The 113,795-nt window shown below is 58.3% G+C and carries 101 protein-coding genes, 5 tRNA genes and 3 pseudogenes (1 of these 109 cut by a window edge); 58 read left to right on the top strand and 51 right to left on the bottom strand.

The features are described from left to right. The 4 genes from ACQKPC_RS00750 to mqo form a co-directional block, all read left to right on the top strand. Positions 1-45 carry the 3' end of a PLP-dependent aminotransferase family protein gene (locus tag ACQKPC_RS00750; protein ID WP_427622772.1) on the top strand. It extends 1,287 nt beyond the left edge of the window, so the window shows 45 of its 1,332 coding nt (coding positions 1,288-1,332); its start codon lies off the left edge, out of view; its stop codon occupies positions 43-45. A gap of 315 nt (positions 46-360) precedes the next feature. Continuing rightward, complete coding sequence (locus ACQKPC_RS00745) at positions 361-930, top strand: YceI family protein (RefSeq protein WP_427622771.1); 570 nt, start codon at positions 361-363, stop codon at positions 928-930. A gap of 59 nt (positions 931-989) precedes the next feature. Further along, positions 990-1,700: a GNAT family N-acetyltransferase gene (locus tag ACQKPC_RS00740; protein WP_427622770.1), complete on the top strand. Its 711-nt coding sequence runs from the start codon at positions 990-992 to the stop codon at positions 1,698-1,700. Between the two features lie 317 nt (positions 1,701-2,017). Next, positions 2,018-3,664, top strand: coding sequence for a malate dehydrogenase (quinone) (gene mqo, locus ACQKPC_RS00735; protein ID WP_427622769.1), 1,647 nt, complete (start codon positions 2,018-2,020; stop codon positions 3,662-3,664). 388 nt (positions 3,665-4,052) lie between these two features. On the opposite strand, the gene ACQKPC_RS00730 is transcribed toward mqo, so the two are convergent. Then, positions 4,053-6,476: an AAA family ATPase gene (locus tag ACQKPC_RS00730; RefSeq protein ID WP_427622768.1), complete on the bottom strand. Its 2,424-nt coding sequence runs from the start codon at positions 6,474-6,476 to the stop codon at positions 4,053-4,055. A 458-nt stretch (positions 6,477-6,934) separates the two neighbouring features. Here ACQKPC_RS00730 and ACQKPC_RS00725 point away from each other — a divergent pair, with 458 nt between their 5' ends. After that, positions 6,935-7,327, top strand: a complete 393-nt coding sequence (locus tag ACQKPC_RS00725) for a DUF6124 family protein (RefSeq protein ID WP_427622767.1) — start codon at positions 6,935-6,937, stop codon at positions 7,325-7,327. Positions 7,328-7,644: 317 nt separating this feature from the next. Further along, complete coding sequence (locus tag ACQKPC_RS00720; RefSeq protein ID WP_427622766.1) at positions 7,645-8,214, top strand: DJ-1/PfpI family protein; 570 nt, start codon at positions 7,645-7,647, stop codon at positions 8,212-8,214. Between the two features lie 38 nt (positions 8,215-8,252). On the opposite strand, the gene ACQKPC_RS00715 is transcribed toward ACQKPC_RS00720, so the two are convergent. The 5 genes from ACQKPC_RS00715 to ACQKPC_RS00695 form a co-directional block, all read right to left on the bottom strand. Next, entirely contained in the window at positions 8,253-8,414 is a 162-nt protein-coding gene (locus tag ACQKPC_RS00715; RefSeq protein WP_427622765.1) for a hypothetical protein, read from the bottom strand. A 14-nt stretch (positions 8,415-8,428) separates the two neighbouring features. Further along, positions 8,429-9,427 carry an NADP-dependent oxidoreductase gene (locus ACQKPC_RS00710; protein ID WP_427622764.1) on the bottom strand — a complete coding sequence of 333 codons (999 nt, stop codon included), beginning with the start codon at positions 9,425-9,427 and terminating at the stop codon, positions 8,429-8,431. A 77-nt stretch (positions 9,428-9,504) separates the two neighbouring features. Further along, positions 9,505-10,374, bottom strand: coding sequence for an alpha/beta fold hydrolase (locus tag ACQKPC_RS00705; protein ID WP_427622763.1), 870 nt, complete (start codon positions 10,372-10,374; stop codon positions 9,505-9,507). Between the two features lie 47 nt (positions 10,375-10,421). Beyond that, complete coding sequence (locus ACQKPC_RS00700) at positions 10,422-11,210, bottom strand: SDR family NAD(P)-dependent oxidoreductase (RefSeq protein ID WP_427622762.1); 789 nt, start codon at positions 11,208-11,210, stop codon at positions 10,422-10,424. 52 nt (positions 11,211-11,262) lie between these two features. Continuing rightward, on the bottom strand, positions 11,263-12,384 hold the full coding sequence (locus ACQKPC_RS00695; RefSeq protein WP_427622761.1) for an alkene reductase: 1,122 nt from the start codon (positions 12,382-12,384) through the stop codon (positions 11,263-11,265). 146 nt (positions 12,385-12,530) lie between these two features. Between ACQKPC_RS00695 and ACQKPC_RS00690 the strand changes: the two genes are divergently transcribed. Further along, positions 12,531-13,106 (top strand): TetR/AcrR family transcriptional regulator, encoded by a 576-nt coding sequence (locus ACQKPC_RS00690; protein WP_427622760.1) that lies wholly within the window; start codon positions 12,531-12,533, stop codon positions 13,104-13,106. 229 nt (positions 13,107-13,335) lie between these two features. Here the strand turns inward: ACQKPC_RS00690 and ACQKPC_RS00685 are convergent, their stop codons facing one another. Then, positions 13,336-14,385 (bottom strand): DUF3592 domain-containing protein, encoded by a 1,050-nt coding sequence (locus tag ACQKPC_RS00685; protein ID WP_427622759.1) that lies wholly within the window; start codon positions 14,383-14,385, stop codon positions 13,336-13,338. Positions 14,386-14,821: 436 nt separating this feature from the next. After that, positions 14,822-15,157 (bottom strand): winged helix-turn-helix transcriptional regulator, encoded by a 336-nt coding sequence (locus ACQKPC_RS00680; RefSeq protein WP_063343850.1) that lies wholly within the window; start codon positions 15,155-15,157, stop codon positions 14,822-14,824. A gap of 73 nt (positions 15,158-15,230) precedes the next feature. Here ACQKPC_RS00680 and ACQKPC_RS00675 point away from each other — a divergent pair, with 73 nt between their 5' ends. Continuing rightward, positions 15,231-15,800: a carboxymuconolactone decarboxylase family protein gene (locus tag ACQKPC_RS00675; protein ID WP_008013255.1), complete on the top strand. Its 570-nt coding sequence runs from the start codon at positions 15,231-15,233 to the stop codon at positions 15,798-15,800. A 110-nt stretch (positions 15,801-15,910) separates the two neighbouring features. On the opposite strand, the gene ACQKPC_RS00670 is transcribed toward ACQKPC_RS00675, so the two are convergent. Continuing rightward, a complete protein-coding gene (locus ACQKPC_RS00670; RefSeq protein ID WP_427622878.1) occupies positions 15,911-16,258 on the bottom strand; it encodes a winged helix-turn-helix transcriptional regulator in 348 nt (115 codons plus the stop codon). Between the two features lie 147 nt (positions 16,259-16,405). Here ACQKPC_RS00670 and ACQKPC_RS00665 point away from each other — a divergent pair, with 147 nt between their 5' ends. Then, positions 16,406-17,260: an SDR family oxidoreductase gene (locus tag ACQKPC_RS00665; protein WP_427622758.1), complete on the top strand. Its 855-nt coding sequence runs from the start codon at positions 16,406-16,408 to the stop codon at positions 17,258-17,260. 234 nt (positions 17,261-17,494) lie between these two features. On the opposite strand, the gene ACQKPC_RS00660 is transcribed toward ACQKPC_RS00665, so the two are convergent. Both ACQKPC_RS00660 and ACQKPC_RS00655 read right to left on the bottom strand, forming a co-directional pair. Then, positions 17,495-17,683 (bottom strand): AbrB/MazE/SpoVT family DNA-binding domain-containing protein, encoded by a 189-nt coding sequence (locus ACQKPC_RS00660; protein WP_427622757.1) that lies wholly within the window; start codon positions 17,681-17,683, stop codon positions 17,495-17,497. Positions 17,684-17,871: 188 nt separating this feature from the next. After that, positions 17,872-18,411 (bottom strand): AAA family ATPase, encoded by a 540-nt coding sequence (locus ACQKPC_RS00655; protein WP_427622756.1) that lies wholly within the window; start codon positions 18,409-18,411, stop codon positions 17,872-17,874. Positions 18,412-20,136: 1,725 nt separating this feature from the next. Between ACQKPC_RS00655 and ACQKPC_RS00650 the strand changes: the two genes are divergently transcribed. Further along, positions 20,137-20,835, top strand: coding sequence for an ion channel (locus tag ACQKPC_RS00650; protein ID WP_427622755.1), 699 nt, complete (start codon positions 20,137-20,139; stop codon positions 20,833-20,835). 105 nt (positions 20,836-20,940) lie between these two features. Here ACQKPC_RS00650 and arcD read toward each other — a convergent pair whose 3' ends face one another. Together arcD and ACQKPC_RS00640 are read right to left on the bottom strand one after the other, a co-directional pair. Then, on the bottom strand, positions 20,941-22,407 hold the full coding sequence (gene arcD, locus ACQKPC_RS00645; RefSeq protein ID WP_427622754.1) for an arginine-ornithine antiporter: 1,467 nt from the start codon (positions 22,405-22,407) through the stop codon (positions 20,941-20,943). A 447-nt stretch (positions 22,408-22,854) separates the two neighbouring features. After that, a complete protein-coding gene (locus tag ACQKPC_RS00640) occupies positions 22,855-24,444 on the bottom strand; it encodes a winged helix-turn-helix domain-containing tetratricopeptide repeat protein (protein ID WP_427622753.1) in 1,590 nt (529 codons plus the stop codon). 258 nt (positions 24,445-24,702) lie between these two features. Here ACQKPC_RS00640 and ACQKPC_RS00635 point away from each other — a divergent pair, with 258 nt between their 5' ends. The 4 genes from ACQKPC_RS00635 to ACQKPC_RS00620 all read left to right on the top strand — a co-directional run bounded on the left by ACQKPC_RS00635 (position 24,703) and on the right by ACQKPC_RS00620 (position 28,700). Further along, on the top strand, positions 24,703-25,455 hold the full coding sequence (locus ACQKPC_RS00635; protein ID WP_427622752.1) for an SDR family oxidoreductase: 753 nt from the start codon (positions 24,703-24,705) through the stop codon (positions 25,453-25,455). A 43-nt stretch (positions 25,456-25,498) separates the two neighbouring features. Next, a complete protein-coding gene (locus ACQKPC_RS00630; protein ID WP_427622751.1) occupies positions 25,499-25,912 on the top strand; it encodes a cupin domain-containing protein in 414 nt (137 codons plus the stop codon). Positions 25,913-26,010: 98 nt separating this feature from the next. Further along, entirely contained in the window at positions 26,011-27,108 is a 1,098-nt protein-coding gene (locus tag ACQKPC_RS00625) for an HlyD family secretion protein (protein ID WP_427622750.1), read from the top strand. After that, positions 27,105-28,700: an MFS transporter gene (locus ACQKPC_RS00620; RefSeq protein WP_427622749.1), complete on the top strand. Its 1,596-nt coding sequence runs from the start codon at positions 27,105-27,107 to the stop codon at positions 28,698-28,700. Before ACQKPC_RS00625 ends, ACQKPC_RS00620 begins: the two co-directional genes overlap by 4 nt. Before the next feature lie 56 nt (positions 28,701-28,756). On the opposite strand, the gene ACQKPC_RS00615 is transcribed toward ACQKPC_RS00620, so the two are convergent. Further along, the gene (locus tag ACQKPC_RS00615; protein ID WP_427622748.1) at positions 28,757-29,764 is read right to left on the bottom strand and encodes an aldo/keto reductase; all 1,008 of its coding nucleotides are present in this window, start codon (positions 29,762-29,764) and stop codon (positions 28,757-28,759) included. A gap of 92 nt (positions 29,765-29,856) precedes the next feature. Between ACQKPC_RS00615 and ACQKPC_RS00610 the strand changes: the two genes are divergently transcribed. Beyond that, positions 29,857-30,759, top strand: a complete 903-nt coding sequence (locus tag ACQKPC_RS00610) for a LysR family transcriptional regulator (protein WP_218394574.1) — start codon at positions 29,857-29,859, stop codon at positions 30,757-30,759. A gap of 286 nt (positions 30,760-31,045) precedes the next feature. Here ACQKPC_RS00610 and ACQKPC_RS00605 read toward each other — a convergent pair whose 3' ends face one another. Then, on the bottom strand, positions 31,046-31,939 hold the full coding sequence (locus tag ACQKPC_RS00605; RefSeq protein ID WP_427622747.1) for a LysR substrate-binding domain-containing protein: 894 nt from the start codon (positions 31,937-31,939) through the stop codon (positions 31,046-31,048). A 55-nt stretch (positions 31,940-31,994) separates the two neighbouring features. Here ACQKPC_RS00605 and ACQKPC_RS00600 point away from each other — a divergent pair. Continuing rightward, positions 31,995-32,243, top strand: a pseudogene (locus ACQKPC_RS00600) (tautomerase family protein); the annotation flags it as partial. Positions 32,244-32,306: 63 nt separating this feature from the next. Here the strand turns inward: ACQKPC_RS00600 and ACQKPC_RS00595 are convergent. Further along, positions 32,307-33,269, bottom strand: coding sequence for an AraC family transcriptional regulator ligand-binding domain-containing protein (locus ACQKPC_RS00595; RefSeq protein ID WP_427622877.1), 963 nt, complete (start codon positions 33,267-33,269; stop codon positions 32,307-32,309). Between the two features lie 67 nt (positions 33,270-33,336). Between ACQKPC_RS00595 and ACQKPC_RS00590 the strand changes: the two genes are divergently transcribed. Then, complete coding sequence (locus ACQKPC_RS00590) at positions 33,337-34,191, top strand: sterol desaturase family protein (protein WP_427622746.1); 855 nt, start codon at positions 33,337-33,339, stop codon at positions 34,189-34,191. 278 nt (positions 34,192-34,469) lie between these two features. Here the strand turns inward: ACQKPC_RS00590 and ACQKPC_RS00585 are convergent, their stop codons facing one another. Beyond that, positions 34,470-35,354 carry a LysR substrate-binding domain-containing protein gene (locus ACQKPC_RS00585; protein WP_401171433.1) on the bottom strand — a complete coding sequence of 295 codons (885 nt, stop codon included), beginning with the start codon at positions 35,352-35,354 and terminating at the stop codon, positions 34,470-34,472. A gap of 158 nt (positions 35,355-35,512) precedes the next feature. Between ACQKPC_RS00585 and ydiJ the strand changes: the two genes are divergently transcribed. After that, positions 35,513-38,536 carry a D-2-hydroxyglutarate dehydrogenase YdiJ gene (ydiJ, locus tag ACQKPC_RS00580; RefSeq protein WP_427622745.1) on the top strand — a complete coding sequence of 1,008 codons (3,024 nt, stop codon included), beginning with the start codon at positions 35,513-35,515 and terminating at the stop codon, positions 38,534-38,536. Between the two features lie 147 nt (positions 38,537-38,683). On the opposite strand, the gene katG is transcribed toward ydiJ, so the two are convergent. Beyond that, on the bottom strand, positions 38,684-40,972 hold the full coding sequence (katG, locus tag ACQKPC_RS00575) for a catalase/peroxidase HPI (protein WP_427622744.1): 2,289 nt from the start codon (positions 40,970-40,972) through the stop codon (positions 38,684-38,686). Between the two features lie 383 nt (positions 40,973-41,355). On the opposite strand from katG, the gene ACQKPC_RS00570 reads away from it, so the two are divergent. From ACQKPC_RS00570 to ACQKPC_RS00560, 3 genes are all read left to right on the top strand, one after another. Continuing rightward, positions 41,356-41,847: a GNAT family N-acetyltransferase gene (locus ACQKPC_RS00570; protein ID WP_427622743.1), complete on the top strand. Its 492-nt coding sequence runs from the start codon at positions 41,356-41,358 to the stop codon at positions 41,845-41,847. Positions 41,848-42,123: 276 nt separating this feature from the next. Then, entirely contained in the window at positions 42,124-42,495 is a 372-nt protein-coding gene (locus tag ACQKPC_RS00565; protein ID WP_218394584.1) for a hypothetical protein, read from the top strand. 3 nt (positions 42,496-42,498) lie between these two features. After that, positions 42,499-42,681 carry a DUF1289 domain-containing protein gene (locus tag ACQKPC_RS00560; RefSeq protein ID WP_427622742.1) on the top strand — a complete coding sequence of 61 codons (183 nt, stop codon included), beginning with the start codon at positions 42,499-42,501 and terminating at the stop codon, positions 42,679-42,681. Between the two features lie 94 nt (positions 42,682-42,775). Here the strand turns inward: ACQKPC_RS00560 and ACQKPC_RS00555 are convergent, their stop codons facing one another. The 4 genes from ACQKPC_RS00555 to ACQKPC_RS00540 all read right to left on the bottom strand — a co-directional run bounded on the left by ACQKPC_RS00555 (position 42,776) and on the right by ACQKPC_RS00540 (position 45,816). After that, positions 42,776-43,333 (bottom strand): NADPH-dependent FMN reductase, encoded by a 558-nt coding sequence (locus tag ACQKPC_RS00555; RefSeq protein WP_427622741.1) that lies wholly within the window; start codon positions 43,331-43,333, stop codon positions 42,776-42,778. Positions 43,334-43,443: 110 nt separating this feature from the next. Further along, positions 43,444-43,989: a cupin domain-containing protein gene (locus tag ACQKPC_RS00550; protein ID WP_427622740.1), complete on the bottom strand. Its 546-nt coding sequence runs from the start codon at positions 43,987-43,989 to the stop codon at positions 43,444-43,446. 59 nt (positions 43,990-44,048) lie between these two features. After that, positions 44,049-45,164: an alcohol dehydrogenase catalytic domain-containing protein gene (locus tag ACQKPC_RS00545; RefSeq protein ID WP_427622739.1), complete on the bottom strand. Its 1,116-nt coding sequence runs from the start codon at positions 45,162-45,164 to the stop codon at positions 44,049-44,051. Between the two features lie 70 nt (positions 45,165-45,234). Next, the gene (locus tag ACQKPC_RS00540; protein WP_008013708.1) at positions 45,235-45,816 is read right to left on the bottom strand and encodes an amino acid synthesis family protein; all 582 of its coding nucleotides are present in this window, start codon (positions 45,814-45,816) and stop codon (positions 45,235-45,237) included. A 126-nt stretch (positions 45,817-45,942) separates the two neighbouring features. Between ACQKPC_RS00540 and ACQKPC_RS00535 the strand changes: the two genes are divergently transcribed. From ACQKPC_RS00535 to ACQKPC_RS00525, 3 genes are all read left to right on the top strand, one after another. Further along, the gene (locus ACQKPC_RS00535) at positions 45,943-46,794 is read left to right on the top strand and encodes a fumarylacetoacetate hydrolase family protein (protein WP_007906489.1); all 852 of its coding nucleotides are present in this window, start codon (positions 45,943-45,945) and stop codon (positions 46,792-46,794) included. Positions 46,795-46,834: 40 nt separating this feature from the next. After that, entirely contained in the window at positions 46,835-47,395 is a 561-nt protein-coding gene (locus tag ACQKPC_RS00530; RefSeq protein ID WP_007906491.1) for a VOC family protein, read from the top strand. Positions 47,396-47,483: 88 nt separating this feature from the next. Continuing rightward, a complete protein-coding gene (locus ACQKPC_RS00525) occupies positions 47,484-49,130 on the top strand; it encodes a bifunctional 3-(3-hydroxy-phenyl)propionate/3-hydroxycinnamic acid hydroxylase (protein WP_427622738.1) in 1,647 nt (548 codons plus the stop codon). A gap of 210 nt (positions 49,131-49,340) precedes the next feature. Here the strand turns inward: ACQKPC_RS00525 and ACQKPC_RS00520 are convergent, their stop codons facing one another. Next, a complete protein-coding gene (locus tag ACQKPC_RS00520) occupies positions 49,341-50,027 on the bottom strand; it encodes a GntR family transcriptional regulator (protein WP_007906495.1) in 687 nt (228 codons plus the stop codon). A gap of 448 nt (positions 50,028-50,475) precedes the next feature. On the opposite strand from ACQKPC_RS00520, the gene ACQKPC_RS00515 reads away from it, so the two are divergent. The 4 genes from ACQKPC_RS00515 (at position 50,476) to ACQKPC_RS00500 (ending at position 57,090) form a co-directional block, all read left to right on the top strand. After that, the gene (locus tag ACQKPC_RS00515; RefSeq protein ID WP_427622737.1) at positions 50,476-52,128 is read left to right on the top strand and encodes a DUF1302 domain-containing protein; all 1,653 of its coding nucleotides are present in this window, start codon (positions 50,476-50,478) and stop codon (positions 52,126-52,128) included. Between the two features lie 24 nt (positions 52,129-52,152). Next, a complete protein-coding gene (locus ACQKPC_RS00510; protein WP_008013715.1) occupies positions 52,153-53,505 on the top strand; it encodes a DUF1329 domain-containing protein in 1,353 nt (450 codons plus the stop codon). Between the two features lie 88 nt (positions 53,506-53,593). Next, positions 53,594-54,691, top strand: a complete 1,098-nt coding sequence (locus tag ACQKPC_RS00505; protein ID WP_427622736.1) for a WD40/YVTN/BNR-like repeat-containing protein — start codon at positions 53,594-53,596, stop codon at positions 54,689-54,691. After that, the gene (locus ACQKPC_RS00500) at positions 54,688-57,090 is read left to right on the top strand and encodes an efflux RND transporter permease subunit (RefSeq protein WP_427622735.1); all 2,403 of its coding nucleotides are present in this window, start codon (positions 54,688-54,690) and stop codon (positions 57,088-57,090) included. Before ACQKPC_RS00505 ends, ACQKPC_RS00500 begins: the two co-directional genes overlap by 4 nt. Positions 57,091-57,216: 126 nt before the next feature. Here ACQKPC_RS00500 and lysA read toward each other — a convergent pair whose 3' ends face one another. Beyond that, entirely contained in the window at positions 57,217-58,452 is a 1,236-nt protein-coding gene (gene lysA, locus ACQKPC_RS00495; RefSeq protein WP_427622734.1) for a diaminopimelate decarboxylase, read from the bottom strand. Between the two features lie 159 nt (positions 58,453-58,611). Here lysA and ACQKPC_RS00490 point away from each other — a divergent pair, with 159 nt between their 5' ends. Beyond that, a complete protein-coding gene (locus ACQKPC_RS00490) occupies positions 58,612-59,712 on the top strand; it encodes a LysR family transcriptional regulator (protein WP_427622733.1) in 1,101 nt (366 codons plus the stop codon). A 53-nt stretch (positions 59,713-59,765) separates the two neighbouring features. Here the strand turns inward: ACQKPC_RS00490 and ACQKPC_RS00485 are convergent, their stop codons facing one another. Continuing rightward, the gene (locus ACQKPC_RS00485; RefSeq protein WP_427622732.1) at positions 59,766-60,653 is read right to left on the bottom strand and encodes a LysR family transcriptional regulator; all 888 of its coding nucleotides are present in this window, start codon (positions 60,651-60,653) and stop codon (positions 59,766-59,768) included. A gap of 128 nt (positions 60,654-60,781) precedes the next feature. Here ACQKPC_RS00485 and ACQKPC_RS00480 point away from each other — a divergent pair, with 128 nt between their 5' ends. From ACQKPC_RS00480 to ACQKPC_RS00470, 3 genes are all read left to right on the top strand, one after another. Continuing rightward, positions 60,782-62,203 carry an MFS transporter gene (locus ACQKPC_RS00480; protein ID WP_427622731.1) on the top strand — a complete coding sequence of 474 codons (1,422 nt, stop codon included), beginning with the start codon at positions 60,782-60,784 and terminating at the stop codon, positions 62,201-62,203. A gap of 83 nt (positions 62,204-62,286) precedes the next feature. Beyond that, positions 62,287-63,261: a quinone oxidoreductase family protein gene (locus ACQKPC_RS00475; RefSeq protein WP_427622730.1), complete on the top strand. Its 975-nt coding sequence runs from the start codon at positions 62,287-62,289 to the stop codon at positions 63,259-63,261. 29 nt (positions 63,262-63,290) lie between these two features. Beyond that, complete coding sequence (locus ACQKPC_RS00470) at positions 63,291-64,220, top strand: LysR family transcriptional regulator (protein ID WP_427622729.1); 930 nt, start codon at positions 63,291-63,293, stop codon at positions 64,218-64,220. Positions 64,221-64,354: 134 nt separating this feature from the next. Here the strand turns inward: ACQKPC_RS00470 and ACQKPC_RS00465 are convergent, their stop codons facing one another. Both ACQKPC_RS00465 and sstT read right to left on the bottom strand, forming a co-directional pair. Next, positions 64,355-65,818, bottom strand: coding sequence for a GDL motif peptide-associated radical SAM/SPASM maturase (locus ACQKPC_RS00465; protein ID WP_008012209.1), 1,464 nt, complete (start codon positions 65,816-65,818; stop codon positions 64,355-64,357). A gap of 342 nt (positions 65,819-66,160) precedes the next feature. Beyond that, entirely contained in the window at positions 66,161-67,393 is a 1,233-nt protein-coding gene (gene sstT / locus ACQKPC_RS00460; RefSeq protein WP_008011408.1) for a serine/threonine transporter SstT, read from the bottom strand. 335 nt (positions 67,394-67,728) lie between these two features. Between sstT and ACQKPC_RS00455 the strand changes: the two genes are divergently transcribed. Beyond that, positions 67,729-68,883 (top strand): MFS transporter, encoded by a 1,155-nt coding sequence (locus ACQKPC_RS00455; RefSeq protein WP_008073084.1) that lies wholly within the window; start codon positions 67,729-67,731, stop codon positions 68,881-68,883. Between the two features lie 4 nt (positions 68,884-68,887). On the opposite strand, the gene nhaR is transcribed toward ACQKPC_RS00455, so the two are convergent. Next, positions 68,888-69,787, bottom strand: coding sequence for a transcriptional activator NhaR (nhaR, locus tag ACQKPC_RS00450; protein ID WP_427622728.1), 900 nt, complete (start codon positions 69,785-69,787; stop codon positions 68,888-68,890). A 181-nt stretch (positions 69,788-69,968) separates the two neighbouring features. Between nhaR and ACQKPC_RS00445 the strand changes: the two genes are divergently transcribed. Beyond that, on the top strand, positions 69,969-70,211 hold the full coding sequence (locus ACQKPC_RS00445) for a hypothetical protein (RefSeq protein WP_123496528.1): 243 nt from the start codon (positions 69,969-69,971) through the stop codon (positions 70,209-70,211). 28 nt (positions 70,212-70,239) lie between these two features. Then, positions 70,240-70,989, top strand: a complete 750-nt coding sequence (locus ACQKPC_RS00440; protein WP_008073087.1) for a TerC family protein — start codon at positions 70,240-70,242, stop codon at positions 70,987-70,989. Between the two features lie 79 nt (positions 70,990-71,068). Here ACQKPC_RS00440 and ACQKPC_RS00435 read toward each other — a convergent pair whose 3' ends face one another. Then, positions 71,069-71,239 carry a hypothetical protein gene (locus ACQKPC_RS00435; RefSeq protein WP_427622727.1) on the bottom strand — a complete coding sequence of 57 codons (171 nt, stop codon included), beginning with the start codon at positions 71,237-71,239 and terminating at the stop codon, positions 71,069-71,071. Between the two features lie 171 nt (positions 71,240-71,410). On the opposite strand from ACQKPC_RS00435, the gene ACQKPC_RS00430 reads away from it, so the two are divergent. The 3 genes from ACQKPC_RS00430 to ACQKPC_RS00420 all read left to right on the top strand — a co-directional run bounded on the left by ACQKPC_RS00430 (position 71,411) and on the right by ACQKPC_RS00420 (position 72,684). Beyond that, positions 71,411-72,139: a peptidase C39 family protein gene (locus tag ACQKPC_RS00430; RefSeq protein WP_427622726.1), complete on the top strand. Its 729-nt coding sequence runs from the start codon at positions 71,411-71,413 to the stop codon at positions 72,137-72,139. 94 nt (positions 72,140-72,233) lie between these two features. Then, positions 72,234-72,452 (top strand): DUF6021 family protein, encoded by a 219-nt coding sequence (locus ACQKPC_RS00425; RefSeq protein ID WP_427622725.1) that lies wholly within the window; start codon positions 72,234-72,236, stop codon positions 72,450-72,452. Between the two features lie 7 nt (positions 72,453-72,459). Further along, positions 72,460-72,684 carry a hypothetical protein gene (locus ACQKPC_RS00420; RefSeq protein ID WP_007901789.1) on the top strand — a complete coding sequence of 75 codons (225 nt, stop codon included), beginning with the start codon at positions 72,460-72,462 and terminating at the stop codon, positions 72,682-72,684. Between the two features lie 67 nt (positions 72,685-72,751). Here ACQKPC_RS00420 and pbpG read toward each other — a convergent pair whose 3' ends face one another. Then, positions 72,752-73,690, bottom strand: a complete 939-nt coding sequence (gene pbpG, locus ACQKPC_RS00415; RefSeq protein ID WP_123496540.1) for a D-alanyl-D-alanine endopeptidase — start codon at positions 73,688-73,690, stop codon at positions 72,752-72,754. A 76-nt stretch (positions 73,691-73,766) separates the two neighbouring features. On the opposite strand from pbpG, the gene ACQKPC_RS00410 reads away from it, so the two are divergent. After that, positions 73,767-73,925, top strand: a complete 159-nt coding sequence (locus ACQKPC_RS00410) for a hypothetical protein (RefSeq protein WP_427622724.1) — start codon at positions 73,767-73,769, stop codon at positions 73,923-73,925. Positions 73,926-73,927: 2 nt separating this feature from the next. On the opposite strand, the gene folD is transcribed toward ACQKPC_RS00410, so the two are convergent. Next, positions 73,928-74,782 (bottom strand): bifunctional methylenetetrahydrofolate dehydrogenase/methenyltetrahydrofolate cyclohydrolase FolD, encoded by an 855-nt coding sequence (gene folD, locus ACQKPC_RS00405; protein ID WP_008073092.1) that lies wholly within the window; start codon positions 74,780-74,782, stop codon positions 73,928-73,930. A gap of 275 nt (positions 74,783-75,057) precedes the next feature. Between folD and ACQKPC_RS00400 the strand changes: the two genes are divergently transcribed. The 12 genes from ACQKPC_RS00400 to ACQKPC_RS00345 all read left to right on the top strand — a co-directional run bounded on the left by ACQKPC_RS00400 (position 75,058) and on the right by ACQKPC_RS00345 (position 85,695). Continuing rightward, positions 75,058-75,134 (top strand) — tRNA-Arg (locus tag ACQKPC_RS00400). Positions 75,135-75,166: 32 nt separating this feature from the next. Then, a tRNA-His gene (locus ACQKPC_RS00395) sits at positions 75,167-75,242 on the top strand. Between the two features lie 57 nt (positions 75,243-75,299). Then, positions 75,300-75,384, top strand: a tRNA-Leu gene (locus ACQKPC_RS00390). Positions 75,385-75,462: 78 nt separating this feature from the next. Next, positions 75,463-75,538, top strand: a tRNA-His gene (locus ACQKPC_RS00385). 400 nt (positions 75,539-75,938) lie between these two features. After that, entirely contained in the window at positions 75,939-77,249 is a 1,311-nt protein-coding gene (tig, locus tag ACQKPC_RS00380) for a trigger factor (protein WP_008073093.1), read from the top strand. 93 nt (positions 77,250-77,342) lie between these two features. Then, on the top strand, positions 77,343-77,978 hold the full coding sequence (gene clpP / locus ACQKPC_RS00375) for an ATP-dependent Clp endopeptidase proteolytic subunit ClpP (protein WP_007901795.1): 636 nt from the start codon (positions 77,343-77,345) through the stop codon (positions 77,976-77,978). Between the two features lie 112 nt (positions 77,979-78,090). Beyond that, positions 78,091-79,374 carry an ATP-dependent Clp protease ATP-binding subunit ClpX gene (gene clpX, locus ACQKPC_RS00370; protein ID WP_007946893.1) on the top strand — a complete coding sequence of 428 codons (1,284 nt, stop codon included), beginning with the start codon at positions 78,091-78,093 and terminating at the stop codon, positions 79,372-79,374. A gap of 263 nt (positions 79,375-79,637) precedes the next feature. After that, a complete protein-coding gene (lon, locus tag ACQKPC_RS00365) occupies positions 79,638-82,034 on the top strand; it encodes an endopeptidase La (RefSeq protein WP_427622723.1) in 2,397 nt (798 codons plus the stop codon). Between the two features lie 149 nt (positions 82,035-82,183). Beyond that, positions 82,184-82,456, top strand: coding sequence for an HU family DNA-binding protein (locus ACQKPC_RS00360; protein WP_002552737.1), 273 nt, complete (start codon positions 82,184-82,186; stop codon positions 82,454-82,456). A gap of 53 nt (positions 82,457-82,509) precedes the next feature. Next, positions 82,510-82,586: transfer RNA gene (locus ACQKPC_RS00355), tRNA-Asp, on the top strand. Positions 82,587-82,688: 102 nt separating this feature from the next. Beyond that, the gene (locus ACQKPC_RS00350) at positions 82,689-84,560 is read left to right on the top strand and encodes a SurA N-terminal domain-containing protein (RefSeq protein WP_427622722.1); all 1,872 of its coding nucleotides are present in this window, start codon (positions 82,689-82,691) and stop codon (positions 84,558-84,560) included. Positions 84,561-84,840: 280 nt separating this feature from the next. Further along, positions 84,841-85,695, top strand: coding sequence for a DUF2242 domain-containing protein (locus ACQKPC_RS00345; protein WP_427622721.1), 855 nt, complete (start codon positions 84,841-84,843; stop codon positions 85,693-85,695). A 385-nt stretch (positions 85,696-86,080) separates the two neighbouring features. Here ACQKPC_RS00345 and ACQKPC_RS00340 read toward each other — a convergent pair whose 3' ends face one another. Further along, positions 86,081-87,121 carry an AraC family transcriptional regulator gene (locus tag ACQKPC_RS00340; protein ID WP_427622720.1) on the bottom strand — a complete coding sequence of 347 codons (1,041 nt, stop codon included), beginning with the start codon at positions 87,119-87,121 and terminating at the stop codon, positions 86,081-86,083. Between the two features lie 4 nt (positions 87,122-87,125). Further along, positions 87,126-88,256, bottom strand: coding sequence for a nitrilase-related carbon-nitrogen hydrolase (locus tag ACQKPC_RS00335; RefSeq protein WP_427622719.1), 1,131 nt, complete (start codon positions 88,254-88,256; stop codon positions 87,126-87,128). Positions 88,257-88,465: 209 nt separating this feature from the next. On the opposite strand from ACQKPC_RS00335, the gene ACQKPC_RS00330 reads away from it, so the two are divergent. Both ACQKPC_RS00330 and ACQKPC_RS00325 read left to right on the top strand, forming a co-directional pair. Beyond that, complete coding sequence (locus ACQKPC_RS00330) at positions 88,466-90,505, top strand: FAD-dependent oxidoreductase (protein ID WP_427622718.1); 2,040 nt, start codon at positions 88,466-88,468, stop codon at positions 90,503-90,505. 189 nt (positions 90,506-90,694) lie between these two features. Then, positions 90,695-91,672 (top strand): 1-aminocyclopropane-1-carboxylate deaminase/D-cysteine desulfhydrase, encoded by a 978-nt coding sequence (locus tag ACQKPC_RS00325; RefSeq protein WP_427622717.1) that lies wholly within the window; start codon positions 90,695-90,697, stop codon positions 91,670-91,672. 105 nt (positions 91,673-91,777) lie between these two features. Here ACQKPC_RS00325 and ACQKPC_RS00320 read toward each other — a convergent pair whose 3' ends face one another. From ACQKPC_RS00320 to ACQKPC_RS00305, 4 genes and pseudogenes are all read right to left on the bottom strand, one after another. Continuing rightward, positions 91,778-92,326 carry a cytochrome b gene (locus ACQKPC_RS00320; RefSeq protein ID WP_038982411.1) on the bottom strand — a complete coding sequence of 183 codons (549 nt, stop codon included), beginning with the start codon at positions 92,324-92,326 and terminating at the stop codon, positions 91,778-91,780. 190 nt (positions 92,327-92,516) lie between these two features. Further along, positions 92,517-93,062 (bottom strand): annotated as a pseudogene (locus ACQKPC_RS00315) (HAD-IA family hydrolase); the annotation flags it as partial. 54 nt (positions 93,063-93,116) lie between these two features. After that, positions 93,117-93,233 (bottom strand): annotated as a pseudogene (locus tag ACQKPC_RS00310) (2-aminoethylphosphonate--pyruvate transaminase); the annotation flags it as partial. A gap of 175 nt (positions 93,234-93,408) precedes the next feature. Continuing rightward, a complete protein-coding gene (locus ACQKPC_RS00305) occupies positions 93,409-94,833 on the bottom strand; it encodes a type VI secretion system Vgr family protein (protein ID WP_427622716.1) in 1,425 nt (474 codons plus the stop codon). Between the two features lie 231 nt (positions 94,834-95,064). Here ACQKPC_RS00305 and ACQKPC_RS00300 point away from each other — a divergent pair, with 231 nt between their 5' ends. Beyond that, positions 95,065-95,769, top strand: coding sequence for a YebC/PmpR family DNA-binding transcriptional regulator (locus tag ACQKPC_RS00300; protein WP_007903391.1), 705 nt, complete (start codon positions 95,065-95,067; stop codon positions 95,767-95,769). 155 nt (positions 95,770-95,924) lie between these two features. Here ACQKPC_RS00300 and ACQKPC_RS00295 read toward each other — a convergent pair whose 3' ends face one another. From ACQKPC_RS00295 to ACQKPC_RS00255, 9 genes are all read right to left on the bottom strand, one after another. Then, the gene (locus ACQKPC_RS00295) at positions 95,925-97,229 is read right to left on the bottom strand and encodes a leucine-rich repeat-containing protein kinase family protein (RefSeq protein ID WP_427622715.1); all 1,305 of its coding nucleotides are present in this window, start codon (positions 97,227-97,229) and stop codon (positions 95,925-95,927) included. A gap of 101 nt (positions 97,230-97,330) precedes the next feature. Next, positions 97,331-98,461 carry a cell division protein ZapE gene (gene zapE, locus ACQKPC_RS00290; RefSeq protein ID WP_427622714.1) on the bottom strand — a complete coding sequence of 377 codons (1,131 nt, stop codon included), beginning with the start codon at positions 98,459-98,461 and terminating at the stop codon, positions 97,331-97,333. Positions 98,462-98,756: 295 nt separating this feature from the next. Continuing rightward, complete coding sequence (locus ACQKPC_RS00285) at positions 98,757-99,803, bottom strand: ABC transporter substrate-binding protein (protein WP_427622713.1); 1,047 nt, start codon at positions 99,801-99,803, stop codon at positions 98,757-98,759. Between the two features lie 17 nt (positions 99,804-99,820). Further along, a complete protein-coding gene (locus tag ACQKPC_RS00280; protein WP_427622712.1) occupies positions 99,821-100,936 on the bottom strand; it encodes an NAD(P)/FAD-dependent oxidoreductase in 1,116 nt (371 codons plus the stop codon). Beyond that, on the bottom strand, positions 100,933-102,288 hold the full coding sequence (locus tag ACQKPC_RS00275; protein ID WP_427622711.1) for an FAD-dependent oxidoreductase: 1,356 nt from the start codon (positions 102,286-102,288) through the stop codon (positions 100,933-100,935). The genes ACQKPC_RS00280 and ACQKPC_RS00275 overlap by 4 nt, the downstream gene beginning before the upstream one ends. A gap of 286 nt (positions 102,289-102,574) precedes the next feature. Further along, positions 102,575-102,865: a (2Fe-2S)-binding protein gene (locus ACQKPC_RS00270; protein WP_427622710.1), complete on the bottom strand. Its 291-nt coding sequence runs from the start codon at positions 102,863-102,865 to the stop codon at positions 102,575-102,577. A 7-nt stretch (positions 102,866-102,872) separates the two neighbouring features. Further along, positions 102,873-103,667 (bottom strand): ABC transporter permease, encoded by a 795-nt coding sequence (locus ACQKPC_RS00265; RefSeq protein ID WP_007896923.1) that lies wholly within the window; start codon positions 103,665-103,667, stop codon positions 102,873-102,875. 6 nt (positions 103,668-103,673) lie between these two features. After that, the gene (locus ACQKPC_RS00260) at positions 103,674-104,543 is read right to left on the bottom strand and encodes an ABC transporter permease (RefSeq protein ID WP_401174423.1); all 870 of its coding nucleotides are present in this window, start codon (positions 104,541-104,543) and stop codon (positions 103,674-103,676) included. Continuing rightward, complete coding sequence (locus tag ACQKPC_RS00255; protein WP_427622709.1) at positions 104,540-105,565, bottom strand: ABC transporter ATP-binding protein; 1,026 nt, start codon at positions 105,563-105,565, stop codon at positions 104,540-104,542. The genes ACQKPC_RS00260 and ACQKPC_RS00255 overlap by 4 nt, the downstream gene beginning before the upstream one ends. A gap of 244 nt (positions 105,566-105,809) precedes the next feature. On the opposite strand from ACQKPC_RS00255, the gene ACQKPC_RS00250 reads away from it, so the two are divergent. Next, positions 105,810-106,646: an IclR family transcriptional regulator gene (locus ACQKPC_RS00250; protein WP_007896916.1), complete on the top strand. Its 837-nt coding sequence runs from the start codon at positions 105,810-105,812 to the stop codon at positions 106,644-106,646. A 134-nt stretch (positions 106,647-106,780) separates the two neighbouring features. On the opposite strand, the gene ACQKPC_RS00245 is transcribed toward ACQKPC_RS00250, so the two are convergent. Together ACQKPC_RS00245 and ACQKPC_RS00240 are read right to left on the bottom strand one after the other, a co-directional pair. Further along, positions 106,781-107,533, bottom strand: coding sequence for an anti-sigma factor family protein (locus ACQKPC_RS00245; RefSeq protein ID WP_427622708.1), 753 nt, complete (start codon positions 107,531-107,533; stop codon positions 106,781-106,783). Further along, complete coding sequence (locus ACQKPC_RS00240; protein WP_427622876.1) at positions 107,530-108,036, bottom strand: RNA polymerase sigma factor; 507 nt, start codon at positions 108,034-108,036, stop codon at positions 107,530-107,532. Before ACQKPC_RS00240 ends, ACQKPC_RS00245 begins: the two co-directional genes overlap by 4 nt. A gap of 164 nt (positions 108,037-108,200) precedes the next feature. On the opposite strand from ACQKPC_RS00240, the gene ACQKPC_RS00235 reads away from it, so the two are divergent. Further along, positions 108,201-109,295 carry a catalase family peroxidase gene (locus tag ACQKPC_RS00235; protein ID WP_427622707.1) on the top strand — a complete coding sequence of 365 codons (1,095 nt, stop codon included), beginning with the start codon at positions 108,201-108,203 and terminating at the stop codon, positions 109,293-109,295. Then, entirely contained in the window at positions 109,292-109,837 is a 546-nt protein-coding gene (locus tag ACQKPC_RS00230; RefSeq protein ID WP_427622706.1) for a cytochrome b, read from the top strand. Before ACQKPC_RS00235 ends, ACQKPC_RS00230 begins: the two co-directional genes overlap by 4 nt. Before the next feature lie 96 nt (positions 109,838-109,933). Here ACQKPC_RS00230 and ACQKPC_RS00225 read toward each other — a convergent pair whose 3' ends face one another. Next, on the bottom strand, positions 109,934-111,160 hold the full coding sequence (locus tag ACQKPC_RS00225; protein WP_427622705.1) for an MFS transporter: 1,227 nt from the start codon (positions 111,158-111,160) through the stop codon (positions 109,934-109,936). A gap of 96 nt (positions 111,161-111,256) precedes the next feature. Between ACQKPC_RS00225 and ACQKPC_RS00220 the strand changes: the two genes are divergently transcribed. Then, positions 111,257-111,703 carry a winged helix-turn-helix transcriptional regulator gene (locus ACQKPC_RS00220; protein ID WP_008073121.1) on the top strand — a complete coding sequence of 149 codons (447 nt, stop codon included), beginning with the start codon at positions 111,257-111,259 and terminating at the stop codon, positions 111,701-111,703. A gap of 60 nt (positions 111,704-111,763) precedes the next feature. Here the strand turns inward: ACQKPC_RS00220 and ACQKPC_RS00215 are convergent, their stop codons facing one another. Further along, the gene (locus tag ACQKPC_RS00215) at positions 111,764-112,915 is read right to left on the bottom strand and encodes a M14 family metallopeptidase (RefSeq protein WP_427622704.1); all 1,152 of its coding nucleotides are present in this window, start codon (positions 112,913-112,915) and stop codon (positions 111,764-111,766) included. A gap of 482 nt (positions 112,916-113,397) precedes the next feature. Further along, positions 113,398-113,739 carry a DUF6124 family protein gene (locus tag ACQKPC_RS00210; protein WP_123496598.1) on the bottom strand — a complete coding sequence of 114 codons (342 nt, stop codon included), beginning with the start codon at positions 113,737-113,739 and terminating at the stop codon, positions 113,398-113,400. Between the last annotated feature and the right edge of the window lie 56 nt (positions 113,740-113,795).

Genomic DNA, 113,795 nt, shown 5'->3' with positions numbered 1-113,795 from the left:
GAGGCGCTGGAAAAAGTGAAGTGGATGATTGGGGCTTATTCGTAATAAGCCGCTACGCAACCCTTGTAGCAGCTGGCGAAGCCTGCGTTCGCCGGTAGCAGCTGTCGAGCCCCGGCGAGGCTGCGTTCGGCTGCGAAGCAGTCGTGAATCCGGCTGACGCGGTCTACCTGATGTACCGCAGTTTCTGATTTTACGACTGCTTCGCAGCCGAACGCAGCCTCGCCGGGGCTCGACAGCTGCTACAGATCGCATTTATTCCCGGACCTAGCGTAACCAACGATTATTTGCTTAAGTCCAGCTATCGCAGCCACGTCGGTGCGGTACTTCAATCCCTGAAGGGCGCTTCAACCGGAGAATCCCATGCCCCCTCGATTCCCGCGTTTCGCCGCATTGCTCGCCATTCTCCTGGTCGGCACCTTGCCCTGCGCCCACGCCGTCGAATACACCCAGGTGAACACCACCGCCAGCAAGATCTCGTTCACCTATAACCAGTTCGGCTCCAGGGCGTATGGCACCTTCGGCAAGTTCGACGCCACAATCGATTTCGACACGGCGAACCCCACCGCGGCCCACGCCAAGCTGACCATCGACCTTGCCAGCATCGACGCCGGGGGCAGCGATGCCAACAGCGAGCTGCAAAAGCCTGCCTGGTTCAACACGGCGGAGTATCCAGTGGCGACCTTTGAATCAACCGGGGTGAAAGCGCTGGGCGACCATCGCTACTTGATCACCGGCAACCTCACGCTCAGGGGCATGACGCGTGAGTTGCAGGTGAAGGTGCTGCTGAAGCCGGAGAAGGCCATTGGCATCTTCGATGGCGACATCATTGTGAAACGCAGGGACTTCAAGATCGGCGAAGGGGAGTGGGCGGACAATGTTGTCTCCAACGACATCAACATCCGCTTCCGCATCGTCGCGCCCGAGCGTTGATTTTCCTGCGAGGGCTCGATCTGTGACAATAGCGGGCTTAACCCGGAGTCTAAAACGCAATGCCCCAGCTCACCCACTTTGCCACCCCATGCCCAGAGCCCATCAACAGCCAGATTCTGCAGATGGTCGTCGACAACCTGACCGACATCAGCATGGTGGGCATCGCGCCGAGCAACCCGTTGTACAACGTCTATCAATACGCGGTGGGCTATGAGGTTCATCTCTACCTCGAAGCGCTCAGTGGCACCAAAGGCATTGCGGTCGAACTGATCGTCGCCACGGATGATGAAGACCCTGAGCAGGTCATCGGCTTTCTGCTGTACCTGCCGGTCAAGGACGACCCTGAGGCGTGCGGCGTGGCGTACATGGCGGTGCAGGCCGGCCAGCGGCGGCGGGGCGTTGCCCGGGCGATGCTGCAAGACATGCTCGATCGCTACCCGCATGCCGAACTGACCTGCACCGTCGCCAAGGTGCCCTGGTTCGAATCGATGGGCTTCCAGGTGCTGGGCGTGCGTGGCACTCAGGTGCTGATGAACACCCGTGATCACGGCACCGAAGGCTTGATGGGCTTACTGGATGTCACATCTATCTACAGTTCTCTGGAGGTGCGGCAGATACATACGTATCTGCTGCACAAACACGGCAAGCGGGCGATGATCGATGCAGAGAAGCAACGCGACCGGCATCTTGACCAAATGACGCGCAACGCCAAGGCGTTTGTGCTTGATCGTTTGAGCAAAGACGCCGTGAGCGGACCTCGTCCCGACTAGACTGTTGAGTCCTTTCGGGCGCGCAGGCTGGCCGAGGCGTGATATTCTGTCGCATTAACTTGGTTTGACTTATTCGGTTCGTACGTCCACAGACGTCCGACGGAATCAATGTCGCTCAAGTAACTGAGCCAATAATGATAAAAAGTCAGTGCACGAGGGACATATAACTGAGGTCGATGGAGACACGTCGGCCTTGTGTGCCCACCTTCAAATCCTTGTAAGTGTAGGAACCCACGGCACGCTGCCTGCGTACCCGTACTCTTGGGTTGCTCATGTTGAGGATTGAGGGCGGATGGCGTTTATCATAGGTGCTACAGATGTTTAAGAAACTGAACACGGCCCTGCTGGGGCTGGCTTTGTCGATGGGGATCACGTCCGCCTACGCGGAAGAGGCAAAGAAAGTCGATGTGCTGCTCATTGGCGGCGGCATCATGAGTGCAACGCTGGGTGTCTGGCTCAATGAGCTGGAACCTGGTCTGTCGATGGAAATGGTCGAGCGCCTCGACGGCGTCGCCCAGGAAAGCTCCAACGGCTGGAACAACGCCGGTACCGGTCACTCCGCCCTGGCCGAGTTGAACTACACCCCGGAAGACGACAAAGGCAACGTCCAGATCCCGAAAGCCGTTGAAATCAACGAAGCCTTCCAGATCTCCCGTCAGTTCTGGGCCTGGCAAGTTCAGCAAGGCGTGCTGAAGAACCCGCGTTCGTTCATCAACTCCACTCCGCACATGAGCTTTGTGTGGGGCGATGACAACATCAAGTTCCTGAAGAAGCGCTACGAAGCCCTGCAAGCGAGCCCGCTGTTCGCCGGCATGCAGTACTCCGAAGACCCGGCTGTCATCAAGAAGTGGGTTCCGCTGATGATGGAAGGGCGTGACCCGAACCAGAAAGTCGCGGCCACCTGGAGCCCGATCGGTACCGACGTCAACTTCGGCGAGATCACCCGCCAGTTCGTCGCGCACCTGCAAACCACGCCGAAATTCGACTTGAAACTGTCTAGCGAAGTGCAAGACATCACCAAGAATGAAGACGGCACCTGGCGCGTCAGCTACAAAAACCTGAAAGACGGCACCAAAACCGAAACCGACGCCAAGTTCGTCTTCATCGGCGCGGGCGGCGGTGCACTGCACCTGCTGCAGAAGTCCGGCATTCCTGAAGCCAAGGAATACGCAGGCTTCCCGGTTGGCGGCTCGTTCCTCGTGACCGAAAACCCGACCCTGGCCGAACAACACCTGGCCAAGGCCTACGGCAAAGCTTCCGTTGGCGCACCGCCAATGTCGGTTCCGCACCTGGACACCCGTGTCCTGGACGGCAAGCGCGTCATCCTGTTTGGCCCATTCGCGACCTTCAGCACCAAGTTCCTCAAAGAAGGCTCGTACCTGGACCTGCTGACCACCACGACCACGCACAACGTGTGGCCAATGACCAAGGTCGGCATCAAGGAATACCCGCTGGTCGAGTACCTTGCAGGCCAACTGATGCTGTCTGACGAAGACCGCCTCAACGCCCTGAAAGAATACTTCCCGAACGCCAAAGCCGAAGACTGGCGCCTGTGGCAAGCCGGCCAACGCGTGCAAATCATCAAGCGTGATGAAGCCGCTGGTGGCGTGCTGAAGTTGGGTACCGAAATCGTTGCTTCCGCTGACGGCACCATCGCCGGCCTGCTGGGCGCATCGCCAGGCGCATCGACTGCCGCACCGATCATGCTGACCGTGCTGCAGAAAGTGTTCAAGGACAAGGTTGCCTCGCCTGCCTGGCAAGAAAAGCTGCATCAGATCGTGCCTAGCTATGGCACTCAGCTGAACAACAACCCTGCGAAAGTGGCTGAAGAGTGGGCTTACACCTCCAAGGTGCTGGAGCTGACTCCGCCGCCGGCGATTGGTCAGGTGGCGGCTCCGGCTGCTGCTCCGGCTGCTCCTGCCAAGGCGCCGAAGGCTAATGCTGCGACGGATATGGCTTTGTAAGTAGAAGCGTAATCGGAAAGCCCACTGGATCGGTGACGGTCAGTGGGCTTTTTTGTGGGGGAGTGTTTTCTGCAAAGAAATACTCATTTCGGCTCACATGTCTGCTTTCGACCGAGGCTGTGTAAAAACGTTTTTGAGCGCGACAGGTACTCAAAACCGGACTGAAAATCGCGCTTCTACGCGAAATCCACATCTGCTGACGTGCCGATAAATTTCAGATTAAACGTAGACGCGCGCACTTCAATTCTGGCGAAGCGTTTTTACACACTCTGGGCCAAAAGCGGCCCCTCGAAAGAGTCCAGAAAATTTGTGGCGATTCACAGTGCACGTCTTAACATTCCAGAGATGCTGTGCACCTTGGTGGCAGATGCTCTGGAATGCTTATACATCAAGCCACTCGTTCGGGTTCGCCAATGCTTTTCAATAGGGCATTATACTGGACAGCATCAGAAGCATATATTTTGTCCAAGACGTAGTTCGCTACTTTGGCAATCTCGGGAATTTCCACTGGCTTAAAGCTTCTGTCTGGAACAGCTTCTAAGTGAGAGAACTCATTATTAAGGCGATTTACAAGAGCGATGGCAGTGTCCTCCTCTTCTCCAAAGAACTTTTTTATCCGTTCAAAAGCGTCGCTTCTGTCGTCATGATAGGGGTACTTGAAGAAAAGAAAAGCCTCAAGGAATTTTCGCAAATTGTTGCCGAAGCCAAAGAACGGCTCGTGGCTAATTTGTGCAGCAGCCTGGTCTTTGCATTTATAGATCTGATGAAACAGGTAGTGAAATTCAGTGATGTAGTCTTTGAGGTAAGACGGCATAAGCAGGATATTGCTTGCTGCCCCGTTGCGCTCAATCATGAAATGCTCGTGATCGTAAACGCTCTTGGTCTTACCTTCACCCGCAGGTATTTTCTTCGTTGGAATGGATAGACGCTTGAGGTATTTCAGAAAATCCAAGTTGTGTGTTGAAATGAAAAGCTGCTGGTAGCGGTAACCGTTTGAGCCATCGGGTTTTTTTATTGGTTTAGCGATCAAGCTCTCAATCAAGCTGAACATAAAAAATATATGGTTGCTGTCCAAGCTTGAAATTGGGTCGTCAATGTAAATTATCAGTTCTTTATCTTTGCTTTCTGGATCGTCTAATTTTGCAATAAAGTAGCAGAAGGCAATCAAACTGCATTCGCCTTCGCTTAGGTTGTACGCGGCCTTGCCGTCTCGTGTGATCTCGAACTTGACAGTTGCCTTGTCAGCACTGTCACGAGGCTCAAGTTTGAGGCCGTCATGACCGAAGAAGTTGTTGAGCAGGGAGTTGACTCGCTCGGCCCCTTTACGCTCATCCTTCTGCTTGGCTCTTAAGGTTTGGACTTCTGTCTCTGCGTCACGAATTTCCTTTTCTGCGTCCGTATATGCCGTGCCTGCGGTATCGGTGCTGGTCTTGAGGGTCGCTATACGGGTAGATTCCGTTTCATAGGTAATAGCGTCCGCAAACGCAGACACGTCAGCCAACCGAAGCGCATCTCTGGCGGCAGTCTTGTCTTTTTCCAGAGTCTTTGTCTTCCCATTGTTTTTAGCAATCAAAGTATTGATGGCGTCCACATGCTTCTGAATTTCTTTGGGGTCGTGCAGTGACGGCAGAAGTGTCACAGCTTGGAACAGATTGCTTTTTCGTGTTTCCAGCGACTTCTTGAGCGCTTCCATGTCTTTCTTGTAGACGCCCAATGCATCGGCAAGCGCCTTGCTGCTCGTGTCAAAGTCAGAACGTTCCTCCGTGTAAAACTGATCGCCTCTCAACGAAACAAACCCAGCGACGGCCGCAATTTCGCCATTGGTTGAGGTGATGGCATTGTCCAAAGCCGTTTCAAGATCACCGGACTCCTTGCTGAAATGCTCGTCTAGCCTCTGCCAAATGTCATGAGGCAAGCTCTGCCGGCAGAAGGCACAGGCTTCGCGTTTATCACGGTGGTGGGCGATACCTTGCTTGACCCACAGTTGCAATACGCTGTCGTTGAGTAGTTCTTGAATGGGCCTGGGCGGCGTGATGACTTTGGACAGAATTGGCTCTGCTTGGCCTTTCAAGGAATCAAACTGAAGGGCAATGGCAAGCGTGTCCGTTATGTCAGGCAAAGCTTCTTGCTTGAGCAGTGCAAGCTTGCCAGCCTGCTCCTGAAGCGTCAGCGGGACGAACTCAACCTTCCTAGAGGCGGCAATATCGCGTCTGATGTGGTCGATGTTGTACACGGGAACGCCGTACTGGAGGTTCTTCTTGATCTCTTCAGCGGCATGCGAACGCAGCTTGCCTTCCAGTGCAGTGAAGGCGGTACTGTGTTCGGTCTTGGTGCGGTCGCGCTCTTTTCTCGTTGCCTCAAGGTCAAAGCGAAGGCCAGCCTTGGCCTCAACGCTTCCCAGCTTCGCCTCGATGGAAGCAATGGCGTCGTCAATCTCCTTGTTCTGTTCACCGACTATGGCGAAGGTCTTGATCTCACCGCCATCCTGATTGACCAAGAAGCTGAGGTTATCAGTCACAAAATCGCGGTTGTAGACCCTCACGTCATAGTTGTGAGTCAGTAGACCCGAGCAGGTGACTGCGCCCTTGTCGCCCGTAACGGTGAAGGACGAGTCAACATAGTTCAAAGGGAGTCTATGCGTCTCCAGTGCACGAAAGACACGAGAAAGGGTCGTCTTGCCCGAGTAGTTGCGTCCGTAGAGGATATTCAGACGCTGGAAGGTCTTAACGTTTTTTCCGCTGTCCCTAACGGCTTTCTTCCACTCTAGCCCGGAAAAGCTGCCGAAGCTTGCGATGTCTATCTGATTGATCATTGATCCATTCCTACCCTGGTGGAGTTAGATCGACCCCAGTTTAGTAGGTGCTTTGAGTGTTTGCTTCTGGCCGATTGTGTTGAAAAAGTCGGTCCTTCCAGACTGCCCGCGTACTGACTGCTGAAAACGCTTTTTTTGCTCGCAGCTACGCGAAATCTGAGTCCGGAATCCTCTGTTCAAAGTAAAGATTTCAATCTCAAGCGCATACTTTTCTGCCGTGGAATCCATGGCCGACTTTTTCAACAGAATCGGCCGTTAGCAGCCTTTCGCGACTGGCAGGTCTTAGCTATAAGCAACCACGTAGTATCAATTGGAAAACCGCATCCTCAGAACTTTCCTACACATCTCCGGCCTTGCCCTTCGGAAGCCCACTCGCTAACCTCCCTCCGTCGCTGCCAATTCAGCGACCGGGTGTGGTAGCCCGATTTTCATAGGAACCCAATCCATTGGAGTTCCAAATGCTCGACGACGACGAAAACCCATCTGAAATCCCAGAAATCCCAGAACCAGCAGAAACCGATCCGGTTTCCCCATACTCCTGCCTCGACTCAAAAAAACTCCACGACGCCGCGATCCGTGCGCTCGATTACTACCTGTCGCCACCCCCCTCAAAACCAAAACTGGCTGACCGCCGTCCCAGCTCAATCTTCATCATCGCCCCCAGCGTCGACAAAGAAACCCTCCTGGCCCACTGCTGCGAAACCCTCGCTTCCGCCAACGTAATAGCCAGCGAGTTGGCCTTCAGCCTCACCGGCCCGCAATGCAACATGGCGCTGGCCATTCAGCAGATGATTTCCCTGGCAGAGTTGTCGGTGAATCGGGTGTTGGATCAGGTCGATCCGCAGGAGTAGGTGAGGGTGTTGTTTCATTGTGATGCGCAATAAGAAGCCCCGTCCCATTTAGGTGGGACGGGGCTTTTTTGTTTTTCAGATTGAAAAATCAAAAGATCGCAGCCTTCGGCAGCTCCGTGTTCGTGGTGTTCCCTCGTCGCAGATTTCGCCGGAGGCTCCTATCAAGCCAGCGGACTCACCCGCATCCCATTCAGTATGGTCTATGGGTTGATGCCGCTGACGACGCGTCTGATGTCGCGCTGGTTGTTGAGCTGATATCAGTTGAGATCTATTTGTTGTCACTTTATGTTATTCGTTTTCATGGATGATTCTGACTTATGGCACGCGTGGGCTTGATACTGACACCCGGTTTTGCGGACTGGGAATACGCTTTCATTGCAGGAACCGCATCCCCGTTTTACGGGATCGACGTCAGGTTTTTTGCCTCTGCTACGGGGCAGTTCCGCTCGCAGGGTGGATTGGCAGTAACCGTGGATAGCAGCTTGCAACAATGCCTGGACTGGAAGCCGGACGTTGTTGCCGTCATCGGTGGAATGATCTGGGAGCGTGCAGATGCACCGGATATTCGGGACTTTCTGCTGGCGAGTCGTTCAAGTGGAGCGACAATTGCCGGTATCTGTGGGGGAACGCTGGCACTTGCGAGAGCCGGGCTTCTCGACTCGGTTTCTCATACCTCGAACAGCGCTGACTTCTTACAACAGAATGCCGTCGGTTATGAAGGCGCCGCGCTTTATCGAAGCAGTCAAGTAGCTGTGGTTGCCGACCGCATCATAACTGCTCCAGGCCCTGCGCCCGTAAGCTTTACCTGCGCCGTGTTCGAAGCTGCGGGGCTGTCCTCAGAGAGCGTTTCGCAGTTCAGGTCATTGTTGGCAGCGGAACACGGGTAACCTTGTTTCAATTGAAGAGTGGCATGAACCATTTCTCGTTACTGCTCGAGCATCAAGCTGCGCCAAATGATCATCGGCTTTTCTACCGGCGCGACTTCCGGTTGCAACTGCTCCTGTGTGGGGCTGTTGTGCGGTGGTTGCTCCTCTGGTTCAGGCTCTGGAATGTGATACTCGGCGGCATGCACGTTATCTACTGACATTTTTTGTAGTGCGCTTATTTGATTGTTATGGTGACTTTGCCTTTTGATCTGCCCTGCTCGACGTACCGCAACGCCTCTGCAGTCGATTCAAAAGGGAAGGAACGATCGATGACCGGTTTGATGACGCCAGCCTCGATAAGCGAGGTGATTTTTTGCAGTTGTACCCCGTTGGCACGCATAAACAAAAATGCATAGCTCACCCCGTGCTTGCGGGCTTTTCTACGAATACCGCTGCTCAGCAGGCGCATGACTTGCCCCAGCACCCAGGACAAGCCTTGCTCTTGGGCAAATTGCGCGGTCGGCGGCCCCGAAAGGGAAATGAGTTGTCCGCCGGGCTTGAGAACCTTGACCGATTTCTCCAGTACATCGGCACCGAGGCTGTTCAACACCACGTCGAAATCGCGCAACTCGTTTGCAAAATCCTGCTGTTTGTAATCGATGACCACATCCGCCCCGAGTGCTTTCACCCATTCGACATTTGCCGTGCTGGTGGTGGTCGCAACGAAGGCGCCGAGGTGTTTGGCGAGCTGGATGGCAAACGTGCCGACACCGCCGGATCCGGCATGAATCAACACCTTCTGGCCTTTTTTCACCTGGGCGGTCTCAACCAGCGCCTGCCAGGCCGTCAAGGCGGCCAAGGGGACGGACGCCGCTTCGGCCATATCGAGGTTCGAGGGTTTCAGCGCGAGGGCGTTTTCGTTCACGGCGATCAGTTCGGCAAACGTCCCGATCCGGTCCTCGGGAGGGCGTGCATAGACTTCGTCTCCTGGCTTGAATCGCTTCACCGCCGAGCCCGTGCGAACGACCACTCCGGCCAGGTCATTGCCCAATACCAATGGAAATGTATAGGGCAGAATCAGTTTGAATTCCCCGGTTCTGATCTTCGAGTCCAACGGGTTCACGCTCGTTGCATGCACCTGGATCAGAATGTCATGCACACCGACCGCAGGGTCGGGCGTTTCGCCAATCGTTCCGTTCTGCTTGCCGTAGCGGTCGATAAAAAATGCCTTCATGTTGCAGCTGCTCTTGTCGGTGGAATGAGAATGGGGCGCGGCCCCGACAACGTTGATGCGATTAGACGTGCAGGCTGTCAGGCGTCGAGGAACGCCAAAGCGTTGGCCACGAAATCGGTATGGTGCTGGAAAATGCTGCCGTGCCCGGCGTCCTGGTAAATGATCAGTTGCGCGTTGGGGATTCGCTTCGCCAGCTCAATCGAGTTCACGGTGGGCACCATGATGTCGTTGTCCCCGTTGGCTATCAGCGTCGGCATACGCAGGCGACCGAGTTCTTGCGGCGCCTGCTTGCCCCACGCAGTAATGGCTTTTAACTGCCGTAAAAACGCGCGGGGTGTCGGGCCTTTGTCCCGGTCTTGCCGGCGCTCTTTCAATTGTTGCAAATACTCGGACGCGGCGCGTTGGCCGTTGGCCGTGGTGGTAAAGAACAGGTAGAACTTGGGGTCTCGCAGCGTCAGCAAACCTTTGATCATCAATGGCCAGGTCACCGAACCGACGCTGTCGATGCCTGTGCCACCGGCCGGTCCTGTTCCGGTGAGGATCAATCTGCGCACTCGTTCGGGTGCTTTCATGGCGATGTCTTGAGCGACGAAGCCGCCGAGTGAAAAGCCGAGCAGGTCAACCTTGTCAAAACCTAGCGCACGAATCAGGCCGATTGCATCGTCAGCCATTTCACCGATGGTCAATGGCGCGGCGCCGCCCGAGCCACCGATTCCGCGGTAATCCGTAGTGATGACACGCCGGTTTTTTGCCAGACCGTCGATAATCCTGGGGTCAAAGTTATCCAACACTGCCCCCCAATGGTTGAACATGACCAGCGGGACCTCCGTCTTGGGTCCCAGATCACGATAGGCGAAGGGGATCCCGCCTACCAGAACCGACTGGTTCGCCGCGTTGATAAATGACGACTGCGAACCCGGGTGATTGCTTGTAGCCATAAGGATCATTTTTACTCCGTCCGATTGCGGGGCGAGGCCGACCTGCTCGACATGGGTCAGGCTTGAGTCAAATAGCGTGGCGCCACGGCGGACTGCCTGATCTGCGACAAAAGCCCCTGACGCGCGGTTTGCAGGGCATCCCAGCGCTCGCCTTCTTGCAACGGAGGAATGGTCACCGGTTCGCGACGGTCGAAGCCAACCAGTGCGGCATCGACCAGATCACCCACTTCCATGATTTCGCTCAAGGTGTTGATGTCGATACCGGCGCGGTCCCAAATCTCCGTGCGGGTGGCGGCGGGCAGTACGGCTTGCACATAAACACCCTGAGGCGAAAGTTCCAGGCTCAGGCCTTGGGACAGGAACAGCACAAACGCCTTGGTCGCCCCATAGACCGACATACCGAACTCAGGTGCCAGACCCACCACCGAACCGATGTTGATGATGGCGCCTTCACCTGCTTTGGTCAGGCGTGGCGCGATGGCGCTGGCGAGCCGCACCAGCGCGGTGGTGTTGAGGGCCACCAGTTGCGCAACGCTGTCGGTGCTTTGCTCGATGAAGGTGCCTGACTGTGCGGCGCCGGCATTGTTGACGAGGATGCCGATGCGCCCGTCATCTCGCAGGCGCGCTTCGACGGTGTGCAGGTCGCTGAGTTGAGTCAGGTCGGCCTGAAGCACTTCAATGGCGACGTTGTGTTCGCCACGCAACTTTGCGGCGAGCGCTTCCAGGCGCGAGTGGTCGCGGGCGACCAACACCAGATCATGCCCGCGCTGGGCGAAACGCTCGGCGTAAACCGCGCCGATGCCGGTGGAAGCGCCAGTGATGAGAACGGTAGGGTGAGTAGTCATGATGTCAGCTCTTTTTTCGGGAACATGAATGGAGATGGATGCACGATCAAAATCAGGCCCGATCAGCTTGTGCCTGGTTCGCGGCAGCGCTTGATTCGGCAAGCGTCGGGTAGTCGATGTATCCCGCCGCACCGCCGCCGTAGAGCGTGGAGGGGTCGAAGGCGGACAGTGGCGCACCGTTCTTGAGCCGCTCCACCAGATCAGGGTTGCCGATAAAAGGGCGGCCAAAGGCGATCAGGTCAGCCTTGTCATGCGTAAGGCGTGCCGTGGCCAAGTCCAGGTCATAGCCGTTGTTGGCGATGTAGGTGTTCTTGAAGCGCTGGCGCAAGGCGTCGAAATCAAAGGGCGCCACGTCGCGTGGCCCACCGGTCGCGCCTTCGACTACGTGCAGATAAACGATGTCCAGAGCATTGAGTTGGTCGACGATGTAATCGAATTGAGCCTGTGGATCACTGCTCGATACACCATTGGCCGGCGAGACAGGCGAAAGGCGAATGCCTGTGCGATCAGCACCAATCTCGGCGGCCACCGCGGCCGTCACTTCCAGCAGCAGGCGTGCACGGTTTGCGATCGAGCCGCCGTAGGCATCAGTACGCAGGTTGGCGCCGTCCTTGATGAACTGATCCAGCAAATAGCCGTTTGCACCGTGGATTTCCACGCCGTCGAAGCCTGCCGCAATGGCGTTTGCCGCCGCTTGGCGGAAATCGTTGACGATGCCCGGCAGTTCGTCAGTCTCCAGCGCTCGCGGCTCGGAAACGTCCTCGAAGCGATTGTTGACGAATACCTTGGTCGCGGGACGAAGCGCGGAAGGGGCTACCGGCGCCGCGCCTTGCTGTTGCAGATCCACGTGGGAAACACGGCCCACATGCCACAGCTGCAGGAAAATTCTCCCGCCCTTGGCGTGTACGGCATCGGTCACCTTGCGCCATCCCTCTATCTGCGACTGCGTGTAAATGCCCGGGGTGTCCTGATAGCCCTGTCCCTGCTGCGAGATCTGCGAGGCTTCGGAAATCAGCAAGCCCGCGCTGGCCCGCTGGCTGTAATAGGCAGCAGCAAACTCACTCGGCACAAAGCCTTTGCCTGCGCGATTGCGCGTCAGTGGAGCGAGAACCACGCGGTTCGACAGCGTCAGGGCGCCAAGCGTGTAAGGGGTAAACAGATTCTGGTCGCTCATGGGTGTGTGTTCCGTGCCCGTTGGTGAATTTCATATGGCTGGCATTTAGGATGATGATCGAAATCTAAACTGTCAACAATTTTGATTATGGTCAACATCTATGTATCATCAGCCGATGAATTTCCAGCGGTAGCGAGGTATCGAACATGCGAGTGTCCAAGGCCCAGGCCCAGGCAAATCGGGAGCACATCGTCGAAACGGCCTCAGTCGTGTTTCGCGAGCGCGGTTTCGACGGTGTCGGCGTGGCCGACCTGATGGCCGCCGCCGGTTTCACCCATGGCGGTTTCTATAAACATTTCGGTTCGAAGGCTGACCTGATGGCCGAAGCCTCGGCCAACAGTCTTGCGCAGTCACTGGCCAGCACCGAAGCATTGAGCGTGAAGGATTTCATCGATGTGTATGTGTCCAGGGATCATCGCGACGGGCGCGCCACGGGTTGCACCATGGCGGCGTTGTGCGGCGACGCGGCGCGTCAGTCCGGCGATTTGAAGTCGGCATTCGCTGAAGGCATCGAGCGCATGTTGCAAACGCTCGGCGAAAAATACCCGACCGGGCCGGATGCGGCGCCGGGTGAGGCGAGGGTGAAAATGATCGACCTGCTGGCGCGCGCGGTCGGCGCGATCATGTTATCGCGCGCCTGTCCTGACGACTCGGCGCTGGCCGATGAAATTCTGGCGGTGTGTCACGCGCAAATGACCGCATCATTATCTATTCAATCGTAGATTCAGTCGTAGAGGGGATAAATGGATGTTGCACAAAGCGCGCTGACTCGCTTCGTCATTGGACGACACGCACGAATGACCGTTTTGGCCGATTGCTGCCCATCGCACAGGCAGCAATCGGCCAAAAGCTGCCTGCTGGAACCGGCTGAAATCGACCCGACGCAGTCTTCGCTAACGATTGAACTCACAGGCCTGAACAGCCGTTCGGGCAAGTCCGGCGGCATGATGGTCAGCCCGAAAATATGTACTTGCCTTTGATTTTCCTGGGGGTGACGAAGACGAAGTCTGGAAAGATTTTTCCTCGGACGTACCAAACAAAAGCCAAGATAACGATACTTATAGCTAATGCGATAGTGGTTGTTGCCGGACTCGATGTAAACCCCTCAAGCGATCTTGGGAATTGGAGAAGCGCAAGGAGTATGTACGCGTTGTAGGCGCCGACGCGATGGTTGTAGAAGCCCCATACCAAAAACAAGGGAATCAAGATCATTGAAACACCCATAACCCATTTGGCCGTTGGCCCCATCCTGGCGCCGATATCCAATCCCAGAAAGAATGCAATCAAAGCCTGGACGAGCATTATCGTGATGAGAATATTGACCTTGCGATCGTGCTCGTCACAACGAATTGGATCTGCATACGAAGCTATAAAGTAGGTAAGATGACTGTCTTTTACACCCCGCCCGGAGAGTTGTGAAAACACTTCCGACTTTGCAGTGCCGGCGGCGAGTAGCTCGCGAACTTTTTTCTGAACTTCTCTCTTGCTCAAAGTTGAATGTGAAATGCTTTCTCTTTGCGTTAACTTGACAGATTTCTTAGCAGGAAACACCAGGACAGCTACAGCCCCGATAAAGGCTAGCGTGCCCAAGAAAACGCCGAGGTAAAAACCCCCACCTAGTGAGTAAGTACCTGGCTTCACTCTACCCGGCTTTGCTGGGTCGACAAGAATTTCGATCACTTTTCCTTCCCTGAATGTTGCAACTGATCTTTCAACCGACTCCAGGCTGGTTCTGCAGGGCCGCTGCGATATTTCGAGCGGATAAGTGTATTGCTGTCCGTTCAACTCAAAGGTCACGTTAACCAGAGGGCAATAGGTCATACCCTTACTGCGCATCTCCTCAGAAATGGAGACAGTGGCGACAGTGGCATTCAACTTCTGCCAAGTCTTCGTCTCGTCCACCTCCTTGTACGAGGAAAGAGACACGAGAAGACAGAGCAAGCCAAAGGAAAATAAAACAACGAACAGGGCTGTCCTTAGCAAGAGCAAGAAGGTCTTCATAAGGTTCCTTGGCCAACGTGAAATGGAGGTCAGTTGGGATATGACACCTTGGCGGCAAGTCCCCCTGCGCGCGGTGTAATGATGCACTGAGGTTAGTCCGTAGATACTCAAATGCAATGCAACTTCCCGCGCTTCCGCTCCTGGCCGGTTTCTGCCGGTTCCCAGCGGCAGCTTTGGGTCCAGGCTGTGTGAAAATGCATTCACCTTTTTGAAGTCTGCGTTGCTACGTAAAATCTGCGAATGCTTGGTTAATCAGCAGACCTGAAATTTGCGTAGGAGAGCGACTTTCGCTTCGGTTCTGACCGTCAAACCGACTCCAAGACGTTTTCACACAGCCTGGGTCGGTTGCTGCCCTTCGCGACAGGCAGCAATCGGCCAAATGCAGACGTTCGCCGTTGGCTCCTTACACCCCGAAAGGGGGACATTCCACCAGGAATCAAACCTTATTTTTGCCCAATGAATCGGCCCATTTATTGGCGAATCTATACAGAGGGAAGAACGACTCCGAAAGCTCCATACCCAGTGGAGTGAGCCCGTAACCGCCCTCGTTTGACTCGATGAAACCTGCCCCACGAAGTTCGTTGACCCTACTTTGCAAGACAGTGGGCGAGATATCGCCACACACGCTTCGCAGTGCACGGGAACTGAGTGAACCGTGCTGAAGCTCCCAAAGGATCCTCAACGCCCATTTCTGTCCGAGCACATCCAAAAGCGCCATGATTGGGCGACGCCCACTCATCATTTGCAATCCCAAGCTTTGATCATCATTCATGCATATGGCCCTTGCTCGCTACAGATAATGTAGCAAATACTAGCGCTACACATTTGATAGCGAAGGGTACATCATGGCTCGAATCAAAACACTCGAAAAACCCTACACGGAAGGCCTCCAGGCGACGTTCGACAAAATAATGGGAGAGGGCGTCCCACCACTGTTGTTGTTCACCACCATCGCCACCAGCGAAAGGGCATGGCGGAAGTTCACGGCTGGTTCACTGCTGGATGGAAACCTGCTGACGCTTCGTCAGCGGGAGCTAATCATCAATAGGGTCTGCGCACTTACCGGATGCGAATATGAGTGGGGTGTGCACGTTATGGCTTTCGCAGAGCGGGCCGGATTGACGAGAGACGATATCGGCCACACCTTGGATTATCCGCTCCGGGCGGAGCACTGGACGGAGGAAGAGGCGGTGCTGCTGGCTACTATTGATGCCCTGCACAATCGCGCTACCTTGACTGAAGCGGAATTTCAGGCCACTCGACGATACCTCGATGACGATCAAATCCTTGAACTGCTGATGCTGGCGGGCTTCTATCGAACGGTATCGTATATCGCCAATAGCCTGACCCTTGCCCTTGAACCAAACGCGGCGAGATTCCGTGATTTTCGGCATGAAGCAGCGCAATCGTCTTAGGCTGACGACTCGCTTTCTGGCCGTGAGCTGCCCCCGGAAAGGGCTATATTGGGTCGATTTCTGCCGGTCGCCACCGGCCGAAATCGACCCAAAGCGGCCCTTCGCGGAGGTCAGCTCTTTTCTGCGTCCGCGTTTTCGCTCCTGAACTGCATAATCTCGGGCAGGTTGTTTTCAATCCAGTCGACCATTGCTTCTACCTTGGCCGCTGCTGCCTCTCCCAGGGGAGTCAACGTGTATTCCACATAGGGTGGCACTATCGGTCGAGAGAGCCGGTTGACGAGCCCATCGCCCTCCAATCCCTGGAGTGTCTGTGAAAGCATTTTCTCACTCACTCCACCGATTTTCCGACGCAGCTCACTAAAACGATGCGTGCCCCCCAATAAAACAACTAGCACCAGGACGCCCCAGCGGCTGGTCATATGCTTGAGGACCTCTCGCGAAGGGCAATCAGCATGCATAAGTTCGCCGCGACGTATTTTTTCGGAAACAAGGTGAGGGATATAATCTTGGCGGCTCATGATACTTACCTTTTTGTACGTACTTACTATTAGTTAGCCTGTGCCATAGGATGATCACTCCTCCCTTTGGAATCAAGGTGCTTCATTATGATTGCCGTCACAGGTGCTACCGGCCAATTGGGCCGTCTCGTTATCGACTCGCTGCTTAAAACCGTCAACCCACACGAAATCGTCGCGTTGGTGCGCGACCCACTCAAGGCGCAGGATCTTGGCGCGAAAGGCGTTAACGTCCGCCAAGCAGATTACAACCAGCCTGAAACCCTCGTTAGCGCCTTGGTCGGTGTTCAGCGTCTGCTGCTGATTTCGTCAAGCGAAGTCGGCCAGCGTACGGCACAACATCGTGCCGTCATTGAGGCGGCCAAATCTTCGGGCGTTCAACTTCTGGCGTACACCAGCATGCTGCATGCAGACAAGTCGACACTGGGCCTGGCTGTCGAGCACCGGGATACCGAACGGGCGTTGGTAGAGTCTGGATTGAATTACGTACTGCTGCGTAATGGTTGGTACAGCGAGAACTACACTGCCAGCGTGTCGCCTGCGGTCGAGCACGGAGCCATTCTGGGTAGTGCGCAAGAGGGTCGAATCTCCTCCGCAGCGCGAAAAGATTATGCTGACGCGGCAGCCGTTGTACTGACCAGCGAAGGTCAGGCAGGCAAGGTATACGAATTGGCAGGTGATGAGAGTTACTCGTTATCCGAACTGGCCACGGAAGTCGCCAAACAATCCGGTAAGACCGTTGTTTACAACGATCTTCCACAAGAGCAATACAAGGCAGTACTCATTGGATTGGGCCTGCCGGCAGAGTTCGCAGGGCTGCTGGCTGATTCTGATGCCGCAGCAGCTAAAGGCGATCTGTTTGATGACTCTCGCCAACTGAGTGAGTTGTTGGGACGTCCAACGACCCCGATTACTCAATCCGTTAGCGCGGCGCTTAAGCACTAAAACTAGCCAGCAGCAGCTTTGCTTAATGCTTCCAAGCCGCATTGAGCAAAGCCATCCACGCCAACCATCGAGGACCGGGTTGACCGTCTGCTTCTGGCCGTTTTTTGCCTGTCGCCAAGGGCTGTATCCGACCCAATACGGTCTGTCGCCGCCGGCAAATGCCCAATCGCCGCCGCTAAGATGTGCCGTTCACTTATGCCCGCTTGATGATTAGGTGGAGCGCACGGGCTCGACTCAGGGTGTAGCTGAGTCGCTCGACTTCGGTGTCAGAACTATCGCGCCGTCGATCACCTCCATCGTCAACACGTCACCGATGCTCAGTCCTAAACTGGCGAGTAGCTCAGGCGGCAAATCAATGATGACGTCGCCACTTCCATCCGCAGGATCTTGGCATTTCACTGTCCAGCGTTGGGCTTCGATCATGATGTTACTCACACTTTGGTCTTGGCGGGGACGATTCACTATGCTCGCAATGTCTTCGCAAGTTGAAGCGTGATGCTGACCGCTGAGGACTCCTTCTGGCCGATTTCTGTCTGTCGTGACGGGCAGCAGTCGGCCAAGTGCTGCCGGTCGCAACAGGCGATTTCCATACTGAAGTAGTCAACTGTCTATCAATCTCGCGGAGCCTGGCCAGTCAAATTTCCAATGCTCGCGAGAAAAACTCTGGTATCCCGATTGGACCGCAGACAGACCACGCGGCAAGTGGATGGCGCAGTCGCCACGAGTTGCTGCATCTTTGCTCGCGCTGATTTTTTCGTCCGCCACATGAATCTAAAAAATTCCGGCAGATTCGCCAGCAGTTCGGGGCAGTTCTCCGGCAAGTCAGGCCGAGACCGACCGCGCTGGAGCAGCGCTCTGAGCACTACGCGCCAGAATCGAAGCGTCGCCGAACGATCAATCCATATCAAAAGATCTGCGCGGGCCACCCGATTGTCCCAAGTGGCTGAATGGCCACCTTCGAATATCCAGCGTTCACGGGCCTCGATCTCGCGACAAAGATGAGTCTTCTCGCCCCAGCTCCGTTCGACCCATCCTGGCTGCCAGTGGATAGTGTCGATATGAATGATCGGTAAGCCCGTAAGCTGGCCAAGCTTACGCGCCAAAGTGCTTTTACCAGACCCGGGTTGCCCAACAATCATCACCCGCAGCATCGAAGCTCCTTCTCGCTATGCAAGCTGATTTTTTGGGGGTGGCGATTTTACGTCAATGCCAGTCTCCGCCAACAAACAGAATCGACCCAATATAGACCCTCAGGATTTCGTACTCTCAAACCCCATCCGCGAATTTGCAAACCACTGACGACATATTGGTAGGTCTGGAGAGGGGCATGACTACCACGCAAAAACTGACTCAAACAACGCTATGTGCAATGTCAGATCGAAGGTTATGGGTTGTCATGAAATGAAAAAACGCTGTCGCCAAATGAAAGGCTGGCGCACGCCACGTCTATAAACTCCTCCTCAAGCTTGCGCAGCAAGCCCAGCTATTTGGCTGTTGGCGCTCACGGACGCGAAACGTCTTTGGAGAAATCTGCGCATTTCCTACGAATGGAGAGGAGACAATGAGTGAGCGGTCGATAACGCAGTTCTTTTCCGCCCTAGGGGCCCCGCTTTGCATGCTGCGGCAGTCTTGGGAACAGCGCGAGCAGATGGCAGTTTTCTGCGTCCTCCCCGACTAGTGCGCTGTCGGTTGGACGGCACATTGTTACCAAAACAGCAGTAGACTGTTACAGATCATAAGCTGGCTATCTATTAGTATGCTTGGTATATTTGAAAATTATTCATCAACTTTGAATCTGGATAATTAAGAATTTTAACAAACTAACAATGCTATAAGTGCTTAATATCTAACTTATAAATATATTGCTATCAGTCAACAGCCTGACTGCGCAGTCGCCCTAATAAAACTTACGTTTGAAAATGCGTTCCTAAATCACATTGCTGAAGATAAAAATAAGTAATAGTTTTTGCGATTTGTTTTTTGTTATATTCATGAATTGTACAATCAAAAACCATGACAAACTTTGCAGAAATATCACTTCAATACCCTCAATGCTGGAAGCTCGATATAAATAATCGAATCCTGTTTGACGGTGCCAATCAAATACACTTGACAAATATTGAGAGCATAATTGTAAAGAACATGCTCCTCAAGGAGGAGCGCGTAATCAGTAGGGCAGAGCTAATTAGTAGTATTGGGAGAGAGCCTGGCCTCTATCGTGGCCTGGAGATGAGTTTGAGTAGACTGCAAGTAAAGTTCAAGAAAAGCGCTGGAGGCAGGTATCTCTTTCGCGCAGTCAGAAATCGTGGCTACTGCCTCACTCAAACCATACATATTAATGGGGAGCCGTCTCGGGAGTTTACGTGAGGTAAGCGGCAATACACCCCGCGCATGGTCATATGGCTGATGATGACTAACGAACTTATGAGCTTGGGGGGCAGCGTTTAAGATGAGTGAGTTAACTTTTTACGATGGGCCTTGCGCTTTGATACTGGTGCAGCGGATTTGAAAATGCCGTCGCATAACTTCTGAGTTATGCGACGACTAATTCGGGCGTGAAACTGTCGCACGTACTCAGTTATCTGCGACATGAGATGCACAGATGTGGCATTGAGAAAGAAGGGAGGTAAATCCGATACGCTCGGTTCCCACTCAGGACAAAAATCTGGAGTCGCAGCGAAGCACGCTGACGAGTTTAGCCTGTCACAACTGACCGAAAATGGCCGCTTCGGACCGACTGCTGCCCTTCCTGACAGGCAGAATTCGACCCATATCCGCCACTCAAGGATTTCACCCCCGACTATTCTAAAGCCAAGCCAGATTTCAACGGTGCACGGTCAGATATCGAGTGTTACTTCAGCCTCTGGGAAACCGATATGACAAATCCTCAAAATAAAGCCGAACCCGACGAGGATTTAGCCCGGTTGATTATGGGGAGAGGTCCCTACACCTATCTATTGCTGCTCTTGCTAGGGTTGATCCTTCTGTTTCCCTTTCTTGAGGAAGGTATATTTGCTCGTACCTTGCTCGGCATTCTTTTTTCGATCGTGCTGCTCGTGGGGGCTTTCGCCACCAGGCAGACTCGGCGGGGGTTCATTCTCAAACTGGGCCTGGCGTTGCTTGGGGTTGGCCTTCAATGGACGGCGTTATGGACTGGGAGTATCGCGATTCTTAGCCTTGCCGGGATAGCGTATACGGCGTCTCTTGCCGTCTCGTTTAGCGGAGTGCTTCTCTACATTCTCAAGCGCGGGCCAATTACAGCCGGCAAGCTGCATGGCGCGCTGGCGGGTTACATCATGCTGGCTTTCGTTTGGTCCTTCGTTTATGCCCTGGTGGAGATATCCAGCGCTGGCTCATTCGGTCCTGTCCCCCTCGACTTCGCACAGCCTGGCACGTTCTTCAAATTAATCTATTTCAGCCTCACGACGCTCACAACCACCGGTTACGGAGATGTTATCCCGTTGACCAATCACGCCCGCTCACTGGTAATGGTCGAAGAGTTTTCAGGCGTCTTTTACGTTGGTGTTGTGATCGCTCGGTTTGCCGGTCTTTATCCATCGAATCAGGCTAAGTGACGGACGACCGATTGCTCATGGCCCATGCCATTGAAAAAGTCCGCCTCGGTTTTCATTGAGCCGCATGGCAGACGGAGCATTCCATCCGCCATGCAAACCCTTGTTTCAGAGGCTGAGGAAACCGCTGTAGAGGCCGTAACCCGCGATCAGCGCACCTATCATCACGACAACGAAAATGACTTTTTCAATGGAGGTGAACACCGGTTGGCCCAGTTCGCGCTTGGCCTTGGCGAACAGGATTGCGCCAGGCGCATAAAGCAGTGCAGACAGCAGCAGGTACTGCGCCCCGGCCGCGTACACCAGCCATACGGCATAGAGCACAGCGATCACCCCGATTACCAGATCCTTGGTCCGCTCGCCTTGAGCCTCCTCATAGGTTTCGTTACGCCAGGCCAATAGTAAAGCGTAGGCGGCGGACCAGAAGTACGGCACCAGAATCATCGAGGTTGCCAGGTACAACAGGCTTAAATAGGTGGAACTGTTGAACAACGTGATAATCAGGAACAGCTGTATAAGCCCGTTGGATAGCCATAGAGCATTGGCGGGAACCTGGTTAGCGTTCTCCTTGCGCAAGAACGCCGGCATGGTGTGGTCGCGGGCACTGGCAAAGAGGATTTCCGCGCAGAGGAGTGTCCAGGACAACAGCGCACCGACCAGCGAGACGATCAGCCCTGCGCTGATCAGTACTGCCCCCCAGTGACCCACCACATGTTCCAGTACGCCCGCCATGGAAGGATTTTTCAGGCCGGCCAGTTGTGCCTGGGCCATGATCCCCTGAGAAAACACGTTAACCAGAACCAGTAAAAGCAGCACCCCGACGAAGCCAACCACGGTCGCCTTGCCGACGTCGCTGCGCTTTTCAGCACGGGCGGAAAAGATGCTGGCCCCTTCAATGCCAATAAACACCCAGACGGTGACCAGCATCATGTTGCGAACCTGATTCATCACCGTGCCCAGGTCACTGTTGCCAGCGCCCCAGAAGTCGCTGGTAAAAACATCCATCTTGAAGGCCACGCCGGCAATGACAATGAACAGCGCCAGCGGCACCATCTTGGCGATGGTAGTGATCACGTTAATGAAGGCGGCTTCCTTGATTCCGCGCAGAACCAGAAAATGCAGGAGCCAGAGCAGCACGGAGGCGCAAATGATTGCCGGTAGCGTGTTGCCTTCTCCGAACATCGGGAAGAAGAACCCGAGGGTACTGAACAGCAACACCATGTAGCTGACGTTGCCGATCCAGGCACTGATCCAGTAACCCCAAGCCGAAGAGAAACCCATGTAGTCGCCAAACCCGGCCTTGGCATAGGCGTAAACCCCGCCATCGAGCTTGGGCTTGCGGTTGGCCAGTGTCTGGAAGACGAATGCCAGCATCAGCATGCCGACGCCAGTGATCAGCCAGCCAATCAAGGTGGCGCCAGCACTGGCACTTTTAGCGATGTTCTGCGGTAGCGAAAAAATCCCGCCGCCCACCATGGAGCCGACGACCAGAGCGATCAATGCTCCGAACTTCAACTTATCGCTGGAGGCAGAAATCTGGGTATCTTTGTCGATGTTGCTGACGGAGTCGACCATCTGAATCTCCTTGCCGAAACGGAATCGTTCAAGAGGTGACGGGCTGACAAGAGATGCTCGCTAATGCACTGCATGACCCCTTCGAGTGACGCATGCCACCGAACAGACTGCTTTTTCGCTGCAGGAATGGATTGATGTCACCGCCCCCGCAACTGGGCACAAACAACTAAAACGCATTTAAGTCGCAGTTTCGTACCAGCCAAAAACTGGCTTCTGCTGCTTTGAACCTGACTCGATCGTTAGATCCACTTGGCTCTCCCGAAAGAGGGGATGCAAGATTCAAGCAACTTCAGTGTAGCTTCCATTCGTATGTTGCAATCTGCGAACCTGCGCATTCCTTGGAGCAGTTGGCGAAGCCAGCTACAGATCGCAGTTCGCATTAGCAGCCTTCGGTAGGGAATTCCCGCGTTGGCTTTAGCAAGCCATTCGCAGTTCACCGGGCCGCAGTCACTCAGGCAACCCAGCTAGCCGCAACCCATCAGCAAACCGTGCAAAATCCTCAGGACGCTGGATTGGCAACCAGTCTTTCAGGTTGGAGACGCGCAAGGATGGATCCAGCCCGTGCAAACGCTGCATCGCCTGCTTCGCTTTGTCCTTGCGTCCGCTGAGCGCATGACTGGCTGCCACCAGGGCAGCCGGCACCAGGAGGCTGGGTAGATTCCCCAGCGCTTTTTCCGCCCAGGCAGAGGCGGGATCGAAGCGCCCGGCGAAGAAGTGTGCGAGTGCCATTCCAACTTGCATCCTGAACATTTCCGGATCCAGCGGACTCAAGCGAACGGCATGGGTTAAATCCGCAATGGCGGCGTCTGTTTCACCGCGCAGTGCGCGCAGGATTCCGCCCAGGTACCAGGCGGGGGCGAGGTTGGGGTTGAGCAGGCGTGCCCTGTCGAGCAGGGCAATGCCGCCATCAATATCGCCGGCGAGATGGCCAAGTGCATGTCCGCCTCGCGTCAGCGCCACCGCATCGTCCCGGCCGAGTTCCACCGCCAAACGCGCAAGTCGTGCGCCCTCGGCGATCTCTTGAGTCCGATCGGTCATCCAGCCATTCAACTTGCGCCAGAAGTGGCACCAGGCCGCCATGCCATAGGCCGAGGCAAATTCCGGATCGAGCTCGATGGCCTTGTAGAACAACGGCAGCGCTTGCTCGATGGCTTCGCGGGTGCCGTTGTGCAGTTTCGGCATTCCGCGCAGGTAATAGTCGTAGGCGTCCAGGCTTTCCGTCGGTTTGCGCTTGGCGCGCTCGATTTCCGCCCGTTCCAACTGCGGCGCTATGGCGCCGACGACGCTTTCGGCGATTTGATCCTGCAGCTCGAAAATGTCGTGGAGCATGCCTTCGAAGCGCTCCGCCCAGATATGCATCCCGGTCGTTGCGTCGATGAGCTGCCCGGTGATGCGTACCTTGTGCCCGGACTTGCGCACGCTACCTTCCAGCACGTAGCGCACGCCGAGCGTCTGGCCGACGCCCTGGACGTCCACGGCCCGGCCCTTGTAAGTGAAGCTTGAATTGTGTGCGATGACGAACAGCCAGCGGATACGCGACAGGGCGGTGATGATGTCCTCTACCATGCCGTCGGCGAAATACTCCTGCTCCGGATCGCCGCTCAGGTTGTGGAAGGGCAGGACAGTAATGGAGGGTTTGTCCGGCAGGACGAGCGTGGGCGCAGGCGTTTGCTTCAGGTCCACGGGCGTGGGTTCTTCGATGTCAGGCTGTCGCGTTTCCCCGACCTCATCCACCTTGATCTCGCCGACGAAGCGGTATCCCTTACGGGCGACCGTACGCACCAGGCGCTGCTCTTCGCCGGTATCGCCGATGGCCTTGCGCACCGCATTGATGTGGCTGGTGATTGTCGACTCAGAGACGATCCGACCGCTCCACACGGCCTTGAGCAGGTCGTCCTTGCTCATGACGCGATCGCGGTTGCTGACGAGTTGCAGCAGTAGATCGAAGACCTGCGGCCCGACAGCCACGACTTGCCCGCGCAAGGTCAGTTCCCGGCGCTGCTGATCGAGCACGTAGTCTTCAAACACGAATTGCAAGGTGAGGATCCCCTCGTCGAGCGCCCTCGACTCCGTGTCTGAGCTGGCGGTTGGTAAGTGGTATCGATAATACGGCAGCGCCTGACCCGCTGCACCGTTTGCGGCAAGGGAGACCCGTCGAATAACTGTTTTTCTGGACGAAAAACCAAGCTTCCCTGAAGGCAAACTCAAGGCCGGTACAAGGACGTCCCTGACGCGCGCTGGCACTCTCGATCTACATCGACAGCAATGGTTGCAGTCGAGAAGCGGAGAGAAACCATGAAGATCGTCGTCATTGGAGGCACCGGCCTCATCGGATCGAAACTTGTGCAGAACCTCCGCGAGCGCGGCCATGACGTGCTCGCAGCCGCCCCCAGCACAGGCGTGAACAGCATCACCCGCGAGGGCCTGGCCCAAGCGATGGATGGCGCCGATATTGTCGTCGACGTGGCGAACGCGCCTTCGTGGGAAGACCAGGCCGTTCTCGAGTTCTTCGAAACGTCGAGCCGTAACCTGCTGGCTGCCGAGGCGGCCGCTGGCGTTCGCCATCACGTGGCCCTGTCGATCGTCGGCAGTGAACGGCTTCCCGAGAATGGCTATTTCCGGGCCAAGGTCGCGCAGGAAAACCTGATCGAGGCGTCCGGCATTCCTTACACCATCCTGCGGGCCACACAGTTCTTCGAGTTTGTCGGCGGCATCGCGCAAGCGGCCACTGTCGGCGAGGAGATTTGCCTGTCGCCGGCGCTGATCCAGCCGATGGCGTCGGACGACGTGGTGGCGGCGCTCACCGAGGTCACGCTGGCAACACCGGTCAATGGCACGGTCGAAGTCGCCGGTCCCGAGGCCATGCCACTCGACGAACTGGTCAGGCGCTTCCTGCGTGCCACTCAGGACACGCGCAAGGTCGTGCCGGACGTGCACGCGCGCTACTTCGGTTCGGTGCTCGACGATCAATCGCTGACGCCCGGCAAGAACCCGCGCCTTGGCGCAATCCGCTTCGAGGACTGGCTCGGTCAGTCGACGGCTCGGTAACGGGCCGCGCGCTCACACCACCTACGCACCAAGGAGCATCGCCATGGTTACCCGAAATCTCTTGGCCGCTGCCTTCGCGGCGCTGTCGATCAGCGCAGCGTCGGCCGCCGAGCCGCCCGCAGGCAAGGTGACGGTCGTATTCGACCGGCCCATTCCCAACATCCCCGGCAAGAGCATGAAGGGCGTGCTGGTCGAGTATGGGCCGGGCGCCGCGTCGCCGTCCCACACCCATCCGAAAACGGCCTTCATTTATGCAACGGTCCTGGAGGGCTCGTTTCGCATCAAAGTCAAAGGCGAGCCGGAAAAGATCTACAACGTCGGCGAAAACTTCGTAGAAGAGCCGGGCTCCGTGCACGAAGTCAGCGCCAACGCCAGCGACACGAAACCTGCACGCCTGCTGGCCGTGTTCGTCCTCGACAGCAACGAAAAGGTGCTCGTCACACCCATCAAAAAGTGAGCCGATCAACACGCTCATCGACGCTCGACAGCCGGACGGCAGGTCACTGTCGTCCTGCGGTTGTTGCAGGTCCTTGGCATTGAACAGGAAACAAGAACATGAATTCGCTTCAGGACAAGGCCGCCATTGCCACCGGCGCAAGCGCCGAGATCCCTGTCGTGGTGGCGCGGCAAAGCAAGAAAAAGATGATCGGCATCCTGCTGTGCATCGGCGCCGTGGTGGTTGTGGCCGGCGGATGGGCCATGGCGTTTTCGGGCGGTTCGACCTCCACCGATAACGCTTATGTGCGCGGCGACCTCACCTCGCTCGCGGCCAAGGTTGCCGGCTATGTCACGGCGGTCGAGGTCGAGGACAACCAGACCGTCCGGGCGGGTGACGTCTTGTTCCGGATTGACGATCGGGACTATCGCGCACGGCTCGCGCAGGCAGTGGCTAATGTCAGCGCTGCCGAGGCTCGCCTGACCCATGTCGATGCCGAAACCCAGCTTCAGCGTGCCCTGATTCGACAGGCCGAAGCCCAGCGACGCTCGGCCGCCGCCGAGATGAATCTGGCGACCAAGACCCATGATCGCAGCCAAAAACTTATCGTCAGCCACGCGGTCAGCCAGGCCCTGGTCGATGAAACCGGCACGGCACGCTCCAGAGCCGAGGCGACGGTATCGGCAGCTTCGGCAACGGTCGAGGCTCAACAGCAACGCATCACCGTCCTCGTGGCCCAGCGAGAAGCTGCCGTTGCTGCTGTGGCGCAGGCACAGGCCGCGCGCGATCTGGCCCAGATTGATCTCGACAGCACCGTGGTACACGCGCCTGTTGATGGCGTTATCGGTAACCGTCAGGTCCGGGTCGGCCGGTTCGTTACGCCGGGTGTTTCGTTGCTCGATATCGTGCCGGTCAATGATGTGTGGGTCGTGGCGAACTTCAAGGAAACCCAGCTCGAACATATCCGCCCCGGCCAGCGCGTGCGCATTACGGTCGACGGTTATCCCGACGGGGCACTTGAAGGCGTGGTCGACAGCTTTGCACCGGGTAGCGGGTCGGCGTTCAGCTTGCTGCCCACAGACAACGCAACAGGAAACTTTGTGCGTGTCGTGCAGCGGGTTCCGGTAAAGATCCGGCTTGCCCACAACCCATTGCCGGGCCGCATCGTCCCTGGCTTGTCCGCGCGTGTCGAGGTTGCGCAAGGGGGCGGCTCATGAACACGGTTGCCAGCGCCACGCGGAGCAACGCCAGCGCTACGACCGGTGTCCTGCTCATGGCGGGCATCGTGCTCGCCACGCTAACGGAAGCGATCGCCAGCACCGTTCTGTCGCTCGGACGCAGCGACATCATCGGCGACACCTATGCAACGCCTGATGAGTTTGCCTTGTTGGATATCGGCTACATCGCGCTCAAGCTGATCGGGTTCATGACCGCCCCTTGGCTGATGAACCGTTTCGCTGCGCGTCATGTGATCATCAGCTCAACCCTGGTCATGGGCCTGGCGTGTGGCATTGCCGCCATCACCGCTCGGCTGGATCTGCTGGTTGCACTTCGGGTTATCCAGGGCTTTGCCGGTGGCACCCTGCTGGTCGGGGGCCAGGCGATCATATTTCGCGCTTTTCCGCGGTCCTATCAGCCCATCCTTCAAGCGCTGTTTGCCATGGGCTCCGTTGTCGCGCCTGCGACGCTCGCCCCGGCGCTTCAAGGGTGGTTGATCGATAGCCAATCCTGGACATGGATCTTCTTCAGTGTTGTCCCGATTGCCTTGGCGGCTGCCGGACTTGTGCTGATCGCAGACGGCCCAATGCCCGCGAAGGCCCGGCAGCGTCCGTTTGACTGGATCGGCTTCTCGCTGATCTCTGCCACCCTGTTGTGTTTCACCTACGTTCTCAGCCAAGGCAGCCGATGGGACTGGTTCGAGGAGCCTCGCATCCTGTGGCTAACGGTGATCGGCGCAGCCGCTCTGCTGGTATTTCTCGGCCAACAAGTGATGGCCAAAGGGCAGGGCCTGTTCGACTTCACCCTGTTCAAAACGAGCGATTTTTCTTTCGCCTTTATCGTCAGTTTTGTCGCCGGCGCCGCCTTGTTCGGCAGTGCGTTCCTGATTCCGGCGTTCGCCCTGTCGGTCCTCGGATTCACGCCTGCCGATGCCGGTCAGCTGCTGTTGCCCAGTGGCGCTTTTTTTGTCGGCGCGCTGCTCATATCGGCCTGGCTCATGCAGGCCCGCCGCGTTGCGCCATTCGCCACGGTGCCCTTTGGAATCCTGATGATCATGGTTGCAATGTGGATGCTGTCCGGTTCGACCAGCGAAAGCGGCGCGGACGACATGATGGCGGCTATCCTGTTGCGCGGCCTGGGGCTTGGCTTCCTGTTTCTATCGATCACGCTGATCGCTTTCAGCCACCTCAACAGCCGAAACCTCGCTGGCGGAATAGGCCTTTTCAATACGGGGCGCCAGTTGGGTGGCCTTATTGGGGTCGCAGGGCTCCAGACACTGATCGACCATAACGTCGTCACCAATGCCGTGGTCCTCGGCGCCAACGTCACCCCAGGCGGGGCCGCGATCATCGAACGGATGACGACCACGACAGCCATGCTGAGCGCGAAAGGAATGGATGCAGCGGCCGCTGGCCGGGCAGCGACGAGCCTTCTGGGCCGGTTGGTGACAAGTCAGTCCACGGTGATTGCCTTCGACACAGCGTTCGTCGCCGTGGCCCTGCTTTTTGTAATCGCTGCCCCCATTCTGGTCGGCATCAAGATCGGATTCGCGCGATACGAGAAAGTGCGCGCTTCACGAGCCGTCGCGTGAGACAGCCCACCTGCCAGCGATGGCGAGGGAGGAGAGCACTCGGACCACCCCGGGTGTCAGGCGGCGCCAGGAACGTTTGTTCCCATGCCCGACGGCAGGAACGGTCGAATTTCGTCGATTTCCGCGGCGCTAAGGCGCAACGCCGAGGCTGCAATCAGCCCGTCTACTTGTGCTGGACGGCGGGCCCCGACAATGGCGCCCGTCACTACCGGTTGGCGAAGTGCCCAGGCGATAGCGACCGCTGCAGCACTCACCCCGTGCCTTTCTCCAATGCGTGCCATGACGTCAACCAATGTCAGGTTCGCACTCAAACGGGGCTCCTGGAAATCAGCACTTCGGGCCTTGCGCCAATCGTCTTCGGGCAGTTGCGAGATGCGTTCGCGCGTCATGCTGCCGGACAGTAGCCCCGATTGAAGTGTGGAGTAGGCAAGGACACCCAACCCGGCCTGCTCACAGAATGGCAGGACGTCTTTCTCGATGTCCCGCATCAAGGCGGAGTACGGCGGCTGGAGCGAAACGATCTCTGTCACCGCCTGCGCCCGCTTGAGTTGAGCGACATCGAAATTCGATACGCCGATAGCGCGAATTTTTCCTTGATCGCGCGCGGCTACCAAAGCCGAAAGCGCCATTTCAATACCTTCACTGCTTGCGTCGGCAGGAAAGGCAGGCCAGTGGATCTGATACAGATCGATAGTCTCGACTTGGAGCCTGCGCAAGCTTGCGTCGATCTCGGCGAGCAAGGATTGGGGGACCAGGGAGTGCGAAATCTGCTTCGTGACCGGGTCCCAGACCAGGCTGCCTTTGGTGAACACCAAAGGACGCCGCGAGACCGGCACCCGACGCAGCAATTGCCCCACCAATTGCTCCGCATGGCCCAAGCCATAAACCGCAGCGGTATCAATCCAGTTCACGCCGCGTTCGACGGCATATTCAAGTGCGCCTAGGCTGTCCTTGTCATCCTGCGCTCCCCAACTGTACTCCCAACCTGTGCCAGCGATTGCCCACGTCCCCAGGCCAATAGGCGAAATCAGAAAATCCGATGATCCAAGACGATTCTTTTGCATTGCGACCTCTCCACAAATGATGTGAGTAGTATCTGGGAGAGATCTGATGGCGATAAGATGGGTAATCGTATTTGAACTGCTGAACGAAATTCATGAGTAATCACCCCGATCTCTCTGAGCTCGATGCCTTTGCCGCCGTCGCTCGCCATCGCAGCTTTCGCAAGGCCGCCGACGAGCGTGGCGTTTCGGCTTCCGCGTTGAGTCACGCGATGCGAGCGTTGGAGGCACGCCTGGGCATCAGGCTGTTGAACCGAACCACTCGTAGCGTGACCCCGACCGAGGCCGGCCAACAGCTATTGGCGACGCTGGTCCCGACCCTGCATCAGGTTGCCGATGTGTTGGCGCAATTGACCTCGATGCAGGAAGTTCCCGCAGGCAAACTCCGCCTCAACGTGGCGCGCCCGGCGGCTCGTATCGTGTTTGCGAAAGTGCTCGCGCCCTTCGTGGCCAGGTATCCACGTATTCAGTTGGACCTGATCACCGACGATGGATTGACTGATATCGTGAACGGCGGATTTGACGCTGGAGTCCGCTTTGGTGAAAGCCTGGCCGGCGACATGATCGCAGTCCCTGTCGGCGCCCCTCAATCGTTCGTGACCGTTGCTTCGGATGCCTATCTGGCCGCAAAGGGGATCGCGCACGCCCCCCGCGACTTGCTCGAGCATTCGTGCATTGCCAGGCGTTTTCCCAGTGGCAAATTTTACGCCTGGGAGTATCAAGCAGACGGTCAACCGATACGGTTGTCCGTCACAGGCCCGCTCATTCTGGAAGACGATGCGCTGATGATCCAGGCGGCGAAAGATGGCGCTGGTATTGCCTATGTCTACGAGGAGCTGGCGCGCGACGAAATCAGCAACGGACATCTCAGAGAAATACTCCAGGAATGGAAAGCACCGCCAAGCCGATTCTTTCTTTATTACCCCAGCCGGCGCTATGTGCCACCGGCCTTGAACGCGCTCATCGAATTCATCAGAGCGGGTGACTTGCGAACCTGATTCAGAACCATCGCGATTGGCAGTCTCGATGACTGCTCCGGGTTGAATCCACAGTCGAAAGCAGCCCTTCGGGTCGAACAGCAATCGGCCAGACGCAGCCACCCAGTAAGTCCGCCTGGCGCCGCCGCATACGTACCTGCGGGAAATGCCCCCGGATATGCTCAAGTTCCATCGGATAGATGACCCGATGTACAGCCCTTTCCCGGAAAAGGTGACACCTCGAGATGTCCTGAATTACAGCCAGTATTACAAGTACGACACCTTGGGCGATTTGCTTTAGACAGCATCAAACGGAGGCGCCTGCAGTGATACTGAACGCCTGCTCTTCCAGACTGGTTTGTATCAACGCAGCCAGTTGTCGGGTGGCAGGCGCCAGGTGTTCTGCTCCACGATAAAGCACATAGCCGAGGGTCGGCAGCGTGGGTAGGCCGGCAATGACGGCGAGATGTCCTGGCAGTCCAATGCGGGTTCGCAACGTGAGGCCCAAACCGGCAGCAACGGCCGCCCAGATTCCACCCACGCTGGGGCTGGTCAGCGCGATTCGCCAGGGAATCCGCGCCTCATCCAATGCCTGGGTTGCCGCGCTACGCAATACGCAAGGGGCGTCGAACATGATCAATGGCAGGGGGGAATCTACAGAGCAGTTAAGCGGTTGCGTATCACGAGATCCGATCCAGTGCATCTGTGTTTCACCCAGGCGTGTGGCATGGGGGGACATGTGCCCTGTGTCCCAAGACAGGGCCAGGTCCAGGCCACCGCTGTCGATCAATGCAAGCAATTCGATATTACGCGCGATCCTGACTTCGAGGCTCACCCTCGGGTACATCTTGACGTAGCGTCGCAGGATATCGCTGAGAAAGTGTTCGCCAAAGTCTTCCTGAAGCCCCAGGCGTACCGTTGCGGCGGTCTGGCTTTCGTGTAGCGTCTGGAAAATGCTGTCGTTCAGTTCAAGCAGTCGGCGGGCATGGCTGAGCAGGGATTCACCCACCGGCGTCAACACCAGCCCTCGACCGGATTTGGACAGCACTGGCGTGCCTATCTGTTCCTCAAGCTTCTTGAGTTGTGCGCTCACGGCAGACGTCGAGCGATTGAGCCGATCCGCCGCTTTGGCAAAACTGTTGAATTCCACACCGGTTACGAAAGTACGCAGCACATCAAGATCGAAGGTTGGACGGCGCATCGAATCATCCACTAATTTAGGACTATGGTCGCCATTAAATCGGATATTCGGAATTGATCCCGGCTACCTGGGCGGTCCGCGCAGCCATGACTTCGTGCTGATCGCGATTACTGTCGGCCGCCCTCGAGACATCGAGACGAAACAGCGTTTCTATCGCAACCTGGTCGAGAGACTGAGTCGAGCACCAGGCATCGACTCTGAAGACATCATGGTGGTGATTACCACTACCGCGGCAGATGAATGGTCGTTTGGTGGCGGGCGGGGTAATGATGGCGTACCTCAGGGGTGCATGCGGTCGGCGTAGGAGTAGCCTTGAGGGCAGGATAGATAAAGCAAAAGACAGGCTCGAAATAATCTGGCCGCCACCTTAATTCCTGTCACGCCATCGACTTCGGGCATGGAGGTAGGCAGTCAAATCGCTGTAGCCCAATTGAGCTGCAATCTCTGTTAACGACTCGCCTTGCAACTCAAGATGCAGTTCCAGTTCTGCACGAACCTGATCGAGTAATTGCCTGAAGGTCGTGCCTTGTTCTTCCAGGCGTCTGCGTAATGTCCTGGGCGTCTGGTGCAGCGTCTTTGCCAGATTGTCCAGATTTGGAGTTTCACCTCTGGCCAGAGAGCGTCGCGCACCTTCGGCAACTTTGGCTGACCAACCGCTGAAATTGCGATGCGCGGCAATCCGTCGATCCAGCTCCTGAGTCAATAACTCCAACATCCCGTGATGACGGGTCTGCATTGGCAGGCTCAAGCTTTGGGCATGGAAATAGAAACAGTTAACCGGGCAGTCAAACTCGATGCGGTCTCCAAACCACTGGGTGTATTGCTTGTAGTACGACGGCCGCGAATGCATGAATTTTGCCAGAATCGGTTGCACATCCTGCCCCGTTCCACGTCGCAATTGCGCGATGGACATCACGCCATAGTGTTCGATGACATACCGCGCCAACTCGCCTGGCGCATCGACGCACAGCTCGATCCCGACGCCGTTTTCGTCATTCACCAACCTCACGTTGTCTGTGTCCGATGCAAGCGGTGCGTACCGCGCCCAAAGGTGCATGGACGACAGAACGTCGGGGCTATAGAGGCAAAGATAAGCCAGGACGTGCCAGTCCTGAGGCGTGAACAGCGCGAACAGTTTTAACCCGATAGCCGAATCAATGCGCGCCGCCTCGCGCCAAAGTTGATCCAGTTCGATCAGGCTGTAATCCGTGCTTTTTCGGGAAACCTGGCTGTCAAGGAAGCGCTCCAGTACTTGGCCCAGCCTGCCTCGATGAAAGCGCTGGGGCGGGCGATTGGCCGGTTCTAGCTCAATTCTGTCCATTTCGCGCATTGGGAGGGCTGGCTCCTGGGTTTCTAATGACATGGCATTGCCCGCAAGGGCCTGAATCGAGAGTGCCATGAATACAACAATGCTCGCCAATAACCCTGCTGTAATAGTGGCCGGGATTTTCCTTGCCTTCATTTTCCTGGAGCTTGCCTGCTCCTCGTTTCGTCAGTCGTCAGGCGGTAAACGTGACGTACTCATTGAAGTCGTCGGCTCCGGCATCCTGGTGGCGGTCACGTTCCCTTTAGTCATGTGGCTTAGTGGCAAAATATTAAGTCAGGCTGTACCGGAGATGAAGGACGCATTGGCCGGAATCCCGTGGATTGCAGGATTTGTCTTGTTTTTACTGCTCGATGACATGACCCAATACTGGTGGCATCGCCTGACTCACCGGGTTCCTGCACTTTATGCATTGCACCGTGCACATCATTCCGCACCCTATATGAGTGTGCGCATCGTCTATCGCAACAACAGTTTCTACTATCTTCTGATGCCCGGCATCTGGTTATCCGGAGTGTTGATCTATCTTGGGCTTGCACCCGTTTATTATGTTTATCTGATTCTGAAAATGACCGTGATCTTCGCTGCACACAGCAGCATTGCGTGGGACGACAAACTTTATCGCATCCGCGCGTTACGCCCACTTGTCTGGGTTTTGGAGCGAACCTTCTCCACACCCTCCACTCACTCTGCGCATCACGGGTTGACTGCCGAGGACGGCGTTACCCATTACAAAGGCAATTTCGGCAACCTGTTATTTTTTTGGGACATCCTGTTCGGAACCGCAAAAATTACCCGTCGGCGTCCGCCAGCCTACGGAATCGAACACTTGTCACCAATAAGCTGGAAAGAAGAATTATTCTGGCCAATCGTGCGTTCCCGCCGTACCGCACCCAAGGTAAACGCTAACCAGAAGGTGGCGCGATGAGTCGTCATATTGTTCAGGTCAATCAGTCAAGGTCGGGGCTGATACGGTTTTTCCTTCGCCATCTGCATCTGTAATGGGATCAGCCTGCGGCTCACAATGACAGCACGGTCAGCAGCGGCGGTAGCCGCTGCACCGCAAACTCATAACGTAGGAGGCCCAATGGGCAAGATGGCATTATTCCTGGGTGGATTTCTGGTGTTGACCATTTTGATTGGTGCGCTTGCCACGATCTCTCCGGTGTAGGGAGAGGGCGTCTCTCGCCTTGAGATCCAGGGCGCTCATATCTGTTCCAGCAACCAGGTACGGAACGCGATGAGTGATGGCAGCATTTCGTTGCGCGGCGGGTAGGTCAGGTAGTAACTGCGCTGACTGGCGAAGGGCAGGTCCAGGCCGATCAGCTCTGAATTGGCCAATTCATCGGCCACCAGAATACGAGGCACCAGACCTATTCCGATGCCGGCTCTGACGGCCTGGATCAAGTGTGAGGTGAGTTCGAAACTTGGCCCCAGGCGCATCATCCGATGGGGCAAGCCGTGGTGGCTGAACCACTCGCCCCAGACGTTGGAATTACTCGCGACATTGAGCAGCGTCTGCCCGCCAATGCGCTCCGCAGGCCAGGCGTCATGGGCCTTGGCCGCTTGCGGAGAAATGATCACCATCAGTTCTTCCGTGTGCAGCCGATGGCTGATCAGGCCCGGTAAATCAGCATTGCCGACGACAATCGCAGCATCAATGCCGCTGGTTTCAAAGTCGATGGCGTCGATCCGGGAGTTGATGTGCACCAGCATGCCAGGATGGCTTTTATAAAAGTCATGAAGGCGCGGCAATAACCACTTCGAGCCGAAGGTCGGCAATGTGGCCAGGCGCAATGTGCCGCTGCCGGATTGATAAGCCATGGCCTGCAACGTGGCGCTACGGATGCGTCCGAGCGCTTCGCTCATTTCCCGCTGATAAAGACGACCGACATCGGTCAACTTCACCTGGCGGCCTTCACGGCGAAACAGCGTCAGGCCCAGTTGCTGCTCCAGCGCCTGGACTTGGCGGCTGACTGCGCTTTGGGTCAGGGAGAGTTCCAGCGCAGCGTGGGTGTAGCTTTCATGTCGGGCGGCGGCTTCAAAGGCCAGCAGCAACGACATCGAGGGGGTGAGGTGACGGTAATTCATTCGTAAAAGTCATCAATAGCGGCAGGATTATCCGTTTGTCCGGTGCCCGAGCCTGCAGGATCATTGGCATAGCCGACGACCTGAGGCTGCCCCATTAATGCTCAGGCGACAAGTGTTTTGATTTTTCCGTGATTAGACCCACAAGAGACCATCCTGCGATGATCGCCCAGTTGACGACCGTTGAACCCGCGGCACAGTACCCGGAATTTCTGCAAGCCCTGCGCGCCAGCGGCTTCCGCGGTCAGCTCAGCGCCGACTATGCCACTCGGACCGTGCTGGCGACCGACAACTCGATTTACCAGCGTCTGCCGCAAGCGGCGGTGTTCCCCCTGGACGCGGACGACATCGTGCACATCGCGACATTGATGGCCGAACCACGCTTTCGCCAGATCAAGCTGACCCCGCGAGGCGGTGGCACCGGGACCAATGGCCAGTCATTGACCGAAGGCATCGTGGTCGACTTGTCGCGGCATATGAACACTGTCCTCGAAATCAACGTCGCCCAGCGTTGGGTGCGGGTGCAGGCGGGCGTGGTCAAGGACCAGCTGAATGCCGCGCTCAAGCCTCATGGGCTTTTCTTCGCCCCGGAGCTGTCGACCTCCAACCGCGCCACCGTGGGCGGCATGATCAACACGGACGCCAGCGGCCAGGGCAGCTGCACCTATGGCAAGACCCGCGATCATGTTCTGGAATTACACAGCGTACTGCTCGGCGGTGAGCGCCTGCACAGCCAGCCTCTGTCCGATGCGGAGCTGGAGGTGGTGTGCGCGCAATCCGGCCGCATCGGCGAGGTGTACCGCACCGCGCGGCACATTCAGGAAACCCAGGCCGACCTGATCGAGTCGGTGTTCCCCAAACTCAATCGTTGCCTGACGGGTTACGACTTGGCGCATCTGCGTGATGAGCACGGACGCTTCAACCTCAACAGCGTGTTGTGCGGTGCGGAAGGCTCGTTGGGCTACATCGTCGAAGCCAAGCTCAACGTGCTGCCGATTCCCAAGTACTCGGTGTTGGTGAACGTACGCTACGCCAGCTTCATGGATGCGCTGCGCGACGCCAATGCGCTGTTGGCGCACAAGCCGCTGTCCATCGAAACCGTGGACTCCAAAGTGTTGATGCTGGCGATGAAAGACATTGTCTGGCACAGCGTCGCCGAGTATTTCCCGACGGACGCCGAGCGCGCGACGCTGGGTATCAATCTGGTGGAGTTCAGCGGGGAGGACCTGACACAAGTGAAGGCTCGCGTGGCATCGTTCGTGGCGCATCTGCAGGCCGACACCACGATCGAGCGGTTGGGCCACACGTTGGCCGAAGGTGCCGAAGCAGTGACCCGCGTATACGCCATGCGTAAACGCTCGGTCGGGCTACTGGGCAACGTTGAAGGCGAGATTCGCCCGCAGCCTTTCGTTGAAGACACCGCCGTGCCGCCGGAGAAACTGGCCGACTACATCGCGCAGTTCCGCGCCTTGCTCGACAGCCATGGCCTGGCCTATGGCATGTTCGGGCATGTCGACGCGGGTGTGTTGCATGTGCGCCCGGCGCTGGACATGAAAGACCCGGCCCAGGCCGCGCTGGTCAAGCCGATTTCCGATGCCGTGGCCGAGCTGACCCGGCGCTATGGTGGTTTGCTGTGGGGCGAGCACGGCAAGGGATTGCGCTCCGAATATGTCCCTGATTTTTTTGGCGAGCTGTACCCGGCGCTGCAATTGCTCAAGGGCGCGTTCGATCCACACAATCAGCTCAACCCCGGCAAAATCTGCACTCCGCCGGATTCCGCCCAAGGCTTGCTCAAGGTTAACGAAGTGACGCTGCGCGGTGAGCTGGATCGGCAAATCGACGAACGTGTCTGGCAAAGTTTCGGCACCGCTGTGCACTGCAACGGTAACGGCGCCTGTTACAACTACGACCCCGACGATGCGATGTGCCCCTCGTGGAAAGCCACCCGTGAACGCCAGCATTCGCCAAAGGGCAGGGCGTCATTGATTCGCGAATGGTTGCGTTTGCAAGGCGCGGCCAATATCGATGTATTGGAAGCGGCGCGGGGCAAGTTGTCGTGGTTGAGCGGCTTGCCAACGAGGATGCGCAATAACCTGGCACGCTCGCGCGGCGAGGCGGATTTCTCCCACGAAGTCTACGACGCGATGGCGGGCTGTCTGGCCTGTAAATCTTGCGCCGGACAATGCCCGGTCAAGGTCAATGTCCCGGATTTCCGATCGCGTTTTCTGGAGCTTTATCACGGTCGCTATCAACGTCCGCTTCGCGATTACCTGATCGGCTCGCTGGAGTTCACCATTCCTTATATGGCCTATGCGCCGGGCCTGTACAACGCGGTAATGGGCTCAACATGGATGAGCCGCTTGCTTGCGCGACACGTCGGCATGCTCGACAGCCCGCTGATCAACCGTTACGACTTGCAGGCCACGTTGACCCGCTGCAACGTCGTTGTCGCCAGCGTGCCGGCCCTGCGCGAGCTCACCATCGCGCAACGTCAGCGCAGCGTGGTGTTGGTGCAGGACGCTTTCACCCGTTACTTCGAAACACCGTTGCTGGCGAGCTTTATCCAGTTGGCGCATCAGTTGGGCTATCGCGTGTTTCTGGCGCCCTATAGTGCCAACGGCAAGCCGTTGCATGTACAAGGCTTCCTCGGCGCATTCGCCAAAGCGGCGATCCGCAACGCCAGTCAACTCAAGGCGCTAGCCGACTGCGAAGTACCGTTGGTGGGGCTGGATCCGGCGATGACGCTGGTCTACCGCCAGGAATACCAGAAAGTGCCGGGGCTCAATGATTGCCCAAAGGTCTTGCTACCCCAGGAGTGGCTCTTCGATGTGTTGCCTGAAAAACCGCATCCGGCTACTCAGACATTCCGTTTGCTGGCGCACTGCACCGAGAAGACCAATGTGCCGGCCAGTACTTCGCAATGGGAAGCAGTGTTTGCCCGGCTTGGACTCAAGTTGGTGACTGAGGCGACGGGCTGTTGCGGCATGTCCGGAACCTACGGCCATGAAGCACGCAACCAGGACACCTCGCGGACCATTTTTGAGCAGTCATGGGCCGGCAAGCTGGACAAGACGGGAGAAGCACTGGCAACGGGTTACTCCTGCCGCACTCAGGTAAAGCGTCGCGCCAACAGGCAACTACGCCACCCACTGGAAGTGGTGTTGGAGCATGTGCGCGCAGAGTAGGCTAGCTTGAGAATCTTGTGGATCGCCAACGTGCAGGTGAGAGGAGTGACCGCTGTCGACGGTCGACTCGATCAGGTCCACAGATCAGCAAAAACCACAACGCCTCCACACAGGGAGGCGTTGCGGTTTTCAGCAGTATTGCTCAGATCATCTCAGATCAAACCGGTCCAGATTCATCACCTTGACCCAGGCCGCGACGAAGTCTTTCACAAACTTCTCCTTCGCATCGTCGCAGGCATAGACCTCAGCCAAGGCCCTCAACTGCGCATTCGAGCCAAACACCAGATCGACACGCGTACCCGTCCATTTAAGGTCACCGGTTTTCCGGTCGCGCCCTTCAAACTCTTCATTGGCCTGCGACACCGGTTTCCATTCCACGCTCATATCGAGCAGGTTCTTGAAGAAGTCGTTGGTCAACGCTTCTGGCTGCTTCGTGAACACCCCGTGCTGGGTTTGTCCGACGTTGGTGTTTAACACTCGCAGGCCACCGATGAGCACGGTCATTTCTGGCGCGGTGAGTGTCAGCAGTTGCGCTTTGTCGATCAGCAAGGCCTCGGCCGGTACGCTGTAGCGGGTTTTGAGGTAGTTACGGAAGCCATCGGCGGCGGGTTCGAGGAACCCGAAGGATTCGACATCCGTTTGCTCTTGCGAGGCGTCCATCCGGCCCGGTGTGAAAGGCACCGTCACGGTCTGGCCGGCATTTTTCGCCGCTTGTTCAACGCCGGCACAACCGGCCAGCACGATCAGGTCTGCCAGCGAGATTTTCTTGCCGCCGCTGTTGAACTCGTTCTGGATGCTCTCGAGTTTCGCCAGTACGCTCGCCAGTTGCTCAGGCTGGTTCGCCTGCCAGGATTTCTGCGGGGCCAGGCGCAGGCGTCCGCCGTTGGCGCCGCCGCGTTTGTCGGAGCCGCGGAAGGTGGAGGCTGCCGCCCAGGCAGTCGATACGAGTTGCGAGACAGATAGGCCGCAGGACTGGAGCTTGCCTTTGAGTGCAGCGACGTCGCTGTCGGTGACCACGGCGTGGTCGACCTTCGGAATGGGGTCTTGCCACAGGAGTTCTTCGTTGGGCATTTCCGGGCCGAGGTAGCGGGAGAGGGGGCCCATGTCGCGGTGGAGCAGCTTGAACCAGGCGCGGGCGAACGCGTCGGCCAACTGATCGGGGTTCGCCAGGAACCGCCGTGAAATCGGCTCATAGATCGGGTCGAATCGCAGGGACAGGTCCGTGGTCAGCATGGTCGGGTTACGCCGCTTCGACGGGTCGTGAGCATCTGGAATGATGCCCGCGCCAGCACCGCCTTTCGCCGTCCACTGGTTGGCGCCCGCCGGGCTCTTGGTCAGTTCCCACTCGAAACCGAACAGGTTTTCCAGGTAGTTGTTGCTCCACTTGGTGGGGGTGGTGGTCCAGGTCACTTCCAGGCCGCTGGTGATGGTGTCGCCGCCCTTGCCGCTGCCGAAGGTGCTCTTCCAGCCCAGGCCTTGAGCTTCGAGGCCAGCGGCTTCGGGCTCGGCGCCGACGTTGTCGGCAGGGCCGGCACCGTGGGTCTTGCCGAAGGCGTGGCCACCGGCGATCAGTGCCACGGTTTCTTCGTCATTCATCGCCATGCGCCCGAAGGTCTCGCGGATGTCCACCGCAGCAGCGACCGGATCCGGGTTGCCTTCCGGACCTTCCGGGTTGACGTAAATCAGGCCCATTTGCACCGCGGCGAGCGGGTTTTCCAGGTTGCGTCCTCCCTCGGTACGGCTGTCCTCATTTTCCCCCGGCTCAGCAACGAGTGGGCCTTCGCCGGGTTCTTGCATGGGTTCCTTTTTGTCTTTTTCGTAGCGGGTGTCACCGCCCAGCCACTTGTTTTCGGAGCCCCAGTAGACGGCCTCATCCGGTTCCCAAACGTCTGGCCGGCCACCGGAAAAGCCGAAGGTCTTGAAGCCCATGGACTCCAGCGCGACGTTGCCGGTGAGCACGATCAGGTCGGCCCAGGAGATGTTGCGACCGTACTTTTGCTTGATCGGCCAGAGCAGCCGGCGCGCCTTGTCGAGGCTGACGTTGTCCGGCCAACTGTTGAGCGGTGCGAAGCGCTGCTGACCGGAGCCGGCACCGCCACGACCGTCACCGACGCGGTACGTGCCGGCGGCGTGCCAGGACATGCGAATAAACAGCGGCCCATAGTGACCGAAGTCCGCAGGCCACCAGTCTTGCGAATCGGTCATCAGCGCGTGCAGGTCTTGCTTGAGCGCCTGAAAATCCAGATTTTTGAACGCTTCGGCGTAGTTGTAACCCTCGTCCGTGGGGTCGGACAGCCGCGAATTCTGGTGCAGGATCTTCAGGTTCAGTTGGTTCGGCCACCAATCGCGGTTCGTCGTGCCACCGCCCGCGGCGGCGTGATTGAACGGGCATTTCGATTCATTTGCCATGTGTGCACTACCTTTGGTCGTATTCATCCGGCTATCCGGCCCGGGGTGGGCGCGCAATAGCGACGAGCGAAATCAATGACATAGGCTGCAGCCGTTCGATCAACCGTTCATCGTGGTCACAGGGGAATCTGGATAGCGGCAAATCGAGTTGCCATACGGTGGCCCACGGCAAGCCTAGTACGCTTCTGATTCATTCGTATCTTTTATCAAGTCTCAACCGGCCGGCTCACGCCAGCGCTGCATTAAGGTTAGACGCCTATAAAGCAGTCAGCTAATAGGTGGGGTATTCACGCTTGATAGGCAGAATCTTTTACCTGAGTCATCGAGATGGAATCGCTGTTACGAGTCTCTTTTATCCAGCATCGGCAAAACGTAATCTGTCGCACCGACCTTTGGATGGAACCCAACCAATGCTACTCACCCACCGCCCCGTCGATGCTGAAGATGTGTTGACTGTTTGCGACTTTCCGCAAAACGCCCAAGAACTGTTTTACATGTTCCCGAAGGCGCACTACCCGCTGACGGAAGATCAACTGCATGCATCGATTGCTCAACGCTCCGACTCGACGGTGATTGAGGGGGACGGATCTGTCGTTGGCTTTGCGAATTTTTATGCGTTTGAGCGCGATGGCGTTTGCGCGATCGGCAATGTGATCGTGTCGCCCAGGGCGCGGGGGAAAGGTGTCGCGAAGTTTTTGGTGGAGACGATGGTGACGCTGGCCTTTGAGCGTCATCGGGCAAGCGAGGTGCAGATTTCGTGCTTCAACGAGAATACGGCGGGGCTGCTTCTGTATCCGCAGCTAGGATTTGTGCCGTTTGGGGTTGAGGAGCGAGTGTCGCCGGATGGACGCCGTGTAGCGCTCATACAAATGAGAAAAGCCGGGAGCCATGGGCGTCTCTGAGTATTTTTCGGGTCGGAATTTGTGCTGTTTATTCGGGCCTCTTCGCGAGCAAGCCAGCACACAGGGGATTTGTGTCATGCACATGAAAACGTTCCTTCCATGCAAGCGGGCTTGCTCGAAGAGGCAGCACAAACACAAAAGCTTTCAGGTCTGCCGCGCTATTTGTCACTGAACACCAACCGGGGTCGTGGGCGGGCAATGACGCAGAGAGGAAACGAGCGACCGAAGGTATGATGAGCCCTTTCCATCGACACCCACCCAAGGACCCCTTACCCGATGTCTTTAAGCAAACGCGATCAGGCCCAAATCGAACGTCGCCTGGTCGCCACCCTGACCGAGGCGTGTGAAACCGCCAAAGCGGAAATAGTCGGGTTCTGCTGGCTGACCCACGAAGTCGATTACGCGGTCTTTCCTTCCAGTCTGCGGGTGATCTGGGTCTTCGATACGCAGGCCAACAAGGATCAGGCGCTGGCGAGCGGGCAGGGCGAGCGTATGGTCGAACTGACGGCCGTGGCGTTCAGTGAAGCGGATGTACTCATCAGCCCGGTAGCGGCCCATGTGCAGTTTGATTCTGAAGAGCAATGTCAGCGCGCCAATGCCGGCAACTGGCAGCAACGCCTGGCGCCCAAGCGCTCGACGCGGGGTTGAAGCGTGGCCAAGGATATCGAAAATCCGTGTATTTCCATTTGCCAGCTCAGTGGTGAGCTGTGTGTCAGTTGTGGCCGCACCAAGGACGACATCAGAAAATGGAAGCGCATGAAGCGTCCGGAAAAAATGGCGGCGGCGCAGCGGGCGAGTTTGCGGTTGAAGGGGCTGCTGAAGAGGAAGGTTTGAGGGCAATGCCAGTTGGGCCGAATGCGATCCTGTAGCAGCAGGCTTCGCCAGCTGCTACAGAGGGGGCGAGCAAGCAGCGCCGCGAGTTCACTCACTACACCCCAAGATTGATTTCACGGATTAAATCATCGACAGCCGCGAGCATGAATTCGATCGATGTTTCATCGACGAATCTGCCGTCCTCGATCTTTTGAGTGACGTGGGGAATGACGATTTGCGGGCGGGAGATCACCCTGGAAAGGGTAGCCGATAACGTCTCTCGGAGTTGAGACTGGGCGCGCACCCCGCCGAGCATGCCGGGTGACGAGGTCATGATCAGCACGGGTTTGTTTTTCAGGGGTGAATCGAAGCCCGGGCGGGAAGCCCAATCCAGCGCATTTTTCAAAACGCCAGAAGTGCCATAGTTGTATTCGGGCGAGCAGATGATCAAACCATCGGCGCGTGCAATGGCCTCTTTCAGAGCGGCCACCGATGCTGGCAGCGCCTCTGCTTCGAGATCACTGTTGTACAGCGGGATATCGTTCAGAGCGAAGAGATTCATCTCTGCCTGATCACCCAATCGCGAGGCAAGTGCCTTGAGTACCGCCGTATTCGTTGACTGTGAACGCAGGCTGCCGGAGATACCGAGCAGACGATGAACGAGCGTGGCCATAAAAATCCTTAACCCGGAGAAATGAAAAACAAAGGGGACTACAACTTAATGCCGGGTAGTTAAGCCGCTCCCACATGGATTGCACTTAACTGACTGGCATAGGCTGCACATCAGGCTTTCTCTGGAGGTGCAGTACCAATCATCACAAAAAGTGCTCGGGCAATCTGGTCACTTTTGTTGCGCCATGCGTGTCGGGTGCCATTCTGGATCACGATCTCGCCTGCCTTTACCAGACGACTCTCACCGTTATCCAGCTCCAGCCACATCTCACCCTCCAGAATGATTCCGTAATCGATAGTGGGGGTGGTGTGCATGCCCGGATTATCCGCTTCAAAGCTTTCGAACAAGCCAGGCAATGCGGCGCCCAGTTCCTCATAGACCCGGACGCCATCGACAGGGTTCTGCATGACGGTGTCAGGCGGAAAATCATACATGGCGATACTTGTGCCTCCCTGAGGAGGAATCAGCGACGCGTAATCCAGCGTGGGATCGCGTTCCTGTTCGTGGGGGCCTGGATTGGCGGGAGTGGTCCACAGCTGTGCCATCGCGTGCCCAGGGATCGAGGCAAAGGATTGCGCCCTTGGGGCATAGCCGTCTGAAACGAACACGGAATTCCCTTGTTCGTCGTGGCCGGTCACGATTCTTCTTATCTTCATTCTGGATTACTCAAAGAGGCAGCGAGCGAGAGAGAAACCGCTCCGCTCGCTGCGTTTTATCAAGGGCAGATGACGTAGTTACTAAAGCCGCCATGGCGGTTTTCGATGCCGGTGATCGCGTTGTTGACGTCTTCCAGACTGAAGGCCGTGTTTTCGAAGAATGAGAGATCCAGTACCCCCGATTCAACCATGTCAGCCATGTCCTGGCCTTGCCCTGTCGTGAACCAGGCCGAGCCGCTGATCTGGACATCGTTGTCCATGATCCAGTGAAGGTCGATGGGGACATCACCGGCGATGGCGCCGACGTTGACCAGGTGCCCGCCGCGGTTAAGGGATTTAAGCGCTTGAGTCAGGGTTTCGTGTGGTGCGCCGGGGCCCAGGGCGTCAATGACGACATCGACACCTTCGCCGTGGGTGATTTCACTGACCCACTGGTTAGTCGGGACGGTACCGAGGGTATGGATTTCAATCCGGCCCGGGGCCGCCAGGTCTTTTACCTTTTGGAACAGGTCCTGGTTCCTGGCGGTGCCGAGGATTTTACGAACGCCCATGGCCAGCGCCAGGGCGGCAGCGCCCAGGCCGAGTGTGCCGCTGATCCCGTTGATCAGCACGGTGCTGCCGGGACCGACGTTGGCCTTGATCAATGCTTTATAGGCGGTGCCCAGATAGCCCAGGCGTGCGGCGGTCTCGAAGCTGATGTTGTCGGGCAGTTTGACCAGGCTGTATTGCGGGGCAGGGATGTACTCGCACAGACCGCCGTAAGGGTAGTCTTCGAACATGCGCGGGCTTTTGGCGGTGAACCCGAAGTAACCGTTGAAGGTATAGGCGCTGCAGGCAATGGTGTTGCCCGCGCGACAAGCCCTGCATGAGCCGCAGTGCCGACCCGGGTTCACATAAACCCGGTCACCGACCTTGAAGTCATAGACCTGGGCGCCGACGGCTTCGACGACCCCGGCAGGGTCAAGTCCGAAAATGGCAGGCAGCTTGGGCAGAGGGCTCTGCGGGAACCATTTGACCCAGTTGGTCAGAATGTTGTGAAGGTTCGGGACGATCCCGCACGCCTTGACCTTGACCAGCACCTCGGTCGGGCGAATCTCGGGCACGGGCACTTGCTCGATGACCATGGGTTTACCGCCTTCATACAGACGTGCGGCGCGCATAGTTTTTGCAGTCATGATGTTCTCCAACACACATATTGTTTTTGTAGTGGTACGTAACCCTGGAGCACGCTTTAAACCCTGAACCTTAACGAAGCCCGTCTTCACCCTTCACATCGGCGGCAGCCAGACCGCCCAGCCGTGCATGAATCCGGCCTCCGGTGGCCATCGCCAGACCAAAAGCGATTTCGCCGCGACGGGGCCCGTCCCATACCGTCATTTCAGCCACACCGAAGTGGCTGCGAACATAGGCCGCCTGGATATGCCCGAGCGGGATCATCACCCGGCAACCGGGGCCGCCGATGGTTTTGCCCGCCGGAACAATCGCCTTCGGATTGCCGAGCGCTTCACGCATTGCCCAGCCACCGGCTTCGTGCCAGACCGCACCGTGTTCCAGTTCACCGTCTTCACCGACGATTGCACCTTTGCCATAGGCCTGCACGTGTTGGGCACCGCCCAGCGCGTGGATCAGCCGCTCGGACAGCTCTGCGCCCAGCCCCCTCAATTCCTGCATGAACGGCAGCAGGTCTTCTACATATTTACCTGCGTAGGGGTTGGCGACCACGGCGGTGGCGACCGCGATCCTCAGTGGGACCGACGAGCGAGGCCCGCCTTCGTGGAACACTTCTTCGATATCCAGTTTTACCTTACGAACCATCACAAGCGACATGCCTAACCTCCAGAACCGTGAGCTTTATGCAGCTCGTTATTTTTTTAAACCGGCCTTTTGCATTATGCATTTAATGATGTATGGTGCAAGAAATTAGTTTTTGTGCATAAAAAACAGGAGAAGAACATGAAGCTGATTTCGTACCGTAAAGAAGGAAAGGCCCATTTCGGCGCCGTATCAGGTGACGGGGTGGTCGAGCTGACCCGCCGTTTTGCGCAGGTTCCGGACCTCGCATCCTTTCTGGCCAATCCGTTGTTGGTACAGGAGGCACGTAAAGTCGTAGAGACCGTCCAGCCCGATTACCCGTTTTCCAGCATTCAACTGGAGTCGGTCATACCCAATCCCGGCAAGGTGATTTGTGTGGGGATCAACTATGTGGCGCACGCCGAAGAGGCGGGCCGAAAGGTTGGGGAATTCCCGGTGATTTTCCAGCGTTTTGCCGAAACCCTGCTTCCCCACGGCGAGCCGCTGGTAAGGCCTCAGGTGTCAGAGCAATTTGACTTCGAAGCCGAACTGGCCGTGGTGATCGGGAAGGGTGGCGCGCACATCGATCCTGCCGATGCAATGGATCACGTCGCGGGTTACACCTGCTTCAACGATGCCAGTGTTCGCGATTGGCAGTTCCATACGCACCAGTACGGCATGGGCAAGACCTTCAGAAAAACCGGCGCGTTGGGCCCATGGGTCATTCCAGCGTCGGAAATTCCCGATTACCGTAAGCTGGTGGTACGGGGTGTACTCAATGGCGAGCAATTGCAGGAAGGCAGCCTTTCAGAATTGGCATTCGACATTCCGCATTTGATTTCGTATGTGTCGAAAGCGCTTCCATGGAACCCGGGCGACATTCTGGCAACCGGTACGCCGAGCGGGATCGGCTTCAAGAGAAATCCACCGATTTTCCTGAAACCCGGTGATGTATTCGAAGTGGTCATCACCGAGATCGGGACGCTATCGAACGGCGTTATTGACGAAGCCTAAGCGTTGTCCTCTACACAATCATAAAAACCGGAGGTTCCAAATGCCCGCCTTACCAACCATCAATTTCACCCACACCGGCGTGTTTTGCGCAGACCTCGATCGTATGGTCGATTTTTACTGCCGCACCTTGGGCTTCATCGTCAGCGACAAGGGCGTGGCCTCGACCGGTCATCGTCTGTTCTTCATGACGCAGAACCCGGAACTGCATCACCAGGTCGTGCTCTTTGACGGCAAACCTGTTGACCTGCCATTCAACCCGATCAATCAATTGTCGTTTCTGCTCAATTCCCTGGACGACTTGAAGACTTACTACCAATTCGCCAAAAAAAGTGGCATCGAAGGGATTGTCCAGGTGGATCACGGGAACGCCTGGTCGATCTACTTCAAAGACCCTGAAGGCAACCCCATCGAAATGTATGTCGATGCGCCTTTCTACACCGCTCAACCTTGCAAGGAGCCACTCGATCTTGAACTGCCGACCGAGGTCATCCTGGCCCAGACCGAAGCCATGTGTAAGCGCCGCCCCGGCTTCCAGACGCGAGAGCAGTGGATGGATTCCATTCGGGCGAAGATCGCAGAGCAGCGGGTTCGAATCGGCTGATGGTTGTTGAAGTCTGGTTGATGGGCCTGCGCAAGCCCGCTCATCAACCAGAAGTCACACGGGATAAAAACAAAAAGCGGAGTAGACGATGGACTACGATGTCATCATTGTTGGAATGGGTCCGGTGGGTGCTCTGTGCGCAAATCTGGCCGGGATGTGGGGGCTGAATGCGCTCGTCGTAGACAAGTCCGAAACGGTGTACACCAATCCCCGGGCCATGGGTTTTGACCATGAAGTGATGCGTGTCTTCGGCAATATTGGCTTGGCCAATGAGATCGCCGAGCATGTCATGCCTTATCGTCCCTCGGAGTACCGAACCACCGGTTCCCGGCTGATCAAGCGCATCGATGCGGCCAAGCCGCCCTTTGCACTGGGGTGGGCGCCTAACTACGTGTTCTCGCAACCACCGGTCGAGCGTGCACTGCGCGGCAAAATTGCCGATTTGAAGTCCGTCACCGTTGAGCTCGGTTCAGAAGTGCTGTCGGTCGACTCAAGCGGTTCCCAGGCGCACGTGCGCATTCAGGCCAAAGACGGGATTGAGCGCACGGTCACAGCTGATTATGTATTGGCGTGCGATGGCGGAACCAGCCCGATCCGTACCCGTCTGGGGCTGAAGATGGAAGACCTCGCGTTCGACGAGCCGTGGCTGGTGGTCGACGTGATCCTCAACGAAGGGGCGGGCGAGCATCTGCCGAAGACCAACGTGCAGTTTTGCGAGCTGGCCAGGCCGTGCACGTTTGTCGTCGGACCTGGTCGGCATCGTCGCTGGGAATTCATGATCAATCCTGATGAGCAGCCTTCGGAAATCTCACAGCCTGAAGCGATCAAGAAGCTGATCGCTCGTTGGTTGCCGGAGGGTGACTACCAGCTATGGCGGGCCTCTGCGTATAGATTCCATGCATTGATCCTGGAGCAGTGGAAGGCCGACCGAGTGTTCTTCCTCGGGGACGCGGCCCATATGACGCCGCCGTTCCTGGCACAAGGCATGTGCCAGGGGATCCGCGATGCGCTGAACCTGGTCTGGAAGCTTGCGCTGGTGAAAGGAGGGCTGGCAGCCCCTGCGTTTCTGAACACCTACCAGACCGAGCGAATTCCCCACGTCCGCCAAACCACGATGGCGGCCAAAGAATTTGGTGGGGTGATCTGCGAACGCGATAGCGAGAAAGCCGCGATTCGGGATGCGCGGTTGATCCAGCAGATGACGGAGAACCCTGACGGGATCATCAGGCAATCGCTGATTCCCGGTTTGTCTCAAGGCTTTGTCGCGCAAGTCGCGCCGGCCGGTGAGCTGTTTCCTCAGCCGATGGTCATCAACCATGCCGGCAAGCAGGCGCTTCTCGATGAATTTACCGGCCAGTCCTTTCGCGTGGTCATAGCGCCCGGGTTCGACGCCAGCGCGTTGTTGAGATGCCTGCACAGCAGTCAATCGCTAAAAGGTTTGCCCATCCATGTCGTGCGGTTGGTCAGCGCTCAACAGGCAGGGACGCGCACTGCCGATGATTATCAGGAGGTCGATGGCGTACTGGCGCAATGGCTTGAGCATCGAGGCTGTAATGTCGTCATCGTGCGGCCGGATCACTACGTGTATGGCGGGGCGGTCACGGTGGCCTGGGCGATGGAGTTGCTTGAGGGAATGGAGCTTGCGCTGTGGTGCAAGGAGCCGGAACAGGCTGCACAGGGTCATGGCGGTACGTGCGATACGACGCTCAGGTTTGCACAGGCGCTAAGCCAGTAACAGGAATAGCCCTTCGCTTCGCACTGTCCACGAAAGCAGTGACGAGGCGAAGGGATTTTTTCTGCACATTAACCTGGCACCCCAGATTACCTGTGGGAGCGGGCTTGCTCGCGAAAGCGGTGTGTCAGGCGACATCAATGTTGACTGACACTCCCTCTTCGCGAGCAAGCCCGCAGGTACTTGCGCTGAATTCAGTAAATGTGGATTGATCTATTGAAGCGTGGCCTGTTGGCGTTCGATCGCTTCGACGGTTCGGCCCAGGGTGTCCTGAATGTGATTGCGCAACAGCGTCACGGCTTTCTCGGAGTCACGCGCCAGGGCAGTCTCCATCAGTTCCTGATGCTCATTGCCCTTGTGTCTTGGGGTGATCCGCTGCTTGGCCGAAAAGCGCCGGTAGCGCTCGGCCCGGTCAAACAGGGAGTCGATCATCTTCAACATCAGCGGTGAAGGGCAGGCGGCGAACAGCGCAAAGTGGAAAGCCTTGTGCCGGGTGGACCATTCATCATCGAGCACGAGTTCGCCGCTTCCGAGTTTTTTCTCGATCAGATTCAAGCGATGAAACGCACCCAGCACGTCGGCTTCCCACGTGTCATCGCCATACTGAATGGCATCTGCCAGCGCCTCGCATTCCAGCAGACAACGCATCCGCGTGATGTCCCGGAAGTCCGTCGTGGAAATAGGCGCAACCCTGAACCCCTTGTTATCGCTGGCCTCGACAACGCCATCCTGGGTCAGTCGATTGAGCGCTTCACGAATAGGGGAGCTACTGAGTCCATAGGTTTTGGACAGCTCTGCGACTTTGAGTTTTTCGCCGGGGGCCAGCTCACAGCAAACAATCGCTTTTTTCATCTTTGCCAACGCGACATCGATCAGCGGACTGCTGGGGGAGAGGATCATGGTCGTGGTCATCCTGAAATTTTGCACTAAACGGATTTTATGCGCAAAAAACAGTTTAGTGCAAAGGATGAATATCGCTTCTTGCGCATGAATTTTCCTTCGTCGCAAGGAGAAAATTTCAGAACAGTCTTCGCAGCGCTCTAGTCCGGCCCTGAGCCTCCTTCCCTGAAGACGTTGTCAGTCTGCACCACTTCCTCCTCCTGCTACCCATCGCGCCACGCCCATGAACCTGGGTTCCCGAATCTGCTTGACATTGAATTTGCGCAGGAATATTTTTTGTGCACAAAGTGATTTGTAGTGCAGCAAAATGTTTTTTACGCACAATGTCTATCGAGCGTAAAAATGGGCAACGAAGGAGCTCACAGCGGTACGCAGCACCCAGTGGTATTCGCAGCCGATGTTGCGAGTGGATGACCTTTTACAAAAACAAAAAAACAGGAACATCTCCATGAAAATAGCCAACCAGCGGCTCTGCCCGTTGCCGGTTTCCAGCCTCGCTTGCGCGGTCAGCGCAACGGTCCTGCTGAGCCTCTCGACGCCATCGCAAGCCTTCCAGATCGACACCGGCAATCCCGATCTTTCGGCGAGTTGGGACAATACGATCAAGTACAGCAATGCCTGGCGCGTGAATAAACTCGATCACAAGGTCGCGGTCGGGCCGGGCACGGCCAACAGCAATCCCAACCTGGACGATGGCGACCGCAATTTCGATCGCGGGCTCATTTCCAATCGCCTGGATCTGCTGTCCGAATTCGACATCAAGTACAAAGACGTAGGTGCCCGTCTCAGCGCGGCGTCCTGGTACGACAATGTCTACAGCCACGACAACGATAACGACTCACCCGGCACCGCCAACTCCGTAAGCGTCGATCACGATGAGTTCACCAGCGACACCCGGCGCATCCACGGACAGCGCACTGAAATCCTCGATGCCTTTGTCTACGGCTCAAAGGAAATCGGCACCACCTCGTTGTCCGGGCGCTTGGGGCAGTTCACGCAGATCTACGGTGAAAGTCTTTTCTTCGGGGCCAACGGCATTGCCAATGCGCAGTCCACCGTCGATCTGGTGAAGCTGCAGTCGGTGCCAGGTTCTCAGTTCAAAGAGATTCTGATGCCGACCAAACAGGTCTCGGGTAACTGGCAGCTGAACGATACGGTCAGCGTCGGCGCCTACTACCAGTTCGAGTGGAACAAGACTCGCCTTCCCGCAGCAGGCAGCTACTTCAGTGGTGCGGACTTTGTGGGTGAGGGCGGGGAACGGGTGTTCTTCCCGACCGGCGAACTACGCCACGGCAAGGACAAGGACGCCAGGGATTCCGGACAGTTCGGCGCGCAGCTGAAGTTCGCTGTCGAGGACTGGGAGTTCGGCCTGTACGCCGCGAAATATCACGAAAAGACCCCGGTGTTTTACTTCCGTCCGGCCGCGCTGGTCCCCGGTGCTGATGACACGTTCATCAATGTTTATCCCGAGGACGTCAAAGTGTTCGGGGCGAGTTTCAGCACCCTGGTCGGCGAAGCCAATATCGCTGGCGAAACGTCGATCAGGCTCGATACGCCGCTCGCGGGCGTCGGCGGAACGATCATTACCGGTATGGATGCCGACAACGATTCGAACCCGGCGTACCCCATTGGCCGTTCGTGGCATGCCCAGGTGTCGATGGTCAATGTCTATGGCGGATCCGCGCTGTGGGACGGTGCTTCGCTCGTCGGTGAACTGGCGTTCAACCGTCGTTTGAGCGTGACCAAAAATGCCGATCAGCTGGACCCCAACACCACGCGCGATGCGTTCGCACTGCGCTTCACCTTCGAACCGCAGTACTTCCAGGTTTTCCCCGGCATCGACGTTCAAGCCCCGATCACCGTGGGTTACAACCCGTCCGGGCGCTCTTCCGTCACGCCTCAGGCATTCGGCCCGGAACATGGCGGCGATCTGACCTTGGGTCTCAAGGCCGATTACAAGAAGCAATGGTATGCCTCGCTGACCTACACCAACTTCTTCGGAGAGGCCGGGCCGGTCATCAACTCCGCTAACTCATTCACCTACCAGCAAAACATGAAAGACCGGGATTTCGTGGCGTTTTCGATCCAGCGAACCTTTTAAGCAAAGAACAGGCGGGCCCTGATAATGACAAAAATTAAACTGCTGTTGCTTTCCACCCTGTCGATTTCAATCTGTGCCAGCACTGCATTCGCGGCAGTGAGCCCTGATGAGGCGGCGAAGCTCAAGACTACGTTGACGCCCATGGGCGCCGAAAAGGCCGGCAATGCCGATGGCTCCATTCCCGCCTGGACCGGCGGGCTGACCAAAGAGGTAGCCGGGGCAAAATCGGGCGATATGCCGGTCGATCCGTTCCCGGGTGAGAAGCCGGTGCTGCAGATCACTGCGAAGAACGCGGCGCAGTACGCGGACAAGTTGAACGAAGGCACAAAAGCCTTGCTGGCGAAATACCCCGACACCTTCCATCTCGATGTGTACCCGACCCATCGCACCGCTGCGGCACCGGACAGCGTTTATCAAAACACCTTCGCTAACGCCACCCGCTGCAAGACCACCAGTAATGGTCTGTCTGTCGAGGGCTGCTACGGCGGTATCCCGTTCCCGATTCCGAAAACCGGCAACGAGGTCATCTGGAATTTCCTGCTGCGGGTCGAGGCCGAATCCATTCAGATGGGCTATGCCAACATCATCGGAAATGCGGACGGAACCCGGACGCTGGCCAGCCGTGGCGTCGAGAACTGGCAGTACCCGTATTACTTCAAGGACGGGGCCGTGGACAAGTGGTCGGGGCAGTATGCGCTGCTGCGGTTCTTGACCAATGAACCACCGTTCAAAGCCGGCGAGTCGCTGGTGACGCACGACAGCGTCAACGCCCAGGAACCACGGGAAGCCTGGCAATACCTGGTCGGCCAGCGTCGCGTGCGCCGCGCGCCTACCGTGGGTTATGACACCCCGGACTTCGTTGCCTCGGGCGCCAACTACTTCGACGAGGTGCATGGCTTTATCGGTCATCCCGATCGCTATGACTGGAAACTGGTCGGCAAAAAAGAGCTGTACATCCCTTACAACGACAACAAGTTCAACGCCGAAAAACGCGACGACGCCTTTATGGCGAACCATCTCAATTCGGACAAAGTGCGCTGGGAGCTACATCGCGTCTGGGAGCTGGAAGCCACTGTCGCCTCGGGCAAACGTCACGCCGTTCCCAAGCGCAAATTCTTCATTGATGAAGACAGCTGGACGGTCTCGCTGGTTGATGGCTACGACGCCGAGGGCAAACTGTGGCGCGTTTCCCAGGTGCTGCCATTCGTTGTTCCCTCCATTCCGGCTGTAGTGGTGAAACCGGTGGTGATCTACAACCTGCAAGCCAAGACTTACAGCGTGGTGCAAAGCCTGAACGGCGAAACCTATAGCGTTATCCCGCGCAAACCCGAGAACTTCTTTACCGGTAACTCGGTAGCGTCCGGGTCGGTGCGCTGAGCCTCGCAACAGCGTATTCAAACTTGTGTTCCAGAGACGCGGTGTCACTGACATCGCGGCCGCGGAACCGTATCATCGAGGCTCGCCAATGCGTACTCAAACACCCAGGCTTGTACATAAATATCCGCTCAAGGCGTTGATGTTGAGCGTGTCGATCATGACGGCGTTCACCGGCACGGCTGCGGCGGCACAACCCGATGGATTGCCGGTGACGCCTGCGATCACCAGCGCCATGGCCGCCCAATCGGTCATGCTCAGCGTTGCGCGTGCCGGGCAACGCTTGGTGGCCGTCGGCGAAAGAGGGTTCATCATTGTCTCTGACGACAATGGCGGCACCTGGAAGCAAGTCAGCTCCCCGGTCAGCATGACGCTGGTCAAGGTTCGCTTCATTGATGAGCGCCAAGGGTGGGCGGTCGGGCATGCCGGGGTTGTCTTGCACAGCCAGGACGGTGGTCTGAGTTGGAGCAAACAGCTGGATGGCGTCCAGGCAGCCGAAATCGAATTGCAGGAGGCCAAGCGCGGCACCGATGAACAAATGGCTCAAGCACAGCAACTGGTCGATGACGGCCCCGACAAACCGTTTCTGGATGTGCTGTTTCTGGACGCCAGGAACGGCTGGGTGGTGGGCGCTTATGGCCTCGCGTTTATCACCCATGACGGCGGGCTGAGCTGGCAATCCATCCGTTCCCGTCTCGATAACCCGAACGGTTTGCATCTCTACAGCATCGAGCGGGTGGGGGCAGATCTGTTCGTCGCCGGAGAGCAGGGCACGCTGTTGCGCTCAAGTGACGAGGGACAAACCTTCGAGGCGCTGGCATCGCCTTATGAGGGCACGACCTTCGGGCTTCAGGCGACCGGCAGCGGTTCGATTCTGGCGTTCGGGCTTCGAGGCAAAGCCTTCGAGTCCGGGGATCGCGGCGCTACCTGGCAACCCCTCGACACGTTGCAGCCCGTCACATTGACCAGCGGTCTGCGGCTTGACGATGGCTCGGTACTCCTCGCCGATGAGTCGGGCAGAGTGCTGCGCTTTGCCGACGGCGATAGCAAAGCCGCTGTCCTGCAGATACCCAAAACCAGTTACTTCACAGGCATGGCGCAAGCCGCGAACGGTGACCTGATCATCAGTAGCGCGCGCGGCATGCTGTCGTCCGCGTTGGCAGTCGAATCGCCGGAGCACGATCAATGAACAGCTTTACTCGTTCTGCCGAGCCTCTCATCGTCCCTGAACCGGATGTATTCGATCCTTCCTCCGGCACGCTGGTTGAACGGCTGCTGTTCAACCACCGCAGCATCGTCTTGGGCATCTGCGTGCTGCTGAGCCTGGTGCTCGGCTATCAGGCGCTGAGTCTGAAGCTCAATGCCGCCTTCGAAAAAATGATCCCGACCGATCACCCGTATGTGCAGAACTACCTGAAAAATCGTGGCCAGTTGGGCGAGGGTGGCAACACCTTGCGGATTGCGATCGAGGCCAGGCACGGCAGTATTTTTGATGCCGCCTACCTTGAGACGGTCAAGAAAATCAACGACGAGGTATTTTTGCTCCCCGGTGTCGACCGGTCTTACATGAAGTCCCTGTGGACCCCGGCGACCCGCTGGATCGGCGTCACAGAGGAGGGGTTCGACGGCGGGCCGGTGATACCGGACGATTACGACGGTTCTGCCAAAAGCCTGGATCAGGTGCGGCAGAACGTTGAGCGATCGGGAGAGGTGGGGCGGCTCGTCGCCTCCAATTTCAAGTCCAGCATCGTGCTATTGCCGCTTCAGGAAACCACCTCCGACGACGGTCAGCCGCTCGACTACAACGCGCTCTCAAGTCGTCTGGAGCAGATTCGCGCGCAGTACGAAACCGACAACATCAAAATCCACATCACCGGCTTTGCCAAAGTCGTCGGCGATCTGATTGACGGCATGCGCCAGATGCAGCTGTTCTTCGCCGCGACACTGGTGATGTGCGGCATCGTGCTGTTCTGGTACACCCGTTGCGTGCGCAGCACATTGCTGGTGCTGCTGTGCTCGATCATCGCCGTTGTCTGGTTGCTGGGATTGCTCCCCACCCTGGGCTTTGATCTCGATCCGTATTCGATCCTGGTGCCGTTCCTGGTGTTTGCGATCGGGTTGAGCCATGGCGCGCAGAAAATGAACGGCATCATGCAGGACATCGGGCGCGGTGCCGACAAGTTGGTGGCGGCACGCTTCACCTTTCGCCGGCTGTTTTTGACCGGTCTGATGGCGCTGGTGGCAGACGCCGTGGGTTTCGCCGTGCTGATGATCATCAAGATTCCGGTGATTCAGGATCTCGCAGTCACCGCGACGATTGGCGTGCTGGCGCTGATTTTCACCAACCTGATTCTGTTGCCGATTCTGTTGTCGTACACCGGTGTCAGCAAAGCGGCGGCGCAGCGCGAAGCGGCGAACGACAAGTTCTCGAAACTGGACGCTCATCACGCCCGGCATCCGTTTTGGGCATTTCTGGATCGCTTCACCGAGCGCAAATGGGCGAGCGGCGCAATCATCGTCGCCCTGATACTCGGGGTGGCAGGGTTTGCCGTCAGCCTGCAGGTGAAGATCGGTGATTTGAATCCCGGGGCACCGGAACTGCGTCCGGAGTCGCGCTACAACAGCGACAACCGCTTCATGGTCAGCAACTTTTCCGCCAGCAGTGACAAGTATGTGGTGATGGTGAAAACACCCCAATACTACTGCGCCAACTACCAGACACTGGTGTCCGTCGATGCCTTGGAAGCGCAGCTTCAGCAATTGCCGGGCGTGGTCTCGACGACGTCATTGGCGGCACTGAGCAAGCAGGCCGCAGCGGGCATGAACGAAGGCAGCATGACCTGGTATGAGATACCCCGTAACCAGGGGCTGTTGAATGCAATCATCACCCGCGCGCCGCGAGAGTTGTTCAACCAGAACTGCGACCTGCTGACGGTGTACGTCTACCTCAAGGACCACAAGGCTGACACGCTCACCAGTGTGGTCCAGACCGTCGAACAGTTTGCGGCGATCCATAACACCGATCAGATCCAGTTCCTGAATGCCGCGGGCAACGCCGGTATTGAAGCGGCCACCAATATCGTGGTGAAACGTTCGAACGTGCAGATGCTGTTCATGGTGTACGCGGCGGTCATCGCCCTGTGCTTCATCACCTTCAGGTCGTGGCGAGCGGTGGTGTGTACGGTGTTGCCATTGATGCTGACTTCGATTTTGTGCGAAGCCTTGATGGTGGGCCTGAACATCGGTGTCAAAGTGGCAACCCTGCCGGTGATCGCACTGGGTGTGGGCATCGGGGTTGACTACGCGCTGTACATCCTCAGCGTGACACTCACCAACCTGCGCAACGGCTCAAGCTTGTCCGATGCCTATTACCTGGCGCTTCTTTCCACGGGAAAAGTGGTCGTCATGACGGGCATTACGTTGGGCGTTGCGGTGACGACCTGGGTACTGTCACCCATCAAGTTCCAGGCCGACATGGGCATTCTGTTGGGCTTCATGTTCATCTGGAACATGGTGGGGGCGTTGGTGCTGGTTCCGGCACTCGGACATTTCCTGCTCAAGCCAAAGCCACTGCCTGTGGCCGCGTGAAAAGTCCTGGCGAGCGGGCAGGGCCTGTGGGAGCGGGCTTGCTCGCGAAGGCGGTGTGTCAGGCGACATCAAGGGTGCCTGTGCCGCCGTCTTCGCGAGCAAGCCCGCCTGCGTCCGCTTATTGGTTTAAATCGTTTCCAGCGAAAGCAACTCATCGAATGTTTGACGACGACGAATCACGGTGACCGAGTCGCCATCCAGAAGCAGTTCCGGTATCAACGGCCGGCTGTTGTAATTGGACGACATGCTCGCGCCATAGGCGCCGCAATCATGGAACACCAACAGGTCATCCACTTCCATATCAGGCAGCAACTGATGACTGATTTCGCCATTGCTCTGTTGAGTGAACACATCGCCAGCCTCGCATAACGAACCGGCAACCACTGTTTCTCGCCACGGCGCATCATGGGGCGAAGGGTTTTTCTGGAGGGCGGTTATCTGGTGGTAACTGCCATACATGGCCGGCCGCATCAGATCGTTGAAGCCCGAATTGACCAGCACGAAGTGATTCGTACCGACATCCTTTTTTGCCCTGACCTGGGTCACCAGGCAGCCCGCTTCGGCGACCAGAATGCGCCCCGGTTCAATCTCGAGTGTTACGCCGTGTCCGAGGTGCTCCTCAATCTGGCGACGTGCCAGATCCCAGATCCTGTAGTACTCGACAATGTCGATCTGTGGGTCTTCTTCGCGGTAGGCGACCGGTAACCCGCCACCCGCCGAGATTGCTTTGATGTCTAAAGGGCAGCGCAGCACCTGCTCGACCATGCTCGAACAAACGCGCTGCAGATGCTCGTAGTCGACGCCGGAGCCAATGTGCATGTGTAGCCCCACTAGCTCAAGGTTGTAGGTTTCGATCAGCTGGTAACAGACGTCCAGGTTTTCATGCCAGTTGCCATGTTTGCTGCTCTGACCTCCGGTGTTGGTCTTTCGACTGTGGCCGTGACCAAACCCCGGATTGATCCGTAGCCAGACTTTATGCCCGGGGCTCGCTTTCCCTAGCTGTTCAAGCATTTGCGGTGAGCCTGCGTTCACCGGAATGTTCAGTTCGATAACACGTTGCAGCGTTGCTTCATCCAGTACATCACAGGTGTACACGATTTGCGCATGGTCGCCGTCGTTACGAAAACCGGCTCTGTGGGCCCTCTCGATTTCGCCCAGGGACACCGCATCGACGACAGCCCCCAGGCTCTTCATCAATTTGAGTATCTGGATGTTGGGATTGGCTTTCTGCGCGTAGCGAATCACATCGAATGCACGCATCTGCTCGACACGGCGGCGAATTGAGTCGGCGTCATACAACCAGAACGGCGTGCCGAATTCGTGAGCCAATTGTGTTAGCAGCAAAGGATTGATTTTTTTCACAGTGATACACCTGGATCAAAGAAGAGGAGGGCTGAGTTCGTACCAGACACAGGCCTTCCCGGAAGGCTCGAGCACGTTCCCTCGAAGTACTTTGCGCGATCAACGATAAAGGTCTGCCGTCGCCGTGAAACAGGCACCGATGGGGGCTCTTGGGGAAGAGTGAAAGTTGTCTTGGTTAACTTGTCGGGCAAGTCTAGGCACTTTGCCGCTACCGTAAAAATATCATTTCTTTGGGGCTGTATTTCAAATCTGATATACCCCAATGGCAGACGGAATTTCTGCCCATGCTATGCTCGCCGGCGCTTTTTGAATGGATTCAGGCCGAGCCTGCCTTGGGGGGATAGAGTGCGATTCAGTTTCAGGCAAGTCGAAATTTTCTGGGCGATCATGACCACCGGGAGTGTTACCAAGGCCGCCGCACTGCTCAAAACCTCACAGCCAACCGTCAGTCGTGAGATCGCTCGATTCGAACACGTGCTGGGGCTCAAACTGTTCGAACGCACACAGGCGCGTTTGCAGCCAACCGCTCAGGGGCTGAGTTTGTTTGAAGAGGTGAAAACTTCCTACTACGGACTCGAACGCATCCACAACGCCGCGCAATCGATCAAGAACTTCCAGACCAGCCTGTCGATCGCCTGCCTGCCTGCTTTTTCCCAGAGCCTGCTGCCCTACGTGTGCGGACGGTTCATCAATGCCAATCCCGACGTCAATATCAACATTACCCCTCAGGAATCCCCTCTACTGGAAGAGTGGATGACCGCCCAACGCCATGATTTCGGACTGACCGAGAACAGCGAAACACCCGCAGGCACCCGATGCGAAAACGTCTTCACCGGCGACGAAGTGTGCGTGCTGCCGCCCAATCATCCGCTGTGCAGTAAAAAGGTGATCACTCCCCAGGATCTGGCGGGTATCAACATGGTCAGCTTGTCGGGCCAGGATCCTTATCGGATCATCCTCGACAGGATACTGACTGACGCACAGGTCAAATGTCGCACAGTGATCGAAACTCACAGCGCCGCAGCCGTCTGCTTTTTTGTTCAACAGAACGTCGGCGTCGGCATCATCAACCCACTGACCGCCTTGAGTTTTGCTGATCAAACCGTGTGCATGCGGCGGTTTTCCGTTTCGATCCCGTTTTCTATCAACCTCATCACACCGCTGTACCGGCCTCAGACATCCGTCGCTACCACCTTCATCAATGAGCTGAAGCTGTGCGCGGATGATTTGCACAAGCAACTTCGTACGCTGCTGGCCTAGGGAGCCCTGCGAACCAGCCGTCAGACAGGCTGACTGGCGGGTTGCCCGGCGGGTTACGTACAAACCTCTCGAACACATTCACGCAGCCACCGATGCGCTGAGTCGGCATCCATGCGTGGGTGCCAGAGCATCGAAATGGTGATCGGCGGCAGGTCGAGCGGAAGGTCAAAACTGTGCAGGCCGGCGCGCAGGTTTCGGCTGTGTTGCGCGGGCACGGTGGCAATCAGGTCCGAGGCGCGAGCCAGCGCCAGCGCGGCCGAAAAGCCGCCGACGATGGTGGTGATCTCGCGCTCCAGCCCCAGCACTTCCAGGGCTTCATCCATCGGCCCCTTATCGAGCCCGCGCCGTGAGACCAGGATGTGCCTTCCAGCGGCATAACGGGAGGCGGTGACCTCACCCTGACTCAGCGGATGCCCCGTGCGCACGACGCCGATGAAATGATCTTCGAACAACGCACGGGTGCGCACTTCCGGGCTCGTCGTGCCGCCGACCACACCGGTTTCCAGGTCGACGGAACCGTCGCGAAGCGCGGCGCTGTCCTTGTTCAGCTTCTGCACGAAGTGCAAGCGCACGCCAGGTGCTTGTGCACTGACGCGGGCAATCAGCGCCGGGCCGAAGTTTTCGACGAAACCGTCGCTGGTGCGTAGCGTGAACGTCCGGACCAGTTGTTTGAGATCAAGCTGTTCGGCGGGGCGTAAAACGGCTTCTGCGTCTTGCACCAATCGGCTGACCTGTTCGCGCAGTTCCAGCGCTCGGGGCGTCGGCACCAGCCCGCGTCCAGCCCGGACCAGCAGCGGGTCGCCCGTCGTTTCGCGCAATCGCGCCAGCGCCCGGCTCATGGCCGACGGGCTCAGGCGCAGTCGTTGGGCGGCGCGTGCGACGCTGCCTGCGGCGAGCAGCACATCCAGGGTAATCAGCAAATTCAGGTCGGGAGTCGTCATGCCTCAACGTTAGCACGGCGTGCGGGTGACATGGCGTCAAACGCAACTATCAAGTGCAAATGGTGCGCCTTCCGCCATGTCACGCACGGGCATACGCTGCTGATCTACCTTTCAGATCTGGCTAAACCATGAAACTCAGCACTCAATCACGCTCGGTCCGCTGGACGCTCGCGAGCCTTTCGCTGTCGATGTTGATGCCCTCACTCGACACCAGCATCGCCAATGCCGGCTTGCCGACGTTGGCCCAAGCGTTCGATGCTTCCTTTCAGCAAGTGCAGTGGATTGTTCTGGCGTATCTGCTGGCGATCACCACGCTGATTGTCAGCGTTGGACGACTCGGTGACCTCGTCGGTCGTCGGCGCTTGCTGCTGACGGGCATCGGCATTTTTACCCTGTCATCGCTGGCCTGTGGTGTTGCGCCGTCGCTTGGGTGGCTGGTCGGCGCCCGGGCGGTGCAAGGGCTCGGGGCGGCGATCATGCTGGCGCTGACCGTGGCGTTTGTCGGCGAGACGGTGCCGAAAGCGCAGGCCGGCAGCGCCATGGGGCTGCTCGGTACGATGTCGGCGATCGGCACCACGCTGGGGCCGTCGCTCGGTGGGATGTTGATCGCAGGCGCAGGTTGGCAGGCGATTTTTCTGATCAACGTGCCGCTGGGTGTTCTGAATATCTGGCTCGCGTATCGCTATTTGCCGGCGGATGCACAGCGGACGAAAGCGCCACGGGAGGGGTTCGATAAGGCAGGCACGTTGCTGCTGGCGTTGACGCTCGGGGCGTATGCGCTGGCCATGACGATCGGGCACGGTGATTTTGGGCCGGTCAACATCGTGCTGCTGCTGACGGCTGCTTTTGGCGTTGGGCTTTTCATCTTCGTTGAGACCACGGTTGCATCACCCCTGATTAAATTGGCGCTGTTCCGCGAGCCAGGATTGAGCGCGAGCCTGGCCATGAGCACGCTCGTTTCGACGGTGATGATGGCGACGCTGGTGGTCGGGCCGTTTTATCTTTCGGGGGCGCTTGGGCTCGGCACGGCACTTGTCGGTTTCGCCTTGTCGGTGGGGCCGTTGGTGGCGGCGCTGACCGGTATACCGGCCGGTCGCCTGGTGGATCGTTTTGGCACTCGGCGCATGACCTTTCTCGGGCTTGTGGCAATGGTGCTCGGAACGGGGGCTTTATCAATAATACCGGCGGATTTCGGCCTCCTCGGTTACCTCGCGCCCATCGCGGTGATCACGGCCAGCTATGCGTTATTTCAGGCGGCCAACAACACTGCGATCATGACCGACATCCGTGCGGACCAGCGCGGCGTGATTGCCGGCATGCTCAGCCTGTCGCGCAATCTCGGGCTGATCACCGGGGCCTCGGTCATGGGCGCGGTGTTCGCCTTTGCGTCGGCGACGGCAGACATCACCACGGCATCTCCCGCCGCCATCGCCAACGGCATGCAGGTAACGTTTGCCGTCGCCATGGTGTTGATCGTCCTGGCCCTTGTTATCGCGCTGGCGCTGCGAGTTTCACACTGCTGCACTGCATGCAGTAATGAACTGCAGTGAAGCTGTATTGTTAGCGTGAAATCGAATACCGATACTTCCCCACATGGCGCAGATGGGCTGCGCTGAAGTGAAGGAGTCAGGCAATGGTTTCTGTCGTTCGTATCGCACACACCGGCGCACCTGAGGTGATGACCATCGAGCAGGTGACGGCGCGTGAGCCGGGGCCGGGTGAAGTCTGGCTGGAGCAGGAGGCGATTGGCGTCAACTTCCTCGATGTGAGTCAGCGCAAGGGCGCCGTACCGCTGCCATTGCCGTCGGGGCTGGGCCTTGAAGGGGCGGGCCGGGTTGCCGCCATCGGCGCGGGGGTGAGCAACGTCAAGGTGGGTGATCGGGTGGCGTACGCAACGGGGCCTGCTGGCGCTTACGCCAGTGCGCGATTGTTTCCGGCCGAGCGGCTGGTGCCGATTCCCGACGCATTGACGGCTGAAGAGGCGGCCGCGGTGTTGTTCAAAGGTATTACCGCGCAGTACCTGCTGAAGACGACTTATCCGGTCGGCCCCGGCACCACCCTGGTGCTGTATGGCGTGGCGGGCGGCCTCGGGCAGATCATGGCGACGTGGGCCAAACACCTGGGGGCCTTTGTCATCGGCATTGTGTCCCGGGCCGAGAGTGTCGAGACAGCCAAGGCGCTGGGTTGCGATGCGGTGCTGGTGTTCAATGCCCAGACACTCGCCGCGGATGTGGCGCAGATCACCCACGGCAAGAAAGCCGATGTGGTCTACGATCCCATCGGGCGGGTGTCGTTCGAAGCGTCGCTCGACTGCTTGCGACCGCGTGGGTTGATGGTGTCTTTCGGGGCATCCTCCGGGGCGCCGACGGCGGTCGAAGTGGCCACGCTCAATGCCAAGGGCTCGTTGTTCCTGACCCGTCCTTCACTCGCCGCGCACACCACGGATATCGCCGAATACCGGCAACGGGCCGATGATGTACTGGCGGCGGTCGAGGCAGGCATAATCAAGCCCGGCATCTGGGGCCGCTATGCATTGGCCGATGTCGCCAGGGCCCATGCCGATCTGGAAGGTGGCCAATCTCGCGGAGCGATCGTCCTCAAGCCCTGATCGTCTGTTACCTGAAAAAAGAGTGTTTTGTGAACCCACTGGACAGCCGCCACATCGATGAAATTGCAGCGCTTCTTGCGGTCGCCTCGGCGCATTCGTTCGTGGCTGCCGGACGCCTGCTGCAACGCCATCCGACGGTGATTTCAAAGCGCCTGGCGGCCATGGAAAAGCGCTTGGGCGTGCGGCTGATGGAGCGCACGACGCGACAGGTGCGGTTGACCGATGCCGGCAACCGTCTCGTCGAACGCCTGCGCTCTGCCACGGGGTTGATCATCGAGGCTGAACAGGAAGCGTCACTGGGCGCGGCGCAGGTTCGTGGCGTTTTGCGCCTGGCTTTTCCCGCCGCGATGGGGCGCTTGTGGCTGGCGTCGATGTTGCCGGAATTTCTGGCGGCTCATCCATTGGTCTCCGTCGAGGTGGATTACAGCGATCGCGTTGTCGACATCATTGGTGAAGGATTCGATGCGGCGATTCGTATTGGCGAATTGAATGACAACCGCCTGGTCGCGAAGAAGCTCAGCGATCATCGCCGCATTCTCTGCGCTTCACCGAGTTACATAGAACAGCACGGCTTACCGACCAGTCCGAAAGAACTGACCGAGCATAACTGCCTGGGTTTCACTGGCCTTGCGGCGTTTCCTGAATGGCGTTTGTCGAAGGGGGATCGGCAGGAGAGGGTCATCACCAGGGGCACCTTGACCTCGAACGACGGCGAGGCGTTGCTCGCCGCGGCCAAGGCCGGCGTCGGTATTTTGGGCGCAGGCGAGTGGCTGATGAGCCGGGAGATCGCCAACGGCCAGATGGTGCGCGTTCTGCCGGAGTGGGACCTGGATGCCCAGGGCGGGATTTATCTGGTGCGAGCATCAGCAGCTTTTACGCCGGCAACACTCATGGCATTCAAGGAATGGCTGGAGGAAAGATTTGCGCAAGGACCGCCTTGGCAAATGCCCGTCAGTTAAGCGCAATCCATGTGGGAGCGGGCTTGCTCGCGAAAGCGGTGTGTCAGACGACATCAATGTTGACTGTGCCGCCGTTTTCGCGAGCAAGCCCGCTCCCACAGGTATCGCATTTTGACTGACGGACCATTACTCCCTTACATCAAGGTATTTTGCGGCATCCCCAGCAGGCCGGTCAGGGTGTTGATAATCGCTTGTTGCCGGGCACGGTCTGTCTGGTGCACGGCTTCTGCGGCGGCGACATCGGCGTCGCAGTGAGGGCAGGTCACTTCGTGCGCGTGGATGTACTGCAAGCAACCGCGACACAGCGCCAGTTGCGGTGGAATACGTCCTTCGTCCGGCGATTTCTGGCCCTGGTTTGCCCAGGCCAGTTTGATCACCTGGCCGCTGTCGCTGACGCTGCTGACCGTCTCGCCGGTATCGATGCGCTCGGTGATCAGGTCAAAACGTCCGACGGCGAAGGACGTCTTTGCCGCGTCTTCGAGTTTGACGATGCGCTCGCGTAGCCCGCGTTTTTGCAGGTCCAGCGCGCGGTAATGGCAGTAGGGGTTGTTGCCGGGTTTGCCAAGCAGGGAGTGCGACGTCCAGGTGCAGCCGCCACGGCAGACGTCGTTGTAGTAACAGCTTCGGCAATAACCCCACAGGTCTTCGACGCCGCGCAGTCGGCCAAAGTGCATACCTTCGCTGTAGTGCCAGATATCGTGCAGGCTCATGTTGCGAACGTTGCCGCCGGAAAACCCCACGGTTGCCAATGACGGGCAACCCTTGACAGTGCCGTCGGCTTCCAGCGCCAGCACGGTCTGGCCGGCGGCGCAGCCACTCCAATGCACGCGCTCGTCGCCGAAACCACGCCACATGTGTTCATAAGGACCGTAGTAACCAATGTTGTTGCCCACGTTCATCAGCAGGCCGCGATCGACCCCTTCGCGATACAGACGCGCCAGCAACGGCATCACTTCCAGCAGTTGATAAGGCTGCAATAACAGCTCCGGGTGGTCGACGGCATTGCCCATGGCGACCGTCAGCTGGATCTGCCAGTGAGTGGCGCCGAGGCCGATGATCAGGTCCATCAACTCGGGCAAGTCGGGCAACGTGGCTGCGCCGATTTGGGTGTTGACGCTCACCGCAAGTCCGGATTGTTTGGCGCGTCGCAAGGTGTCTACCGCCTTGTCGAACGAGCCCGGAACATTGCGCACCGCGTCATGCAACGGGGCCAGTCCATCCAGTGAAACACCGACGCCATTGAGCCCGGCATCCACCGCTGCCTGCATTTTCGCCGGTGTCAGGTTGCGTCCACCGGTTTGAATGGCGCAATACATGCCGTGATCGTGGATGGCCTGAATCAGTTGCGTCCAGTCCTTGCGTAAATAGGCTTCACCACCGATCAGGGTGATCTCGCGGGTGCCGAGGGCGGCCAGGGAATCGATGACGTCCAGGCATTCCCGGGTGTTCAATTCATCGGGGCGTCTGTGGCCTGCGCGTGAGCCGCAATGCAGGCATTTGAGATCGCAGGCCAGGGTGATTTCCCAGACCACATGCACCGGCACGTAGCGTTTGAGGTCGGTTTCACTGAGGTAGCGGGCAGGGCGACTGTCTGACATGGAAAATCCTTGCGCACAACGCGTGCGCGGCACGAATCCATCGAAGTGTTCGCGCCTTCCTTGGGGCAGTGGCGCGACCGGATTTACCTTTTGTTGTTGAAGTGAGCCGGGCCAGTCAGTTAAGCGCGGAACCCTGTGGGAGCGGGCTTGCTCGCGAAAGCGGTGTGTCAGGCGACATCAATATTGACTGTGCTGGCGCCTTCGCGAGCAAGCCTCCATGTGGGAGCGGGCTTGCTCGCGAAGACGGAGTGTCAGTCGACATCATCGTTGCCTGATACACCGCCTTCGCGAGCAAGCCCGCTCCCACGTTTCGCCGGCAAGCCTGGCTCCTACAGGTGCGTTTTACGCCAAACGCTGCGCCTTCAACTCCTCACCTTGGCACGCCGCCGCGGTGAACAGCACGTCGGTGGAGGAGTTCAGCGCGGTTTCCGCCGAGTCCTGCAACACACCGATGATGAAGCCGACTGCCACCACCTGCATGGCGATTTCGCTCGGGATGCCGAAGAGGCTGCACGCCAGTGGAATCAGCAACAACGAACCGCCGGCCACGCCCGAGGCTCCACAGGCACAGATCGCCGCGACAATGCTGAGCAGGATGGCTGTCGGAATGTCCACGGCGATGCCCAGGGTATGCACGGCGGCCAGGGTCAACACGGTGATGGTGATCGCAGCGCCGGCCATGTTGATGGTGGCGCCGAGCGGGATCGACACCGAGTAAGTGTCTTCGTGCAGGCCCAGGCGCTTGCTCAACTCCAGGTTGACCGGAATATTCGCCGCCGAACTACGGGTGAAGAAGGCGGTGATGCCGCTCTCGCGCAGGCAGGTGAGTACCAGCGGATACGGGTTGCGACGCAGCTTCCAGAACACAATGGCCGGGTTCATCACCAGCGCCACGAACAGCATGCAGCCCAACAACACAGCCAGCAGATGCATGTAACCGATCAAGGCACCGAAACCGGAGGTGGCGAGGGTCGAGGCCACCAGGCCGAAGATCCCCAATGGCGCAAAGCGAATCACCAGACGCACGATCAAGGTCACGCCATTGGACAGATCGCCCAGTACTTCGCGCGTCGTCTCGCCGGCATGGCGAATCGCAACACCCATGCCGATCGCCCAAGCCAGAATGCCGATGAAGTTGGCGTTCATCAACGCACTGACCGGGTTGTCGACCACGCTGAGCAACAGACTCTGCAACACTTCGCTGATGCCACCCGGTGCGGTCACCGCAACGTCTTGGGTCGACAGCACCAGGCTCGACGGAAACAGCGTACTGGCGATCACCGCCACCACGGCCGCCGCGAAGGTGCCCAGCAGGTACAGAAACAGAATCGGCCGGATGTGGGTTTCCTGGCCGTGCTTATGGTTGGCAATCGAGGCCATGACCAGCACGAACACCAGAATCGGCGCGACAGCCTTGAGCGCCGAGACGAACACTTTGCCGATGAAGGCGGTGGACTTGGCCAACTCAGGCGCGAACAGCGCCAGGGTAATCCCGGCGATCAGGCCGATGATGATTTGCGTGACCAGGCTGCTGTGTTTCAGGCGTTGCAAGAGAGAAGGGGATGAAGCGGTCATAACGGCATCTCTGATTTTATTAGGGTGCAGGGTTCCTTGGCTCATGCAGCAAAAAGCCGGGCAGGCCACATGGAGGGAACCGAAGGGGATCGCGACATCAATGCCAATGATTGGCCGATGAACAGGGTGTACGTACTGCAGGTCGCGGACTTTATCACAGCGTAGCCGTGATCCTTCAGACCTGTGACGATCTGCCACCCGATTGCTCAACGCGATTTGCAGGTTCGTGCAACCTCGTCCGGAAACACTCTGTTAAGCTTCGCCATCCTCATTTTCAAGTTCTGCCAGTGAGCCTTCGGGCTGTCGCTGGTGTCGTCGTTTTCCTGGAGTTCTGCATGCTGTTGCCCATTCTTCTGTTGTCCGCCGCCGGTTTTACGGTGCTGACCACGGAATTCATCATCGTCGGCCTGTTGCCGGCAATCGCCCGTGATCTGGACGTCAGCATCCCTCAAGCGGGTTTGCTGGTGACCCTGTTCGCCTTTACCGTGGCCGCTTTCGGGCCGTTCCTGACCGCCTACTTTGCAAGGTTTGAACGGCGCAAACTGTTTATCAGCGTGCTGATCATGTTCGGCCTGGCCAACACGCTGGCGGCACTGGCGCCGAACATCGGGGTGATGGCCGTTGCGCGATTGATTCCGGCGTTGGGGCTGCCGGTGTTCTGGGCATTGGCCAGTGAAACTGCAGTGGACATCGTCGGGCCGGACTACGCCGGGCGGGCCATCGCCAAGATTGGTTTCGGCATTGTCTGCGCCACGGTGTTCGGTATTCCGGTGGGTACGCTGATTTCCGATGCGTTCGGCTGGCGCAGTGCTTTCGGCATTCTGGCGGTGATCGCATTTGCCAAGGCGTTGCTGCTGTTTATTTACCTGCCGAAAACCAACCTGCACCAGCATCAGGTGAGTTTTCGCTCGCAGTTCAAAATTCTGCGCAGCCCGTTGATGCTGGGGCATGTGCTGTTATCGATCCTGGTGTTCAGCGGCATGTTCACCGCGTACACCTACCTGGCGGACATTCTTGAGCGGCTGGCCGGTTTCGACGGCACGGTGGTCGGCTGGTGCCTGATGGGCTTTGGTGCGGTCGGCTTGATCGGCAATTCGCTGGGCGGCCGTGCGGTGGATCGGCATCCGCTGATCGCTTCTGTGACGTTTTGTGCGTTCATGATTGCCGGCATGGTGGCCTTGGTGCCGAACATTCATTCACCCCTCGGTCTGGCGGCAGCGATGGGTATTTGGGGCGTGACTCAGGCCGCACTGTTCCTGGTCAGTCACGTGCGCCTGATGAAGGCTGCGCCTGAGGCTCCGGCTTTTGCTGCATCGCTGAATATCGCCGGGGCCAACCTCGGAATCGGTCTGGGCGCGATGGTCGGTGGGCGAGTGATCGACAGTGTGGGCCTGGGCGGCCTGGGTTTCGCGGCGGCTGGTTTTATTCTGGTCTCGATCCTGTTGGCGATGGCGCTGATGACCTTCAAACCTCGCGAAATCTGCGCCTGACGTCTCACATCTCGACAAACAACTCGCGTCGGGCACCTTCGGTAATGGCGACAATGCCGGGGTGCTTGACCTTGCGTTCCACTGAGATGGCGTAGAACGACTCGCGCACCGCGTCGGTCTGGCCGATCAACTCCACGTCGCATTGGCGTTTCACTTCGTCGGCAATCACGCTCGGGCCGATGAATATCCCGCTGCCGGATTGGCCGAAGGCCTGCATCAGGGCGCTGTCGTCGAATTCGCCGACGATCCGCGGCTGGATCTGCTGTTCGGCAAACCAGCGTTGCAAGCGACTGCGCACCACGGTTTCCGGTCCGGGAATCAGCAGTGGGGCGCCGTGCAGGCTGTGGGGGAATTGCTGGCCATATCGAGCCGCCAACTCTGTGGTGGCGAAGAAGCTGATGCCGCATTCGCCGAGCTTCTGGCTGTAGCCCTTGATGTCCAGATTCGAGGGCATCGGGCTGTCGGAGATCACCAGATCAAGGCGTTGAATCGCCAGGTCGGCAAGCAAACGTTCCAGTTTGTCTTCGCGACAGGTGATACGCAGGGGCTCGCTCAACTCCATGGTCGGTGCGATCAGGCGATAAACGATGGATTTGGGCACCACGTCGGCGACGCCCACCCGAAACAGAATCTGTTGCTCATTGGGCTGCGCCCGCAGCATCAACTCCAGTTCGCCACCGAGTTGGAACATCTGCTCGGCGTAAGGGAGCGTCTGACGTCCGGCTTCGGTGAGTTCCAGCTGTCGGCCGACCCTGCGAAACAACTCGATGCCATAGGTTTGCTCGAGCAGGGAAATCTGCCCGCTGATGGTCTGTGGCGTCAGGTTCAATTGCTCGCAGGCGCGCACAATGCTGCCGGTCTTGGCCACCACCCAGAAGTAATGCAGCTGTCGATAATTAAGCATGTTGGTGAAATCCCGTTGTTCACATCATCCGTAGGGCATACGCCATACACTGTATGGATTCGTTAAAACCGAAGTATAACCGCTAAAAATACGAATTTTCCTGAAGTGTTTGCTTCCTTAGAATGCCTCGCTATCGACGGATCGCCTTTTCGGTTCTGTCTGTTCTATCGAGGGAAGCATCATGAAGCTTAAAACCACAGCACTGCTGATCACGTCTTTACTGGTGCTGGCCGGTTGCGACCAGGCCGAGAAAAGCGCTCAGCAATTGATGGGCAAGGCTGCCGAAACCGCCAAACAGGCGATTGACGATACCCACAAGGCGGCAGAGCAAGCGCTCAGCGATGCCACGGGCGGTTTGATCAGCAAGAAAGAACAACCGGCCAAAGAGACGGACAAAACCGACTCTTCGTCCCAGGAAATCTAAACCGTTTACAACGAGTCAGGACTGACCCATGGAATACCTTTTAGAACTTGCTGCAAGCCCCACTGCCTGGGTCGCCCTGGCCACGCTGGTGGTGATGGAAATCGTGCTCGGCATCGATAACCTGATCTTTATCTCGATCCTCACCAACAAGCTGCCCGAACAGCATCGCCAGAAAGCGCGACGCATCGGTATCGGCATGGCGTTGATCCTGCGCCTGGCGCTGTTGAGCACCATCGCGTTCATCGTACAGTTGACGGAGCCGGTGATCGATATTCTCGGCCATGCGTTCTCCTGGAAGGACATGATCCTGATTGCCGGTGGCCTGTTCCTGTTGTGGAAGGCGACCACCGAGATCCATCACAGCATGGACCCGGCGCCGGATGATCCGACCTCGGCCACCTCGACCGTGACCCTGGGTTTTGCTGCTGCGATCGGTCAGATCCTGATGCTGGACATGGTGTTCTCCATCGACAGCATCATTACCGCCGTCGGCATGACCGAGCATTTGCCGATCATGATCATCGCGGTGGTGGTGTCGGTACTGGTGATGTTGCTGGCCGCTGACCCTCTGGCCAAGTTCATCAACGACAACCCGACGGTGGTGATGCTGGCGCTGGGCTTCCTGATCATGATCGGCATGACGCTGATCGCCGAAGGTTTTGGCGCCCACGTACCGAAAGGCTACGTCTACGCGGCCATGGCGTTCTCGGCCACGATCGAAGGCTTGAACATGCTGTCGCGTCGGGCCAGGCAGAAGCGCATCGCCGCTCAAGCGTAACCTTCGTTAAATGAAACGGCCGCCTGAACTCGCAAGAGTCCAGGCGGCCGTTTTAGTTTGGACGACCGAAAAGCGCCGGTCAGTGCGCGGTGGCGGGGCGGGCAGCCGGCTGATCGGTTTTCGCCACAGGCGCCGATTGAACCGGGTGGTGATGGTGCCGGCGGGTAATACGCAAAACGCCCCACAGCATGGCGGTGGCCACGGCCAGCCAGCCGGAGATCAACATTACAATGGTCATTGTCAGGCTCATCAGTGCCTCCTCTTTGCCCTGCATCGGGCACACACTCGTCCTTGGTAAATGACAGTCTAGCCGCTGCTGTATTTCAGGCTATTGACCAAAGGTCGCCTATAACCAACCAGTTCGCTCTATCGAATGCAATCAACTGCCGGTTAAGGCTATACCGCTGTCGCGCGGCATCCTATGATCGACGGCCAAGCCGGCTGTGCGATTGCCTGGCGTCTGAACAAGAGAGTGATGATGGTGCGGGTATTTTCTCGAATTCGATCTTTGGTGCTGATCGTTGGCTGCGTTGCCGGCCTGGCTGGCTGTGCGGGGAGCGTGGCGCCTGAGATCAAGCGTCTGCCGGAGCGGGTCGAACTCAGCGGTACGTTCTACCGTGGGCAAAGTTATCAAAGCGGGCCTCAGGTGCTGGCTAGTCTGCTGTCCCGGCAGGGCATCGTGATAACCCCGGGGCTGCTCGACAAACCTCTGCATTTGCCGGGTGCCGAAGACCGGTTGCAGCAGAACATGCAGAATCTCGCCCGCGAATACGGGATGGTGGTCTACCCCCTCGACAAAAATTTGCCGGCGCTGCTGACCCAGGTCGCCGCCGGTTATCCGGTGATGGTGCGCTTCACGGAAGGCTCGGCGTTTTGGGCGGAGCCGCGATACGCCATTCTCGCCGGTTACAATCGTCAGAAGCAGACGGTGTTGCTGCGCGCCGGGATGGAGCGTCGGTTGCTGATGGGGTTCAGCGCCTTTGAATCGGCGTTCGAGAATGCCGGTGGCTGGGCTGTATTGATCCAGAAGCCGGACCAGATTCCGGCCAATGTCGATCAGCAGCGCTGGCTGAAGGCGGCGAGCGATCTTGCCCAGTCAGGTCAGGAACAGGCGGCAGCCCGGGCGAAGAAGGCGCTGACCGCGCAGTAAGTTTCCGCTCGTCATCAGCATGGCACCGCCACGCTATGCTGAAGTCTCAAGTAGAGGGCCCGGATTTTTCCGGGACCATGAACAGGAGGCGTCCATGGCACAGTCCAATACCCCCACCGGCCCGCACTCGTCTGAGCATTCGTCTGATAATGAGTTGGGGTTCGACCCCGATTCTCCAGACCTCGCCGATCCTCAGGTCGACCCCATCGGGCCCGCCAAGGCGCCCAGGGATATAAAGCCGGGTGAGGCGGGCAAGAAGGCACCCGCGAAGCCTTACGACCCACTCGGTAATCTGAAACCCAAGTCTCAGTGAGGTGCGTATGTCTACCGATTCGAGCTTTGACGACAAACGTCCAGACCCTCCAGACAGTGTTCCGACAACCCCTGAAGCGGACCTGGACCCGGTGATGGATCCGGACAGCCCGTTAAGGGATCCCTTGGCCAGGCCGACAGTGGTGCCGACCAAGCATCCACAGGGCTGGAGAGACCCGAGTGCCGGGGATGGCATCCCGGATGACGATCAGATGCCGTTGCCCAATGATTAAACGTGGACAAAAAAAGCCCCGAACATTCGGGGCTTTCATTTACCGGCTGTTTACAGACGTTTCGACCTTATTTCGATGCTTCAACCACACCGCTCTGGCGATGCTTGAGATTCTTGTCGGATTTGTACTGCAGGGCTACGGACGGCACGTTGGCGCTCTTGCCGGTTTCGACCCAGCTGCGAATCCGGCTGGCATCGGCAAAGTGCGTGTACTTGCCGAAGGCATCGAGAATCACCAGCGCCATCGGCCGATCTCCCATGTGGGTCACCAGCACCAGGCAGTGACCGGCCGCGTTGGTAAAGCCGGTTTTGGTCAGTTTGATGTCCCAGTTAGGCTTGTTGACCAAATGGTCGGTGTTGCGGAAACCCAAGCTGTAGTTGGGTTTGCGGAACGAAACGGTTTTTTCCTTGGTGGTGCTCAATTGAGTCAATAGCGGGTACTTGTGTGCGGCGATCAGCAGTTTGCTCAAATCGCGGGCGGTGGACACATTGCGAGGAGAGAGGCCCGTCGGTTCGACAAAGTGGGTGCTGGTCATTCCCAGCGCTTTGGCTTTGGCGTTCATGGCGGCAATGAACGCGACATAGCCGCCCGGATAGTGATGGGCCAGACTCGCAGCGGCACGGTTTTCCGAGGACATCAGGGCAATCAGCAGCATCTCTCGGCGTGGCAATTCGCTTTTGAGTTTGACTCGGGAAAACACGCCTTTCATTTCCGGGGTATCGCTGATGTTGATGGAAAGATACTCGTCCATGTTCTGCCGGGCTTCTACCACCACCAGGCCAGTCATCAGTTTGCTGACGGATGCGATTGGCACTACGACGTCAGGGTTGCTGGCATAGATCACTTTGTTGGTTTGCATATCCATCAGCAAGACACTGCCGGAAGCGATCTTCAGTTGTGAAGTGTCTCGGGGGGCGGCAGTAGTTTCTGCAGCGTTGATCGTTGGCGTGGTGAAAGTCCCTGTAAATGCAAAAAATAGGCTCAGGATTGAAAGACGGATTTTCACGCTGGCGGACTCATAAAGGGTGGATATACCGTTTTGTAACGGGCTGTTTCTTTAAAAAGCGACGCATTTTAGGAGTATGGCTGAAGAACTGTCGATGGTTGTTCGATGTTCAGATGAAAGTGCCTGGGCGCCTGATAAAAACGGGCTTTTCCGGCGGATGGTCGAGCTTTTTCTGCAGGCAAAAAGAACCCCGCGACTGGCGGGGTTCCTTTATGCGGCGCTGCAAGCAGCGTGAACTCAGCCGTGCAGTGTTTCCGCGGCGTACAGCGTGTTTTCCAGCAGGCATGCGCGGGTCATCGGGCCAACGCCACCCGGTACCGGAGTGATCCAGCCGGCGCGGGGCAGGGCGGTTTCATAGATCACGTCACCGACCAGCTTGCCGTCTTCCTGGCGATTGATGCCGACGTCGATCACGATCGCGCCTTCCTTGATCCACTCACCTTTGACCAGGCCCGGCTTACCGGCGGCAACCACCACCAGGTCGGCGCGACCGACATGGTCCGCCAGATCTTTGGTGAAGCGGTGGGTAACGGTCACGGTGCAACCGGCCAGCAGCAGTTCCATTGCCATCGGACGGCCAACAATGTTGGAAGCCCCGACAATGATCGCATCCATCCCGTTTAGCTTGGCGCCGGTGCTTTCCAGCAGCGCCATGATGCCTTTGGGTGTGCACGGACGCAGCAGCGGGATACGCTGGGCCAGGCGGCCGACGTTATAAGGGTGGAAACCGTCGACATCCTTGTCAGGACGAATGCGCTCCAGCAATTTGGAGGCGTCCAGATGTTTAGGTAAAGGCAGTTGAAGCAGAACGCCGTCAATCGCCGGGTCATCGTTCAGGCGATCGATCAGATCGGTCAGTGCTTCTTGAGTGGTTTCGGCAGGCAGGTCATAGGCTTGCGAAAGGAAGCCGACCTCTTCACAGTCTTTACGCTTGTGCGAGACATAAACCTGAGAGGCAGGATCGCTGCCGACCAGGATCACCGCGAGGCCGGGTGTGCGCAGGCCTTGCTGGCGACGCTCGGCGACTCGTTTGGCGATCTGCTGGCGCAGGCTGGCGGCGATCGATTTGCCGTCGATTAGTTGTGCAGTCATTGCGCGTGATTAACCATCGAGAGGGGAAAAAAAGAGAGCGCATTCTCGCATGTCATGAGGTGAGGGCAAAGGCGCTTGGTCTGCAAATTCCCCTAACTCCTTTAATTAAATGAATTTTTTTTAAAAAGGATTTGACGACCTCTGGGGGGCTCTATACTATTCGTCGCACTTGTCGGGCACAGCCTAGCACTGGTTGAGAAGGTCGAGCGGAGTTACGCTTCCGCAAGGCTGAAAAGCACTTAGTTTGTAGTCCTTCAAGGGTACAGATTAACAAGGCGCCCGTAGCTCAGCTGGATAGAGCATCCGCCTTCTAAGCGGATGGTCGCAGGTTCGAGTCCTGCCGGGTGCGCCATTAGGCAACTTTGGCACAAGTAACGCGATATGGTGGGCGTAGCTCAGTTGGTAGAGCACGGGATTGTGACTCCCGTTGTCGTGGGTTCGATCCCCATCGTCCACCCCATATTTCGAAAGGCGCCAGATTAACAGTCTGGCGCCTTTGCTTTAACAGCTTCAATCCGCGGATGTGGTGGAATTGGTAGACACACTGGATTTAGGTTCCAGCGCCGCGAGGCGTAAGAGTTCGAGTCTCTTCATCCGCACCAAATAAAGCTTCACTCTTGCCGCTTGGCTTGGTTGGGGCTCAGCAAAGAAGTTGTTTGGCTTCTTTGTCACGCAATATGGTGGGCGTAGCTCAGTTGGTAGAGCACGGGATTGTGACTCCCGTTGTCGTGGGTTCGATCCCCATCGTCCACCCCATATTTCGAAAGGCGCCAGATTTAACAGTCTGGCGCCTTTTTTGTTTCAGTTGTTTGAGTGTCGACGACTGCAGGTTGTGGGTCGCAGGGTCAGGTCGTTTCATCGTATTTATGTTTCTCGATGATGCACGATTTGCCCGCCGATCCCCTCGCGGGGTCGGCTGTCAGGGATGGATTGCCGATTCCTTCTATATATAGAAGGATGGGTGCAGAGCCTTGGCATGACTGGCTGTATTTGCTAACAGGGCGAGGCACAACCGTTTGTCCCCGCCTATAAATTGCCTGCTGCTTTTTTACCCGTTTTCAGTAGGGTGACTTCTTGAGTTTGACCCACTAGAATGCATGCCCTTGATTCTGGGGTCGGAAACGGCCGGCTAACGTCTGTGCAACGAGGAATATCCATGCAAGTTTCTGTTGAAAATACTACTGCTCTTGAGCGCCGCATGAGCGTCACCGTGCCGGCTGAGCGTATCGAGAGCCAGGTCAACAAGCGTCTGCAGCAGACCGCCCAAAAGGCCAAGATCGCTGGCTTCCGTCCAGGCAAAGTGCCAATGAGCGAAATCAAGCGCCGTTTCGGTGCTGACGCTCGCCAGGAAGCTGTAGGCGACGTAATCCAGTCTTCTTTCTACGAAGCTGTGGTTGAGCAGAAGCTGAACCCGGCTGGTCAGCCTTCGATCGAGCCTAAATCCCTGGAAGCAGGCAAGGACCTGGAATACGTAGCCGTATTCGAAGTGTTCCCGGAGTTCACCGTTGCCGGTTTCGAAGGTATCGCTGTCGAGCGCCTGAGCGCTGACGTGGCTGATGCCGATCTGGACAAGATGCTGGAAATCCTGCGCAAGCAGAACACCCGTTTCGAAGTCGCCGATCGCGCTGCTCAGAACGAAGATCAACTGAACATCGATTTCGTCGGCAAGGTCGACGGTGAAGTGTTCGCTGGCGGTTCCGCCAAAGGCACCCAGCTGGTGCTGGGTTCCGGTCGCATGATCCCTGGCTTCGAAGACGGTCTGGTCGGCGCTAAAGCCGGCGAAGAGCGCGTTCTGAACCTGACCTTCCCTGAGGACTATCAGAACCTCGACCTGGCAGGCAAAGCCGCTGAGTTCACCGTAACCGTGAACACTGTTTCCGAGCCTAAACTGCCAGAGCTGACCGAAGAGTTCTTCGCTCAATTCGGCATCAAGGAAACCGGTCTGGAAGGCTTCCGCACCGAAGTTCGCAAGAACATGGAGCGTGAACTGCGTCAGGCGATCAAATCCAAGGTCAAGAATCAGGTTATGGACGGTCTGCTGGCCACCAACCCGATCGAAGTACCAAAGGCTCTGCTGTCCAACGAAGTTGACCGTCTGCGCGTGCAGGCTGTTCAGCAGTTCGGCGGCAACATCAAACCTGACCAACTGCCGGCCGAGCTGTTCGAAGAACAAGCCAAGCGCCGCGTTGTGCTGGGTCTGATCGTGGCTGAAGTGGTCAAGCAGTTCGACCTCAAGCCTGACGAAGCCCGCGTTCGCGAGATGATTCAGGAAATGGCTTCGGCTTACCAGGAGCCTGAGCAGGTTGTGTCTTGGTACTACAAGAACGACCAGCAACTGAACGAAGTCCGTTCGGTTGTGCTGGAAGAACAAGTTGTGGATACTGTTCTGCAGAAAGCTAGCGTGACCGACAAATCGGTCTCTTACGAAGAAGCGGTCAAGCCGGTAGAAGCTCCACAAGCCGACTGATCGTTTTTGCGGTAAGAAGTACACACCATAAGCCAGCCTTCGTGCTGGCTTATGCGTATTCAAGACATAACTATTTGGGAGTGACTGCAGAGCATGTTCCGTAATTCGTATATTCAGCAGAACTCTGATATCCAGGCCGCAGGCGGCCTGGTCCCGATGGTTGTCGAGCAATCTGCTCGTGGCGAACGCGCCTATGACATCTACTCGCGCCTTCTCAAGGAGCGAGTGATCTTTCTGGTTGGTCCGGTAGAGGACTACATGGCCAACCTGATCTGTGCGCAACTGCTGTTCCTTGAAGCGGAAAACCCGGACAAGGACATCCATCTTTACATTAACTCGCCGGGCGGTTCGGTGACGGCGGGCATGTCGATCTATGACACCATGCAGTTCATCAAGCCAAACGTGTCGACCACCTGTATCGGTCAAGCGTGCAGCATGGGTGCGTTTCTACTGACGGCCGGTGCCCAGGGCAAGCGTTACTGCCTGCCGAACTCGCGTGTGATGATTCACCAGCCACTGGGCGGTTTCCAGGGCCAGGCCTCGGATATCGAAATCCATGCCAAGGAAATCCTCTTCATTCGTGAGCGTCTCAACACGCTGATGGCCAAGCATAGCGGGCGCACTCTTGAAGAAATCGAGCGCGATACCAACCGCGATAATTTCATGAGTGCAGAAGCCGCGCGTGAATACGGGTTGATCGATGAAGTGATCAATCAGCGCCCCGCTTAAAATAAGCAGCTCAAAATAAGGTTGGTCAGCTGGTCTGATCACCGGCGGGCTTGAAAAAGCCCGCAATAGCCTTCATCTTGTGTTGCAAGCCTATCGGATTTGGATCGAACGAATGACTGACACCCGCAACGGCGAGGACAACGGCAAGCTGCTCTATTGCTCCTTCTGTGGCAAAAGCCAGCATGAAGTACGCAAATTGATTGCCGGCCCCTCGGTCTTTATCTGCGACGAGTGCGTCGACCTGTGCAATGACATCATCCGTGAGGAGGTGCAGGAAGCCCAGGCCGAAAGCAGCGCGCATAAATTGCCTTCGCCTAAAGAAATCAGCGGCATCCTTGATCAGTACGTGATTGGTCAGGAGCGTGCGAAAAAGGTTCTGGCCGTAGCGGTGTACAACCACTACAAGCGTTTGAACCAGCGTGACAAAAAGAATGACGACGTCGAACTCGGCAAAAGCAACATCTTGCTGATCGGCCCGACAGGCTCGGGTAAAACCCTGCTTGCCGAAACACTGGCCCGCTTGCTGAACGTTCCGTTCACCATCGCCGACGCAACCACCCTCACCGAGGCGGGTTATGTAGGTGAAGATGTCGAGAACATCATTCAGAAGCTGCTGCAGAAGTGTGATTACGACGTAGAAAAAGCCCAGATGGGCATTGTCTACATCGATGAGATCGACAAGATCTCGCGCAAGTCTGACAACCCGTCGATCACCCGGGACGTTTCCGGTGAAGGCGTGCAGCAGGCCCTGCTCAAGTTGATCGAAGGCACGGTCGCTTCCGTTCCGCCTCAAGGTGGTCGCAAGCATCCGCAGCAGGAATTCCTTCAGGTCGACACCCGTAACATCCTGTTCATCTGCGGTGGTGCGTTCTCCGGTCTGGAAAAGGTTATTCAAAACCGTTCCACCAAGGGTGGCATTGGTTTCAACGCGGAAGTGCGCAGCAAGGAAGAAGGCAAGAAAGTCGGCGAATCCCTGCGTGAAGTCGAGCCTGACGATCTGGTCAAGTTCGGTCTGATCCCGGAGTTCGTTGGTCGTCTGCCGGTACTTGCCACGCTGGACGAGCTTGATGAGGCTGCGTTGATGCAGATTCTCACCGAGCCGAAAAATGCTCTGACCAAGCAGTATGCCAAGCTGTTCGAGATGGAAGGCGTGGACCTGGAATTCCGGGCTGACGCGCTGAAATCGGTCGCCAAACGTGCCCTGGAACGCAAAACCGGTGCCCGTGGTCTGCGTTCGATTCTCGAAGGTGTATTGCTCGACACTATGTATGAAATCCCCTCGCAATCCGAGGTGAGTAAAGTAGTGATCGATGAAAGCGTTATAGAAGGCAAGTCCAAGCCACTGTATATCTACGAAAACAGTGAGCCGGCTGCCAAGGCAGCGCCAGACGCCTAAGCGTCACACTGCTGAAATAAAGAAGGGGCCTTCGGGCCCCTTTGCTATTGTGGGAGCTGGCTTGTCGGATCGCCGCACCGCTGCGAAGGCAGCATGACATCCGACCTTTTTGGATGTATCCGGACCCACGCAGGCGCTACCGTAAGCGGCGATCTTTAAAGTGGTTTTTTTATCCGCTTGTTTTTTTTGAAAACAGCCCCCATCTTGGTTTCAAGCTTACTTCCATCTGTTTACGGCCTTATGGCCGCCGTAGAGGCGAAATCATGAAGACAACCATCGAATTGCCTCTCCTGCCATTGCGTGATGTCGTGGTTTATCCGCACATGGTTATCCCGCTGTTCGTGGGGCGCGAGAAATCCATCGAAGCCCTCGAGGCAGCGATGACGGGCGACAAGCAGATCCTTCTGCTGGCTCAGCGAAATCCTGCTGACGACGATCCCGGTGAAGATGCACTTTATCGCGTAGGCACCATCGCCACCGTTCTGCAGCTGCTCAAGCTGCCTGACGGCACGGTCAAGGTTCTTGTCGAAGGCGAGCAGCGGGGCGCCGTGGAGCGCTTCAGCGAAGTCGACGGCCACTGCCGTGCCGAAGTTTCGCTGATCGACGAAGTCGACGCGCCTGAGCGCGAGTCGGAAGTGTTTGTCCGCAGCCTGCTGGCTCAATTCGAACAATATGTGCAGTTGGGCAAGAAAGTCCCCGCTGAAGTCCTGTCGTCGCTTAACAGCATCGACGAGCCAGGCCGCCTGGTTGACACCATGGCCGCGCACATGGCCCTGAAAATCGAGCAGAAGCAGGAAATCCTCGAAATCATCGATTTGTCGGCCCGGGTCGAGCACGTTCTGGCGTTGCTGGATGCCGAGATCGATCTGCTGCAAGTCGAAAAACGCATTCGCGGCCGCGTTAAAAAGCAAATGGAGCGCAGCCAGCGCGAGTACTACCTGAATGAGCAGATGAAGGCCATTCAGAAAGAACTGGGAGACAGCGACGAAGGCCACAACGAAATCGAAGAGCTGAAGAAGCGTATCGATGCCGCCGGTCTGCCGAAAGACGCGTTGGCCAAGGCTCAGGCCGAACTGAACAAGCTCAAGCAAATGTCGCCAATGTCCGCGGAAGCGACGGTGGTGCGTTCGTATATCGACTGGCTGGTTCAAGTGCCGTGGAAGGCCCAGAGCAAGGTGCGTCTGGACCTCGCTCGTGCCGAAGATATTCTCGACGCCGACCACTATGGTCTGGAAGAAGTCAAAGAGCGGATCCTCGAATACCTCGCCGTGCAGAAGCGCGTGAAGAAGATTCGTGGTCCGGTGCTGTGCCTGGTCGGTCCTCCCGGGGTGGGTAAAACCTCTCTGGCGGAGTCGATCGCTCACGCCACCAACCGCAAATTCGTGCGCATGGCCCTCGGTGGTGTGCGCGATGAGGCGGAAATTCGTGGTCATCGCCGGACTTATATCGGTTCGATGCCAGGAAGATTGATTCAAAAAATGACAAAGGTGGGCGTCCGCAACCCGCTGTTCCTGCTCGATGAAATCGACAAAATGGGCAGCGACATGCGTGGCGATCCGGCGTCGGCGTTGCTGGAAGTGCTCGATCCCGAGCAGAACCACAACTTCAACGATCACTATCTGGAAGTCGATTACGACCTGTCCGATGTGATGTTCCTTTGCACATCCAACTCCATGAACATTCCGCCGGCGCTGCTGGACCGGATGGAAGTGATTCGTCTGCCGGGTTACACCGAAGACGAGAAGATCAACATCGCTGTCAAATATCTTTCGCCGAAGCAGATTACGGCCAACGGACTGAAGAAAGGCGAGCTGGAATTCGACGCCGAAGCGATCCGCGACATCATCCGCTACTACACCCGCGAAGCCGGTGTACGTGGGCTGGAGCGCCAGATTGCCAAGGTTTGCCGCAAGGCGGTCAAAGAGCATGCGATGGAAAAACGCTTCTCGGTGAAGGTCACTGCCGACATGCTCGAGCACTTCCTGGGCGTGCGTAAATTCCGCTACGGCCTGGCTGAGTCGCAGGATCAGATCGGTCAGGTCACAGGCTTGGCGTGGACTCAAGTGGGTGGCGAATTGCTGACCATCGAAGCCGCGGTCGTGCCGGGTAAAGGCCAGTTGATCAAAACCGGTTCTCTGGGTGACGTGATGGTCGAATCGATCACCGCAGCCCTGACCGTTGTCCGCAGCCGTGCGAAGAGCCTGGGGATTCCTCTGGACTTCCACGAGAAGCGCGACACCCACATCCATATGCCTGAAGGGGCAACGCCGAAAGATGGCCCTAGCGCCGGTGTAGGCATGTGCACGGCCCTGGTGTCAGCATTGACTGGCATTCCTGTACGCGCAGATGTTGCCATGACCGGCGAAATCACCTTGCGTGGTCAGGTGTTGGCGATTGGTGGTTTGAAAGAAAAACTGCTGGCTGCTCACCGTGGTGGAATCAAGACGGTGATCATTCCTGAAGAGAACGTACGCGATCTGAAGGAAATTCCTGACAATATCAAGCAAGATCTACAGATTAAACCAGTTAAATGGATTGACGAGGTCCTGCAAATTGCGCTGCAATACGCGCCGGAGCCCTTGCCGGATGTGGTTCCGGAGATCGTTGCAAAGGATGAAAAACGCGAGACTGACTCTAAGGAAAGAATTAGCACGCATTAGTACGCATTTGCCTGGGGGGCTTGTTGACAGTTTTTTAGAGCCCTTGTTATAAAGCGGCTCTTAAGTGTCTGTAGGCCATTCAGCACTCGTTTTTTTGCTTTTACCAAAAAACTTAGAATCAAACTCAAATAGATATAAGGGGACTTAGAGTGAACAAGTCGGAACTGATTGATGCTATCGCTGCATCCGCTGATATCCCGAAAGCTGCTGCTGGCCGTGCGCTGGACGCTGTAATCGAATCCGTCACTGGCGCTCTCAAGGCTGGTGACTCTGTTGTTCTGGTTGGTTTCGGTACCTTCTCCGTAACCGATCGTCCAGCTCGCATCGGTCGTAACCCACAGACCGGTAAGACGCTGGAAATCGCCGCTGCCAAAAAGCCAGGTTTCAAAGCCGGTAAAGCACTGAAAGAAGCTGTCAACTAAGTTCGATTCAGGTTTTTGCCTATCCGGGTCGGGGTCATTCCTGACTTGGCAGCGGAGCGGTAGTTCAGTCGGTTAGAATACCGGCCTGTCACGCCGGGGGTCGCGGGTTCGAGTCCCGTCCGCTCCGCCAGTTACGAGAAGGCGCATCCTCGGATGCGCCTTTCTTCTATCCGGATTCTACCCACGCTCCACGGTTGCCTAATTTTGAAGTTCAACCGTTTCTGGGGGACGCATGCTGCAGAATATCAGGGACAATTCACAAGGCTGGATTGCCAAGACCATTATCGGGATCATCGTTGTACTGATGGCTTTCACCGGTATCGAGGCCATTTTCCAGGCGACGACCAACAGCCAGGATGCGGCCAAGGTCAATGGTGAAGAAATCAGTCAAAACGAGCTGAACCAGGCGGTTGATATGCAACGCCGTCAGCTCATGCAACAGCTTGGCAAGGATTTCGATGCTTCCTTGCTCGACGAAAAAATGCTGCGCGAATCGGCCCTCAAAGGCCTGATCGATCGCAAACTGCTGCTGCAAGGCGCAGAAAAATCGAAATTCGCTTTCTCCGAAGCGGCTTTGGATCAGGTGATCCTGCAAACGCCTGAATTCCAGGTGGAAGGCAAATTCAACGCCGATCGCTTCGATCAGGTGATCCGTCAACTGGGCTATAGCCGTCTGCAATTTCGCCAGATGCTGGCTCAGGAAATGCTGATCGGTCAGCTACGTGCTGGCTTGGCTGGTAGCGGCTTTGTCACCGATGCACAGGTTCTGGCCTTCGCCCGTCTGGAAAAACAGACCCGCGATTTCGCCACCTTGAACGTCAAGGCAGATCCAGCGGCGGTGAAACTGACTGACGACGAAGTCAAAGCCTACTACGACGAACACGCCAAGGAATTCATGACGCCGGATCAGGTGGTCATCGACTACCTCGAATTGAAGAAGGCGTCCTTCTTTGATCAGGTCAGCGTCAAGGACGAAGACTTGCAAGCGGCGTATCAGAAAGAAACCGCGAACCTGTCCGAGCAACGCCGGGCTGCGCATATTCTGGTCGAAGTGAACGATAAGGTGAGCGAGGCGCAAGCCAAGGCCAAAATCGAAGAAGTGCAGGCGCGTCTGGCCAAAGGCGAGAAATTCGAGGCTCTGGCCAAGGAGTTCTCCCAGGATCCAGGCTCGGCGAACAACGGCGGTGACCTCGGTTATGCAGGTCCAGGCGTCTACGATCCAGCGTTTGAAAAAGCCCTGTATTCGTTGGCCAAGGATCAGGTTTCGGAGCCGGTTCGCACTGACTTCGGTTTCCACCTGATCAAGCTGCTGGGCGTTGAAGCCCCTGAAGTGCCGACGTTTGCCAGCCTGAAAGACAAGCTGACCCGCGAGCTGAAAACCCAGCAGGTCGAGCAGCGCTTCGTCGAGGCGACCAAGCAATTGGAAGACTCGTCGTTCGAAGCCTCCGATCTGGCCCAGCCAGCACAAGACCTGAAGCTGACTGTCCACACGTCCGCGCCATTCGGCCGGGAAGGTGGCGAAGGTATTGCGGCCAATCGTGCCGTAGTGACCGCTGCGTTCAGTCCTGAAGTGCTGGATGAGGGTGCCAACAGCACCGCCATCGAGCTGGACCCGGAAACCGTGATCGTGCTGCGCGCCAAGGAGCACCGCAAGCCTGAGCAACTGCCGCTGGAAAGCGTGGCTGCCAGCATCCGTGCGCAGCTGACCAAGGAGCATGCCAGTGCTGCCGCCAAGACCAAGGCTGATCAACTGATCGTCAGCCTGCGCGATGGCAAGACTGCACTGGACCAGGCGATCGATGGCCAGAACTGGAAAGTGACTCAAGCTGCGACGCGTGCTCAGGAAGGGGTCGACCCGACTGTGCTGCAAGCGCTGTTCCGCATGCCCAAGCCTGTTTCCAAAGACAAGCCGACCTTCAGCAGCGTGACCCTGGCCGATGGTAGCCTGGTGATCGTGCGTCTGAACGCTGTGAACGAAGCTGCGGCGCCGACCGAAGAAGAGAAGGTTCAATACCGTCGCTTCCTCGCCTCGCGCATTGGCCAGCAAGACTTCGCGGCTTACCGCAAGCTGTTGGAGAGCGAGGCTGAGATCAAGCGTTTCTGATGCTTGACTGAGTTTCCTGCGACATAAAAAACCCTGGCCAGACAGCCGGGGTTTTTTTATGGGCGAAGATCGGAAGATCGCAGCCTGCGGTAGCTCCTGCCCGGGATTGCGTATAGCGGAAGCCACCGCAGGCTGCGATCTTTGGCCTCCGTCCGAGCGGGACTTTTTCCTGTCAATGACAGTCAGTAGACTTGTAACTGTGTCAAGACACTAAACGGTGCGACGCTAAGCATCGATCTGTTGCACAATACGCCCCGAACCGTTTTTCTCAGGATGTTCAATGTTTAGATCAATTCCCATGCATGTTGTCGGGCTGGCCTTGGTGCTGGCCGCCGCTGCCGGTTGTTCCTCGAAGAAAGCCGCCATCTACGAGCATGAGAACTTCGACGACTCCGGAACGTTCTCGCGCAGCTACCCGGTGACCGATGCGCAAACCTGCGAGGCGGCCCGCCGGGCTCTGCTCAGCCAGGGTTACATCATCACCAGCGCCGATCCGAAGCTGGTCAGTGGACACAAGAGCTTCCAGCAGACTGGCGATACCCACATGGAGATCAGCTTCAGCGTGGTCTGTGCCGATGACGGCAGCGAAGGGCATCACGCGACCATGTTCGCCAACGCCTTGCAGGACCGTTATGCGCTGAAGAAGACCAACAACTCCGCCAGCCTCGGTGTCGGTGTGTTGGGCTCGGTATCGATGCCGATCGGCTCGTCTGACGATTCGATGGTCAAGGTCGCCAGTGAAACCGTGTCCTCGGCCAAGTTCTACGAGCGTTTCTTTGCCCTGGTCGAGTTGTTCCTGCCACCGGAGGCGAAGAAGGCGGCACACATTACCGAGAAGCCGAAGACTGATCTGGGTGTGCCCGAAGCCAAGGCTGCGCCGGCTCAGTTGGCGCCGACCTCGACCCCAGCGGCAGAACCTGCGCCTGCTCCAGCGCCGGCAGCCGAACCTGCACCAGCTGAAACCGCTCCAGCCAGTTCGGAGCCTGTTGCGCCACCTGCCGAAACAGCGCCGATTACCCCGGCGCAGAGCAGCGAGCCGACTTCGTCCACCGAAACAGTGGCTCCACCGGCGGATTCAAGCACCATGCCGGCACCGACCGAGCCAATTTCGGCCATGCCTGTCTCCGGCCAGTAATAGCCTGATGTTACGGGATCGGGTCAGACGACTCCGATCCCGTAACACCTTCCAAGATTGATCCACATCAAATCGAGCCGTATTCCTACCGCTCGTATCGAAAAAATCCTGTGATAAATTCCTGACCACCTGCTACGTTTTATTCAGTAGCGATGTAGTGTCATGCCCGCGTCATTTTTCTTTCATACGGGCACTTTATGCTCAGGGCGCTGGTCATTTATTCAGACGATTTTTTCAGTAGGCGATGGGGGTTTAATAATGGACGATTATCAAGAAGAACTGCTCGAGTATCAGGCGTTTGAACTGGACCCGCTGGAACCGGCCGAAGACGCTACCGAGCTTTAGGGGGCGCCGCGGGGAAACTAATTGAGAACGCCCCCTAACCTTACGCGGATTGGCGATGACTGCGGCGAAACTCGCCGGGGGTCTGGCCGTTCCAGCGTTTGAAAGCCCGTTGAAAGGCTTCGGCAGAGGCAAATCCCAGCAGGTAGGCGATTTCCCCAAACGCCAGTTCAGTGTCGCGGATGTAGGTCATGGCGAGGTCGCGGCGTGTGTCGTTGAGAATTGCACGAAACTGCGTGCCTTCCTCGGCGAGTTTGCGACGCAAGGTCCAGGTTGGCAGCTTCAGGCGTGCCGCCACTTCTTCCAGGTCGGGTTCCCGACCACCATTGAGCAACGGCCCCAGTAACTGAGTGATGCGTTCACGCAGGCTGCGGGTGCGTGTCAGTTGCTCCAGTTCCCGTTCACACAGTTGCAGCAGGAGCCGCCAGGTGCTCGGGCAGTGTTCCGGGTTGCGCTGGGCGAGGCTCTCCAGGCTCAGGCGCAGTTGATTCTGTTCGGCGCCAAACTGAATCGGACAATCCCCCAGCACGGCGTAGGCCTCACGGTAATCCGGCGCCTGGAATTCGATCTCGATCCGTTCGGCGCGTAGCGGGGCAGGGCTTACGCTGGACAATTGCTGCAACCAGCCGGCGATGATCGAATCCACCACGAAGCGGTTGTAGGCATTGTAGGGACTAATCGAATAGAACCGCAGCCAAGCCCCCTGGGCGTCTTCATGAAAGCTCGATTGGCCGCGATAGTTGGAGCCATACAGCGCTTCAAAGCGAATCAGGCAGCGCGCCGCTTCCCGCACGGTAGGTGCCTGGGCGGCGGTGACTCCGGCCAGGCCGGCCTGGCTCAGACGGCTGAGCTGGCCCATGCGCAAACCCAGTGCCGGGTCGTCAGTCAGTTGAATGGCCCCGTGACCCAAGCGCATGTAGCGCGGGATCGAGAGGCGGGCGCCGGCCTCGGCCAATCGCGCGGCGTCGAGGCCGTACTGTTCGAGCAGCGGTTGTGGGTCCAGGCCATGGCTGCGCACGGCGTCGGCCAGGCTATGGACGAAGCCCACCGACAAATCCCCGAGGCGCATCGGCTGCGGTTTCATCGGCTTACAGCCAGAGGTTCAGCAAACGGGCGCCCCGGGCATCGCCGTCGGCGAATTGTTGCCCGTTGCTGCTGAGGAAGCTTTGACCGGCGCTGCCCTTGTCCCAGAACTGACCGCGCAGGAACACGCTCATGCCGGCGATGGTCTGGCTGCCGGACGGTTGGGCAATCAGCGTCAGCCGATGCCAGGCCTGACCTTCGCTGAGTTCGCCAGCCTTGAGACTGACAGAGCTCGGCGTGGACTGGCCTTTGTAGCCGCGCCACGGTTGGTCCCAAGACCCGCGCCCGACGACGAACGCCGGGACCGCCACCAGTTGCGCGCCTTGATCGTCGAGTTTGCGATAGTTTTCCGGATACCAACTGTCGCTGCCGATCAACACGCCCAAGCGTCCGGCCGGTGTGTCGACGACGTTGATCGTGTGTTCGGAATTGGCATCGACGGTGTCGTGACCAGCGAAAGTCGGGTGCATTTGCCGCTGCGGCTGGCCGATCGGCAAACCGTCGCGACCGAACACTACGCTGCTGTTGTACAGGGCACCGCGGCCAATCTTCAGGGTGCCATCGCTGACACTCGGCTCGGGCAACACGATGGAACCCGCCACCAGAGTGATGTGGAATTCTTTTGCCAAGCCGCCGAACAGTGCCTGGTAACTCTTGGCCATTTTCCTGGCTTTCATCCGCAAGTGCGCATCGTCGAGACGGCTACCGCCCTCGGCACTGATCAGGGCGCGGATGAACTGCAACGGGTTGCTCACCGCCAGCCAGTTCATGGCCTCCTTGAGCGTGGTGGCCTGGTACAACTCATCTTTTTCGCCACTGATCATCAGCCAGGTACCGACATGTTCGGGCAGTACGACGATGGTCTTTTCATTCAGCAGGCCCTGATCCTGAGCCTTCTGCAAGTAAGCCGCGAGCTTGCGGTGCAAGCGTTCGGGGCTTTGATAGTCGGTGGGGAACAGCTCGGGCTGAATACCCAGCAGATTGCCGCGATCGGCAGGAGTGCCCTGATCAACCGCGAGACTGATGCGCAGGTCCGACAGGTAATGACCCACCGGACGGTCCGCGGCCCACATGGCGTAGGTCGTGAGGGCGGCGATCAACGCCATGGAGAGGGTCAGGTACAAAAGTTTGCGCATGGGGAAACAGTCAACGGCCGTGTGCAGGGTTCGCGACTAGGGTAGGGCCCATCCCCGCGCTTGCCAAGGGGCGCTGCACATTTGGATCAATAAGTTGTCAGTTACGGTCATTGAGTGACAGCGGTGCGACTCTTAGTCTGTCGAACATGACTGACGGGGGCCGAAGAGCTCCTGCATTTTTTCCGTGATCGCTCGTTGTGGAGTTACCGATGGCCGCCGCTCATTACCCGCACCTGTTGGCCCCGCTGGACCTGGGTTTTACCACGTTGCGCAACCGCACCCTGATGGGCTCGATGCACACGGGTCTTGAGGAAAAGCCCGGCGGTTTCGAGCGCATGGCCGCGTACTTCGCCGAGCGTGCCCGTGGTGGCGTTGGCCTGATGGTCACCGGCGGTATCGGCCCGAATGATGAGGGCGGGGTTTATTCCGGCGCGGCCAAGCTGACCACCGAGGAAGAAGCACTCAAACACCTGATCGTCACCCGAGCAGTGCACGAGGCGGGAGGCAAGATCTGCATGCAGATTCTCCATGCCGGGCGTTATGCCTACAGCCCGAAACAAGTGGCCCCGAGCGCGATCCAGGCGCCGATCAACCCGTTCAAGCCTAAAGAGCTGGACGAAGAAGGCATCGAGAAGCAGATCAGCGATTTCGTCACTTGCTCGACCCTGGCGCAAAAAGCCGAGTACGACGGCGTCGAGATCATGGGCTCCGAAGGTTATTTCATTAACCAGTTTCTCGCGGCTCACACCAACCATCGCACTGACCGTTGGGGCGGCGCTTACGAAAACCGCATGCGCCTGCCGGTGGAAATCGTCCGCCGGGTGCGCGAAGCCGTCGGCCCCAACTTCATCATTATCTTCCGCCTGTCGATGCTCGACCTGGTGGAAGGCGGCAGCAGCTGGGAAGAGATCGTGCAATTGGCCAAGGCCATCGAGCAGGCCGGTGCGACGATCATCAACACTGGCATCGGCTGGCACGAAGCGCGGATTCCGACCATCGCCACCAAGGTGCCGCGTGCGGCGTTCAGCAAGGTCACGGCCAAGCTGCGTGGAACGGTGAACATTCCGCTGATCACCACCAACCGCATCAACACCCCGGAAGTCGCCGAGCAGATTCTGGCCGAAGGCGATGCCGACATGGTGTCCATGGCGCGCCCGTTCCTCGCCGACCCGGATTTCGTCAACAAGGCTGCGGCCGGTCGTGGCGATGAAATCAACACCTGCATCGGTTGCAACCAGGCGTGCCTGGATCATACCTTTGGCGGCAAGTTGACCAGTTGCCTGGTGAACCCACGGGCCTGTCATGAAACCGAACTCAATTACCTGCCGGTGCAGCAGATCAAGAAAATCGCCGTGGTCGGTGCCGGCCCTGCCGGTCTGTCCGCCGCCACTGTGGCCGCCGAACGTGGTCATCAGGTGACGTTGTTCGATTCGGCCAGCGAAATCGGCGGCCAGTTCAACATTGCCAAGCGCGTGCCGGGCAAAGAAGAGTTCTTCGAAACCCTGCGCTACTTCAACCGCAAATTGCAGACCACCCACGTCGAACTGTGCCTGAACACCCGTGTGGACGTGGCGCAGCTGGTTGAGGGCGGTTACGACGAAATCATCCTGGCGACCGGCATTGCGCCACGGGTGCCGGCGATTCCGGGCGTCGAGCACGCCAAGGTGCTGAGCTACCTGGACGTGATCCTCGAGCGTAAACCGGTGGGCAAGCGCGTCGCGGTGATCGGCGCCGGCGGTATCGGTTTCGATGTGTCGGAATTCCTCGTTCACGAGGGTGTGGCCACCAGTCAGGACCGCGAAGCGTTCTGGAAAGAATGGGGCATCGATACACACCTGGAAGCGCGCGGCGGCGTTGCGGGTATCAAGGCTGAGCCGCATGCGCCGGCCCGTGAAGTGTTCCTGCTGCAACGCAAGAAATCCAAGGTCGGCGACGGCCTGGGCAAGACCACTGGCTGGATTCACCGCACGGGTCTTAAGAACAAGCAGGTACAGATGCTCAATAGCGTCGAGTACCTGAAGATCGACGACGAAGGCCTGCACATCCGCATCGGCGAAAGCGGCGAACCGCAGGTGCTGCCGGTGGACAACATCGTGATCTGCGCCGGACAGGATCCGTTGCGTGAGTTGCAGGACGGCCTGGTCGCGGCGGGGCAGAACGTGCATTTGATCGGCGGCGCGGACGTGGCGGCGGAGCTGGATGCCAAGCGCGCGATCAACCAGGGTTCGCGGTTGGCGGCTGAGTTGTAATACGCATAACTCTGTGGCGAGGGAGCTTGCTCCCGCTGGAGGCCGAAGGACTCCCTCTATCAGCGATGATGTAGTGTCAGGTTAATCAACTTCGCTGATTCTGTGGCTGCTGCGCAGCCAAGCGGGAGCAAGCTCCCTCGCCACAAGTCTGCTGCTAAGATACCGGCTCTTTACCCCGAGCCGGCATCAATGCTTTCCCCACCAACAGACTGGCTTCCCCAAGCCCCTCTCGAACCCCTTCACCTCGACTGGCTCACCACTGCCGGCATCGACGTCGCGATCCTGCGTCTGGACCAGATCGACCCGCTGATCAGCGGCAACAAGTGGTTCAAACTCATCGAACACCTCAAAGCCGCTGACCAGAATGGCGCCCAAGGCATCATCAGCCTGGGCGGTGCCCATTCCAACCATCTCCATGCATTGGCCGCAGCGGGCAAACGCTTCGGTTTCACCACGGTCGGACTGCTGCGTGGGCATCCGCAAGACACTCCGACGGTAAAGGACTTGCAGGCATTCGGCATGCACTTGCACTGGTTGGGTTATGGCGGTTATCGAGCGCGGCACGAACCAGGCTTCTGGGCGCCATGGCGGGAGCAATACCCCGAGCTACATCCAGTACCGGAAGGTGGTGGCGGCTTACTTGGGGCGAAGGGCTGCGGGCAACTGGTGACTCTGGCCTGCGAGCAATTGAGCGGTCTGGGCTGGAGCCACTACGACGGCTGGTGGCTGGCCTGTGGAACGGGTACCACCCTGGCCGGTCTGGTTCTGGCCGAGGCGGGCGAACATCCGGTGTATGGCGCGCTGGCGGTGCCTGACGACCATGGCGTGGCGCAGCAGGTCGACATGATTGTGCAGGAAGCCGGACTGATCGATCCCGCCTATGAACTGCTGGACGCCAGCCGTGGCGGTTTTGCCAAAGTCGATCCGCTGTTACTCGAGTTCATCGAGCAGACCGAACAGGCCAGTGGCATTCCTCTCGAGCCGCTGTACACCGGCAAAGCGCTGCTGGCGCTCAAGCAACAAATCGAGGCGGGTAAATTTGCCCGGGGCACGCGCTTGATCTTCATCCACACCGGCGGTTTGCAGGGCCGCCGGGGTTTCAGTTCACAAACCTTTGTGGCGAGGGGGCTTGCCCCCGTTGGACTGCGCAGCAGTCCCAAAACCTAAAGATGCGGTGTGTCAGGCGCGACACGGTCACAGATTATGGGGCCGCTTCGCAGCCCCACGGGGGCAAGCCCCCTCGCCACAGGGATCAGTGGTTTCGGTAGCCGATCAACCGCGCTTGGGCATCATCCGCAGCAAGGTGTTATCGCGCACCACATAGTGATGATAAAGCCCGGCCACGGCGTGCAGTCCGATCAGCCAATAGCCGATCGTCCCGCCGAGCACATGCCAGCCCTCAAGCTGCTTGGCCAGCGGTTTGTTCTCTTCGATCAGCAACGGCAGATCAATGCCATAGAACATCACCTGATGCCCCTCGGCGCTGGTAATCAGCCAGCCCAGAATCGGCATGGTGATCATGAAAATATACAACGCCCAATGCATCAGTTTGGCGAGCAGGGTTTGCCAGCGAGGCGAGGCGGGGAAGATCTGCGGCGCTGGCCCCAGGCTGCGCGCGAACAGCCGCAGCCAGACCAGCACGAACACCGTCAAGCCGAGCATGAAGTGCGCTTCCTTGATCAGCGTCCGGCCGCCACTGCCTTTGGGGAATATCCCGCGCAATTCGATGCAGGCGTAAACCACTATTAGCAGTACCAGCATCAACCAGTGCAGCGCGATCGATACGGTGCTGTAGCGTGATTCGGAATTCTTCCAGGGCATACGGTGTTTCCTCACAGGTCTGGTCTGAAGTCACCGTTCTTGTTCGACGGCGTGGGTTAACTGTAATCCTGTTTGGGGGATTTGCCTGAGGCCAATGGGCTGTTCAATGCTCTGGATCAAGTGATCGGCCACAAAAAAGCGTCAGTTCCGTTAAGGGAGCTGGCGCTTTTTTATGAAACGAGAGGTGGAATCAGTCGGTTTGCGGCATCTCGCCCTTGGCCAGGCGCTTGTTGATGTCGGCAATCACCTCGGGCAAGTCGGTGATGGTGTCGATCATGTAGTGCGGCCGCGAGCCTTCGAACATCGCGTGAATGCGCTTGCGTTCGCTGGCCAGCTTATCGCTGCTCAGGGCGCGATAGCCTTCGTAGTCCAGACCCAGCGCGTTGCCGGAGCAGATCAACGCCACGGTCCACATGCCGGCTCGGCGACCTTCGAGAATGCCCGGCACCGTGTCGTCGATCTTCACACAGGCCGCGACGTCATCGATGCCCAGGGCAATCACATTGGCCAGTGCCTGAGCCGGCCATGGGCGGCCGTTGGGCACTTCGTCGGTGGCGACCACGTGGTCGGCGACGTAACCGTTGGTGGCGGCCAGTTCGACGACTTTGTCCATGACCTGTTTCGGGTAGCCGGAGCACGAACCGATCTTGATCCCTTGTTGGCGCAGGTTGGCGATGGTGTCCAGGGCGCCCGGAATCAGGGCCGAGTGTTCGGCGATTTTTTCGATTTGCAGCGGGAATGTCAGTCCGCTTTCGCGAGCAAGCCCGCTCCCACAGGGGATTGAGGTGAATCAGATGTCGATGACTTCCATCTCGCGCAGCACCTCGGCGACCACCGCCACCGCCGCGTGCATTTCGGCCTGGTTGACGTGGCCGATGCAGCCGACGCGGAAGGGCGTTTTTTGGGTTGGCGCCCGTCAGGTAGACCGAGGCGCGACGATCGCGGGCAAGCCACGCTCCCACAGGTTTTGCATCGTTCACAAGATATGCGGCCAGCACAAATCCCTGTGGGAGCGCGGCTTGCCCGCGAAGAGGCCGGACCTGCCTACATCAGACTCCCGGTGTGCCGACAAGGATTGAAACTCAAGGGGCGAGATCCGAGCGGTTGACCAGCCAATCGAGCAGCAGACGGCCATCGCGGCGTGGCTCGGAAGCAGGCCGGGAAGGCTTTGGATGGCCCATGCCGGCACACAGCACTGGCCGGTCCGGATCGCTGTCGAGAAAACTGATCAGCACGTCGGTGCCGGCCGTGGGCAGCCTGGCCGGATCGATCCGACCGTCCGGCGCTGCGAGGGCGATCGGTAGCCAGAGACCGACGGATTCATCCGCCTCGAACGCCGGCGTCGGCCATAGCCTGACCTGTATCCGGCCTTGATCATCGAGTGCCGCCGGTTGCCCGGCGGGGCCGAGTACCCGGGCGATCTGATAGCCCGGGATGCTCGGCTTGATCTGTTTAAGCGCCGGCCTGAAGACCGTTGACCAGGGAATGGCCGTGAACTGATTGCTATAGCGCCGGGCACTGCCGGGCTGATCCTCGGCGAGAATCGAGGGCTGCTGCCCCTGGTGCCGGATATCGGTGAGCAACCACTGATCGTTGAAACTCGAGAGCGGATGCTGCGCCACTTGCAGGATCCGTCCACTGCGCAGTTCGCTCTGGTTGCTTTGGCCGTGGATCTGCCGTTGCGGGCAACGCAGGCGTTCCAGCCGTCGGCGGCTGAGCTGGTCGTGATGAAGCTGTGCAGGTGCAGGGCGTGCCGTGACCGGGCCCGTTCTGGCGAGCATGTGATTAGCCGCTCCATCGCCGACCACCGGCGCGCCGCGGTTTCTGGCTTCCCATCGTGCCGGGGCGGGGACCGGCTCATGGCGCTGGAACAGTTCGCTGATTACCGGCAAGACGGAGTCGTTGAATGCGTCGTCCTGGAACGGCATCAGCAGTGGCTCCTGGGGGAAACTCAAGCTGTCATCGGCCAGCACCAGTACGTGTCCATCGGGCTGATGTTCGAAGTGATAGTGGATGCCTTCTTCCTCACACAGCCGCTGCAGGAAGGCCAGATCGCTCTCATCGAACTGAATGCAAAAAGGCCGGGGCGGGTAGCAGCCGTTTGCCAGTTCGAAACGATAACTGTGCTCGGGCAACTGATGCTCTTCCAGCAACTGGCGCACGATCGCGGGGACGCTGAGACGATGAAACACCCGACGCAAACTGTGTCGATCCAAGTGTTGCAGATGGGGCGTCAGCACCAGGGAATAGCCGACCCGGTGCGGGCCGCGATGTTCGCGACTGACGCTGTGGATCATGCCGTGAATGCCTTGGTCATCCGCCAGCCGCAAAAACGCCGGTTGTTGTAACCATTGGTCGAGGTGCATCGCCGGTGCGAGGCCGATCACGTCGATGTCGAAGCGATAGGGCTGGTTGAGACCTTCACGGCCGCTGAACTGCAAGACCTGCAGACTCAAACCGCCGTCGAGCAGTGTCAGGGTAAAGGGGCTTTCCTTGTCGTTGTGCATCGAACGCGCTTCTGCCAGGGAGGATGGGCGCAGAGGGTACGAAACCACAGCCCTGAAGCGTCACCGCAAATCGACTTTTCAGAATCGCCCTACAAACACTGGTGAAGATGTCGATTCGTCACAGGGTGAAGATCTTGGAATTTTTGGTCGATTGGCGTCTTTAGGCCGTATAAACTTGCGCAACGCGTCGGCCAATAGATGTCTCGGCGCCACAGATCAAGAGAGTGAGTAATGGGCGCACAGTGGAAGGTTAAACACAAAGAAGCGGCAGCCAACGCCAAAGGCAAGATCTTCGGCAAACTGGTGAAAGAAATCACCATCGCTGCCCGCAACGGTGCCGATACCACCACCAACGCACACCTGCGTCTGGTGGTCGAACAGGCGAAAAAAGCCTCGATGCCCCGCGAAACCCTGGAACGCGCGATCAAGAAAGGCTCCGGCCAGCTCGGCGAAACCGTGCAATACCATCGCGTGACGTATGAAGGGTTCGCACCGCATCAGGTGCCGCTGATCGTTGAATGCGTGACTGACAACATCAACCGCACCGTCGCTGAAATCCGCGTCGCGTTCCGTAAGGGCCAGTTGGGCGCTTCCGGTTCGGTGGCCTGGGACTTCAACCACGTCGGCATGATCGAGGCGTCCCCGGACAGCCCTGACGCCGACCCGGAAATGGCTGCGATCGAAGCCGGTGCCCAGGATTTCGAACCGGGTGAAGACGGCGCGACGCTGTTCCTGACCGAACCTGCGGACCTGGATGCGGTACAGAAAGCGCTGCCAGAGCAGGGTTTCACCGTATTGTCGGCCAAGTTGGGCTACCAGCCGAAGAACCCGGTCAGCGGCCTGAGCGATGAGCAGATGGCTGAAGTCGAAGCGTTCCTCGAAGGCCTCGATAACCACGATGACGTGCAGGATATGTTTGTCGGGTTGGCGGGTTAAGCGGTTCCGACAGTTTGTGGTCTGACTTGTGGTGAGGGAACTTGCCTGTGGCGAGGGAGCTTGCTCCCGTTCGGTTGCGCAGCAGCCGTCGCTTTTGGGGTCGCTTCGCAACCCAACGGGAGCAAGCTCCCTCGCCACAGGTTTTGTATTTGCCGCTAGTTTAATTCAGCCAGTTCCCGCACAACCTCGCTGAACCCCGGTCGCGCCAGCACATTCGGCAGACAGCAACGCTGCTGTAGATCCTCTAACGCGACCCGCTGTTCATCACTCAACCCCGAGTCGATGCGCTCCAGCAATTCCCCCAGCAGCACCCCGAACGCCCGCACTTCGATCCGTTGCAGCGCGCGGCTTTCAAGGCTGACCGAAGTGGCATGGAAAGACGCCGCGCCAAAGTCGCCCAACAGGCAATCGCCGTGCTCGTTCCACATGATGTTGTGAGCATAGAGGTCGCCGTGGGTGATGCCTTGGTGGTGCAAATGTTCAGCCACCGAAGCAATGCCACTGGCGATGCGCAGTGCCACGCCAGCGCTGAACCGGGTGTCATTGGCGTAGACGTCGCGGGTGCAGGACGCCAGGCTCGGCAGCCCGGCCAGGTTGCGATAACTCGGATCGATCAGTTGCATCACCAGCCCGGCCGTTTGCTGGGGGTGATCGACAATTCGGCCCTCGACCCGGATCAGGTTGGGGTGGATGCCGGCAGTGATGCAGGCATTCATTTCGTGTAAAGGCGAGCCATCGCTGGTCATTTCGCCTTTGTAGAGTTTCACCGCGACCTGTTTCGTCTGCTCCCACAACGCCTGATGAATAACTCCCGACGCGCCTTCGCCGAGTTTTCTCTCCAGGTTTAGTTGGGACCAGGGAATGCTTGCCGTGGCTTCGAGGGCCGCGGCATCGGCTTCGGTTTCCAGCGGGTTACCGGCGTACGCCAGCCAGGTCAGGCTCGGCAGGGTCAGCAGCCATTCGGGAAGCTCGGTGAGCTGATTGGCGGCGATGCGGATCAGTTCGAGTTGATGACAGTGCCGCAGGCTTTCGGGCAAATGCTGTAACCGGTTGCCGGCGAGCATGAGTTTTTGCAGGTGCGGGCGCTCACCCAGTTCGGTCGGCAGCTCCGTGATGCAGTTATCGGTGAGGATCAGCCAGCGCAACAGCGGCGGCAGGGCGGCGCCCGGCACGTATTCGATGGCGTTGGCCTTGAAGCCGATCATCGTCAGCGCGGTGCACTGGCCAAGGCAAGCGGGCAGTTCGGTGAACTGATTGTCCGAGCAAAACAGCACACGTAAACGGGTCAGGCGATGCAGGTCGTCCGGCAGGCTGCGCAAGGCATTGCCGCTGAGGTTGAGCACTTCCAGCGAGTCCGCCAGATCGAAAATTTCCTGGGGGAACTCGGTCAGGCCGCAGGACAAGTCCAGACGGGTGATGCCCGACAGTTGGCCGGCGCGCAGTTGGGCGAGGGTATCCATGGGCAGGTTCGCTATTGATCAGAAGGAGGGCGTGGGGGCCTGGAAATGAGCGACATGATAGCGGGAAAGTTGGGGTGGCAGCCCAAACCCAATCTCCTCGGTCAAGCCAGATCCCTCACCTCCACCAACTGCCCCAACCGGCTGCGCGTGCGCGCCAGGTCGATAGCATCGCCACCCAGGCTTTCGCGCAATGACTGGTGACCGAGCAGAATCAGGTGCTTGTCCTGGTCGTACAAGACGTCGATCAGGTTGATGAAGCGCTGCTGGGCGGCGATTGAACAGTCGGCGAGACTGGGCAGTTTGTCGATGATCCAGCGGTCGAAACGCCGGCACAGTTCCAGGTAGTCCATGACCGCGGTGGGGTGTTCGCACAGGTCGGCGAAGGTGAAGCCGACGCTTCGCCCTTCACAGTATCGGGCTTGCAGGTGCCGTGTCCCGACGGGCAGCTGGATGGCCGGTGCGTCGTGTTCGAGCAGCTGCAACACCTGACGCTGCACCTCCGTGGCCGGCCAGATGTACCGGCCCTGGGTGAACAGCTGCTGTGCGTGGGTGCGCGCCTGACTGCGGTAATCATGCGGCCCGCCGACTTCCATCACCTGCATGCGCGTGTTGACCAGATCGATTACCGGTTTGAAACGGGCGTGGTAAAGCGGGTTGGGCAGCAAACCTTCCGGCGGGTAGTTGGAGGTCACCAGCAGCACAATCCCCCGGCGAAACAGCGCCTTGAACAGCCGCGTGATGAGCATCGCATCGCCGATGTCATGCACGTGGAATTCATCGAAACACAGCACCCGGCAGTCTTGCAGCAGTTCGTCGAGGGTGACCGCCAGCGCATCGGGCTGATCGCGATGGCTGAACATGCCTTGGTGCAGTTGCGCAAAAAACTCATGGAAGTGCAGGCGCTGTTTTTCCGCGATGGGGATGGCCTGGAAAAAACCGTCGAGCAACCAGCTCTTGCCGCGCCCGACTGCACCAAAGAGGTAAAGACCGGGGAGTGTCGGCGCTGATGTGCCCAGCAGCGCCGAAGCGTGCTGCGCCATGCAGTCGATCACTCGTTGCTGGCTATGGCTGAGGGTGTAGCCCTGGTTATGGGCCTTGCGGTGGAAGTAGTCGTGGATCACCCGGCCCTGCGTACTGCCACTGGCCGGCGTCGCAACTGCCTTGCCGAAGAAACGGCGTAGCGCGGGCCAGCGTGGTGTGATTCGCGGAGGGTTGGGCGGTCGAACGGTCACTGTGAAGTCACCCCGTAGTCTTCAGGCCGGCTCACCCTGAGCCGCGGCGGCGTAGTTTAACCAAATGGGGAATTTGCCTTCCACTGGTGTTGCTGAAGCTACTGTGGTGAGAGGGCTTTTGTGGCGAGGGAGCTTGCCTGTGGCGAGGGGGCTTGCCCCCGTTCGACTGCGTAGCAGTCGCCCTCAACCATTTCCTCCCGGTATTTCTGATAAACCGGGGTGTATGGTTTTTGGGGCTGCTTCGCAACCCAACGGGGGCAAGCCCCCTCGCCACAGGTTTGGGGCGCTCAGTTATTTAGCGCTCGATACTGCGATTCCACCGGGCATTCCACGCCGGGCGCTGTTCGTTGACCTGATCCCAGTCGATGGCGATCGCGGTCGTCAGATACTGCTTCATCGCCTCGACCTGACCGCGGGTCTTGTCGGTGGTTGGCGTATTCGGGTTGGACGGAATCTGATCGCCGTCTTCAAGCGCGGCGGCTTGCGCTTCGGGCGTCAGCAGGAAGGCTGCGAGTTTCTGCGCCAGTTCCGGTTGGGTGTTGTTGGCGATGGCGCATTCGGCGACGTTGAGCACCACGGAGCCTTCCTTGGGCTGTGCATATTCCACCGGCATGCCCTTGAGTTTCAGCGCGGTGACCTGGGTCGGCGTCAGCGGGAACAGCGCCGCTTCGTCGGTCTGGAGCATTTCGGAGATCTTCGCTGAACTCGGAATGTACTCCAGCACGTTGCGCCCGACGGTGTTCGGCCAAGCCTTGAACCCCGGTTCGACGTCGGTTTCGCTGCCGCCCTGAATCCGGTTGAACATCAGGAAACCATGCAGGCCGAAGGTCGAAGATGCCATCGACTGAAACACCAGTTTGTCCTTGAAGCGCGGGTCGGCCATGTCCATCCAGGAGGTCGGTGCGTTCCAGCCTTTTTCCTTGAACAGCCGTGTGTTGTACGCCAGCCCGGTGACCCCAAGGCTGACCGCCACCGCTTGATCCTTGATGCGGCCCTTGGCCGGAATCTGCGCCAGGGTCGGGCTGTCTTCGAGTTTGTCGCACAAGCCCATGGCGATGGCGCGGTACATGATGCCGTCGTCGAGGAACATCACGTGCATCTGCGGGTTGCCTTTGCTGGCCTGGACCTTGGCCAGAATATCGGCGGAGGTTCCCGGCACGATCACCACTTTGACGTTGTTGGCTTTCTCAAAAGCCGGCAGCACCTTGTCGGCGTAGAGCCGCTCCATGGTTCCGCCGTTCATGCCCAGGTAAAGCGTCGGTTCGGCCTGGGCCTGGTTGACCGTGAGCATGGCGCCCAAGCAAGAGAAACCGAGCAGTGCACTGCGTTTGAAATTATTCATGGCGCGACCTTCCTCTATCAAGCAACGGAGATGGAGTGAAACCGGGTGATGGAAAACGCATCCAGCGGCGTCTTTGACGCGCCGCTACAGATGATCTCGGTGAGCGCCTGGCCCACCGCGGGCCCGATCTGAAAGCCCGCGCCGGCAAAGCCGAACGCGTGCAACAGACCGGGTTGGGTGCTGCTGTGGCCGATCACCGGTTGGCGATCGGGCAGATAACCTTCGGTGCCGCTCCAGGTGCGAATCGCCTGGGCGCCCTCAAGAAACGGGTAGAGTTCGACGGCCTGGCGCAGGATCTCGATGACTGCGTTCTGACCAGGCCGGGCGCGGGCGTCATCGAGGGCAAAGCCCTGGCCGCCGCCCAACACACAATTGCCGCGAGCGACCTGACGGGCATAAATGCCGCCACCCTCGACGCCGGTGCTGGCATTCATCACCAGCGGCAACGGTTCGGTGACCAGCATTGCCGGGTGCCCGGCGTGCATCGGCACTGCTTCGCCGAATTGTGCGGCGAGGCTGCCGGCCCAGGCGCCAGCGCAGTTCAGCAGCCAGGGGGCTTGCAGTTCGTGGCCGGTTTGAGTACTGACGCGAAAGCGCTGACCGTCATGCTCCACCGCCGTCACTGCGCATTGTTCATGGATTTGCGCACCGTGCCGACGCGCCGCCTGCGCGAAGGCGGGGGACACCAGTCGCGGGTTGGCGTGGCCGTCGTCCGGGCACAACGAGGCACCGACTGCGACCTCACCGACCCAGGGGAAACGTGCGCGCAACTCAGTGCGGTCAAGCACCTGCAAATCGAGGCCGAACCCCTGGCTGCTGGCGGCGTAATCCTGTAAGGCGTGCAGGTCGTTGAGGCTGCGGGCGAGCTTCAGGTGACCACTGCGCTGGTACTCGCCGTCGATGCCGATCAACTGCGGCAGTTGCCCCCAGATTTCGTGAGCCCGTTGCGACAGCGGTAATTGCGACAACGGCCGGCCCTGACGGCGCACGCCGCCGTAGTTCACACCGCTGGAGTGCGAACCGCAAAAGTCCCGCTCCAGCAACGCGACGCGACGGCCGGCCTTGCTCAAGAACAGGGCGGCGGAGGAGCCGACAATGCCGCCGCCAATGATGAGTGCATCGACCTCGATCATGGCTCGACCTCCAGACCGAACGGCAGGGGTTTGATCGGCGCCTGAGCCCGCAACCGGCCGATGTCGGACAGGTTGCGCTGGCTTTCGCAGGCGATGATTTCCGCTGCGGCGGCGCCACACATCCGTCCCTGGCAGCGACCCATGCCGACCCGGCAATGGGCCTTGACCCGATTGATCTCCCAATGGCCTTCGCGCACCACCTGGCGGATGTCGCCGGCGCGCACTTCTTCGCAGCGGCAGATCATCAGGTCATCCGCGGCGTCGGTGGCCCAGCTTTCGGGAAAGATAAACGCGCGCTCAAGGCCTTGGCGGAATCTGCCGATAGTGTTCAGCGACTGTTCCAGCCATGTGGCACGTTGCGGCGGGATCAGGTAACCGATGTCTTCGAGCAGCGCCAGGGCTGCTCGTTCACCGGCCATTTCCGCGGCGTCGGCACCCATGATGCCGGCGCCGTCACCGGCCAGGTACACCTCGGCGACACTGCTGCGACCGGCGCTGTCGCGCTGCGGCAGCCAGGCGCGGTTGAGTGGGTTCCAGGTGAATTCACAGCCCAGCAAGTCGGCGAGTTGGGTTTCGCTGCGCAGGCCGTGGGCGAAGGCTATGGCGTCGCAATCCAGCTGATGCTCGCCTTTCGAGTTGGACCAATTCAGCGATTGCACGCGGTGTTCGCCATCGATGCGTTTCAAAGTAGCGCCCTGGTGCACCGGGATGCCATGGGCGGTCAGCCAGGTGCGGTAATAAATGCCTTTGGCCAACGTGGTCGGTTGCGCCAGCAGACCGGGCAGGGCGCGGGCCTGCGCGCTGAAGGGCGAGCTGTCGAGCACGGCGATCACGTTGGCGCCGGCCTTGGCATATTGGTATGCCACCAAGTACAGCAACGGCCCGCTGCCGGCGAACACCACCCGTTCACCGATGGCACAGCCTTGAAACTTCAAGGCAATCTGCGCCGCACCGAGGCTGTATGTCCCCGGCAACGTCCAGCCTGGCACCGGCAGAATCCGGTCGGTGGCGCCCGTGGCGACGATCACCCGGGAGAATTCCAGCCGTGCGGCGCGGCCCTCATGCAAGGTGTCGAGCGCGCCAGCCTCGGCGTTCCATACCAGGGTGTCGGGGCGGTAATCGAGTTGCTCGCGCAGTTCGTCGATTGTTTGATGCAGTACCTTGGCCTTGCGTGCTTCGAAGCCATACAGCTTGATCGCCGAACGCTTGAAATTCGCCGGCTGACGCCGATAAATCTGCCCGCCACTGCGCGCGGCTTCGTCCAGCAGCACCGGGCGCACGCCGTGGGCGACGAGGGTTTGCGCCGCACGGATTCCAGCGGGGCCTGCGCCGATGATGATCACAGACTTCATACCCACCTCATATGTGATCGACGCCGAACCCTTGTGGGAGCGAGCCTGCTCGCGATGGCGGTACATTCAACATCGGTGGTGGCTGACAGATTGCTATCGCGAGCAGGCTCGCTCCCACAATGAACTGATGTATGCCCCATTATCTGTGATCGGCACGACCCCCCTGTGGGAGCGGGCTTGCCCGCGATGATGGCGGCACATTCAACATCGGTGGTGGCTGATAGACCGTTATCGCGGGCAAGCCCGCTCCCACAGGGAAATGGGTTTCTGCAGGGGAAGTTGGTGTTCATACCGATCGCCCCGGTTCGCGGTTGATGTGCTGTCCGGCTTCAAGCAGCGTCGAGCAAGCCCGCACCCGGCGGCCATCGCCCAGGCGTACCCAGCAGTCCTGGCAGGCGCCCATCAGGCAGAAACCGGCGCGGGGTTCGGCGCTGAAGTCGCTGCCGCGCAGGTGTTCGCTGCAGGTCAGCACGGCGGTCAGCAGGGTGTCGCCGAGCAAGCCACGGGCAGGCTTGCCGTCGAGGGTAAAGTCCAGGGCCGGGCGGTCGCCTTCGGCCAGTCGTTTCAGCAGAGCCATGGCGACCTCATTGTTTACCCACCAGCACCCGATCCAGGCCGTAGACCCGATCAAGCAGAATCATCGTCAACGCAGTCAGCGCGATCACCAGGGCCGACACCGCCGCCATCATTGGATCGATGGACTCGGTGGCGTACACGTACATGCGCACCGGCAGGGTTTGCGTGGCCGGCGAGGTGACGAAGATCGACAACGTGACCTCATCGAAACTGTTGATGAACGCCAGCAGCCAGCCACCGGCGACCCCCGGCAAAATCATCGGCAAGGTGATTTGCCGGAACAACGTGAAGCGTCCGGCGCCCAGCGATTGCGCGGCGTGTTCGGCGCTGCGGTCCAGGCCGATGGCCGAGGCCAACACCAGTCGCAGCACGTACGGGGTGATCACCAGCACATGGGCGAAGATCAGCCAGGCGAAGCTGCCGTTGACACCCATCAGCGCAAACAAGCGCAGCAACGCGACGCCCAGCACCAGGTGCGGAATGATGATCGGCGACAGGAACAGCCCGTTGAAAAAGTCCCGGCCGGGGAACTCGAATCGAGTGATCGCCAAGGCTGCCGGCACCGCGATCAGCGTCGCCAGCGTGGCGGCGCAGAACGCCAGGATCAGGCTGTTGTAGAACGCATCGACAAAGTCTGCGCGCTCGAACACTGCACGGAACCAGCGCAGGGAAAACTCCGTGGTCGGCAGGCTCAGGGTGTTTTCCGGGGTGAAGGCGACGAGGCACACCACCACCAGCGGCGCGAGCATGAACAGCACCACAAGGGTATGGAACAGCAGGGCGAAAGGACCGTTTCTGGACATGACGAATTATCCCAATGACTTCTTGTAGCGGCCTTCGATCATCCGGTTCCACGACAGCATGATCAGCAGGTTGAGCAACAGCAGCGCGACGGCGATGGCCGCGCCCATCGGCCAGTTCAGTTCCGACAGGTACTGGTCGTAGATCAGCGTGGCGACCATCTTTATCCGGCGTCCGCCGAGCAGTCCGGGAATGGCAAATGAACTGGCCGCGAGGCCGAACACGATCAAGGTGCCGGAGAGCACGCCGGGCATGATTTGCGGCAGCACCACTTTGCGCATCACCGTGAGGTGGCTGGCGCCCAGCGACAGCGCGGCTTGTTCGGCGGCCGGGTCGAGTTTCTGCAGCGAGGTCCAGACCGGAATGATCATGAACGGCAGCATCACGTGAACCAGCGCGATCACCACGGCGAACGGCGTATAAAGCAGCTTCATCGGCGAGCCACCGAAGGCTTGCAGGGTCTGGTTGACCAAGCCGTCGGCGCCGAGCAACAGGCTCCAGCCGAAGGCGCGCACCACCACCGAAATCAGCAACGGCGTGAGGATCAGAATCAGGAAGATCGAGCGCCACGGCGCGCCCATGCGGCTGAGGATGTAGGCCTCGGGCACGCCGATCACCACGCAGAGCAGGGTGGTCAAGGCGCTGATCCAGAACGTCCTCAGAAAGATCTCGTAGAAGTACGGATCGCCCAGCAGGCTGCTGTAGTGATCGAGGGTGTAGGCGTCGCTGTTAATTCCCGAGCTGTAGTCGAAAACGTTGAACGACAGCACCAGCGTCAGGCCCAACGGGATGACCAGTAAACCGAGGTACAAGGCCAGGGCCGGTGCTGACAGCCAATAACCCTGGCGTCCCTGGCGAATGACGACAAGCGTACTCATGCCGACACCTCATCGACACTCAGCACCCGCAGCAGCGCCGTGTCCCAGTCGAGGCCGACCGCCGTGCCTTCGATCAAGGGCGCCGAACCGTCGTTGCGGCGCACTACGCTGAGTTCGCCCAACGATGTCGATACGCCGTACAGCCATTGGCTACCGAGGAAGAAGCGGCTGACGATCTTGCCTTGCAAGCGGCCATGGCCAACATCACGCAGATCGATTTTTTCCGGGCGCAGGCTCAGGGTCAGCTCGCCGTTGTCACGATTGCAGACCTGCACAACACCAGCGCTGTCCCGTTCGCCGGGTAGCAGATTGGCCTTGCCGACGAAACCGGAAATGAACTCGGTGCGCGGGTGTTCGTAGAGGGTGTAGGGCGCGTCGATCTGGGTGATGCGTCCGGCCTGCATCACCACCACTCGGTCGCTGATCGACAGCGCTTCGGACTGATCATGGGTGACCATCAGCGTGGTGATGCCGACCTCACGCTGGATGCGGCGGATTTCGAACTGCATCTCCTCGCGCAAATTGGCGTCGAGGTTGGACAGCGGTTCGTCGAGCAGCAGCACCGGCGGCTCGATCACCAATGCCCGGGCCAGCGCAACACGTTGACGCTGACCGCCGGAGAGTTCTCGTGGGTAACGCTCGGCGTGTTGATTCAGACGCACCAGTTTCAGCACCCGATCCACCCGTTGCTGCAACTCGCCGTTGGGCACTTTGCGCATGCGCAGGCCGAAGGCGACGTTGTCTCGCACGGTCATGTGCGGGAACAACGCGTAACTCTGGAACACCACGCCCAGACCACGACTGGCGGGTTTGGCGTGGGTGATGTCGCGACCGTCCAGCACAATGCACCCGCTGCTGACTTCGACGAAGCCGGCGATCATTTGCAGGGTGGTGGTTTTGCCGCAGCCGGAGGGGCCGAGCAAGGAAACGAACTCGCCTTTTTCCACCGACAGATTGGTGGCGACGACCGCGTCGATCTCGCCGTAACGTTTGCCGAGGTTTTCAAGTTGCACGAAGGCCATGACTGCGCTCCACCTGAGATTGTTATGCGTCGCCAAAGGCGCGCTTTTTTGTATGGGCAGATACGAAAAGGATGTTGCCGGGGTGCGTTGGCGCTCGACTTCTGTCGGCTGCCGCTGTTGTTCGAATCGCCCCTGATGGACGCAGAGTAGGACGAAGAATAGGATGGGCTCAATGGCCTATTTCACTGAAGCGATGACTATTTTCAGTTTCATTCAGTGAGTAAATTTATTGTCGAGAAATCACATGCCTGATTCCATTGAGCGGAATGAAAATAAAAATGAAGTCGGTGTTGGTGCAGTCTCAAGACTGTTTGCAGTGCTGCGCAGTCTGGGGGACACCGTCGAAGGTGGAGAGCGCGTGACCCAACTGGCGCAACGCATCGGTTTGTCGCAACCGACCACGCACCGCTTGCTGCGCAGCCTGATGGACGAGGGCATGGTCGAGCAGGATGCACGCAGCAAACGTTATCGCCTGAGCCTGGAGTTTTTTGCCTTGGCAGCCCGCGCCGGCAACACCGGCAATTTGCGCGAGCTGGCGCGGCCGGCATTGCTGCGGCTGTCGGCGTCGTTGGGGGACTCGTTGTTTTTGCTGGCGCGCAGCGGTTTTGATGCGATCTGTCTGGATCGTAGTGAAGGGCCGTTTCCGATCCGCACGTTTACCGGTGACATCGGCGGGCGGGTGGCGCTCGGTGTGGGGCAGGGCAGTCTGGCGATTCTGGCGTTTCTGCCGGAAGAGGAGCGCGACACGGTGATTCATTACAACTTGCCGCGACTCAAGGATTTCCATCTGTATGACGAGGTGTTTCTGCGTTCGGAAGTCGAGAATGTGCGCACCCTCGGTTACGCCGGGCGCAACACCGGCGTATTGCAAGGCATGGCCGGGGTGGCCGTGCCGATTCTCGACCGCGAAGGCCGGGCGGTGGCGGCGCTGAGTGTGGCCACGGTCAGCGATCGCCTGGGGCCGGATCGCTTGCCGACAGTGGTGGAGATGCTCAAACGCGAAGCCGCCCTGATCGGGCCGCGGATCAATCCGTTCGATCCGCTGTTGCGAAGGCCTTCGCAGGTGTTTGGGCAGGGGTGACCACAATCTCCAAATAATCGCTGACCCAATGTGGGAGCGAGCCTGCTCGCGATAGCGATGTGTCAGTCGACATTAATGTTGAATGTGCCGGCTTCATCGCGAGCAGGCTCGCTCCCACAGGGGGAGGGTGGTGATCAGAACTTCAGCGTCTGCTTGATCATCTGCGCCGCCGGCGTGTCACTTGGGCTGACCATCGCATAGTTGTACCCAGCCCCCGACCAGTACTCGGCCTGCAACTCACCATCGCTGCGGCTACCCCGAGGGAGGAGGAAGTTTTTCGGCCCCGGCGGGCGGACGTAGAAGCTGATCTTGTGGCTGCTCTGATCCTCATACACCACCATCGCCGCCGGCCCTTGTTCGGTGCTGAGCAGCCGCCCGCTGATGGGTTTGTATCCAGCAGCGGTCAGGTTCGGCAGGCGTTGGGCCTGGCTGAAATATTGATCGAGCCAGCCCTGCATATCGCCGTCATCGCTGACTTTGTAGTCCGCCGGCAGGATGCCTTGCTGGGCAATCAGCCGGTAGGCTTGCATCGCATCAGTCATCGGCAGCGGGGCGCTGACCAGGGTCATTTGTCGCGCCTGCCAACCGCCCAATCCGCCGATGCTGACCGCAATCAGCAGCATCGCGGCGCTGGCCAGATGACGGCGGGACTGGTGTTTGACTCGCTGGCGAATCATTGCCGGGTCGAGTTGCGGGTTGGCCGGTTGCTGCAAGGCGCCGCTCAGGGCCGCGCGCAACTGTTGGGCATCGTGCTGCCAGGCGCGTACTTGCGCGGCCACTTCGACGTTGCCGGCCAGATAAGTCTCCACCAGATGCCGGTCGGCATCGCTGAGTTGGTGATCGACGTAGGCGTGCAGGTCACGTTCACTGGGAGGCATGCTGATCATTTGAGTCTCCGCAGAGAAGGACGGGTGATTTCGCCGTCGCTGAGCTGGCGCAAGGCCTGGCGCGCGCGGGACAGGCGCGACATCACGGTGCCGGTGGGGACGTCGAGAATCTCGGCGACCTCCTTGTAACTCAAGCCTTCCACCGACACCCAGAGCAACAGCGCACGTTGTTCGGTGCTGAGTTGATCGAAGGCTTGCAAGGTCGATTGGGCGATCACGGTGCGCTCTGCCGAAGGCTGCGCATCGTCACGGCCAGTAAAGAATTCGAGCATCCGCGCATAACGCCGGGAGCGGCGATGAGCGTCGAGAAACTGCCGATAAAGAATCGAAAACAGCCAGGCACGCAAATCGCCTTCGGGGCGTTTTGCGCCCCAACTCGACAGCGCGCGCTCAAGGCAGGCCTGCACCAGATCGTCGGCGCTGCTGGGGTTGCGCGTCAGCGAAACGGCGAAACGTCGTAGCCTGGGAATGACTTCCCTGAGTTGTTCGTCGATATCGTTCATGGAGTTCTGACTAGTCACTACGCTGTGGTGAGTGTTCAGGAAGACGTCCGGCATTCGAGGTTATTCCACGCCTGGAAAAATAAACACCGGGCGATGGAATAAACCCTGACGCGGTTCGTCTGCCTGATTCTTCTCACTTGTGGCCGATGGCCCTGGAGTCATTCATGGTAGATCGCTCATCACCGCCAACGGGGCCTGGCCGGCCACCGCTGAGTGCCGCGAGCCTGACGTTGCGTCTGACCGGCATTGCCGTGGTGGTCACTGCGCTGGCCGGGGCTTTTGCCTACGTCAACGGCACACTCGACCCACAGCGCCTGACGCCGAAAGATTTGGTCAATGTACTGGAGAAAAACAACGGCGTGCACCCGGGATTCCGTCGCAATCATGCCAAAGGCGTGTGCGTGATCGGGCATTTCGAGAGCAGCAGCCAGGCGCGCGAGTATTCCACTGCCCAAGTGTTCAGCGAAGCGCGGACCCCGGTGGTCGGGCGTTTTGCGCTGCCTGCCGGCAACCCTTACGCGCCGGACAACAGCGTGCCGATCCGCAGCCTGGCGTTGCGTTTCACCCAGGCCAACGGCCAGCAATGGCGCACCGGGATGAACAGCATGCCGGTGTTCCCGGTGGGCACGCCCGAGGCGTTCTATCAGTTGCAACAAGCGCAGTCACCGGATCCGTCTACCGGCAAACCAAACCCGGCGGCTGTTCCAGCGTTTTTCGGTTCTCACCCGGAAGCCGCGCCGTTTCTGGCCTGGATCAAAACCGCCAAACCTTCGGCCAGTTACGCGACGGAAATCTATAACAGCGTCAACGCGTTTTACCTGGTGAACGCGGCCGGTCAGCGGCAAGCGGTGCGTTGGAGCATGACGCCAGTGGCCCAGGACGCGGCAGGTGCAACGGCCCCCGAGGGCGGTGATTTCCTTGAGAAAGACTTGGTGCAGCGTTTGGCCGCCGGACCGCTGCGTTGGCAGTTGAACATTACTTTGGCGAACCCCGAAGATCCGGTCAACGACGCGAGCAAGGCCTGGCCCGACGGCCGAAAAGTGCTGAACGCCGGTACCTTGGTGCTCGAAAGTACTCAGCCGCAACTCAGTGGTGAGTGCCGTGACATCAACTACGACCCACTGGTATTGCCCAGCGGTATCGAAGGCTCCGACGACCCGCTGCTTGCCGCTCGCTCAGCGGGTTACGCCCGTTCCTACCTGCGCCGCACCAGCGAAGTGACGCAATTGCCCAACGCTAAGCAGGAGTCTCGACAATGAGCGCACAACCGAATCATTTCGCGCCATTGGCGCGGCTGCTGCATTGGCTGATGGCGCTGATGATCATCTCGATGCTGTTTATCGGCGCGGGCATGGTGGCCTCGGTGTCCGAGCGTCATGAGTGGCTGATCCATCTGCACAAACCTTTGGGTGTTGCGATTCTGTTGCTGGTGATCGTGCGTCTGGCCGTGCGCTTTTCGACCCGGCAACCACCGCTGCCAGCGGACCTGCCGGGCTGGCAAGCGTTCGCGGCCAAGGCTTCGCATATCTTGTTGTACGCCTTGATGTTGATTTTGCCATTGCTGGGTTGGGCGATGATTTCGGCGGCTGGCGATCCGGTAATGCTCAGTAGTTCACTGCAATTGCCGTCGATCCTGCCGGCGAATGCGCAGGTGTTTGCGTTCCTGCGCCAGGCGCATGGGTATCTGGCGTACCTGCTGTTCCTGACCGTGCTGCTGCACTTGGCGGCGGCGTTGTTTCACGGTTGGGTGCGCCGCGATGACGTGCTGAACAGCATGCTGCGGGGCAAGGATCGCGGGTGATCCGGGTTGCTGAAAAATGTGGCGAGGGGGCTTGCCCCCGTTGGGCTGCGAAGCAGCCCTAAATGCGATAGGTCAGGCATACCGCGTTTAATCGATTTACGACTGCTGCGCAGCCGAACGGGGGCAAGCCCCCTCGCCACAGGATTTGCTCGGGGTTGGGGCCAACGTCATGCACCAATAAATCAGCGCCACGGCATTGATGCCCGCACCCAGCCAACACACCCCGATCCATCCCGCCCAGGCGTACATCGCCGTCGAACCGATAGAACCCAAGGCGCTGCCGATTGAATAGAACAGCATGTAGCCGGCGGTGAGTCGGCTTTGCGCTTCGGGACGCACGCTGTAGATCATGCTTTGGCTGGTGACATGAACGGCCTGCAAACCCAGATCCAGCGTAATCACCCCGAGCAGCAGCGCCCATAGCGAGGATTGGGTGAGAGCGATGGGCAGCCATGAGGCGAGCATCAGCAGCAACGACAGTCCACTGGTCCATTGACCCAAACCGCGATCGGCCAGATGCCCGGCGCGAGCGGCGGCCAGCGCACCGGCGGCTCCGGCCAGGCCGAACAGTCCGATTTCAGTGTGGGAAAGTGAAAGTGGCGGGGCACTCAGCGGCAGCACCAAGGGTGTCCACAACACCATGGCGCTGGCGAAGGTCAGCAGGGCGAGCATGGCCCGTTGACGCAATACCGGTTCTTCCTTGAACAACGTGAATACCGAGCCGATCAACGCACCGTAAGCACTATCCGGTCGCGGGTCTTCGTGCCTGGGCAGCACACGAAACAACAGCAGCGCCATCACCAGGGTCAACCCGGCGGATAGCAGATAAATCGAACGCCAACCGGCCAGATCGGCCATGCCGCCCGCGACTGTTCGTGCCAACAGAATGCCGACGACAATGCCGCTGGTAATCACGCCCACCACACGTCCACGTTGCGCCGGGATAGCCAGGGTCGCGGCGTAGGCCACCAGGACTTGCGTCACGACCGCCAGTAACCCGGTCAGCGCCATGCCGAGCAGTAGCCAGGCGCTGTTCGAGGCTAACGCGATCATCAACAAGGCCAGCGCCGATAGCAGGGTTTGCACGACGATCAGCCGGCGGCGGTTGAGCAGATCCCCTAGCGGAACCAGCAACAACAGACCCACGCCATAACCGATTTGGGTAAGGGTGACGATGATACCGATGGTTGCCGGGTCCATGGCGAAGGCCTCGGCCATGGCATCGAGCAGCGGTTGTGCGTAATACACATTGCCGACGGCCAGGCCGCAGGCAACGGCAAACAGCAGCACCACTGCGCCGCTTAATGGGTGGTCAGGTTTCATCACGGGCTTCCTTTTGTGGTTTCAAAATAAAACCAGTTGTACGGTAGGGAGTCTGGTTTTATATTGCAACCACATTGGTTGCCGGCGGACGCGGTCATGGTTAAACGTACAAGCATGGAAGGCGCCGAATGCCCGGTCGCCCGTTCACTGGACGCGATTGGTGATTGGTGGTCGTTATTGATCGTGCGCGATGCGTTCGATGGCTTGCGGCGATTCGGTGAGTTCCAGCGCAATCTGGGCATGGCCAAAAACATCCTCTCGGCACGCCTGCGCACGTTGGTGGCTCACGGGATTTTCGATCTGGTGCCAGCGTCGGACGGCAGCGCGTATCAGGAATACGTGCTGACGGAGAAGGGCAAGGGCCTGTTCCCGTTGATCATCGGATTGCGGCAGTGGGGCGAGGCGTTTTTCTTTGAGGCGGGGGAGGCGCATTCGCGGGTTGTCGATCGTGAGAACGGTCGACCGGTGCGGGCGCTGGAGTTGCGTGCCGAGGATGGGCGTTTGTTGGGGCCGCAGGATTGTGTGCGGATCGCTGCCCAGTGAAAACGTCAAAAGATCGCAGCCTTCGGCGAAAGCCTGCGATCTTTTGACGTTAAAGGACAATCAGCGCAGGGTATCGACCATGTCGGCGATGGTCGTCAGCACGTCCTTGCCCAATTGCTTGGAGCGTTTGCCGCACCAGCCGGTCAGCGGGTTCGGTGCGTCGTTGTGGTCTTTGAAGGGCATTTCCAGGGTCAGCGACAGGCAGTCGAACTTCTGACCGACGCTGTTGCAGGCCAGGGTCATGTTGGCTTTGCCCGGCTCGTCGCGGGTGTAGCCGTACTTGGTCTGGAAGTCTTTGGTCTGATGTTTCAGATGACTGCGGAAATGTTCTTCGAGTTTTTCGATCCGCGGCGTATAGCCCGGGTTGCCTTCGCAACCGGCGGTGAACACGTGGGGGATTTCTTCATCGCCATGGATGTCGAGGAACAGGTCGACGCCATACTTTTCCATCTGTTGCTGAACGAACAGCACTTCCGGGCTGACTTCCTGGCTGGCGCTCTGCCAAGCGCGGTTCAGGTCCTGGCCCATGGCGTTGGTGCGCAAATGACCGTGGAAAGCGCCGTCCGGGTTCATGTTCGGCACCAGGTACAGGTCGGCGCTGGCCAGGAGTTTTTTCAGCACCGGGTCGTCGTGTTTTTCCAGGCGCTCGATCACGCCTTCCATGAACCATTCGGCCATGTGTTCGCCGGGGTGTTGCTGGGCGATGATCCAGACCTTGCGCTGGCCTTCGGCTCCAGTACCTTTGCGCAACAACTGGATGTCACGACCTTCAACGCTCTTGCCGGTGGCCAGCAGTTCGGTGCCGGCCTTGGTGAGGGCCTGTTCGATCAGCCAGTCATGACGGCCCCGGCTGTAAGGTTCGAAGTAGGCGAACCAGGCATGGGTAGCAGTGGCTTCGAGGCTGAAACGCAGGCAGTCGCCTTCAAAGATGGTCGGCACCCGGAACCAGTTGACGTGGTCATAGGACGCTACCGCCTGATAGCCATCCCAGGCTTTGTTGTACGAGGATTTGCTGGCGTTGTTCAGGCGAAACCAATGCTCCTGTCCGACGTGCAGACCGCTGGCCTTGAAGTGGAACCACTGGAAATGCTGGCTGCGAGTGTCTGGCTTGATCGCCAGCAGTGCTTGCAAAGGATTGCTGGTGTCCAGCACTTCGATGTTGCCACTGTCGAAGTTCGCGTTGATGTCGAAAGAAGATCTAGCCACGGCCATAATCTATTCCTGAATATGTTTTTTATGGCTGCTACTTTACACGCAAGGGAGGGAAAAACCGGGGGAAATTGCGAGGGTGAAAAGGGGGGGCGTCCTCCTTGACGCCGATGCAGCTTAGAGACTGTGCAAGTGATTCTCAAGTGCTATTTTGCGTTAGTTTGGCCCAATGCTACCGGGCCTCTCTTGCCAACAGATATTCTTTTGATATCATCCGCGCCAATCGGATTTTGCAGCACCCACAGACTTCATTAGCCTGAAGCCAAAGCCAGAATAACTGGCAAAAAAAGACCCGGCAAAAAGCCGGGTCAAAAACCGTGATTAGCCTGATGAGGAGATAGTCCAGGAGACCGACCTAAGGTCCCTGGTCCATCGACTGATCTCGCGACCAGCTGCCTGCAATAATAATCATTATCATTTGCAAGTCAAATGTTTTTATCTGCGTGATTGGAAAATTCTTTCCTTTCTACTCCTGCGTATTCGCCTCAACCCTGCTGTGCCCCTTCCAGGGATCGATCGACCATCGCCTTGGCCATATCGATCATGTGGACTGTCGAAAACGCCAGATCCCTGCTTGCGCCCTGCAGCTGGTTGGCTGATTCATGCGCGGTGGCGGCGGCACATCGCAATAGATCCGAAGCATGGACCAATGCCTCTTCGCTGCTGATGTTACGGTTCACATCGAAGAAACGTTCTTCGCCGGCCTGTTCTGACACAGCTGGTTTCAAGTAATAGTCCAGTGCCCGCTGCGCGGCAGCCGAGCCTTTTGGCGAGTTGAGTGTGGTGTCGAATTGCATGTCGGGCAGGGTAATGCTGGGGATGGTCATGACGATGGCAAGCTCCGTGAGAGATTCAAATCCGTGAGCCCAGCTTAGCTACGTAC

It is taken from the genome of Pseudomonas sp. NPDC089918, assembly GCF_050280605.1.
In the GTDB taxonomy this organism is placed as follows: Bacteria; Pseudomonadota; Gammaproteobacteria; order Pseudomonadales; family Pseudomonadaceae; genus Aquipseudomonas.
The sequence above is the reverse complement of the archived record's forward strand: the minus strand, read 5'-3'. Positions and strand labels throughout refer to the sequence as shown.

Bases quoted from the DNA above. Each gene is read 5' to 3' on its own strand.
- ACQKPC_RS00615 (WP_427622748.1), bottom strand. From the start codon at position 29,764: ATGCAAAAGAATCGTCTTGGATCATCGGATTTTCTGATTTCGCCTATT.
- ACQKPC_RS00670 (WP_427622878.1), bottom strand. From the start codon at position 16,258: ATGCATGCTGATTGCCCTTCGCGAGAGGTCCTCAAGCATATGACCAGC.
- ACQKPC_RS00325 (WP_427622717.1), top strand. From the start codon at position 90,695: ATGCTTTCCCCACCAACAGACTGGCTTCCCCAAGCCCCTCTCGAACCC.
- arcD (WP_427622754.1), bottom strand. From the start codon at position 22,407: ATGGTCGACTCCGTCAGCAACATCGACAAAGATACCCAGATTTCTGCC.
- ACQKPC_RS00710 (WP_427622764.1), bottom strand. From the start codon at position 9,427: ATGAAGGCATTTTTTATCGACCGCTACGGCAAGCAGAACGGAACGATT.
- ACQKPC_RS00270 (WP_427622710.1), bottom strand. From the start codon at position 102,865: ATGGCTCTGCTGAAACGACTGGCCGAAGGCGACCGCCCGGCCCTGGAC.
- ACQKPC_RS00475 (WP_427622730.1), top strand. From the start codon at position 62,287: ATGGTTTCTGTCGTTCGTATCGCACACACCGGCGCACCTGAGGTGATG.
- ACQKPC_RS00250 (WP_007896916.1), top strand. From the start codon at position 105,810: ATGCCTGATTCCATTGAGCGGAATGAAAATAAAAATGAAGTCGGTGTT.
- ACQKPC_RS00585 (WP_401171433.1), bottom strand. From the start codon at position 35,354: ATGAATTACCGTCACCTCACCCCCTCGATGTCGTTGCTGCTGGCCTTT.
- ACQKPC_RS00535 (WP_007906489.1), top strand. From the start codon at position 45,943: ATGAAGCTGATTTCGTACCGTAAAGAAGGAAAGGCCCATTTCGGCGCC.
- mqo (WP_427622769.1), top strand. From the start codon at position 2,018: ATGTTTAAGAAACTGAACACGGCCCTGCTGGGGCTGGCTTTGTCGATG.
- ACQKPC_RS00230 (WP_427622706.1), top strand. From the start codon at position 109,292: ATGAGCGCACAACCGAATCATTTCGCGCCATTGGCGCGGCTGCTGCAT.
- ACQKPC_RS00265 (WP_007896923.1), bottom strand. From the start codon at position 103,667: ATGTCCAGAAACGGTCCTTTCGCCCTGCTGTTCCATACCCTTGTGGTG.
- ACQKPC_RS00695 (WP_427622761.1), bottom strand. From the start codon at position 12,384: ATGAGCGACCAGAATCTGTTTACCCCTTACACGCTTGGCGCCCTGACG.
- ACQKPC_RS00425 (WP_427622725.1), top strand. From the start codon at position 72,234: ATGGCACAGTCCAATACCCCCACCGGCCCGCACTCGTCTGAGCATTCG.
- ACQKPC_RS00285 (WP_427622713.1), bottom strand. From the start codon at position 99,803: ATGAATAATTTCAAACGCAGTGCACTGCTCGGTTTCTCTTGCTTGGGC.
- ACQKPC_RS00215 (WP_427622704.1), bottom strand. From the start codon at position 112,915: ATGGCCGTGGCTAGATCTTCTTTCGACATCAACGCGAACTTCGACAGT.
- ACQKPC_RS00485 (WP_427622732.1), bottom strand. From the start codon at position 60,653: ATGACGACTCCCGACCTGAATTTGCTGATTACCCTGGATGTGCTGCTC.
- ACQKPC_RS00510 (WP_008013715.1), top strand. From the start codon at position 52,153: ATGACAAAAATTAAACTGCTGTTGCTTTCCACCCTGTCGATTTCAATC.
- ACQKPC_RS00340 (WP_427622720.1), bottom strand. From the start codon at position 87,121: ATGAAACCGCAGCCGATGCGCCTCGGGGATTTGTCGGTGGGCTTCGTC.
- ACQKPC_RS00590 (WP_427622746.1), top strand. From the start codon at position 33,337: ATGAATACAACAATGCTCGCCAATAACCCTGCTGTAATAGTGGCCGGG.
- ACQKPC_RS00545 (WP_427622739.1), bottom strand. From the start codon at position 45,164: ATGACTGCAAAAACTATGCGCGCCGCACGTCTGTATGAAGGCGGTAAA.
- ACQKPC_RS00445 (WP_123496528.1), top strand. From the start codon at position 69,969: ATGAAGCTTAAAACCACAGCACTGCTGATCACGTCTTTACTGGTGCTG.
- ACQKPC_RS00255 (WP_427622709.1), bottom strand. From the start codon at position 105,565: ATGGCCTTCGTGCAACTTGAAAACCTCGGCAAACGTTACGGCGAGATC.
- ACQKPC_RS00345 (WP_427622721.1), top strand. From the start codon at position 84,841: ATGTTTAGATCAATTCCCATGCATGTTGTCGGGCTGGCCTTGGTGCTG.
- ACQKPC_RS00555 (WP_427622741.1), bottom strand. From the start codon at position 43,333: ATGGCCACGCTCGTTCATCGTCTGCTCGGTATCTCCGGCAGCCTGCGT.
- ACQKPC_RS00480 (WP_427622731.1), top strand. From the start codon at position 60,782: ATGAAACTCAGCACTCAATCACGCTCGGTCCGCTGGACGCTCGCGAGC.
- ACQKPC_RS00675 (WP_008013255.1), top strand. From the start codon at position 15,231: ATGGCTCGAATCAAAACACTCGAAAAACCCTACACGGAAGGCCTCCAG.
- ACQKPC_RS00565 (WP_218394584.1), top strand. From the start codon at position 42,124: ATGTCTTTAAGCAAACGCGATCAGGCCCAAATCGAACGTCGCCTGGTC.
- ACQKPC_RS00655 (WP_427622756.1), bottom strand. From the start codon at position 18,411: ATGCTGCGGGTGATGATTGTTGGGCAACCCGGGTCTGGTAAAAGCACT.
- ACQKPC_RS00715 (WP_427622765.1), bottom strand. From the start codon at position 8,414: ATGTCAGTAGATAACGTGCATGCCGCCGAGTATCACATTCCAGAGCCT.
- ACQKPC_RS00295 (WP_427622715.1), bottom strand. From the start codon at position 97,229: ATGGATACCCTCGCCCAACTGCGCGCCGGCCAACTGTCGGGCATCACC.
- ACQKPC_RS00740 (WP_427622770.1), top strand. From the start codon at position 990: ATGCCCCAGCTCACCCACTTTGCCACCCCATGCCCAGAGCCCATCAAC.
- ACQKPC_RS00690 (WP_427622760.1), top strand. From the start codon at position 12,531: ATGCGAGTGTCCAAGGCCCAGGCCCAGGCAAATCGGGAGCACATCGTC.
- ACQKPC_RS00685 (WP_427622759.1), bottom strand. From the start codon at position 14,385: ATGAAGACCTTCTTGCTCTTGCTAAGGACAGCCCTGTTCGTTGTTTTA.
- ACQKPC_RS00465 (WP_008012209.1), bottom strand. From the start codon at position 65,818: ATGTCAGACAGTCGCCCTGCCCGCTACCTCAGTGAAACCGACCTCAAA.
- ACQKPC_RS00680 (WP_063343850.1), bottom strand. From the start codon at position 15,157: ATGAATGATGATCAAAGCTTGGGATTGCAAATGATGAGTGGGCGTCGC.
- ACQKPC_RS00455 (WP_008073084.1), top strand. From the start codon at position 67,729: ATGCTGTTGCCCATTCTTCTGTTGTCCGCCGCCGGTTTTACGGTGCTG.
- ACQKPC_RS00430 (WP_427622726.1), top strand. From the start codon at position 71,411: ATGATCGACGGCCAAGCCGGCTGTGCGATTGCCTGGCGTCTGAACAAG.
- ACQKPC_RS00720 (WP_427622766.1), top strand. From the start codon at position 7,645: ATGGCACGCGTGGGCTTGATACTGACACCCGGTTTTGCGGACTGGGAA.
- ACQKPC_RS00330 (WP_427622718.1), top strand. From the start codon at position 88,466: ATGGCCGCCGCTCATTACCCGCACCTGTTGGCCCCGCTGGACCTGGGT.
- ACQKPC_RS00410 (WP_427622724.1), top strand. From the start codon at position 73,767: ATGGCTGAAGAACTGTCGATGGTTGTTCGATGTTCAGATGAAAGTGCC.
- ACQKPC_RS00210 (WP_123496598.1), bottom strand. From the start codon at position 113,739: ATGACCATCCCCAGCATTACCCTGCCCGACATGCAATTCGACACCACA.
- katG (WP_427622744.1), bottom strand. From the start codon at position 40,972: ATGAATACGACCAAAGGTAGTGCACACATGGCAAATGAATCGAAATGC.
- ACQKPC_RS00620 (WP_427622749.1), top strand. From the start codon at position 27,105: ATGAACACGGTTGCCAGCGCCACGCGGAGCAACGCCAGCGCTACGACC.
- ACQKPC_RS00240 (WP_427622876.1), bottom strand. From the start codon at position 108,036: ATGAACGATATCGACGAACAACTCAGGGAAGTCATTCCCAGGCTACGA.
- ACQKPC_RS00500 (WP_427622735.1), top strand. From the start codon at position 54,688: ATGAACAGCTTTACTCGTTCTGCCGAGCCTCTCATCGTCCCTGAACCG.
- ACQKPC_RS00660 (WP_427622757.1), bottom strand. From the start codon at position 17,683: ATGATCGAAGCCCAACGCTGGACAGTGAAATGCCAAGATCCTGCGGAT.
- ACQKPC_RS00595 (WP_427622877.1), bottom strand. From the start codon at position 33,269: ATGCGCGAAATGGACAGAATTGAGCTAGAACCGGCCAATCGCCCGCCC.
- clpX (WP_007946893.1), top strand. From the start codon at position 78,091: ATGACTGACACCCGCAACGGCGAGGACAACGGCAAGCTGCTCTATTGC.
- ACQKPC_RS00225 (WP_427622705.1), bottom strand. From the start codon at position 111,160: ATGAAACCTGACCACCCATTAAGCGGCGCAGTGGTGCTGCTGTTTGCC.
- ACQKPC_RS00350 (WP_427622722.1), top strand. From the start codon at position 82,689: ATGCTGCAGAATATCAGGGACAATTCACAAGGCTGGATTGCCAAGACC.
- ACQKPC_RS00305 (WP_427622716.1), bottom strand. From the start codon at position 94,833: ATGCACAACGACAAGGAAAGCCCCTTTACCCTGACACTGCTCGACGGC.
- ACQKPC_RS00540 (WP_008013708.1), bottom strand. From the start codon at position 45,816: ATGTCGCTTGTGATGGTTCGTAAGGTAAAACTGGATATCGAAGAAGTG.
- ACQKPC_RS00275 (WP_427622711.1), bottom strand. From the start codon at position 102,288: ATGAAGTCTGTGATCATCATCGGCGCAGGCCCCGCTGGAATCCGTGCG.
- ACQKPC_RS00630 (WP_427622751.1), top strand. From the start codon at position 25,499: ATGGTTACCCGAAATCTCTTGGCCGCTGCCTTCGCGGCGCTGTCGATC.
- ACQKPC_RS00320 (WP_038982411.1), bottom strand. From the start codon at position 92,326: ATGCCCTGGAAGAATTCCGAATCACGCTACAGCACCGTATCGATCGCG.
- ACQKPC_RS00530 (WP_007906491.1), top strand. From the start codon at position 46,835: ATGCCCGCCTTACCAACCATCAATTTCACCCACACCGGCGTGTTTTGC.
- ACQKPC_RS00700 (WP_427622762.1), bottom strand. From the start codon at position 11,210: ATGACTACTCACCCTACCGTTCTCATCACTGGCGCTTCCACCGGCATC.
- ACQKPC_RS00525 (WP_427622738.1), top strand. From the start codon at position 47,484: ATGGACTACGATGTCATCATTGTTGGAATGGGTCCGGTGGGTGCTCTG.
- folD (WP_008073092.1), bottom strand. From the start codon at position 74,782: ATGACTGCACAACTAATCGACGGCAAATCGATCGCCGCCAGCCTGCGC.
- ACQKPC_RS00570 (WP_427622743.1), top strand. From the start codon at position 41,356: ATGCTACTCACCCACCGCCCCGTCGATGCTGAAGATGTGTTGACTGTT.
- ACQKPC_RS00705 (WP_427622763.1), bottom strand. From the start codon at position 10,374: ATGATCCTTATGGCTACAAGCAATCACCCGGGTTCGCAGTCGTCATTT.
- lon (WP_427622723.1), top strand. From the start codon at position 79,638: ATGAAGACAACCATCGAATTGCCTCTCCTGCCATTGCGTGATGTCGTG.
- ACQKPC_RS00605 (WP_427622747.1), bottom strand. From the start codon at position 31,939: ATGCGCCGTCCAACCTTCGATCTTGATGTGCTGCGTACTTTCGTAACC.
- ACQKPC_RS00260 (WP_401174423.1), bottom strand. From the start codon at position 104,543: ATGAGTACGCTTGTCGTCATTCGCCAGGGACGCCAGGGTTATTGGCTG.
- ACQKPC_RS00505 (WP_427622736.1), top strand. From the start codon at position 53,594: ATGCGTACTCAAACACCCAGGCTTGTACATAAATATCCGCTCAAGGCG.
- sstT (WP_008011408.1), bottom strand. From the start codon at position 67,393: ATGACCGCTTCATCCCCTTCTCTCTTGCAACGCCTGAAACACAGCAGC.
- ACQKPC_RS00220 (WP_008073121.1), top strand. From the start codon at position 111,257: ATGGTTAAACGTACAAGCATGGAAGGCGCCGAATGCCCGGTCGCCCGT.
- ACQKPC_RS00335 (WP_427622719.1), bottom strand. From the start codon at position 88,256: ATGCGCAAACTTTTGTACCTGACCCTCTCCATGGCGTTGATCGCCGCC.
- ACQKPC_RS00610 (WP_218394574.1), top strand. From the start codon at position 29,857: ATGAGTAATCACCCCGATCTCTCTGAGCTCGATGCCTTTGCCGCCGTC.
- clpP (WP_007901795.1), top strand. From the start codon at position 77,343: ATGTTCCGTAATTCGTATATTCAGCAGAACTCTGATATCCAGGCCGCA.
- ACQKPC_RS00665 (WP_427622758.1), top strand. From the start codon at position 16,406: ATGATTGCCGTCACAGGTGCTACCGGCCAATTGGGCCGTCTCGTTATC.
- ACQKPC_RS00300 (WP_007903391.1), top strand. From the start codon at position 95,065: ATGGGCGCACAGTGGAAGGTTAAACACAAAGAAGCGGCAGCCAACGCC.
- ACQKPC_RS00440 (WP_008073087.1), top strand. From the start codon at position 70,240: ATGGAATACCTTTTAGAACTTGCTGCAAGCCCCACTGCCTGGGTCGCC.
- ACQKPC_RS00435 (WP_427622727.1), bottom strand. From the start codon at position 71,239: ATGAGCCTGACAATGACCATTGTAATGTTGATCTCCGGCTGGCTGGCC.
- ACQKPC_RS00635 (WP_427622752.1), top strand. From the start codon at position 24,703: ATGAAGATCGTCGTCATTGGAGGCACCGGCCTCATCGGATCGAAACTT.
- ACQKPC_RS00515 (WP_427622737.1), top strand. From the start codon at position 50,476: ATGAAAATAGCCAACCAGCGGCTCTGCCCGTTGCCGGTTTCCAGCCTC.
- ACQKPC_RS00650 (WP_427622755.1), top strand. From the start codon at position 20,137: ATGACAAATCCTCAAAATAAAGCCGAACCCGACGAGGATTTAGCCCGG.
- ACQKPC_RS00280 (WP_427622712.1), bottom strand. From the start codon at position 100,936: ATGATCGAGGTCGATGCACTCATCATTGGCGGCGGCATTGTCGGCTCC.
- tig (WP_008073093.1), top strand. From the start codon at position 75,939: ATGCAAGTTTCTGTTGAAAATACTACTGCTCTTGAGCGCCGCATGAGC.
- ACQKPC_RS00520 (WP_007906495.1), bottom strand. From the start codon at position 50,027: ATGATCCTCTCCCCCAGCAGTCCGCTGATCGATGTCGCGTTGGCAAAG.
- ACQKPC_RS00245 (WP_427622708.1), bottom strand. From the start codon at position 107,533: ATGATCAGCATGCCTCCCAGTGAACGTGACCTGCACGCCTACGTCGAT.
- ACQKPC_RS00725 (WP_427622767.1), top strand. From the start codon at position 6,935: ATGCTCGACGACGACGAAAACCCATCTGAAATCCCAGAAATCCCAGAA.
- ydiJ (WP_427622745.1), top strand. From the start codon at position 35,513: ATGATCGCCCAGTTGACGACCGTTGAACCCGCGGCACAGTACCCGGAA.
- ACQKPC_RS00745 (WP_427622771.1), top strand. From the start codon at position 361: ATGCCCCCTCGATTCCCGCGTTTCGCCGCATTGCTCGCCATTCTCCTG.
- ACQKPC_RS00235 (WP_427622707.1), top strand. From the start codon at position 108,201: ATGGTAGATCGCTCATCACCGCCAACGGGGCCTGGCCGGCCACCGCTG.
- ACQKPC_RS00730 (WP_427622768.1), bottom strand. From the start codon at position 6,476: ATGATCAATCAGATAGACATCGCAAGCTTCGGCAGCTTTTCCGGGCTA.
- nhaR (WP_427622728.1), bottom strand. From the start codon at position 69,787: ATGCTTAATTATCGACAGCTGCATTACTTCTGGGTGGTGGCCAAGACC.
- ACQKPC_RS00420 (WP_007901789.1), top strand. From the start codon at position 72,460: ATGTCTACCGATTCGAGCTTTGACGACAAACGTCCAGACCCTCCAGAC.
- ACQKPC_RS00550 (WP_427622740.1), bottom strand. From the start codon at position 43,989: ATGAAGATAAGAAGAATCGTGACCGGCCACGACGAACAAGGGAATTCC.
- ACQKPC_RS00625 (WP_427622750.1), top strand. From the start codon at position 26,011: ATGAATTCGCTTCAGGACAAGGCCGCCATTGCCACCGGCGCAAGCGCC.